The organism is Pseudomonas extremaustralis (assembly GCF_900102035.1).
GTDB classification, from domain to species: Bacteria; Pseudomonadota; Gammaproteobacteria; order Pseudomonadales; family Pseudomonadaceae; genus Aquipseudomonas; species Aquipseudomonas extremaustralis.
Genome location: NZ_LT629689.1, coordinates 6177144 through 6292192 on the forward strand (window position 1 = coordinate 6177144; position 115049 = coordinate 6292192).

Consider the following 115049-nt stretch of genomic DNA (forward strand, 5'->3'; position numbering starts at 1 on the left):
GACCTGCAATCGATCCAGGATGAGATCACCCAGCGTCTGGACGAGATCAACCGTATCTCCTCGCAGACCGCATTCAACGGCGTGGACGTGCTGTCCAAAGACCAGACCATCACCATCCAGGTCGGCGCCAACGATAACGAAACCATCGACATCAAGCTCAGCGAAATCAATGCCAAGACCCTGGGCCTGAGCAACTACAACGTGAACGGTTACGACACCAGCCTGACCGCCAGCACCCTGTCGGATTCCTCGGGCACCGCGATCACCTCGACCAACACCAGCTATGTCGACAAGTCCGGCACCACCGTCAGCGGCGGCACGCTGTCCACCGATGCCGACGGCGACTACTTCCTGACCGTAGGCGGCAAGACCTACGCCGCCGAAGTGACCCTGACCACCAGCGGCACCACCACCTCGGCGAGCATCAGCATCGACACCGACAACGCGGTGACCAAGAAATCCACCACCACCCTGACCACTCTCGACAACGCCCTGAACACGGTGGACTCGATGCGTTCGGACCTGGGTGCGGTGCAAAACCGCTTCGACTCGGCGATCACCAACATTTCCACGACCACCACCAACCTCACCTCCGCGCGTTCGGGGATCCAGGACGTGGACTACGCCACGGAAGTGTCGGCCATGACCAGCGCCCAGATCCTGCAACAGGCCGGTACGTCGGTATTGGCCCAAGCCAACTCCATGCCGCAGCAAATGCTGTCGCTGCTGCAATAATCGCGACTTCGCGGTACGAAGGGGCCAGCGCACGCTGCGCCCCTTTTTTTGCGTGTGTTCACCACACAATCCTTGGTAATCGTGGCGTTGAGAGGGGTTTATCCGGGCTTTGACAGGAGGGCGCGCGCGATAGCATTTCGTGCAGACTCTTTTTTCACAAGGCCCCTCCTGAATGCCCAGATCCCCGCGCTCCGGCTCGCACACACACACCGCTGCGCCAACACTGGCCCAGGCGCGACGGCTCAGCCAGCAGCGGCCCCACGACCCGCGCGTATGGAAAGACCTGGGCGACGCGCAGTTGCACAGTCATCCCGAGCAGGCCCTGGCCAGCTTCGAGCAGGCCTTGCGCCTGTCGCCCGACGAGCCCCAGGCCATGGAGTTGGTGGCCAAGGCTGCGCAAAAGCTTGGCCAGGCGGATCGCGCCCTGGAACTTATCCACAGGGCGCTGCTGATCGATCCGGATTTCGCCGCCGGCCATCACCGCCTGGCCACGCTGCATTTCGAGAAAGGCCAGTTCGCCAAGGCCCTGCCGTGCATCGAGCGCGCGTTGGCGCTGCGGCCCCATGACTGCCGCATGCTGTCGCGCAAAGGCTTGATCCTCAATCGCCTGGAGCGGCACGACGAAGCCATCGCGGTGTTCGACCAACTGATCGAGCGTGAACCGGGGGACTACAGCCACTGGAACAACGCCGCCAATCTGTATAAGGACATCGGCCAACTGGCCACGGCCGACACCTACTACCAAAAGGCCGTGGCGCTGGCCAAGCGCAAGGATGCGCTGCCGTACTCCAACCGCCTGACGTCGCTGCACTACGACCCCGAGCGCAGCCGCGACTTCATCTTCGCGGTGTGCAAGGAATGGCAAGCGCGCTTCGGCCCCAAAAACGTACCGCTTCGCCCCGAGACGCGTGACCGCGCGCCTGACCGCTGCCTGCGCATCGGCTTGGTGTCCGACGGCCTGCGCCAGCATCCGGTGGGCAATATGATCGTGGGCGTGCTGGAAAACCTGCCGCGCCATCGGTTCGAGTTGTTCGCCTACAGCACCAGCCAGGTGTGCGACCACCTGACCGTGCGCATCCAGGCGTCGGTGCAGCAGTGGCTGACGATCAAGCATATGGACGATCAGGCGCTGGCCCGGCGCATCCGCGACGATCGCATCGATATCCTCATTGACCTGTGCGGCCATAACGCTGGCAACCGCATGGGCGCCATGGCCTTGCAGCCGGCGCCGTTGCTGGTCAAATGGGTCGGCGGCCTGATCAACACCACCGGCCTGGATGCCATCGATTACCTGCTTACCGATCGCATCGAGTCACCGCAAGGTGAGGACGGGTTCTACACCGAAAAACTCATCCGCCTGCCCGACGACTACATCTGCTACGACCCGCCGCCCTACACCCCGGACATCAAGGCGCTGCCGGCCCTGGCGAACGGTTTTGTCACGTATGGCTGCTTCAACAATCCGACCAAGGTCAACGATGTGCTGCTGGCACACTGGGCCGAGTTGATGCGCGCCACGCCCGATTCGCGCCTGCTGCTCAAGGGCGGGGCCTTCGGCACACGCGCCTTGCGCGACCATGTGCACGGCGTCATGGCCGCCCACGGCATCGACCGCGAACGGGTGATGATCGAAGGGCCGGTGGGGCACAAGCACTTGCTGGAGACCTACAACCGCGTCGATATCGCCCTCGACCCCTGGCCCTATTCCGGCGGCCTGACCACCTGCGAAGCGTTGTTGATGGGCGTGCCGGTGGTCACCCTGCCCGGGCCGACCTTCGCCGGGCGCCACTCGGCCACGCACCTGGTCAACGCCGGACTGCCGGAGTTAGTGGTGCACAGTTGGGCGCAGTACCGGCAGCGGGTGATGGAACTGGCCGGCGACCTCGACAGCCTCGCGCGCATCCGCGGCCACCTGCGCGCGGTGCTGATGAACTCGCCGGTGTGTGACAGCGAACGTTTTGCCCAGCATTTCGGCAACGCCCTGCGCGCGATCTGGCAGCGCTACTGCGAAGGCAAACCGGTGGCCGCGCTGACGTTGGACGCGCAAGGGCAGGCGCGGTTTGCCGGGGACACGGCGGCGGTCGAGCTTCGGCATCCGCTCGCGCCGGCGGCGGACGAGGGCTTCGCCTTTAAGTTCCAGGGCAAAGTCGTGACCCTGGACCACGGCGGTACGCTGCTCGCGTCGGCGCAGTTTGTGGTGCTGCAGAAAATGGCGGCGTTTTCCACGGTGGCCTTCGACCCCACCAGCCGCATCGACAACGCCCGGCATCTGATGCAACTGGGCGAGCTGCATTACTACCCCCACGCGGCGCTGGGCAACGGTCAGCCCGCCACGCTCTACGCCTGCCTCGACCCGGCCATGAGCGCCACCCTGGAACCGCTGGCGGCGTCGGCGGTGCTGGCCAGGTTGGCGCTGCCCACCCTCAAGCTGGATGCGATCAATGGCTTGCCTGCGGTGGATTGGTTGCTGCTGGACAACCTCAACGACAGCCTGGCTGTGATCGAACACGGCCAGCGCACCCTGGCCGATACGTTGCTGGTACAGGCGCGGGTCAATTTTGTGCCGACCCATGACCAGCAGGCCGATGTGGGGTTGATCAGCCGTTGCCTGGCGCGCCTGGGCTTCAGTTTTTACCGGTTGAACAACCTGCAGCATCAACCGCAGGCCTCCCAACTGCTGTGTGCCGATGCGCTGTTCTTGCCGGATGCCGCGCGCCTGGCGGCGCTGTCCGACAACCAGCGGCTCAAGCTGGCGTTTGTGCTGCACACGGTCTACGCCGCCCACGACGTCGCGGCACAACTGCTCGCGGCCATCGACAGCGACCTGGCGGCGCAGTATCTCAAGCATCACCAGAACCCATGCGCCAAGGTCGAGCCGCCCCGCGCGCCGATGCAGGAACCGCAGGTGACCTTTCCGGCTGACGTGGCCGCCTACGTCGAGCGCCTCTATACCCAGGCCTCGGTGATCCTCGAATACGGCAGCGGCGGCTCAACCCTGCTGGCGGCCAAGCTGCCGGACAAACGCGTGATTTCGGTGGAGAACGACGCCCGCTGGGCCGAGGACATGCAAGCCTGGATCGCCAACGCCTCGTTGCCCTCGCGCCCGCGCATCTACCCGGTGGACGTGGGCGAGACCGGCAAATGGGCTCGCCCGAAAAACGCCCGGCACTGGAAGAAATTCCACACCTACCCGCTGCGGGTCTGGGATGAGCCGTTCTTTGAACAGCCCGATGTGATCCTGATCGACGGACGCTTTCGCATCGCCTGTTTTGTCACCGCCTACCTGCGCACGAGCAAACCGGTGATTGTGCTGTTCGATGACTACCTCGACCGCCCGCATTACCACGTGGTCGAGCGGTTGTTGAAACCCAGCGAGTATGTGGGACGCATGGCGCGGTTCGACCTGCAACCGCTGACCGAACTGCCGCGTGGGGAGTTGACCTGGCTGGTCGCGAGCTTCAACGAAGTGGCCTACGCCGACGGGTGAGCAGACTTGCTGTGGCGAGCGGGCTTGCCCCGCGCGGGGCTGCGAAGCAGCCCTCACGACCTAATGTTCGCTGCGATACACCTCGGCAAAAATATCCGTGATCGCCCGCCGCGGCCTGCGTTGCCTGAGTTCTTTGACGCGCTGTCCCAGCCGAATCAACTCCTCACTAGGCTTGGCCCACTGCTCCTCAGGAATCGACTCCGACCAGGCTTGCATGGCCTCCGGCAATTTTTTGCGGCCGACCTTGGCGATGCGTTTCACCTCCCATTCGACGAGGCGGTTGGGCAAGGTCCAGAAGGTCATGACGTGGTAGAGGTACCAGAAAAAACCATGCACCCAGCCGACTTCCTTCTCGCGAATCCGCCGGTGCAGGCGCGCGCGGGCGTTGCGGAAAGTGTGCATGCCCTCATGGGGCGGATCGTTTGGGCCTTGCAGGTCCATCGGGTCCTGGATGCTTTTGAGGTCGTGGACTTCGTACTCCATGTAGGCGCGCACGGCTTCCCAATGGGCAATCGCCAGCGGCATCCCGGCGCACATGAACTCAACGCGCACCAGTTCCCCTTCGTGATGAAAGCCCATGCCCATGCCGTATTGGCGAGTTACGCCATACTGTGAGCCGCCTTGCGCCTGGACGACCCAGGCGCAGAGGGACTCCCAGGGGACGAACAGAGGGGCTTGTGCGCCCTGGGGCATGAAGCAGACTTCGCGACGTTGGCGGTTGAAGCGGGTGGGGATGACTTCTGTGTATTGGCTGTGTTTGTTGAGCCAAACAGCTAAACCCACAGTAAGTCCACCAATGAACGTGTAGGAGGATGGTTCCAGAGCAGTAATCGCAAGGTTTTTACTAAACTCCACGACTTCAGCCAATCCAAAACCACTGGCAGCAGCAATTAGTCCCGTAATCAGGGGGATGCCCAGGATCATCAAGACCGCAGTGGTAAACGGTCCCCCCAATACCACCTGCCATGAAAATACTTGAGGGGTGCCGCCACCGAAGTCCAAGTACGTGTCGTTGAGATCGCTCACGTAGGGACTATAGGGCGATGCCTCTGTCGGCAGCGGTAGCGGTGCCAGGTACGTCGTGTAGCCAGAGGGAAACGATTCGACGTCTCCAGCTCGGTACACCTTCATTGCCGCCGGATCGGTCGAGGGGGTATCAATGGGTTTAGTCATGCGAGATCAACTCCAGCATCATTTACGCCAGCGCTTGAACTTGCGTTCAGCGCCACCCAGCGGTTCATGTTCGCGTCGGTAAACCTCGGCAAAAATGTCGGTGATCGCGCGCTGCGGCCTGCGTTGCCTGAGTTCTTTGACGCGCTGTCCCAGCCGAATCAACGCCTCACTAGGCTTGGCCCACTGCTCCTCAGGAATCGACTCCGACCAGGCTTGCATGGCCTCCGGCAACTTTTTGCGGCCGACCTTGGCGATGCGTTTCACCTCCCATTCGACGAGGCGGTTGGGCAAGGTCCAGAAGGTCATGACGTGGTAGAGGTACCAGAAAAACCCATACACCCAGCCGACCTCCTTCTCGCGAATCCGCCGGTGCAGGCGCGCGCGGGCGTTGCGGAAAGTGTGCATGCCCTCATGGGGCGGATCGTTTGGGCCTTGCAGGTCCATCGGGTCCTGGATGCTTTTGAGATCGTGGACTTCGTACTCCATGTAGGCGCGCACGGCTTCCCAGTGGGCAATCGCCAGCGGCATCCCGGCGCACATGAACTCAACGCGCACCAGTTCCCCTTCGTGATAAAAACCCATGCCCATGCCGTACTGGCGAGTCACACCATACTGTGAACCGCCTTGCGCCTGGACGACCCAGGCGCAGAGGGATTCCCAGGGGACGAACAGAGGGGCTTGTGCGCCCTGGGGCATGAAGCAGACTTCGCGGCGTTGGCGGTTGAAGCGGGTGGGGATGACTTCTGTGTATTGGCTGTGTTTGTTGAACCATACCCCGAGGCCAACGGCCAGACTGTACAAAGATGGCCAGAAGACAATTTCATAACCCGCTAGAAATATGCCTTGCATCGAATTCCAAATATCAGCCCACTCATAACCGAAGCTTGCCCCAAGAAGAGCGCCTATAACTGGGCCACCCAGAAGTACGAAGACCGCAGCGGTAAAAGGCCCCCCCAATGTCATCTGCCATGAAAATACTTGGGGGGTACCGCCGCCAAAGTCCAGGTACGTGTCATTGAGATCGCTCACGTAAGGGCTGTGTGGTGATACCTCTGTCGGCAGCGGTAGCGGTGCCAGGTACGTCGTGTAGCCAGAGGGAAACGATTCGATGTCTCCAGCTCGGTATACCTTCATTGCCGCCGGATCGGTCGAGGGGGTATCAATGGGTTTAGTCATGTGAGATCAACTCCAGCATCATTTACGCCACCGCTTGAACTTGCGTTCAGAGCCACCCATCGGTTCATGTTCGCGTCGGTAAACCTCGGCAAAAATGTCGGTGATCGCGCGCTGCGGCCTGCGTTGCCTGAGTTCTTTGACGCGCTGTCCCAATCGAATCAACGCCTCGCTGGGCTTGGCCCACTGCTCCTCAGGAATCGACTCCGACCAGGCTTGCATGACCTCCGGCAATTTTTTGCGGCCGACCTTGGCGATGCGTTTCACCTCCCATTCGACGAGGCGGTTGGGCAAGGTCCAGAAGGTCATGACGTGGTAGAGGTACCAGAAAAAACCATGCACCCAGCCGACCTCCTTCTCGCGAATCCGTCGGTGCAGGCGTGCGCGGGCGTTGCGGAAGGTGTGCATGCCCTCATGGGGCGGATCGTTTGGGCCTTGCAGGTCCATCGGGTCCTGGATGCTTTTGAGGTCGTGGACTTCGTACTCCATGTAGGCGCGCACGGCTTCCCAGTGGGCAATCGCCAGCGGCATCCCGGCGCACATGAACTCAACGCGCACCAGTTCCCCTTCGTGATAAAAACCCATGCCCATGCCGTACTGGCGAGTCACACCATACTGTGAAGCGCCTTGCGCCTGGACGACCCAGGCGCAGAGGGATTCCCAGGGCACGAACAGAGGGGCTGTCGCCCCCCTGGGCATGAAGCAGACTTCGCGGCGTTGGCGGTTGAAGCGGGTGGGGATGACTTCTGTGTATTGGCTGTGTTTGTTGAGCCATACCCCGAGGCCAACGGCCAGATTGCACAAAGATGACCAGAAGACAATTTCATAAGCCTCTAAAAATACGCCTTGCATCGCATCCCCGATATCAACCCATCCATATCCGAAGCCTGCACCAAACAAAGCAATAACAATCGGGCCACCCAAAAGTGCTAAGACCGCAGCGGTAAAAGGCCCCCCCAATGTCATCTGCCAGGAAAATACTTGGGGGGTACCGCCGCCAAAGTCCAGGTACGTGTCGTTGAGATCGCTCACGTAGGGACTGTGTGGTGTTGCTTCTGTAGGCAGCGGTAGTGGTGCCAGGTAGGTCGTGTAGCCAGAAGCAAACGATTCGACGTCTCCAGCTCGGTACACCTTCGTTAACGCCGGATCGGTCGAGGGGGGATCGATGGGTTTAGTCATGTGAGATCAACTCCAGCATCAGGGGCTCTATCTGCAGCAGCGGTGCGTTGGGGAGAAGGGGTTTCTGATCAACTGGCGGGAAGGCTCCGCTATCCCTTGGCTCAAAGCGGATAGAGTACGTTCGCTGATGCGGCTGCCCGTTGGCGTTGGGGCTTTGAATGACCACCACCAGCATTAGCTCTTCGCGGGACCTGTTTGGTATCAGTTCATCGGGCACGGGGTAGCCGATGCAGAGAATCATCTGATGGCCATCGACGCGACGTAGCCTGGCCTCGACGGCCTCACTGAGTATTTCCCAGCGTTCGTGGGGCATCCCCCTTTCCACGCGAATCGTGCTGATGCGGTATGCAGCGATGCTTAACTGATGGCTGGGCCTGCCGCCCATCGGTGGCGTAAATGCGCCGATATCCAGCCCGGGCAACAGCAAATGCATATCGCCGACCTTGGCTTCCAGCAGCAGGTCTTTCCACCAGGTGTCGTATTCGACAGGGCCGACCTGCACGGAGGGTGCCTGCATGATCGTGATCAAGGCGTTCTGGTAGTCAGCCAGGCTCAAGGATTTGCGTTTGCTCGCATCCCGTCCCCACGGCGTGCTTTGTAGCCATTGGTCATGGGCACTGGTGTTGTAGTGGTTGTAGAGATAGTTGCCGCCCAACTCCAACGCCGTAAACAGCGCGCCGACCAGGTTTACACGGAAAAAAACGCTTGAGAGCCGCACCCCGGAGGCGGCCCATGCGGCGGTTCTGGCGGCTCCTTGCTTGGCCAAAAATACGGTAGCCGTCGCGTCGAGCGTATGGCCCAGGCCATACAGATTACTTGCCAGCAAACCGCCTGATCCGGCCCTCGACATGATCGCCCCGGCCTGAGCCCCGCCGTTGCCGCTGCGGACGGCTTGCTCCCAGTTGGCTTGATAACTGTTGAGGCTGGAATTGGCAGCGAACACCCCGAATGCATAAGTCATCAGTCCCAAACCGATGTGCAACTTGCCCATTTGCACATGCACATGGGCGACGGCGTGATTCTGCAACCCTTTGGCCAACACTGCGCTGCGAGCAGTCAGCGCCGTATCGAATACACCTTGCGCCGCAGCAAAACCGGTGGCGCCGGTCGCCATTAAGGCACTAAAAAAAGGCATTCTAGATCGTTGGTGTTCAGTGAATGTCTCTGCCATCACTTGCCAAAGATTCAACGCCTGCACCACAAACACCAACAACGCCGCCCCATCCCCCAACCGATTCGGTAGTGGCGCCGCCTTCACCCCCTCGCGAAAGTTCCTCATCAACTCGGCTATTTCCTGCCGGCCCGCTGGCGGAAAGACCACCGTGATGCCCGCCCGTGCGGGCGTGGCCCCGAAAAACTGGACGTGGTTGCCCGGCAAGTCGCCAATCGGGCTGAGTGCGTTGGCCAGGCGCGCTTCGGCGATGCCCATTCGATAGCGGGTGTTCGCGATTTCAACCTGAAGTTCTCGCGCTCTGGGCGATTTGTGACCCGCCGTCTGTTTTGTCCAGACCCGTTCGCGCTTGAGCCTTTGCAGGTACTCCTGTTCTCTGAACCAGTCCCGGAGTTCGCGCCGGAGTGAGTCCTTCTCGTCCGCCGATGCAAAGGTAAAGGTCACGCCCTCGTGCTTCGCCGCGTCCAGAATGCGCATCAGCAAGGCCTTGGGTAAGCGACTGAAGAGCTGATCGAGCGTCGGCATCGCGTGGCCCTTGAACACCTGATCAAAGTCCGCCAGGGCTTTTTCCATGCCACGATTGAGCGCCGGGGTCATGGTCTGCTGGGCAGCCTCGGCGACCGCGCGGGTGTCGTCCGGCAGCCTGTCGAGGGCCGGCAAGCGGTTGTTCTCAAGGTCCTGAAGTTTTTTCAGCAGTTCGGGCATGTTGTTGAACAGCGTCATGCCCGCCGCCGGCACGAACGCATACTGAGCCCGGGCCGTCGTATGTTCGCTGTAGGGCCGCGTGTAAAACTGCGGGCGACTGAAGTGCGGGGCTTGCTCCAGGTACTGGAGCACCCGCTCGCAGGCGTCATCGCTTCGGCAAATGTCCTTCAGGCAGGCGTATTCGGTGGTAAAACATTGGCCGATCTGTCTGGCATTCTCGGGGTCGTAGTACCACGCGCTTTTATGGAAAAAACCGGCGCAAAACAGCGCCGTGCGATCCGCCGTGATGTGCTCGAGCAGGGTGTTCCAACGCTGGAGGGATTGGCGGTGAGCGAACAGCGCGCTGTCCATCGCCTCACGGTCGATCAGGTCATTGATACCGCGCTGGCCCATCTTCGCGCCATTGAGGACATCCCTGATGCGGCGGTCTTGCTCTTTACCAAGCTTGATCAGGGCCTCGAAATGTTCCTCGACGAAGTCCTGGGGCGACGTCTTGAAGTGTTCACGGGTGTAATAGCGCCGATCCGTGTCTTCGATGTCGTGAGTCGCGGCGGCGTAGTCTGCAGAGGCCCCCTGGTAGCGGACCATATACAGCGCGTCTTCCAGGGCCTCCTTGTGCAAGCGCGCCAGTTCTGGCGGTACGGGACTGCCCTTCGGCGGTGTAGGCAATCCGCCTCTGTTGAGGTAATCGACCAGAGCCTGGCGCGTCGTACCTTGCTGCGGCGCCGGCATGGCCTCCAGGTCGGCGAGCATGCGCTTGATGGCCGGGTGGTTACTGGCATCGGCCAATCCGCCGATATCCGCCTGGGTCAATTGGGTCAGCGATTCGATATAGCAGGCCAGCAGGTAGTCACGCTCGTTGCCGCGTGCTTGCGATCCGCCGTTGGCCCACGCATCGATCCACCCGACGACCTTATCCTGGTAGTTGGCGAGGTCGCGAAGCACGCCAATATCATCCCTCACCGGCAAATACATGACGTCATAGCGGTACTCTGCCTCGACGCAATCGCTCAGGTGCCGCATCGGTACATCATGAAACCGTACAAATGTTTCCCACAAATAGGGGGTGCGTTCAGGGTCGGGATCGCTGTCGTCATCGCCGCTGCAAGCGACCTCGGCCAACCAGCGTTCGGCCTGGTCGGGCGTCAATAAACCGGGGCCGCCGGTTTCACAATTGGCCTGGCCCAGATCGACGGGCTGCATGAAGTAGTCGCGTTCGGATGGGCTGTAGAGGACCTGGCGACACTTTTTCGCGGTCCACTGTATTTCGGAGTGGCAGACATGCAGCTCAGCGCGTGCGGGATAGATCAACACCGGCTTGTTGATGGGCGTTTCGCGGTGATCACTGTGGACGTCCGTGCCTTGCCAGAGCATCGCGGTGACCACGCCATCGAGGACGCGGTATTCCGAGAGTTCGCGCTTTTTCGCGTCGATCACATAGAGCCAGCCATCGCGCATCAGACGAATGCCGAGCGGGCGGGTGGCGAGTGTGTAGGGAACAGGGATCTCGGCCGAAGGGTCCAGGGCGGGGTCATCGACCAATCCGTAGCACAGGGGCACCAACTGCATCGTGCTTTTCATCAGCGGGCAGGTGGCCATGGAGTTTTTCGCGTCATCGCGGCTTGCATTGACGTGGTTAGGGTTCTTTTTCATACCGGCTTCCTTTGCAAGTGTTCAGCCCTTGCCTTGGCGATACTGGCGACCTCTTCGAGTCGCTGCGTGGGAGTTTGCTGCGATGGGGTTTTCAGTTGGGCATCCAGGTCTGGATGCGCCTCCAGCGCTCGTTCGCCGAGAAACCCGTGGATGTTGGCGTAGAGCGTGATATCCAACTCAGTGTTGAGCCCGCGATCGTAGGCAGCCGATGCAAGCGCATGCAGATGTTCCCAGCGCTGTGGCGGGGTCGCATGAGCCTGATAGTGTGGAAAGTGTTCGTGCAGGTGCCGGTCGATGCGCATGACGGCATGGCGAAAACTTACCGCATCCAAAAGGCCGATTTGCTCATCGTTCAATCGATAGCGCGTGTTGTGATCGGTCTTTGGGGCCCCGCCCGGACGCAGGGTCAGGTGCCAGCATCCCCGCGCCGCATCAGCGGTGACCACGTGGGTGCAAGGACCGAACAAGGTGGGGTCCTTGATGCTGTGGGCATGCACGAGGAGGGCGCGGGTGACGGCGGGGTCGGCGATGCGCAACAACACTTCTTCGCCTTGGGGGTGCCATACGCTGGTGAGCCAACGCCAGTGTGCGACCAAGTCACCCCACGGATGTTCGCTGAAGACCAGATAGCCCCATTCCTGGCGGGAGGCACTCAGGAACTGCTTCAGGACCGGGTCGTTTGGCGTTTTTATCTGCACCAGGCAGGGGGCGATATCGAGAACTTCAGCCCAGGGCGTGCCGAGGTACAGCGGTTCGAACAGTGGACTTTGTGCCCACTGGTACAGGCGCTGTGGAAGTTTTTCGATGCTCACACCATCCAGCAGCAAACCAACGGTGCTATTCCACGGCAAATGTTGCGGCAGCCCATTTTCCAGCATCCACGGGGAATCAGGCATTTCCCGCCTCCTGTTTGGCTTTTTCGCAGATCGCGCAAAACGGCTTCTTGCGCATCAATGCTTGTTGCAGTGCCGGCAGCAACAGCTGGCCTGGAGCCTCTACGTCCGCGGCCTTCAACAGTCCCGGCAACAACGGCGCCACCGCCGTGCCGCTGCCAGGACTGCCCCCGGAATTCAGATTCGTCGCCGGGCCGCTGATCCACACGCCGCTGGGATCGATTTTGATAAAGCTCCCGCCGGCCTTGAGCGTCAGTTCTATACCCGCTTCCAGCACCGCCTTCAGCCCGCTGCTCAGGTGTATCTCCCGGCCCGCTTCGACGAACTGCCCCGCGCCGATCTTGACGTGCTGATCCATCGCCACCGTGAGGTGGTCGTCTGCCCGCGCCTGGACTTTGCGGTCGGCGTGGACGGTGTGGTGTTCCTCGGCCTTGAATTCGCTGTAGGCGTTCTGCTCGACGGTGTCGTGGCGTTCGTTGCCGATGCGGATTTTCTGGTCGTGTTCGATGTTTTCATCCCAGTCGCGCTGGGCGTGCAGGAAGATTTGTTCCGCGCCTTTTTTGTCTTCGATGCGCAGTTCGTTGAAGCCACTGCCGCCCGGTGAGCTGAGGGTTTTGAATACGGTGCGGGTTTTGTTCGCCGGCAGTGGGTAGGGGACGGGGTTTGTCTTGTGGTACAGGCAGCCGCTGATCAGCGGTTGGTCGGGGTCGCCTTCGAGGAAGGTCACCAGCACTTCCATGCCCACGCGGGGGATGGCGATGCCGCCGTAGCGGGCGCCGGCCCAACTGCTGGAAACACGCAGCCAGCAACTGCTTTTGTCGTCGCCCCGTCCTTCGCGGTCCCAGTGGAATTGCACTTTGACGCGGCCGTGTTCGTCGCAGTGGATTTCTTCGCCTTCGGGGCCGGTGACCACCGCGCTTTGGCTGCCGAGGATGCGCGGTTTGGGATGATTCAGCGGTGGGCGGTAGAACACGTCCCACGGCGTGGCGAGAAAACGGTTGCGGTAGCCCTGGTGGAAATCGTCCTTATTGTCGGTGGTGTCGCTGGTGATGGATTCTTCGAGGACTTGGGGCTGTTTGCCTTCGTGGAGGACTTCGGTGAGCAGCCACAGGTCGTTCCAGCGGGCTTTGGGGTGGTGGGTCAGGGGCAGGAAGTGGCCGCTGAGCAGCAGCGGTTGATCGCTTTTGCCTTCGGCGAGCTGGTAGTCGCTGCGGTGGCGTTCGAGGGCGCGTTTGGCCAGGTGCCTACCGCGTTGGCTGTCGTGGAAACGGCCGGGGTAGTCGTAGTCTTCGAGGTCGGGCAGGGCGTCGCTACGCTCGTCGCCTTCGAGGGTGACGCGCGGGATTTCAAAGTTGTAGTCGCGGCGGGTGGTCCGGCTGGTACGGGTTTCCAGGCGCAGGTCGAAGCGCTTGACCACCGGCTCGCTGGCCACCAGGCCGGCGTCTTGCTGGTAGGCCACGGGGGCGAGTCTCGGGAACACCGTCTGGTCGTCGCCGAACACCACGGTGTGGGCGGTGGCGCTGTGCTGGAAGTGGTAGTGAATACCTTCTTCTTCGCACAGGCGCTGGATGAAATGCAGGTCGGATTCGTCGTATTGAACGCAGTAATCCCGTGTGGGATACGTCGTGCCCAGGTGAAAGGTGTAGGCCGTGCTCTGGATGCCATGCTCTTCGAGAACCTGGGCAATGATGCTGGGCACATTGAGGTTCTGGAAGATGCGCTGGTTGAAGCGGTGCGCGAGGTACGCCAGTTGCGGGCGCAGGGTCACCGAATAGCGGCTCAGGCGCTTGCCGGCGTCGCCCTGGGCCACGCGATGAAGCTGGCCATGAACGCCGCGGCCGTCCGGTGCCAGCTGCAAAAACGCGGGCTTGTGCAACAGTGCCTCGAGGTCGAACGACGGGTGTTCGCTGACCAGTTCAATGTCGAACGCGAAGGGTTGGCTGATGGCTTCGCGCCCCGTGAGGGAAAGGACTTTAAGCTCGTATTTCAACCCCTTGAGGATGAGGCGGAAGTGGGTCTGGTTGGCGGGTGCGAACATCCCTTTTTTCCTTCTGTCATGCCGTGAACTTGCTTGAAAAATGAAGGTGCCCAAGGGGCGAAATGCCCGGTTGGGGAGCGTCTTCGTATCAAGCGGCGTGCCAACATAAATAATGTCCATATAGAACAATGGCTTAGTTGGAAAAAGGCAGCCGGGACAGGTTTTTTGGACGGAAAAACGGGGAAAAGTGCGCAAGAAGTTGCACAGTGCTGTGCAACTTCTTGCGCACTTGGCTGCAGCCCTTGATTGGTAAGGGCCGCAGGGGATTTAGGGGTGGGTTTTCAGCTTTTTACTGTGCAACTTTTTGCCATGTGCGTGGAGCGTTGGGAGGGCGGGGATGTTGGGCAAATGTGTAGAAAACTGCGCATCGGATTTCTGCGGATTGGGCCGCTTCGCAGCTCAGCGCGAGGTAAGCCTGTTCGCCACAAAGAGCTCGTTCACCACAACAGGCCTGGCAACCATCACCATTCCACCCGCTATTCCTGCATGCTGGCCCGCAGCCGGGCAATCGCTTGGGCGTGCAGTTGGCATACCCGTGACTCGCTCACTTCCAGCACCACACCGATCTCGCGCAGGTTGAGTTTTTCGTGGTGACACAGTGCAAGCAGCAGGCGTTCCCGTGCGGGCAGGGCGTCGATGGCGCGGGTGAGGTTGGCGCGGTTGCGGTCGTTGATCAGCTCGGCGAACGGCGTCTGCAGTCGTGAGTTGCTGCCTTCGCTGTGTTCTTCATCCACGTCGTCAAAGGGCAGCATCTGGCTGCCGTTGGTGTCGTCGAGTACCTTCTGGTACTGCTCCAGGGTCAGGCCCATGGCCGAGGCCACTTCGCGCTCGCGTGCCGGTCGCCCGAGGTTCTGCTCCACGCGGTGCATGGCGTCCTCCACCGCCCGCGCATTGCGGCGCACGCTGCGGGGGACCCAGTCGCGGGTGCGCAGTTCGTCGATCATCGCCCCGCGAATACGCTGTGACGCGAAGGTGGCGAAGGTGGCGCCGACGCTCAAGTCGTAGCGTGTCATGGCGTCAAGCAGGCCGATGCTGCCGGCTTGAATCAGATCGTCCAGTTCAATATTGGAGGGCAACCGCGTCTTCAATCCCAGCGCCTGGCGCCGGACCATGGGTAGGTACTGCTGGAGCACTTCCTGCTGGTTTATCTTGCCCTGTGCCGTATACATCGTGCGCGCCTGCGAAAGACAAAAAAATCCACGGGATTATTACCGTTGGCCCTGGCCGCTTAAGCGCGGAACAGCTGTGTGCGAGGTGACGTATTTGAGGCTTAGCCCAATGTCGGTGCGATCTCGTCGATCAACAGCGAGCGCATCCCCAGGTCCCGCTGCGCCGCCGGATCGTGCCTGTTCAGAGGCTGCTCATCACCACCGACACGTACAGCAAGCCGTCGAGGATTTCGCGGGCATGGCCCCTGGGTTTTTTCGGCAACAGCCCGAGCAATTGGGCGCGGGCCTGGAATGCCCAGTCTTCGTTGGCATGGGTCAGGCGCAAGGCGGCGCTGGCGAGGCTGTTGGCCAGGGACCGGCGCAGTTCGCCGGGCAGGTCTGGATGGAGGTTGAGTAACCGCGCCGAACCGTGTGCGGTCAGGCTGACGAGTTCTTCGTGTTTCAACGCCTGCACCAGCTCAGCGGCCTGTTCATTCAAGTCTCGCTGGTCTTCGGCCAGCCAGTAGCGGTGTCCAAGGTGTTGGCCGCTGTGGCTGTCTTGCACGGTGCCGAACCAGGCGCGCCGCGCTGCATCGTTGAGTTCCACGGGCAGATGGCGCAGGGTCAATCGCGCGTGATGGTTGCGGTAGCGCAGCTCGCGAATACCGAAGGCTTCGCCGCGTCCGGCCAGGTTGCCCAGGCGTTGTCGTTCACCTTCATGCACCACCCGCAGGCTGCTCCTGGTGGTGATTGCTAAAAGCGCACACGGTGTTGGCTCACTCAGGCACGCGTCCGGCTGCAAGGCCATCAATGACGCGAAGCCGTCGATGTGCACGGCCAGGCTGGCGCATAACGCCAACAGGGCCTTGCGCTGTCCCAACAGCCCACGCACCAGCGCGTCCAGGTGTGGGCCCGCCGATGGAGCGGGTGCGGAGGCGAACCGCGACGGGAGCGAAACATCCAGCGCCTGCTGCAAAAAATCCGACGCGCCGGGCAACTGCAAGTCTTCCGGTACCCGCTGGCCCGCCGACAGGTAGTTCAGGCGCAAACCGTGGCGGATCAGGCTGTCCAGCACCGGCCCGAGCCGCGCGGCTTCGTCGCACTTGCTGACGATGCAATCGTCCAGGCGGCAGCCGGCGGTGTGCGCAGCGTCGCGGTAGGTGTGCAGCACATCGTCGAGGGTGTCGCCATGGCTGGCGGCGTTGAGCACCAGCATCAGGCGCACCGCGCGGCCACTGTTGCCCAGTTGCTGGATGTGCGTGACCAGGCGGCGGTCGCGCTGGCTGGTGCCGACGGTGTCGATGATCACCAGGCGTTTGTCGGCCAGCCTGCCCAGCAGCGGGCCGAGGGGCGCGTCCGGCGCCAGGGCGTGCAGCTCGACGCCGAGCAATTGCGCGTAGATTTTCAGTTGTTCATGGGCGCCGATCCGAAAGCTGTCGGTGGCCACCAACGCCACGTCGCCCGGGCCATGGCGCATCACATAGCGGGCGGCGAGTTTCGCGGTGGTGGTGGTCTTGCCCACGCCGGTGGGGCCGACCACGGCGATCACCGTGGGAGCGTTGAACAGGTCGGCTTCATCGGCCAGTTGGTTCAACTGGCTGTCGATGCGTTGCGCCAGCCAGGCCTTGAGCCGGGCCGGTGTGGCGTCGGGCGACTGCGGCGGATTGTGGCCCAGTAACTGCGTGCTGAGGCTGGCGCTGAAGCCGGCGTCGAGCAGCCATTTGAGCAGGGGCGAGGGCTGCGCTCGGGTGTGGATCAACTGGCGCATGTCTTCGATTTCACCGAGCAGGCGTTCGCTCAGCGCGGCGAGGTCTGGTGTGGGGCGCTGCGGCGCGGGCGCGGGTGGGGTGTCGGCCTGGGCCATGATTTCCACGCCGGCGTCGGTCATGCGGCTGGAGAGAATCAACGCGTCCTCACCCAAGGCAAACCGCACCTGGTTCATGGCGTCGCGGCTGTTGGCGCCGATAAAACGCTGCGCACTCACTTGGGTTTGCCTCCGATCACGTTAGTCATGCGCAGGGTGCGGTCGTCGGGGATTTCGCTGAGGGCGATCACCGTCAGTTGGCGCAGGCGTCGACGCAGGAAGCGCGACAGCACCGGGCGCAGCTTGTTGGGCACCACCAGCACCGGTGGCTCGCTGCTGTTTTCCTGGCGTTTGAGGGTCAGGGTGGTCTGTTGCATCAGGTTGTCTGCCAGGCTGGGCTCCAGCGCGCCGCCATTGCCCACCGCCTGCATCAAGACTTGCTCGAGGTTGAAGTCCAGGCCGATCACCTTCAGTTCGGTCTTGTTGCCGAATAACTGGTTGACGATCGAACGGCCCAGGGCCACGCGCACCGCCGCCGTCAGCTCCTGCACATCCGGCGGTTGCTGCACGCCACCGTGTTCGGCGAGGGCATCGAGGATGGTGCGCATGTCGCGGATCGACACGTTTTCTTCCAGCAGGTTCTGCAGCACGCGCTGCAACACCGTCAGCGACACCAGCTTGGGCACCACTTCGTCGACCAGGCCTTTGCTGTCGGGGCCGAGCTTGTCCAACAGCTTCTGCACTTCGCCCCGGCCGAGCATGTCCTTGGCGTGCTGGTGCAGCAGGTGGTTGAGGTGGGTGGCGGTGACGGTGCTGGCGTCGACCACGGTGTAGCCATAGATCTGCCCGTGTTCGCGCAGGTTGGGTTCGATCCAGATCGCCGGCAGCCCGAACGCCGGGTCCACCGCTGCGGTGCCTTCCAGTTCATGGGTGACCTTGCCGGGGTTGATCGCCAGCCACTTGCCGGGGAACACCTCGCCCCGCCCGATTTCTACGCCCTTGAGGCTGATGATGTAAGTATTGGCGGCCAGTTCCAGCTTGTCGCGCACATGCACCACCGGCGGCAGGAAGCCCATGTCCTGGGCGAATTTCTTGCGCAGGCTTTTGATGCGGGTGATCAGCTCGCCTTGCTGGCGCGCATCTACCAGTTGGATCAGGCGATGGCCGACGCGCAGGCTCAGGGTGTCGACCAACTGCACGTCGTCCCAGGACGCTTCGCTGCTTTGCGCGGCCGACTTGGGCAGCAAGGTCTGCGCGGGCGAGCCTTCCGGGGCCAGATCTTCCTGTTTGGAAAACCACCAGCCCAACCCGGCCAGCAGCCCGGTGAGGAGCAGAAACACCAGGTTCGGCATGCCCGGCACGAGCCCGAGCAGGCCCATCACGCCGGCGGTCATCATCAGCACTCTGGGGCGGCTGAACAGTTGGCCCATCATCTGTTGGCCCACGTCCTGTTCGGTGTTGACTCGCGACACGGTGACGCCGGCGGCAATCGAAATCACCAGGCCGGGAATCTGCGCGACCAGGCCGTCGCCGATGGTCAGCATGGTGTAGGTGTGGGCTGCGTCGGAGAAGGCCATGCCGTGTTGCAGAATGCCGATGGCCAGGCCACCGATGATGCACACGCCCATGATCACCAGGCCGGCCACGGCGTCCCCGCGCACGAACTTGCTGGCACCGTCCATGGAGCCGAAGAAGTCGGCTTCCTGAGCCACTTCCTTGCGCCGCTGGCGGGCTTGGGGTTCGCCGATCAGGCCGGCGTTGAGGTCGGCGTCGATCGCCATTTGCTTACCGGGCATCGAGTCGAGGGTGAAGCGCGCGCCGACTTCGGCGATACGCCCGGCGCCCTTGGTGATCACCATGAAGTTGATGGTCACCAGGATCAGGAACAGCGCCAGGCCCACGGCAAAGTTGCCGCCCACCAGGAACTCGCCGAAGGCTTCGATCACCTTGCCGGCGGCGTCGGGGCCGGTGTGACCCTCCATCAGAATCACCCGCGTGGACGCCACGTTCAGCGACAGGCGCAGCAGTGTCGTGAACAGCAGCACGGAGGGAAACGCCGAGAAATCCAGGGGCTTTTCCGTGAGCATGCTGACCATCAGCACCATGATCGCCAGGGCGATATTGAAGGTGAACAGCAGGTCGAGGATGAACGTGGGCAGCGGCAGGATCATCATCGACAGGATCAGCACGATGAGCACCGGGCCGGTCATGATCTTGAGGTCGGTGGTGGCCAGCCAGGAGTCGGGGCCGAATAGATCGGTCATGCCTTTCATGGGGTCGGATCATCCTCAGGTGTCGGGTTACGCGGGCCACGCTGGTCCATGCCTGGCGGTACAGTCAGGTTCACCGGGGTCGGCGGCAGGTCGCCGCCGTGTTCGCTGACACGCTTGAGGCGAATGGCCCAGGCCACCACTTCAGCGACCACGGTGTACAGCTCGATGGGGATTTCCCGGTCCAAGTCGACATGGAAATACAGGGCTCGCGCCAGCGGTGGGGCTTCGAGCATCGGCAGGTGATGCTCGGCGGCGATCTCGCGAATGCGCAGGGCTACGTCATCCGCGCCCTTGGCGACCACGCGGGGGGCGCCGTTCTTTTCTTTCTGATAGGCCAGGGCCACCGCAAAGTGGCTGGGGTTGGTGACGATCACGTCGGCCTTGGGCACCTTGCTCATCATGCGGCGCCGTGCGCGGGCCTGTTGCACCTGGCGAATCCGGGCCTTGATATGGGGGTCGCCGTCGGCGTTCTTGTGTTCCTGGCGTTGCTCTTCCTTGGACATGCGCAGGTTCTTGGCGTAGGTCCACAGCTGATAGGGCACGTCCATGCCCACCACGATGATCAGCGCTGCGACACACATCGCGCAGGCGCTGGCGGTCAGGCCCAGCATGGCGGCCAGGGCTTTGGGCGCGGGCATGTGCGGCAGGTTGAGCAACTGCGCAATATGGCTGCGCACAAAGCAGTAGGTCACGATGCCGATCAGGCTGGCCTTGGCGATGGCCTTGGCCAACTCCACCAGCACCTGCACCGAAAACAAACGCGCCAGCCCGCTCATGGGGTTGACCCTGGAAAACTGCGGGCGCACCGCCTTCAGGGTGATCACCAGCCCGCCCAGCAGGGCCGGCGCGGCAAGGGCGGCGAAGGTCATCAGCGCAAAGAACGGCGCCACGGCCAGCAGCGCGGTCTGGCTCAAGGTCCACAAGGTGCTGAGCAGGCGTGCGGTGTCGAACAACTGCGCGCGGTCGAACAGCAGCGCCTGTTCCATTACTTGGCCAAGGCCGTCGTACAGGCTGCCGCCCATCAGCCACAGCCCGCCGATGCCGGCCAGCAGCATGACGAAGGTGTTCATTTCGCGGGAACGTGGGACCTGGCCCTCTTCGCGGGCCTTTTCGATCCGTCGCGGCGTCGCCGCTTCGGTCTTGTCCTCTCTGCTGGTCTCGGCCATGGCTCTCCGGGCGCCTGCGGTGAGCCGCGCGACCTGTCAAAGCCGGTATTGTGCGCAGCCGCCGGGGCTGCCGATCCCACGAACAGCCGGCACAATCGCGCGTTAATGAGGGGATGGTTCCAGCGGGCCGTATTCATCCTGGGACAAGATGCGTTCGGCCACGCGGTTGTCGAGCACGATGATTTCGATGCGTCGGTTGGCGGCGTCATAGGGGCCGGCGCCGTGGAAGCGGATACGGTCGGCCATGCCGGAGACCCGCAGCAGCTTGTCGGAGTCCAGGCCGCCGGCCACCAGTTCCTGGCGCGAGGCCTTGGCGCGGTCAGCGGACAGGTCCCAGTTGTTGTAGCCGGTGTCGCCGCCGGGGTAGGGGTGGCTGTCGGTGTGCCCGCTGATCTGGATGCGGTTGGGCAGTTCGTTGAGCACCGGGGCGAAGGTCCTGAGCAGCTTGCGCAGGTACGGCGCGACGTTGGCGCTGCCTAATTCGAACATAGGGCGTTTGTCGGTATCCAGCAGTTGCACGCGCAGGCCTTCGGGGCTCAGCTCGATCGCGATCTGCTGCTTGAGTTCGCGCAGTTGTGGGTCGTGATCCACCGCGTTGTCGAGGCGCTGCTTGAGGGATTCCAGGTGCCGCCGTTCATCCTCGGAGAAGCGCGACGGGCGTGGCGTCTGCAACGCCCGCTCGCCTTCGGAAAACCGCGCATCGGGGCCGCCGCCGGGTATCGCGCTGTTGCTGGACGAGCTGCGATCGCCTTTGCTCATGGCCACCACCAGCGGGGTGCTGAAGTATTCGGCAATTGCCTCCTTGTCTTTGTTGCTGGCGTTGGACAGCACCCACAGCACCAGGAACAGGGCCATCAGCGCGGTCATGAAGTCGGCGAAGGCGATCTTCCACGCGCCGCCATGGTGGGCGTGGCGAGCCGCTTTTTTGCGGCGGATGATGATCGGTTGATCGCTCATGCTCAGTCGGCTCCCGGCTGGCTGCCACCGCCACGCACATAGGTTTCCAGCTCCAGGGCGCCGGGGCGTTCGCTGGTGTGCAGCGCCTTGCGGCCGAACTCCACGGCCAGTTGCGGCGGCAGGCCTTGTACGCTGGCCAGCAGCGTGACGCGGATGCATTGCAGCATCTTGGCGGACTCGGCGGCCTGCCGGTCGATGCGGCTGGCCAGCGGTGCGACCAACCCGTACGCCAGGTAAATGCCCAGAAAGGTGCCGACCAGCGCGTGAGCGATCATCTGGCCCATCAAGTCCGGGCCGACATCCACTGCGCTCAAGGCTTTGACCACGCCCATCACCGCCGCGACGATGCCGAACGCCGGCAGGGCGTCGCTGACTTTATAAAGTGCGTCGGAGGGCAGGTGGGATTCGTGCTCGAAGCCTTCGATCTCGTGCAGCATCAGCTCGTCGAGTTCATGGGTCTGCATAACGCTGCTGATCAGCAGGCGCAGGTAATCGGTGATGAACAGGATGATCAGTGGGTCGGCCAGTAGCCGTGGGTAGCGGGCGAAAATCGGGCTTTGCGCGGGCTCTTCGATATCCCGCTCCAGGGCCATCATGCCTTCGCGGCGGGCCTTGCTCAGCAAGGCGTAGAGCATGGCCATCAGCTCCAGGTACAAGGTTTTGTCGTACTTGGCACTGCGCTTGAAGCGCGAGACGGCGGTGAGCGTGGCCCGAATGGCCTTGCCGTTGTTGGCTGCGATGAACGCACCGATACCGGCGCCGGCAATCATCAACAACTCGGTGGGCTGGTACAGCGGGCCCAGGGCCCCACCGGACAGGACGAAGCCACCGAACACCGATAACAGTACAACGATAAGCCCGGATACGATGAGCACGTGGTCGTTCCTTAGATTCAAGCAATGGGTGACCTGCTGAATATCGGCAACGGCGAGGGGCGAATTGAGAAACTTTTTTGGCGGATGACGATGGCTGTAGCAGCGAGCTTGCTCGCGAAGATCGTTAACGATGACGCAGCGCTATCTGGAGGGCCGCGGCGTCTATGGGGTCTTCGCGAGCAAGCTCGCTGCTACAGGAGAGGACGTTCTACACCTTGCGCATCGGCGGCAGGCTGGCCAGCAGTTGTGCATCGATATCCCGGCGCTTCAAGGTCTTGCCCGCCCGCGACGGCGGCTGGCAAATCCCGCACACGTACTGCTGCGCCGGCGCGTGGGAGTGGGCGACGAATTCGCCGGAACAGCAGGAACAACGGATCAGCTCGAGCATGTCGCTTTCGAAAAAACGCACCAGGGTCCAGGCGCGGGTCAGGCCCAGCACCAGTTCGCCGTCCTGGTCGCCCACCTGTTCCAGGTACAGGCGATAGGCTTTGACGAAAGCATCGATGCGGTGCCCGCCGATATCCATCAGGCTGCGATAGATCCCGTAGAACAGCGACGAGTGAATGTTCGGCAGCCATGTCACGAACCAGTCGGTGGAGAAAGGCAGCATGCCTTTGGGGGGAGAGGCGCCGCGCACTTCCTTGTAGAGACGGATCAATCGACCTCGGCTCAGCGACGTTTCCGTTTCCAGCACCTGCAGCCGTGCGCCCAGTTCAATCAGTTCGATTGCCAGTTGCACTTGCTGCATTTCGGTGACCAGGCTTTTGTCTGACATGGATCAGCCTTCCCCGATGCGCAAGTCGCCGGTGCGATCAGCGGCGGCCATCAGCAGGGCGGAATGGATCTCCACCATGCCCAGTTCGCGCGCGTTGCCCAGCACCTTGGACAGGCGGTCGGTCTCTTCGAACACCGGCCGACAAATCAGTTGGTTGACTCGCGCCAATTGGGTCATTTGCTTGCTGCTGAGCTTGGTCAGCAGGTCGGCCATTTGTTCGCTGAGTTTCAGGCGAAAAATCGCGATCTCGCGGTCTTTGCGCAATAGGTTTTGGGCCAGTAATAAATACGAAAGATTCAGGTCCTGGATATCTTCAAGCTCAGTGTTGGTATTTGGCAACTTTCTACCCCTCCCGTTGGGTACTACAGTTCGGCACACCTAATAGTGCGACCTCTGGCAGACAGTGCTGCAAATCGACAAGTACTAAAGTCAGGCTGTTATAGGTGTACAGCGAGTGCCTGTTTGTATCGTTGTTCGGTTATTCATGCTCCCGACCATCCGCTAGCTGGTCGTGAATACCGATTCTTTTAATTTTTTCTAAAGTATCAAGTAGGTCGTACGATAACAGACTGAGGAATGTTATTTCTTGTCTGTTTTTAGTGTTTTTAACGTACATCAAAGATAGTTTCACACTTGCGTGTCGTAGGTAGATACAGCGTGTAGGTGCTTGTTATTTGTTTCGATACAAATAATGGCTTATTGGTATCACTTGCTGGGATGATGCTCGGTAAGCCGTATTCAGGTTGCTCTTTTTGCGGTTAATCTGCATCAACTCGCCCAAGTCATTCTGGCGCGCATGCAAAAAATAATTTACTTGCTCTTCGAGGGCCAGGATCTGACTGAGTAGTTCTAGCTTGTATTGTTGGCCATTGGCATCAAGATCAACTTGATCTTGTGCGCGGCGCAAGTAAGCCGCGTCGATCAGTCCCTGGGACTTCAAGGCGAAGATGCCATCCCAATCCGCTTTTTTGGCGTACTCGAGCAGGCGTTGGGACTGTTCCAGCAGTTGTTCGTAAGCGGCGATCAGTTGTGCTTGCATCATGTCTACCGCTCTTCCTCGATGTGCGAACCTATGGCGCGCCAGGCGGCGGCAACATTTTCCAGCAATGCCGCCGCCGTGGTCAGTGCGTCGTCGTCATTGTTCAGGTTCGCGCGAAGCAGCACGCGCACCACGTAGTCGTAGAGTTGGTCCAGTTGCACAGCGATTTCCCCCCCTTGTTCAAGGTCCAGCGAGGCACGTAAACCCTGGCTGACGATGTTGATTGCCTTGGTGATGGCCTGGCCTTTTTCGGCGATGTGGCCGGCCTGCAGATGCAGGCGCGCGATACGGATCGAGGCCTGGTAGCTGTCGAACAGCATTACGATTCTTTGGTGCGGTGAGGCCGCCAAAATGCCGCTTTCCACGCCCACCTTGGCGTAGGCATTCGCGTCTCGAAGGGAACTCATCAGGGGCTGCTCCAAGTGGTGTCGTCAATCGCTGCTGTTAAGTGCATCGAACTGGGTGGTCAGGTAGTCGGATGTGGAGTTGAGCGACGAGATCAGGGTGTCGAGCTGGGTGAATTCATCGGTCCAGCGCGCCATCTCGGAGTCGATCAGCGCCTGCTTTTCGGTGTAGCGCTCTTCCAGTTGTTCCAGTTTGGAGGCCAGGCTGTCGGTTTTGGCGACGATCAAACCGCTGTCTTCGTCCAGGTAGGTGTCGAGGTCGTCGGTGATCTGGCCGATGAAACCGGATTTGCCATCGGTGCCGATAAAGAATTGCGACACGGCGTCGATGTTGTCGGTGATGGCGCTGGTCAAGGTGTCTTCGTCAATCTCCAGGGTGCCGTCGACTTCCAGGGAAATGCCCAACTGCGACAGGTAACTGAAGGTGCCGCTGCCGATGGCGGTGTACAGGTCGCTGCTCAACTCCGTGCTGATGCGGCGGGTGGTCGAGTCGCCCAGCAACTCGCCGGCGGTGTCGGTATCCGCGTCGTAGGCGGTGAGGGTGTCGACGCTGGAAACGTAACTGTTGTAGGCGCTGACAAACGCGGAGATGGCGTCGTAGATCGTGTCGGTGTCCTGGGAGATCGTCAGGGTCTGCGAGCTGCCGGCGGCGGACAGGCTCAGGGTCACACCTTGCAGGGCGCCTTCCACGGTGTTGCTTTGGCTGGTGATCGAGATGCCGTTGAGGGTCAGCTTGGCGTCCAGCGCTTCGACGGTCTGGGTCATGTTGCCGCTGCTGCCGTCGTAGCCGAACAGGCTGGAGGCTGTGTCGGTGCTGTCATCGCCGGTGTAGGTCACGGTCATCGCCGATTCGGTGCCGGTGCTGTCGGAGGTCAGTACCAGGCGGTACGGCGTGTCGCTGCCATCGTTGACGATCGAGGCGGTCACGCCGGCGCCGGAGGCGTTGATGGCGGTACGAATGCCTTCGAGGGTGTTGTTGGTGCTGTCGAGGGTGATCGTCACCGCGTCCGCCGTGCCCACCTGCAGGGTCAGGGTGCCGGTGCCCAACGCCGTGGTTTTGCTGGCGACGCCGTCGGTGGTCAAGCTTTGGGCCTGGGCCAGCTGGGTCACTTGCAGGGTGTAGGTGCCGGCTTCGGCTTTGCTGGTGGTGGCGGCTGTGACACCGCTGCCGGACAGGCTGTTGGTCAGTGATGTGTACAAGCTTGAGTCGGCCAGGGCTTCTGCCGCCGTCTGCAAGCTGGTCAGGGCGCTTGTCAGCGTGCCATAGGCGGTGATTTCGGCCTTTACCGACGTTTCCTGGTTGGTGATGGGCGTCAGCAGGCTGGCTTCCTTGGATTCCTCCAGGCTGGTCAGGATGCTGTCCAGATCCAGGCCGGAGCCGACCCCAAGGGAGGTGATGGTTGCAGTCGAGCTGGTCGAAGTCGTGGTTGCCATGTGAATGCCTGTCCTGGTTTGTGTTCACACTCGATGGGGTGCGGTTGAACCCAACATCGGCAATCGGCTGACCCGTCTTTAGGCGTGCCTCGGGTTTTTTTACACCTGCATGGCCATCACGTCTTTGTAGGCGCTCAGCAGGCGATTGCGCACCTGCACGCCCATCTGGAACGCCACGCTGGCCTTTTGCGAATCGGCCATCACATCGCTCAGCGACACCGCCTCGCTGCCGGCCTGGAAGGCGTTGGACTGGCGGGTGGCGGTCTGTTGCAACTGGTTGATGCGCTGCAGCGACGACTGCAACTCACCGGCAAACCCCGTGGCGGGGGCGATGCGTTGCAGGCTCGTGCCTTCGGCCTGTTCGGCCAGCAGCGACAGTTGTTGCAGGGCGTTGGTCAGTGCGGACGCATTCATGCGGCAGGTTCCATGGGCAGCGATCAGGCCAGCAGATTAGCAAGCCCGCTGCGCGGCACATTCGCCCAATTGAGCACAAAAGCGGTGGCTTTTCCGGGGTTTAGCTTTTGGCATTTTCGCCAGAATGAAGTCCTGCCGGCCGTCCCTCTCTGCTAGGGGAGGCTGATCGACCACTACTGTTACCGGACTCTGCAATGTCTTTCGTACAGGCCCTACCCTCGCTATCGAGGTGTTCGTGAGTACCGCAGTCCTGGCCAAAGGCGCGCAAAAAAATCTGGCGATCCGTACGCCGACCAAGCCGTTGGAGGCGCTGACCACGCTGTTTCGCAACCAGCCCCTGGTGCCATTGCTGCTGGCGGCCGCCGCTGCCGTGGCGGTGGTGGTGGCGTTGCTGCTGTGGGCGCGCGAGCCGGAATACCGCGTGCTGTTTTCCGGGCTTGGCGAAGCCGATGGCGGGCAAATCATCAGCGAGCTGGACAAGCGCGCCATTCCCTATCGGCTGAGTGAAGGCGGCAACACCATCCTGGTGCCCGGCGACAAGATGAACGCCCTGCGCCTGCAACTGGCCGAGCAAGGCTTGCCCAAGGGCGGCAGTGTCGGTTTCGAGCTGCTGGACAAGCAGGCCTTCGGCGTCAGCCAGTTTGCCGAACACCTCAATTACCAGCGCGGCCTGGAAGGCGAACTGGCGCGGACCATCGAGTCCCTGGGGCCGGTGGCCAAGGCGCGGGTGCATCTGGTGATGGCCAAGCAATCGGTATTCGTGCGCGACCGTGAAGCCGCGCGCGCCTCGGTGGTGCTGACCCTGCAACCCGGCCGCGAGCTGGGGCAAAGCCAGGCCAGCGCGATCGTGCACCTGGTCACCTCCAGCGTGCCGGAACTGAGCGTCGACGCGGTCACCGTGGTCGACCAGAACGGGCGCCTGCTGTCCCAGGTCCGTGGCGATGCCAATGGCCCGGACGGCACCCAGCTCGACTATGTGCATGAGATCGAGCGCTCCTATCAGCGCCGCATCGAAGACATCCTCACGCCGTTGCTCGGCAGCCAGAACGTGCATGCCCAGGTGGTCGCCCAGGTGGACTTTTCCTCCCGCGAAAGCACCGCCGAACGCTACGCGCCGAACCAGGACAGCAACGAGGCGGCAGTGCGCAGCAAACAGACCTCCGAGCATGTGGTGGACGGCGATGACGCCGGTCGCGGCGTGCCGGGCGCGCTGACCAATGCGCCGCCCAACACCCCGGCGCCGACCAAAGCCACCGCCCCGACCCCGGCCGGCGGGACGGCTGCCGCCGCCACGGCCAGCGATGCCAAGGCCAACAAGCCCGCCAGCACCACCCAAAGCGAGCGGATGATCAACTACGAGGTCGACCGCAACGTCGAGCACGTCAAGTCGAGCCTGGGCACGATCCAGCGTCTCACCACCGCCGTGGTCGTCAACTATCGCACCGTGCTCAAGGACGGTACGCCGACCACCGAGCCGCTGAGCAAGGAAGAGTTGGACAACATCAACAACCTGGTGCGCCAGGCCATGGGCTTTACCGAAAGCCGGGGCGATGCGCTGCAGGTGATCAACAGCCCGTTTGTGAGCGAAGACACGTCGGTGACGGAGCAGCCCTGGTGGAAAACCCCCGAGGCCTACAACTTGCTGACCAGCGGCTTGCGTTATCTGCTGGTGGCCTTCGCCGCGCTGATGTTGTGGTGGCTGGTGCTGCGCCCCATGCAGCGCCGCAACGCCAGCCATCAGGCGCAGATGCTCGCCCTCAGCGCCGCCGAGCCGGGCGCCGCGTTGCTGCCGACCAGCACCGGCACCAGCACCGGCACCAGCGTCGTGGTTGCCGGTCAGGAGAGCCTGCCCCACACCCTGCCGCGCAAATCGGCTTTGTATGAGCAGAACCTGCAGAGCCTGCAACAGATCGCCGCCGAAGACCCGCGGCTGGTCGCCATGATCGTGCGCGGATGGATGAAGAAAAATGACTAACAAAATGACCGGCTCGCGCCGCAGTGCGATCTTGCTGCTGTCCCTGGACGCCGACAGCGCGGCGGAAGTGTTCAAGTTCCTGCCCAGCAGCGATGTGGAAAGCATCAGCATGGAAATGGCGCGCTTGAGCCAGGTGTCCCATGACGAAATGCGCCAGGTGCTCGAAGAGTTCATGGACGAGAGCGACCAGTACGCCGCCATCAACATCCAGACCAGCGACCATATTCGCGCGGTGCTCACCAAGGCCCTGGGCAGCGAGCGCGCCGCCAGCCTGATCGACGACATCCTCGAAAACACCAACACCGGTTCCGGCATCGACAAGCTGAACCTGATGGAAGCCTCGATGGTCGCGGAGATGATCCGCGACGAACACCCGCAGATCATCGCCACCATCCTGGTGCACCTGGAGCGCCACCAGGCCTCCGACATCCTGCAATTGCTGCCCGACCGCCTGCGCAACGACATCATCCTGCGGATCGCCACTTTTAGCGGCGTACAGCCGGTGGCGCTGCAGGAACTGACCGAAGTGCTCGGCACCATGCTCGACGGCCAAAGCCTCAAGCGCAGCAAAATGGGCGGCGTGCGCACGGCGGCGGAGATCCTCAACCTGATGAGCTCGACCCACGAAGAACTGGCCATCGGTACCGTGCGCGAACACAGCGAAGACCTGGCGCAGAAGATCCTCGACGAGATGTTCCTGTTCGAAAACCTGATCGACGTGGACGACCGTGGCATCCAGACCCTGCTGCAACAGGTCGAGCAGAACTCCCTGGCCATCGCCCTCAAAGGTTCGCCGCCGGCATTGCTCGAACGCTTCCTGCACAACATGTCCCAGCGTGCCGGGCAGTTGTTCCGCGAAGACATGGAGGCACGCGGGCCGATCCGCATGTCGCAGATCGAAACCGAACAGAAGGCCATCCTCGCCGTGGTGCGGCGTTTGTCCGACAGCGGCGACATCGTGACCGCGCGCGGCAATGACACCTATGTCTGACTGGCAACCCTGGCAGATGGACCCGCTGGCCAGCCCGGCGGCGTCCACCGACGACCCGCACAGCAGCCATCGCGAACGCCTGCGCAAGCAAGCCTTCCAGCACAAGTTGGACATGCAGGTGCTGCGCGAAAAGACCCTCGCCGAAGCCCGGCAGACCGGGCATGCCCAAGGCGTGGAGCAAGGTTATGCCCAGGGTCTGGAGGAAGGACGCCAGGCCGCCGCGGTGGAGTTGCAGCAACAGGTGGTGCGCACCCTGCAACCGCTGCTGGAGTTGTGCCGCAACTTCGACGAAGCCCTCAAATCGATGGATGTGCAGATCGCCAGCCAATTGGTGCGCATCGCCCTGGAAGCGGCGCGGCAGTTGGCCGGTGAAGCGCTGACCGCACAGCCGGAACAGGTGCTGGTGCTGGTCAACCGCCTGCTCGACAGCGACCTGGAACTCACCGGCAAACCCAAGCTGTGGCTCAACCCGGAGGATTTGCGGCGGGTTCAGGACAGCCTCGGCGAGCAGCTCGACGCGGCGGGGTGGGCCTTGCACGCCGACCCGGCGATGTTGCCGGGCGGCTGCCGTGTGGTCAGCGCCGGCGGCGAGTTGGATGCCACGCGGCCTTCGCGGTTGGGCCTGCTCGAGCGCAACGTCGAGCGCGCCCTGGATGAGTGGTCATGAACGTGCATCTCGCGCGCTGGAGCCAACGCTTGCGGACGCTGCAGGGCGAGCCGTTGCAGGTTGCGCCGCACCTGCGCAGCGGGCGCATCACCCGCGCCACCGGCATGGTGCTTGAGGCAGTCGGCCTGCGTTTGCCGCTGGGCGGTGCCTGCCGCATTGAACTCACTGCCTTCGAAGACGTGTACGCCGAGGCTGAAGTGGTTGGCTTTGCCGGCGACACCCTGTACCTGATGCCCCTGGCGGAAATCCACGGCCTGCAACCGGGGGCGCGGGTGTTCGCCGCCGATGACGGCCAGACCGGCGCCGGCGGCAATCGCCGTTTCCCCCTCGGCATGGCGTTGCTCGGCCGTGTGCTCGACAGCGGTGGCCAGCCCCTGGACGGTCGCGGCCCGCTACTGGGCGCCCATCACGCCGGCTTGCACACCCAGCCGCTCAACCCGCTCAAGCGCGCACCCATCGACCGCCAGATCGACGTGGGCATCCGCGCCATCAATGCCTTGCTGTGTGTCGGGCGTGGCCAGCGCCTGGGCCTGTTTGCCGGTTCCGGCGTGGGCAAGTCGGTGCTGCTGGGCATGATGGCGCGCTACACCCAGGCCGATGTGATCGTGGTGGGGTTGATCGGCGAGCGGGGCCGCGAGGTACAGGATTTTATCGACAACATCCTCGGCGAAGAGGGCCTGCGCCGCTCCGTAGTGGTCGCCGCGCCGGCCGACACGTCGCCGCTGCAACGCTTGCAGGGTGCGCTGTACGCCACACGGGTGGCCGAGGACTTTCGCGACCAGGGCAAAGACGTGCTGCTGATCATGGATTCCCTGACGCGCTACGCCATGGCCCAGCGCGAAATCGCCCTGGCCGTGGGCGAACCGCCGGCCACCAAAGGCTACCCGCCGTCGGTGTTCGCCAAGCTGCCAAAGCTGGTGGAACGCACCGGCAACGGGCCGCCCGGTGGCGGTTCGATCACCGCGTTCTATACCGTGCTCAGCGAAGGCGACGACCAGCAGGACCCGATTGCCGACTCGGCGCGGGCGATTCTGGACGGGCATATCGTGCTGTCCCGGCACCTGGCCGAAAGCGGGCACTACCCGGCCATCGATATCGAAGCGTCGATCAGCCGGGCGATGACCGCCATCGCCAGCGACGCCCAGCAACGCAAAGCCAATCAACTCAAGCAAACGCTGTCGCGCTACCAACGCAACCGCGACCTGATCAGCGTGGGCGCCTACTCCCAGGGCCACGATGCACAACTGGACCGCGCGGTGGGCCTGTACCCGCATATCGAGCGGTTCCTGCAGCAGCGTATCGACGACCGCGCCAGCGTCGACGAAACCCTGCACGGCCTCAACCTGTTGTTTCCCGGCAACTGACTTTTTCGAGTGACCACCGATGGCTGACGACTCGCTGCACCTGCTGATCGAACTGACCGCCAAGGCCCGCGACGTCGCGGCCCGCGCCCTGGCGCAAAGCCGCGCCGCCGAACAACAGGTGATCAACCAGTTGCGCGCCCTGGACCAGTACCAGCAAGAGTACCGCCAGAACCTGCAACTGGAGCTGGCCAAGGACGGCATGAGCCCCTCGGCCTTGACCAATTACCGCGGCTTTTTGCAGTCGTTGGAAGACGCCGTGGAGCGCGCGCAGAAGAGCCTGGAACGGCACCGCAAACAGGTGGCGCACCACCAGATCGCGTGGATGGCGCAGTGGCGCAAGGTCAGCGCGATCGAGGCTTTGTTGAGCCGTCGCGCCGAGCAGGCCCAGGTGCGCGCCGGGCGTCTCGAACAGCGCCACACCGATGAGCTGGCCAGCCAGTTACGGCGGCGGGCGGCGACGTTTCCTTCTTCCATCGACAGCAGCCACTAAGGGACACCATGGATATTCTTGCGTCGTTAATGCCCCAGGCCGCCGCGTCTACGCCGACCGCTGCGCCGACCGATGCGCCCGCCGAGGCATCGCTGGTGCCGAGCGTGTCGTTTTCGCAAGTGTTGAGCCAGGTGAGTGCGCCCGTGGCGGACCCGCTACCGGTGGTGGTACCGGTCGAAACCGCGCCGGTTGCGCCGGTTGCGCCACAGGCCTCAGTCGCCCCCGAGCCTGTCGTGACGCCCGTGCCGGTGGTCGCCCAGGTGCAGCCGCTCGCCACCGAGCCGACAACGCCAGTGGTGGACGACGTGTTGAACCTCATCGCCGATGAACCCGTGGCGTCCGTTCAAGACCCCGAGCCGACCTCCAAAGGCGACACCAGCCTGGACGATATCCGCCAGCGCATGGCGTTGATCGAGAGCGCCGGCCAGTCGGACACCGCCGCGATGATCGTGGTGCCGGCGATTCCCGTCAGTGTGCCGGTGGCGGCGCCCGTGGCCGTGAGCACTGCGTCCTCGGCGTCGACCCCGGTGATCAACACGGTTCAGGCGCCCAGCGTGCCGGTGGCGGAGGACGATGCCGACATCGCCAGCGAATCCCTCGACCTGCCGGATGCCATGCCGGCCCCTGTCGCCAGCGTTGCCGACAGCGTGCCCACGGTGCATACGCAAACCGACGACCGACAGCCCGACAGCCAGCCCGATGGGCAAACCGTCTTCAGCCTTGCGCCGGCCCCCGTGCGGGCCGCGCCCGACAACGTCGCGAGCAGCGGCCTGGTGCTCAGCGCCGCCATCGGCAGCAGCGAATGGGCCGCCGACCTGGGCCAGCAGATGGTCGACATGGTCACGCGCGGTGAGCAGCAGGTGGACCTACGCCTGCATCCGGCCGAGTTGGGGCCGCTGTCCATCAGCCTCAACCTGAACGACGGCACCACCCAGGCACAGTTCCAGGCGGCCCATGCCTCGGTGCGGGCGGCGGTGGAGCAGGCGTTGCCGCAACTGCGCGAGGCCCTGGCGAGCCAAGGCATCGCGCTGGGGCAGGCGTCGGTCAGCGACCAGTCTTCGCGCCAGGCGGCAGGCGGCCAGGCGCAGCGTGACCCGCAGGCCAACCCGGCGAACGTGGCGGTCAGCCGCGACGAGGCGCTGCCGGCGCAGGTCCAGCAGGTGCTGCTGCGCAGTTCGGGGGTCGACCTGTACGTCTGAATCCCAAATCAAAACAGCGAGATACCACCGTTACCCCGGTCTTATCGCGCCATGGGCCGGGCAGGGCGATGGTCATACTGAGCCGTGCCTAACCGTTCCCCCCTTCATTCCATGGTTCCGCCAATAATGACCACCACCCGCAAAACCCCCTGGCTCCTGATTCTGCTGCTGGCGCTGGTCGTCGTTGCCGGCAGCTCTGCCGGCACCTACGTCTACCTCTGCCGGGTCGCCAAGACCGGCGAGGTGGCGAAGGCCGAGCCCGCCGAGACAAAACCCCAGGCGCCACGGCTGGTCAACATCGCGCCGATGACGGTCAACCTGGTGAACGAGCGCGACGAGCCACGCCTGCTGTATGTGGGGTTTGCCCTGGAAGTGGCGGATGACGCGACCCAGGCGCAGTTGCTGCAATACATGCCGCAAGTGCGCAGCCAACTGTTGACCCTGTTGAGCGGGCAGAACTCCGCGCAGGTCATCACGCCCCAGGGCAAGGCGGCGCTGGCCGAGCGCATCCTGCACACCCTCGGGCAACCCCTGGCACCGCAGCAACCCGCACCCGCGGTGCTGCGTGTGCTGTACACCGACTTTATCGTGCAGTAAGCCATGGCCATTGACGATTTGCTCTCCCAGGACGAGATCGACATGCTGCTTCGCGGCGGCGACGAGGGTGATGCACCGGCGGACGACGCCGACACCCTGGACGCTTCGCGAGTACGCCCTTACGACCCGGCGACCCAGCACCGGGTGATCCATGAGCGTCTGCACGCCCTGGACATCATCAACGAGCGCTTCGCCCGTTACTTTCGCATGAGCCTGTTCAACCTGATCCGGCGCAGCATCGACATCACCGTCAAAAGCGTGCGCTACCAGAGCTACAGCGAATTTTCGATGCACATGCCGATGCCCACCAACATCAACCTGCTGGCGATGAAACCGCTGCGCGGTACGGCCCTGGTGGTGTTCCCGCCGAGCGTGGTGTTCATGGTGGTGGACAACCTGTTCGGCGGCGACGGGCGCTTCGTGACCAAGTCCGAAGGCCGCGAATTCACGCACACCGAGCAGCGCATCATCCGGCGTTTGCTGAGCCTGGCGGTAGACGCCTACAAGGATGCCTGGAAGTCGGTCTACCCCCTGGACATCGAATACTTGCGCTCGGAGATGCAGGCCAAGTTCGCCAACATCACCAGCTCGCCGAACGAAATCGTGGTCAATGCCACCTTCCACCTGGAGGTCGGCAACCTGTCCAGCGATTTCAACATCGTGATCCCGTACCTGATGATCGAGCCGATGCGCCAATTGCTCAACGGCCCGTTGACCGATACCAATCCCGACGAAGAGCGCTACTGGAACAAGCGCATGGCCGGTGAGATCGCCCATTCGGAGATCGAGCTGATTGCCGACTTCGTCGAACTGGACGCCCGCATGGGCCAGGTCATGGCGCTCAAGGTGGGCGATGTGTTGCCCATCGAGCTGCCCGACATCATCAGCGCGCGGGTCGACGGCGTGCCGGTCATGACCTGTGAATACGGCAGCCAGAACGGCCAGCGCGCGTTATTGGTCAAGGACCTGGTCGACCACTCCCTGAGCCTTTCTTCCTCTTCTACCAGCCGATTCGTGAAGGGCCACGTGTCCACTGCCAAGGAATCCGACCATGACTGATTCAAACACCGTCCCGCCCCAAGAGCCCGATGAATGGGCCGACGCCCTCGCCGAACAGGCTGCCGATGCTGCCGACGCCGGAGACGACGACCCATGGGCGGCGGCCCTGGCCGAACAGGAACAGGTCGAGGCGGCGGTGGCAGGCCCGGCGCCGAGCGCGGGCTCGAGCCTGTTCAAGCCGTTGCCGACACCCACGCCCACAGCCGCCGCGCGCGAGCTGGAAATGATCATGGACATTCCGGTCAAGCTCAGCGTCGAGCTGGGCCGCACGCGGATCACCATCAAGCAGTTGCTGGAACTGGCCCAGGGCTCGGTACTGGCGCTGGATGGCCTGGCGGGGGAACCGATGGACATCCTGATCAACAGCTACCTGATCGCCCAGGGCGAAGTGGTGGTGGTGGATGACAAATACGGCATTCGGATCACGGAAATCATCACCCCGTCCGAACGCGTGCAAAAGCTCAACCGATGAGCCAGATCAGCGCGACATCCGTGCCCCTTGGCGTGCCCTCGGACAGCGTGATGAACCTGGCACTGCTGGGCAAGACCGCGATGGCCCTGGCGGTAGTGGTCGCCTGCGTGCTGGTCTGCGGCTGGTTCGCCCGGCGGATGGGCACACGGCCGCAGGCCTCGGGCAAGACGCTGCGGGTGGTCAGCAGCACCGGCGTGGGTCCGCGCGAGAAGGTGGTGATCGTGCATGTGCGCGACCAATGGCTGGTGCTGGGCGTCACCGCCCAGCAAGTCACCGCACTGGCGCAGCTCGACGCGCCGGCCGCCGAGCCTGAACCGGCGGTTGCCGTAGCGGGCGACAGCTTCGGCGAGCGCCTGGCCACCGCTTTGAAGCACAACCTGCAGCGCAAGGGGCGTTCGTCATGACCGCCCTGGAACCGGCGATGCAGGGCCTGAGCGCTTTCACCGGCCAGGCCGGCGGCCAGCAATGGTCGCTGAGCCTGCAAACCCTGCTGCTGCTCAGCGCCATGGCGTTCCTGCCGGCGGTGCTGCTGATGATGACCGGGTTCACCCGCATCATCATCGTGCTGGGCCTGCTGCGCACGGCCATCGGCACCACCTCGGCGCCGCCGAACCAGGTGCTGCTGGGGCTGGCGCTGTTCCTGACGTTTTTCGTCATGTCACCGACCCTGGACCAGGCCTACGAAAGCGCCTGGCAACCGTTCTCCCGGGATGAGATCACCGTGGAGCAATTTCTCGACAAGGGTAGCCAGCCGTTTCGCGCCTTCATGCTCACCCAGACCCGCCAGGGCGACCTTGCGCTGTTCGCCCGCGTGGCGCGCCTCGGCGACCTGCAAGGCCCCGAAGACGTGCCCATGCGTGTGCTGCTGCCGGCGTTTGTCACCAGCGAATTGAAGACCGCGTTCCAGGCCGGGTTCACCATTTTCATTCCGTTCCTGATCATCGACCTGGTGGTGGCGAGCGTGCTGATGGCGCTGGGCATGATGATGGTGCCGCCGTCCACTATTTCGCTGCCGTTCAAGCTGATGCTGTTTGTGCTGGTGGACGGTTGGCAACTGTTGCTCGGCTCCCTGGCGCAGAGTTTTTTCACCGGATGAGGAGGTAGACGATGACCCCGGAAATGGTCATGGACCTGGCTTACAAAGGCATGCGCATGAGCATGATCGTGGCCGCGCCTGTGTTGTTCGTCACGCTGTTCATCGGCTTGCTGGTGAGCCTGTTCCAGGCGGCCACGCAGATCAACGAATCGACCCTGTCGTTTATCCCCAAGATCATCGGCGTGTGCGTGGTGCTGGTGATCGCCGGGCCCTTGATCATGGAAATGCTGGTGGACTACACCCGCGCGCTGTTCACCAGCTTGCCCGCGCTGATTGGCTGACGGGCGTTGATCGAGTTCAGTTCGGCGCAGCTGCAACTGTGGCTCACCAGTTTTTTCTGGCCGTTCTGCCGCGTGCTGGCGTACCTGATGAGCGACCCGATCCTGGGGCATAAAAACGTCGCAAGCCCGGTGAAGGTCGGCCTGGCGATGCTGCTGGCGTTCCTGCTGGCGCCCAACCTGCCGCCGTTGCCGGACGTTGCCCTGTTCTCCTGGGCCGGGCTGGGGGTGACGGTGGAACAGGTGCTGATCGGCATGTCGCTGGGCATGGTCATGCGCGTGACGCTGGCGGTGGTGGAGATGACCGGCGATATCTGTGGCATGCAGATGGGCCTGGCGTTCGCCACGTTTTTTTCCGCCGACACCAGCACCAACAGCCTGGTGCTGTCGCGCTACCTGGGCATGATCACGATCCTGATGTTCCTGGCGCTGGACGGCCACCTGATGGTCCTGGAATTGCTGGCGAACACCTTCAAAAGCCTGCCCATCGGCCAACTGCGTTTCGACCCCAATGCCTGGAACCTGATCGCCCGCTACGGCAGCACCATCTTTCTCACCGGCCTGCTGCTGGCCCTGCCCATGGTCGCCACGCTGCTGATCATCAACCTGGCCATGGGCATCCTCAACCGGGTCGCGCCACAGCTGACGGTATTTTCGGTCGGCTTCCCGCTGACACTGAGCGTGGGCCTGATCCTGCTGATGGTGGTGATGGGCGACCTCGGTCCGTTCCTGGCCAGCCTGCTCACCAATACCCTGCACTTCATGCAGTACCTGGTCGACAACATGGCACGGCCTTGAGCTGCAAACCCGATCCAATGTAGGAGTGTCAGTCAATGAATGTATGGCTGACCCATTGCCATCGGGAGCAAGCCCCCACATTGGATCCGGTTGTGTTTTAGATGTATTCGAATAGCGACATCTTCTGGATGCTGACGAAGGTCTGCTGCGCCGCCTGCAACGCCACTTGCAGCGCGGTGTACTCGCTGACCGACTCGGTGTAGTCGGCATCCACCAGGCCGGACAGGCGTTCGGTGTAGCTCAGGGCCAGGTCGTCGCCGATGGTGTCGAGTACGTCCAGTTGGTTGAGTCGCGAGCCCACTGAGGTCTGTACCGTGAGCACGTTGTCCTGGGCGTTGCTCAGTTGGCGACTGGCGGTAGCCAGGGTGTTGCTCAGGTTGGCTTGGTCGGCGTCGGTTTCCACCGGGGTTTGCAGCACCGAGATCAGGTTTTTCAGGGTGGCGAACACGTCCGGGTTGGCGTCGGCGGCTTTGCTCACGGTAATCGTGTCGCCGTCCACCGGGGTGCCGCTGAGGGTCAGGGACAGGCCGTTGACTTCCAGGGTGTCGCCCGAGGTGTAGGCCACCGGGTCGGCGCCGTCGAGGCTGTATTGCGCGGTGCCGTCGGCGGCGGTGCTGAAGGTCAGGCTGAAGCCGGTGCCGTAGTTGGCGTTCTGGGTGTCGGTGATGGTCGGGCCGCTGTAGGTCACGCTGCCGCTGTTGCTGCCGGCCTGGGCGATGAACCCCGCCGAACTGCTCACCGAGAGGAAAATCGTCGCTCCGGTGTCGCCGCTGGCCATGCTCTGGGTGGAGCTGACCAACTGCGTGACCGCATTACTGTCGCCCTGGTACACCAGTTCGCCAGCGGCGTTGGTGGCGAACGCCGGGCTTTGGCTCTGGTAGCCGGAAAACAGGTAATTGCCGTTGCTGTCGGTGGCGTTGGCCAGGGTTACCAGGGTGTCGTACACCCCTTGCAGCGAGGTGGCGATGGACTCGCGGTCGGCGTCGCTCAAGGTGCCGTTGTTGGCCTGCACGATCAGCGACCGGGCGCTGGTGAGGGCGTCGTTGATGCTGTCCAGGGTGCTTTCTTCCTGGGACAAGGACGTGTTGATCGCGCTGCGCGAGTCGGCATATTGGCTATTCGCCGCGATCGCCTGGCGCACGTTGACCGCTTGGGCGGCGGCCAGCGAATCGTCGGAAGGGGTGACCACCCGCGTGCCGCTGGACACTTGCTGGGCGGCGTCCTGGTAGGCGCTTTCCTGGGTGAGCATCGCGTTCAGGTTCTGGTTGTAAATCGTCGCACTGCTAAGGCGCATGGCGTCGCTCCGCTAGTTGATGTCGAGGAGGGTGTCGAGCAGGGAGGTGCCCACTTCGACCACCTTCGCGCAGGCCTGGTAATACTGCTGGTAGACGATCAGGTTGGCCGCCTCCTCATCCAGGTTGACCCCCGATTCCGACTGCTGCAGCGCGGTCAGTTGGTCGGTGAGGCCGGACTGGGTTTCCAGTTGCCCGGCGACCTTGCTGGCGGTGCTGCCCACATCGCTGACCAGGGCCGAATAGGTCTGGCTGAGGGTCTTGCTGCCACTGACGATGTTGCTGGTCTGCAGGTTGAGCATCGCCAGGGCGTTGCTGTTGTCGCTGGCGCCCGTGGAGGTGCCGGCGGCGATCAGGCTGCCGTCGCTGGTCACAGTGCTGAAGCTGCTGGCGGCGTTGCGCGTGGGCAGGACCAGGAAGCTGTCGCCGCTGTTGGCGGTGCCGCTGATAGCCACGCTCATGCCGGCGAAGGTCAGGGTGGCGTTGCTGCTGTCGTAGGTCGAGGTGACGCTGGCGCCGGTGTCGTTGCGGGTCACGGTGTAGCCGTCGGTGGCGGAATACTTGACGGTGTAGTCGGTGGCGCTCAAGGCACTGACATCGTCGGTGAAGGTCGCGCTCAAGGTGGCATCGCCGGTGTTCTGGGTATTGCCGTAGATGCTCGGGTTGTCCACCGAGAACAGCGCGGTGCCGGTGTCGCCATTCAGATCCGTGCCGGCGGCCTGCAAGGTGTTGAAGGCTTGGGTCAGGCTGACCGCGAGGATACCCAGCTGGTTTTGCGCGTCCGTCAGGCTGGTGTCGCGAAAGTCCATCAAGCCGCCCAGGGAGCCGCCCTCGAAGGTGGCGTCGTCAAGCGCGGTGGTGTGGCCGGCGGCGTCCACGTAGCTGACCACGGTTTGCGTCGGGTCGCTGGCCGAGACGGTGGTTTTCAAGTCGAAGCTGTCATTGCCCGACACCAGCGCCAGGCCGTTGCTCAGGGACACGGTGTAGCTGCCGTTGCTCTGGGTAGTGACATCCACGTCCACCAGTTCGCTGAGCTGGCTGACCAGCAGGTCGCGCTGGTCGAGCAGGGTGTTGGAGGTGGTGCCCAACGCTTCGGACAGGCTGATCTTTTTATTCAGGCCGGCGATCTGTTCGCTGAGGTCGTTGACCTGGGTGACCTGGTCGCTGATCTGGCTGTTCACGTCGCTGGCCATGTCATCCAGGTAGCTGCCCAGTTGGGTGAACTGCGACGTGAGGGTTTGCGCGGCGCCGATCACTTCCTCGCGCGCGGCGGTGTCGCTGGCGTCGGAGGTCAGGGTCTGGATCGCCGAGAAGAAGCTTTGCATCAGGGTGTCGAGGCTCGCGTCGCCATCGGCCAACAGGCTGTCGATCTGGTCGATTTCGGTCTGGTAGGTCGACAGCGCGCTCTCGGCACTGGTGGAACTGTTGAGCTGGCTGGTGACGAACTGGTTGTACTGGCGATCCACGCTGGCGATCTGCACGCCGCTGCCGGCGGTGGCTTCGGAGAAGGTCGCCACCTGCAGGGTGTAACCCGCCGTGTAGGCGTTGGTGGTGTTGCTGCTGCTGGTGCTGAGGGCGATCTGTGCGGCGGTCAGGCCGCTGACGCCTATGGAAATAATGCTCATCGAGAAGCTCCTGGGCTACATGGTTGGCACTATCGGCCCGGCGAAAGGGCAACTTGACCCCTGTTCTATAAATCGTTTTGCAACTGCGCCACGGCCGGGACGGCGCGCAGCGGACCGATGGTGGCCATCACCGAAATCAGCTTCTGGGCATAGCGCGGGTCGGTGGCATAACCGCCCTGTTGCAGCGCGACGGCGGCCTGGGGCGCATCGTTGGCGGTGCGCACGGCGGCGTAGCCGGGGCGGCTGCGCATCAAGCGCGCGTAGTCGTTGAAAGCGGCTTCGTCGCTGGGGTACACGCGAAACGCTTCCAACTGTTTTTGTGCTTCGGCGTCGGTGTATTCGGTGGTCATCACCTGGGTGGTCGGGCCTTGCCATTGGCCGCCGGCCTTGATGCCGAACAGGTTGTGGCTGTCGGCGCCGCCGGCAGTGGTGATGGTGCGCCGGCCCCAGTCGGTTTCCAGGGCGGCCTGGGCCAGGATCAGTTCAGCGGGCACGCCACTGCTGCGCGCGGCCTTTTGCGCCGGCTCGCTCAAGCGCGCGATAAACGCTTGCACATGCTCGGGCTGGTCCTTGTCGGCGCCGCTGACTTCACGGCGCTTCCAGGCATCGAACGCCGGGCTGGCAAACGGCGAGGGGCGCGCCGGCGGCAGGTCGAGGAAGGCGCTGGTGGCGCTGTCCAGCTCGGGGCTCTGGCGGGTGGTGTAGCCGCTCAATTGCCGGGTGAGTTGCTCGGCCAGGCCGATGCCTTTGCCCGCCAGGCTCTGGGCCCATTGCTGGTCGAGCATCTCGGTGTACATCTCGGTCTGCGAGTTGTTCGACATCTCCGACTTGGGCACCGCCGCCCGCATGCTTTTGAGCATCATCTGCAGGAACAGTGCCTCGAACTGTTTGCTGGCTTCCTTGAGCCCGGCATGGGGATCCAGGTGCGCACTGTTGCGCAGCCGGTCCAGGCCCTGCACATCCAGGGCAAAACCTTCGGCGCTTTTCATCAGATGATCTCCAACTCTGCCCGCAATGAACCGGCGGCCTTGAGTGCTTGCAGAATCACCATCAGATCCTGCGGGGTGGCCCCCAGCGCATTCAGGCCTTTGATCACGTCCATCAAGTTCGCTGTGCCTTCGAGCAGGTGCAGCGAACCGCCCTGGGACTCGATGGAAATATTGCTCTGGGAGCTGGTCGCCGTCTGGCCGCCACTGAAAGCGCCGGGCTGGCTGACCGTGTTGGTGGTGTCGATGATGACCGACAGGTTGCCGTGGGCCACGGCGGCGCGGTACAGCTTGACCGAGCTGTTGAGCACGACGGAGCCGGTACGCGAATCGAGGATCACCTTCGGTCGCGCCTGGATCGGTAGCACTTCGATGCTCTCGATGCGTGCCATGAAATTGGTGCGCTCATTGGGCGACAGCGGGCCCTGGATCTCGATCAGGCCGCCGTCCACCGCCGAGGCCACGGTGCGGCGCATTTCCAGGTTGATCGCCGTCACCACGCGCTGCGCGGTGGCGGAGTCCGGTTCATGCAGAGACAGCCCCAGCAGGCCGCGTTCGTTGTTCAGGTTCAGCGCCACCGTGCGCTCGATGATCGCGCCCCGGCTGATGCGCCCGCCGGCCAACTGGTTGACCGTCACGCTGCTGCCGTTGGCCGACGCTCCGGCACCGCCCACCAGCAGGTTGCCCTGGGCCACGGCGTAGACCTCACCGTCGGCGCCCTTCATCGGGGTCATCAGCAGGGTGCCGCCGCGCAGGCTTTTGGCGTTGCCGATGGACGACACCACCACATCGATCTGCTGCCCCGCGCGCGCCAGGGCCGGCAGGTTGGCGGTGACGATTACCGCTGCGATATTGCGCATCTGCATGTTCGCGCCGGCCGGCAGGGTCACGCCCAGTTGCGACAGCATGTTGGTCAGGCCTTGCTCGGTGAACGGGCTCTGGGTGGTCTGGTCGCCGCTGCCATCCAGGCCGACTACCAGGCCATAGCCCACCAGGTTGTTGGGACGGATGCCGGCAAAGTCGGCGATGTCACGGATCTGCTCGGCGTGCACCGTCGCGCCCAGCCACAACGGGCAGCTCAGCAGCAGGATTCTGGCGGCTCTCATGAACATGGCATGGGTTCTCAAAAAAGGTGAGGCTCAGAAAGGTGAAACGTTCAGAAGGATGCGATGGAGCCAGCCCATCCGCTGCGCTTCATTGATATAGCCGTCGCCCACGTACTCGATGCGCGCCTGGGACACCTGGGTCGACGACACGGTGTTCTCGCCGGTGATGCTGCGTGGGTTGACCAGCCCGGAAAAACGGATGAACTCGGTGCCTTGGTTGATCGCGATCTGTTTGTCACCGCGCACGCGCAGGTGCCCGTTGGGCATCACCTGCATCACCGTCACGGAAATCGTGCCGGTGAACGAGTTGTTCGCCTGGGAACCGCCGGCGCCGACAAAGTCGTGGGTGGTGGACGCGTCCAGGCCGAAGGAGCCGACCTGGCTGGGGCGGCTGGACTTGGTCGCGAGGCTCAAGCCCATCGAACCGGCACGGCTGGCATTGGACGATGAGTTCTTGCTGGCGCTGACCTGTTCTTCCAGCTGGATCGTCAGGGTGTCGCCGACCCGGCGCGGGCGACGGTCCTCGAACAGCGGCTGCGAGCCCAGGCTGCCCTGGTAGATCGAACCGTTGGCCTGGCGCAAGGGGTAGACCGGCGCCGGCAGGTCTTCGTCGGGCACCACCGGTTTGTGCGGCAGTTGATCGCAGCCCGCCAGGGCCAATACGCCGGCCAATAAGTACTTGTGAACCATGGTTGGGGTCTCGATCAGAGCTGGGTCAGACGCTGGAGCATCTCGTCCGAGCTCTCCACGGCCTTGCTGTTGATTTCGTAGGCGCGCTGGGTCTGGATCATGCCGACCATTTCTTCCACCACGTTGACGTTGGAGGTTTCCACGTAGCCCTGGGACAGCGTGCCGCCGCCGTTGAGGCCTGGTGTGGTTTCGGTGGGCGCGCCCGAGGCGTCGGTTTCCAGGTAGAGGTTCTGGCCGATGCTTTCCAGGCCGGCCGGGTTGATGAACAGCGCCAGGTTCAATTGGCCGACCTGGGTCGCGGTGGATGAGGCCGGCGTGGTCACCGAGACGATGCCGTCGCTGCTGATGGTGATCGCGGTGGCGTTGGCGGGGATGGTGATGCCGGCCGACAGTTTGTAGCCGTTGGAGGTGACCATCTCGCCATTGGCGTCGAGCTGGAAGCTGCCGTCACGGGTGTAGCCGGTGCTGCCGTCGGGCATGTCCACCTGGAAAAACCCCAGGCCGTTGATCGCCAGGTCCTTGGAGTTGCTGGTCTGCTCCAGGTTGCCCTGGGTGTGCAGGCGCTCGGTGGCGACTTCGCGCACGCCGGTGCCCACCTGCAAGCCGGAGGGCAGGCGTGTGTCGGTGCTGCTCTGGGCGCCGGGCTGGCGCACGTTCTGGTACACCAGGTCTTCGAACACCGCGCGCGAGCGCTTGAAGCCGTTGGTGCTGACGTTCGCCAGGTTGTTGGCGATCACATCCATTTGCCCCTGCTGGGCTTCCAGGCCGGTCTTTGCCGTCCACAGTGATCGGATCATCGTTGGGTTCCTTGTCGGTTCAACCGGGCGGTCAGCTCAGGGAAAGCAGGCTGTTGGCGCTCTTGGCGTTTTCGTCGGCGGTGCTGATGGCTTTCATCTGCATGTCGTAGCGCCGCGAGTTGTCGATCATCGCCACCATGGCGTTGGTCGGGCTGACGTTGCTGCCTTCCAGTGCGCCGGGGGCCACGCGCAGGCTGTCGTCGGCCGGCAGGGGTTGGGCGTTGGCGCTGCGAAACAGCCCGTCAGTGCCGGCCTGCAACGTGCCGGGCAACGCCGAGACCAGCTTTAACTTGCCTACCGGGCTCAAGCCACGGGGCTCCATGCCCAGTTCACGCACGCTGATGGTGCCGTCGCTGCCCAGGGTGACTTCGCTGCCCAGCGGTACGGTGACCGGCCCGCCATCGCCGATCACCGGACGCCCGCCCACGGTCATGGCGCCGGTGCCGTCGACCTGCAAGTCCCCACGCCGGGTGTAGGCTTCGCTGCCGTCGCCGGTCTGCACCGCGAGCATCACGTTTTCGTCCAGGGCCACATCCAGCGCGCGGTCGGTGTGCACGATCGGCCCTTCGCTCCAGTCCACGCCCACGCCGTTGGCGGCCACCGACACACGGGTCGGCAGGCCTTCGCCCGCCACCGGTGAAGACTGCATCTGCACCAGTTGCGCGCGAAACCCCGGGGTCACGACGTTGGCCAGGTTGTTGGCCACGACGGCCTGCTGTTCGAGCGCCTGGTTGGCCCCGCTCATGGCCGTGAAGAGCATGCGATCCATAGGGTCAGGAACCGATGTTCACGGCTTGTTGCAGCACTTCGCTTTGCGCCGTCACCGACTTGGCGTTGGCCTGGAAGTTGCGCTGGGCAATGATCAGGTTCACCAGTTCGGCGGTCAGGTCGACGTTGGAGTCTTCAGTGGTGCCGCTCAGGATTGACCCCAGCGAACCGCTGCTGGCCACGCCCAGCAGAGCCTGACCGGAGGCGGTGGTGGCCAGCCAGGTGTTGTCGCCGTTGGCTTTGAGACCGTTTTCGTTGCTGAAGTTGGCGAGCTGGATCTGATTGACGTTTTTGGTCTGGTCGTTGGAGTAGGTGGCGACCACGGTGCCGGTTTCATCGATGGTGAAGCTCACCAGGCTGCCGGAGGTGTAGCCGTTCTGGGTGATGTCGGTCACCGACGAATCGTTGCCGAACTGGGTGGTTCCGGTCAGGTCGAGGGTCAGCGACATGCTCGCCGCGCCGTTGGCCGGGTCATAGGTATAGGTGCCGGTGGTGCCGCTGGTGATCAGGCCGCTGGAACTGAAGCTGACGGTTTGGGTGTCGGTCAGCAGGTTGCCGTCGATGGCGGTGTGCACGTCCCAGGTGTTGTCGGCGGTCTTGCTGAAATACAGCGTGCTGGTGTGGCTGATGCCCAGGGAATCGTAGAGCGTCGTGCTGGTGGAATAGGAGTAGGTGGTCGAGTCGGTCTGGCTGAACGCGGTAGTGATCACGCTTTTGCTGGCGTCCAGGTTCAGCTCGGCATCCAGCTCGGTGCTGGCGCTGGCTTGCATGCCGGTGGTGGGGATCTGGATCACGCCGTTGACCCCCAGCAATTTGTCGCCGGCGGCGTTTTCCAGGTAGCCGTCGGCGGTCAGGGTCAGTTGGCCGTTGCGCGAGTACACGGTTTGCGTGCCGTCGGAGAAGGTGAAGAACCCGTCACCGTTGATCGCCAGGTCCAGGGCGTTATCGGTGGTGGTCAGGCTGCCGGACTCGAAGTTCTGCACCACGCCCGAGACCTGGGTACCCAGGCCGACGTCGGCGCCGGAGTACACATCGGCGAACTGCGTGGTCGAGCTTTTGAAGCCCACGGTCTGGGAGTTGGAAATGTTGTTGCTGACCACGTTGAGGTCGGTGGACGCTGCCGACAGACCACTGAGCGCTTGGGAAAAAGCCATGGTGATTCTCCTTCGTTATAGGACGAGGCTGATGTCGCTCAGGGCGACGTTTTCGTTGACGCCGCCCAGGTCCAGCGCAACGGCGTTGCTGCTGTCGGTGGTGACACCGGTGACCAGCGCGTATTTGAGGGCAGTGCTGGCCACGGCGACGTCGTCGGTGGTGGCGCTGATGGAGAAGGTGTAGGCGCCGTCGGCGGCGGTGGTGCCGTCGTCCTGCAGGCCGTCCCACGACAGCGATTGGGTGCCGGCGCTCATCTCGCCTTCATCCAGGGTGCGCACCACGGTGCCGCTGCTGTCTTTGATGGTGACGGTGACGCTGTCGGCATCACTGTCCAGGGTGACGCCGAAGGGGGTGGTGACGCCGTCGTCGACCTGGATCGTGTTGCCGTCGATCAACACGCCGTTGCCCACCAGGGCCGAGGCTTGCAGGGTCTCGGAGGCACTGATCTGGCCAGAGATACCTTCCAGGGTGCTGGTGACGTCTTCGATGCTGCTGATGGTGCTGATCTGCGCCAGCTGGGTGACCATCTCGCTGTTGTCCATCGGGTCGGTGGGGTCCTGGTTCTGCAACTCCGTGGTTAACAGCGTGAGGAACTGGTCCTGCAATTCGTCCGATGCCGAGGTGCTGCTCTCGGCAGTGGTGCTGGTGCTGTTCATGGTCGACAACACCGAGCTGGAAATCGTACTGGTCATGGTTTATGCCTCACCTAGGGTCAAAGTTTTCAGCATCATTTCCTTGCTGGTGGACATGACTTCGACGTTGGCCTGGTAGGAGCGCGACGCGGAAATCATGTTGACCATTTCGCCCACCGGCTCGACGTTGGGCATGGTCACGTAGCCCGACTCGTCGGCCAGCGGATCGCCGGGGCGGTATTCCTGGCGCATCGGCGAGCCGTCCTCGACCACCTGGCTGACGCGCACGCCGCCGATGTTGCTGCCGGTCTGGTATTGCGATTCGAACACCACCTGCCGCGCCCGGTAGGCTTCGTTGTCCGGGCCGCTGGTGGTGTCGGCGTTGGCCAGGTTGCTGGCGGTTACGTTCATGCGCTGGGACTGGGCACTCAGCGCGGAGCCGGCGATATCGAAAATGCTGAACATCGACATGGTGGTTTCCCTGGGTTATTCGGACTGCATGGCGGTCTTGAGCGACTGTAGGCGGCTGCTCAGAAAGGTCAGGCTGGCCTGGTAGCGCACGGCGTTGTCGGTGAACTGCGCGCGCTCGCGGTCCATGTCCACGGTGTTGCCGTCCAGGCTCGGTTGGTCCGGCACGCGGTAGAGCAAGTCACGGCTGGCGAAGCGGCTGCTGTCGGCGTGCAGGTGGCGGTCGGACGTGGTGGCCAGGCTCATGCCGCGGCCCTGGGTGTGGGACTTTTGCAGGGAGCTGGCCAGTTCGGCGCTGAAGTCAAAATCCCGTGCGCGGAAGTTGGGTGTGTCGGCGTTGGCGATGTTATTGGCCAATACCTGCTGGCGCTCAGCCCGCAAACTCATTGCGTCCTGCTGAAAGCGCAGCTCGTTGTCGAGCTTGTCGATCATGGTTGCGGACCTGTGCATCAAATAAATGAACGGCTCGCAGGTTAGTCCCAAGGTCGCCCCGGCAAAGGCCGAAACAGGCGGCTATTTGACGACCAATTCAGGCCTTGCCTCGGCGGCGGGGCGACTAGAATTCTGCGCTGGGCAGCGCGGAGGGCTTGAGTGATGACGAGGCGATTAGGCGGCTTGATGTGCTGGTTGTGCTGCACCCTGGCCCAGGCCGACGGCCTGCAGGACGCGGTGCGCGAGTTGCTTGCGCCGCGCTTGCCGGCACGGGCGCAGTTGGTTGCAGTGGACATCGGCCAGCCGGCGGCGCGCATCGCCGCCTGCGCGACGCAACGGCCGTACCTGGTGCATCCAGAACAAAGCGTGATCGGCCGGGCCGCCGTGGGCGTGCGCTGCCTGGACGAAGTCGCGGGCTACCTGCAAGTCAGCGTGCGCGTGGTCGGCGACTATGTGGTCAGCCGCCAGCGCATCCCCGCCGGTGAGGTGATCAAGGCCTCCATGCTGGAACTCAAGCGCGGCCCGCTGGAACGTCTGCCCAAAGGCAGCGTGTTCGAGCCTTCGCAGATCATCGGCCGCCAGGCCAGCCGCACCCTCGGCCGAGGCATGGTGATTACCCAGAATCACGTGCGCGAGCGTTGGTTGGTGGAGCGCAACGCCCGGGTGGTCCTGCAAGCCCAGGGCGCGGGTTTTACCATCAGCCGCGACGGCAAGGCGCTGGACAACGGTAGCCTGGGCAGCACCGTACGGGTCATGGGCAGCGACGGCAAAATGCTCAGTGCCCAAGTGGTGGGCCAGAACGAGTTGCTGCTGCGCTATTAATTTTTAATCGAAGGTCAAAGTTTGCCGTCGCGATTGCCGATAGTGACCTCAACCACAGCCAATTGAAGCCTCTAACGTGAAAATCATAAGTGCAAACCTGACCAACACCCTGGCGCCCACCGACGGCAAAGCCACCGGCAACCCGCGCATCGAAACCTTGCCCCTGGAAGCCACCGTCGACGACAGCGTGCAAGTCTCCAGCAGCACCGCCAGCTCGCAGGTTGCGACGTCGTCGGACGTGGACATGGACAAAGTCGCGGCCCTGCGCCAGGCCATCGACAGCGGCACCTACCAGGTGAGCGCAGACTCGATTTTCGACGGCCTCGCCGCCAGCGTGCGCGAAACCCTCCCATGAACGCTGACCGATGAGGTGCAGGTGCCGATGAGTCTGGCCAAACACTTGGAATTGCAGCAGCAGGCGATCGTCGAACTTGTCGACTGGCTGGAACTGGAACGGCGTGCACTGGCCCAGGCCAAGGTCGACGGTGAAAAACTGCAGGAACTGACGGCGTGCAAACAGGCGGCATTGCAGAAGCTGGAGCAACTGGAAGCGATCCGCTCCGGGGCGCAGTTGAGGCTCGGCTATGGCGCAGGGCGGCAAGGTGCGCTGAAGGCGGCGCAGGATGCCGAGTGCGTAGCGGCCTGGCAGGAAGTGCAGGCCCTGGCGCGACGGGCGCGGGAGCTGAATGTGGCGAATGGCGAGGCGTTGGGGCTGCGCATGGCGGGTAACCAGCGGATTGTCGGGTTTTTGAATTCGGTGGTGGGGCACGCGTTGTACGGGCCTGATGGGCGCAGACTGCGCGGGGGTGATTGAGTCGTGAGGTTGGCTGTGTGATTGAAGCAAACACGCTTTTCAGGTGTGTCAGTGAATCGGTCAATCGCTGACGCAATATCAGGATTTCCTGATGGCTCTTTGCTATGTGTAGCGCTAGAGTGGTTAAAAGATTTAAAGAAATCTTCGTTTCTCCGGCTTCGACCGAAGCCGCAGCACACTTCATAAATGTGGAGTGCACCATGAAAGTTCTAATTGCCGACGACTCATCCATGTCCCGCAAGATGGTTTTGCGGGCCCTGCCAGAATCACTGACCGAAGATGTCCGCCAGGCCTGTAATGGCTCCGAGGTGATGGAGGCCTATCACGCAGGCTTGGTCGATCTGCTTTTTCTCGACCTCACCATGCCCGTCATGGACGGTTTCCAGACCCTGGAGGCGCTCAAGCGCGAAGACGCCAATGTGGTCATCGTGGTGATCAGCGCAGACATCCAACCCCTGGCCAGGCAACGAGTCGTGGACCTGGGCGCTGCCGCATTCGTAGCCAAGCCCGTTACGGCTGAAGCCCTGCTCAATGCTTTGCACTTCATAGGAGTGCTTTGATGGAAACTTTGGCCGCGCTTACCGAAGACCAACGTGATGCCTTGCAGGAGCTGATGAATATTGCCATGGGGCAGGCCGCCGAGCGATTGGCTCTGCTGACCAACACCATGGTGACGCTCTCGGTTCCTTTCATTCACCCCCTGATCCGGGAACAGAACCACCTGTTGATCCCGGACCATCTTCGTCAAAGCTCCATGGTCGTTACCCGACAGTCTTTTCTGGGCGAGCTACGTGGAGAGGTGTTCGTTTGCTTTGGCGCGATGGGGGCCGACAAGCTCGCCGAACTGCTGGGCTATAACGACGGCGACCCCGCGCAGCAGGAAGAACTGATGTTGGATGTCACCAACATCCTGTCCGGTGCCTGTATCAGCGGCCTGGCCAAGCAGGTGGCGATCCAAGTGAGCTATGACGCGCCGTCGATTCTGGTCCACAGGGAAGAGTCCGGCAACGCACTGGATGAATTGGACCTGAACGAACACCTTGCGATGGTGCTGGAAATCCGTTTCGAGGTTCAGGCTCATCAATTCTCCTGCGACCTGCTGATCTGCATCACCGAACGTACTGCCGGCGTTGTTATTCGGGCCATCGATCGTTTGCTGGACGAGCTTTGAGGGGCCTCTTTATGACAGACAGCAAAGCAATTTCCCGGGAAACCCTGGAGTCGATGCTCAAGGCCATCAACATGGGTGTGCTGTTGGTCGACCAGGACTGCAAAGTGCTGTTCTCCAATCACTTTATGACTATCAACAGCGGTCGCAGCGCTGAAGAACTTGTGGGCCGGACGCTGTTCGAAGCATTTCCGGAATTGCCGGAGGTCTGGACCCGACAGAAGATCAACAGTGTCGCCACTCTGCAAAATTTTGCTTTCACGTCATGGCAGCAACGGCCGCACCTGTTCAATTTCGAAAGCACCCGGCCTATCAGCGGCTTAGTCCGGCACATGTATCAGAACTGTACCTTCTTCCCCGTGCAGGACGCCGATGGCAGCAGTCTGGGGGTGGGCCTGGCCATCACTGATACCACCGACACTGCGGCCCGCCAACTCGAGCTGACGCACCTGAACAAGTTGCTGGAAGAAGAAAAGAGTGCCCAGGCACTGCTTATCGCGCGGCTCGAAGATGCACAGGCGCAGTTACTGCAGTCCGAGAAGATGGCGGCGATAGGTCAACTTGCAGCGGGCGTGGCCCACGAGATCAATAACCCGATCGGCTTTGTTTGCTCCAACGTCAACACCTTGCGTCGTTACCTCGTGGACATCTTTGCGCTGCTCGAAGCTCATGAACAGGCGAGCGATGAAACGCACGCCAATGCACATCCTGAGCTGGCGATCATGCGAGACAAGATGGATTACAAATTCATGCGTCAGGACATCGACGACCTGCTTGTCGAGTCGGCCGACGGTCTTGACCGGGTCACTCGCATAGTCAGGGACCTGCGCGAGTTCTCCCATGTCGACAGTTACGAATGGCAGTTGGCCGATCTGCACAAGGGGCTCGACAGCACCCTCAACGTTATCTGGAACGAGATCAAGTTCAAGGCCCAGGTAATCAAGTGCTATGGGGATATCGAACTCATCGAATGCATGGGCTCACAGATCAATCAGGTCTTTATGAACTTGCTCATCAACGCGAGCCATGCGGTGGGCAGCGACGGCGAAATCACCGTCAGGAGCGGGCGAGAAGATGGCGGGGTGTTCGTTGAAATCGCCGACAACGGCCATGGCATCCCCCCTGAAATCCAGAACCGAATATTCGAACCGTTCTTCACAACCAAGCCGGTGGGCATGGGATCGGGCCTTGGCCTGTCGTTGTCCTACAGCATCATCCTCAAGCACCACGGAAGGCTCACCGTCGAAAGTGAGCCGGGCAGGGGGAGTCGCTTCCGCGCGTGGTTACCATTACGCCAGCCCCAGCAGCAGGCCCTTTCAACTTCTGCCACAGAAGGATGCTGATCATGGAAGCCCTCTCCTCCAGCGTAAAACGCCACACCATCATGCTGGTGGATGATGAAGAGAGCATCCTCAACAGCCTGCGACGCTTGCTGCGGGTAAAACCTTACGACTTGCTTCTGGCCACGAGTGGGGCCCAGGCGCTGGAGCTCTTTGAACAGCACTCTGTCGACCTGATCGTCTGCGACGCGCGCATGCCGTTCATGGACGGTCCGACGCTGCTTCGCGAGGTGTATAAGCGCGACCCGGAATGCATGAATATCTTGCTCACCGGTTATGCCGACATGAGCATGATCACGCAAGCCCTCAGCGACGGGTACATTTTCCGCTACATCAGCAAACCCTGGAATGACGAGGAGCTTCAGCTCACCCTTGATCAGGCTCTAGAAGTGCAGAGAGTACTGCGTGATCGTGAAAATCCCCAGGCACTCGTTGGTGGATAGAGCGAAGCCCTGTGTGGTGCACACTTATGCTGGAAACTGCGTCAGTTTTTTTCTCAGCTAAACAGGTGGCAACCGGTGTTGGGCTGATGCTGGCTAGCTTGCCGCCCTTGCTCGGCTCACGTTTCGTAAGTAATGGCGTAGGTGTATCGTCCCCAGCCACTATTTGCCTCGAACAATTCGAGATTTCTATATGAAACCCAATCCGCCAATCGATAACGCATTACGCGTCGCGTTGGTTACAGGATCCACATCCGGTATCGGCGCGGCCATTGCACGTGTACTAAGCGGGGCAGGCTATGCGGTGGTTCTGCATTCGCGAAATTCTGCGGATACGGGTCGCGCTATGGCTGCCGAAATGAAACAGGCTATCTACGTGCAAGCTGATCTTGCTTGTGAAGCCGATAGGGTCAGGCTTGTTGACGAGGCGATCGCCGCGTGGGGTCAGCTCGACGTATTGGTCAATAACGCCGGCATCAGCAGGGTCATTCCCCATAGCGACCTTGCCTCTGCTACTTCGGCGGTGTGGCACGAACTTAACGAGATTAATGTCGTGGCGCCGTTCCATCTGGTCGCATTGGCCGAATCGGCATTGCGCGATGCCGCCCGTTACCGTCGAGCAGGTAGCGTCGTAAACATCAGTTCGCATGCTGGTGTCCGTCCTAAGGGCGCATCCATTCCCTATGCGGTGAGCAAAGCGGCGCTCAATCACATGACCCGCTTGCTCGCGGTGTCACTTGGGCCAGACATTCGCGTAAATGCTGTGGCGCCTGGCCTGGTCGACACGCCTCTGACCGCCGAGTGGAAAGAGGCCCAAGAGCTGTGGCGAGATCGCGCCCCAATGCGCAGGGCCGCTAGCCCAGAAGACATTGCAAACGCTGTTGCCATGTTGGTTGATTCGGACTACCTAACCGGTGAGGTACTCCTGTCAGACGGCGGATTAAATCTGACCTAGGGTCAGCGCGCCCCGCAGGGGCGGCCTAGATGACTTTGTCGGACGTACAGGGCCGCCGTCATGGGGCAGACGCTGAGCGACTCAGAACTTCACATTGAAACCGGCATACATCGCTCGAGGCGCCGCCGGGGTGATGGTCTGGGGATTGGATAGCCCCAGCGACGGGATGTCGCCAACGGCGGCGAACGTACCGTAGGTGGCATATTTGCGATCAAGGGCGTTGTCCACTTTGGCGAAGAGTTTGATTGTTTTGGTGAGCTGATAATCGCTGTGGACATTGAACACCGCATACCCGGCCAACTTGGCATTGTGGTTTGAATCGTCGCCGACATAGTACTGGCTGCTGTTGGCGAGCATGTCCGCGCCGAGGGTCAAGGCCGATGTCAATTTATAATCCCCGCCCATCTTCAATTGCCATGGCGAAATGCCGGGGATTTTGTCGCCGCGGGCGACAGCAATATTGCCGTTGGCATCGGCTTCAGGATTGTTGGCCGACGTCAGCGTCAGGTTGGATTGGTAGGTTGCATCGACATAGGCCAGTGTCGTGTAGGCAGACCAGTCGCTGGTTCGGTACTGGACGTAGGCATCGAGACCCTGGCGACGGGTTTTGCCCGCGTTCACATAGTAGCCATAGCCCGGGACCACGCTGCTGGGCTGGCTGACGATGTCATCGCTGTTGTCGGTACGGAACGCGCTGAGCTTCCAGTCAATCGTCGAGTCGGCGTTCACCGTGCTGTGGCCCCGCAGGCCTGTCTCGTAGGTCCTTGAGACAACTTGCTTGAGGGTCGGGTCTGACACCAGGAAACCTTCGAGCAAGCAGGGTTTCGCCGGGTTTGCACAGCCCAGTTCAAGCGGCGTGGGCGCGCGGTTGGCTTCGGAGTAGCCGCCGTAGATGCTCATGTCCGGCGTCAGTTTGTAGGTGAGGCCGGCGAGCGGGTTCAAGCGAGCGTAGCGATGATCGCCGGTGAGTTCAGGGGAGTTGCCCAGCGCGTCGCTCAGGTTGATCTGAGCGATATTCAGCCGCGCGCCGAGCGTGGCCGACAGACGATCGGTGAGGTCGAGCGTATCGGAGGAAAACAGCCCCTGATAGGTATTCTTCGCCCTCAGCTTGACGGGTTGAATCAAGCCGTCGCTGGTCTGATAAGTGATTCCGGAGCCGACGACGTAAGGATCTATCGTGGTGTCCGCTATGGTCCCGAGCTCATTGCTTCCCGAGAACGACAGGCTGGAATAGTCGATGTTGGCGCCCGCCACGAAATGATTGTTCAGTGTCAGGAACGAGCCGTCATACGTAGTCTGCAGAGAGGCGCCGACGGTGTCGGAGTTGACGTGGGTGCGGTCTATCGAGCCGGCGATCCCTTGGTTCAATCCGGTGCCAGGCAGCAGGCTCGAGGATAGATTTTGTCCGCTCCCGGCGTTCTGCGCGACCGCATCGCCCAGGCACAACTGCGTTGGATCGCCTGCACATGCGGCCACATCGGAGGTGTTGCCATCGACATGTTTCTGGTCGAAATGACGCACATAGAGATTGCTTTGCACCGCCCAGTCGTCATTGAGCGATACCTTGCCGTTAAGGCCGACCATCAACATGTTGTTTTCTGTGGTCTGGGGGAACGTATAGACACTCGAGTACCTGCGCGCCAGCTCCTCGACGGGCGTCGGGCCAATGACCCCTAGCGTGTTCGATGCGGCCGAAAGGTTGAGATGGAACTCGCGCACGTCGTCCTTGTACCCAAGGTCGGTGTAGAACCGCTTGATCCTCGAAGACGAGTGATCACGCCAACCGTCCTCATGGATTTCTTCACCGGAGGTGTAGAAGGCCCAGTTGTCTTTTTGGGCACCGTATTGCAGAGAGCTGCCGATGCGTCCGAACGACCCTCCTGTGACCTCGGCTTCCAGTCCGTCATAGGTGAAACCGTTCTTCAACTGCAGATTGATCGCCCCGCCGAGGGCGTTAAGCCCGAAGACCGGATTGCTGGTCCACACATCCGCGCGGTCAATGGCCACGCTGGGCACCAGGTCGAAATTCACGGTATCGCCGAACGCTTCGTTGATTCGCACGCCATTCAGATAAACCGCCAGCCCCTGCGGGGTTCCTTGCGTCGCGGAGGCCCTGAAGCCATGCAAATTGATGTCCTGCGAAAACGGATTGCCCTGCACATCGGAAATCTGCAGGCCTGGCGTTTGTTGCGACAGCGTGTCCAGTACGGAAGCGGATTTATTGCGGTCGAAATCGTCGGCAACCAGCGATTGGGTATTGGTTGGCACTTTATCCCGATCGATCGAGTCGCCGGCCACGGGCGAACTGCCGATGACTTGGATCGTTGGCAATTCCATTTCCTGGGCGTGCGCGACGATGGGGAGGTAAATGCAGGCAGAGCAGAGGAACATACGTTTTAACGTCTGGTGCATGGTCGGCCTGCGTATTTGTTTTTATTTTTTTGCGCAATTTACCAGCACCTATAACCCCGGACTTCGGGGGAGCACTTGATAAAACGCGAGGGGTAAAAAACCATATTCCTGGCGTGATAAATACGTCAACGCCTCTTTGCAATATCACGACCTATTAATAGGGAAGTTGAGACTTTGGGATGAGGCGATGGGGGCAGTGCTCTTGAGTGTTGTTTTCGGTAGGGCGGTAATAAGCCTGCGCAGGTTTATTGGGATCGGGTGAGCCTTTTATTTATTCGGCTTATGATCACGCATGAATAAACGGCGCTTCTATTGGGAGGTCCTGATGGCCACTGCACATGTTTTCATCGCCGTCAGCCTGGACGGCTTCATCGCCCGGCCAGATGGCGACATCGATTGGCTTTTGCAGCGTGATGATCCGACTGAAGATCATGGCTACAACGCCTTCATTGCCGACAAGGATGTGATCGTGATGGGGCGAGGGAGCTATGAGAAGGTACGGACCTTCGACACATGGTTCTACGACCGGCCCGTCGTGGTCCTGTCTGAACAACTGACCGGTACGCCGGTACCCGAGGCGCTGAAGGGCAAGCTGCGTTTCTCAAACCTCGCACCAGCAGACCTGATGGCCGAACTGGCGGGGCAAGGCGTGCAGCGTGTCTATGTCGATGGCGGGCAGTTGGTGCAATCCTTCCTGCGCGATGGGTTAGTCGCCGATATGGTGATTACCACCGTTCCGGTGCTGATCGGATCGGGAAGGCGATTGTTCGGGGGCCTTCAGCGGGATATTGACTGGGAACTGGTATCCAACTGCAGCTTTCCTTCGGGGTTGGTGCAGGCTAGCTATCGGTTGACTGTATGACTGGTTCGGGAGGATGTTCGGTCTAGAGTACGAGGGGGAAAGGGGGCGGATATATTTTTCAGAAGAGGGGTGAAAAATAAATCCGTCTCCTTTTTACAAACATTGTTTGCTTGGGACAACCTTCACAATGAACCCACTGGATAGGGTTTCAAAAAGGCAACGCAGCTGCGCTTACTTATCCCCGGCTCGAAATTGAGACATCAGTGCTGGATAATCCTGCGGATCCGGGAAAGCTTCATAACTGACAGATGCCCCGGTCGTCACCCAAGGTAATTTCTCTCTCGTCCAGGTTTCCATGAACGGTCGGTAGTGCTGCGGGTTTTCCAACAGGCTGCTGCGCACACCTACGTACTCGTCGACTCCGGCGGGCCGTGTGAATAGCCACGTCAGGCAGTGTGCGCAGAAATAGTGGCGAGTTGGGCCATGTAGACCACCGAGGACAGTTTCGCCTTGTGTTACTGCGAAGGCTGCCGCAGGAAAAAGTGCCGTCAGAGAAAATGCGCTAGCGGACATTTTTTGACATCCGACGCAATGACAGGCAGTAGTCATGACAGGTGGGCAATCGCTCTCAAAAGTAACGTGTCCGCAACGGCAGGTTCCCGAAAATACCATGAGCTTTATCTCGTAGTGCGCGGATGGGCGCTGGTTGGGTAAAGTGGGGTCAGGGAAAGCATGCGCGAGTCTGGGTTTGATTGAAACTAAGTCCGTGAGATCGCATCCCGGCGGAACACTGGACCGCGATAGCGGTGAGAGCGATGAGCCGGTTACCCATAGCGCAAACGCCATTTTCGTGCAGGTTCTGCTTTTGTGCCATCGCTAGAGCAATGAGTCAACTACAAGCCGCCATGGAAAATTTCTTCATTTACCTCAAGTTGATGTAGCTTGATTCGTGACAACAATGAATTCATCTGAACAACATTGGCCCTTGCCAAACTCATGATGGCTTAATGCTCCCCCAACCTTGCCAAGCAGAAATCCATGCCGCCTAAAGAACTATCCTTCCTGACTCGCGTTCGTGAATCACTCAGCACGCTGAATCCGGCTGAGCGGCGGCTGGGGGAATTCGTGTGTGATTTTCCAGCAGAGCTGGCAAGTTATTCGGCGTCCGAACTGGCGACATTAGCCCAGGTGTCCAATGCCACGGTGTCACGGTTCGTTAAGCGCCTGGGCTATGAGAATTACGAAGCAGCGCGGCGCCATGCCAGGGTGGAGAAGCAGAGTGGGTCGCGGTTATTTCTGACCGGTTCCGTGGACAGCGCGTCCGTGCAGTCGGTGGAAGCACACGTTGCGCAAGGTGTCGCCAATATCGAGTCGACGTTCTTGGGCATCAGTGAGGGGCAAATCAGCGCGGTGGCGCAATCAATGCTGGATGCGCGCAAGGTCTGGGTGTTGGGTTTTCGCAGCAGTTATCCCTTCGCTAGTTACCTTCAATGGCAGATGACGCAGGTGGTAGAGAACATCGTAGCTTTACCGGGGGCAGGACAAACACTGGGAGAAAGCCTGGTGAGCATGACTGAGCAAGATATGGTGGTGGTGTTCGGCTTGCGGCGTCGGGTAGCGAACATGGATGCGATTCTGGAACTGATCAAAAAAAATGGCGCGAAACTGCTGTACATCACCGACGAGGGTGTTGCGCCGTTGTCCAGCGTGACGTGGCATTTTCGCTGCCAGACGTTGGCGCCGGGGCCGTTGTTCAATCATGTGGCGGTGATGGGTGTTTGCCATTTACTGGCGACCCGGGCAATTGAGCTGGCAGGTTCGGCTGGACGTGCACGCTTACGCGGAATCGAGTCGTTTAACGACAGTCTCGACGAACTCTGAGCTTTCTTTTATTTGCCAAGCAAAACCCGCAAAAACGACCGTATTTCGTGCCTCGCCCGCACATGGGGCACCGTTGAGGTGCGGGCTGAAAAGGCCCACCTTTTTTCATAACGGCGCAAAAAATAAGGTATCTGATTGATTTGTAAAGTGAAAATACATTTTCACTGTATATGGCATGAAAAATGAATTTCATTTTCCCGCACACCTAGCGGGCTGATGCGATTTGGCGGGTCCGCTTTCTTACTTGATTAAGACAGGACACGCACATGGCGCATCGCACTCTTCTCAGTTTGGCAGCCGCGCTGCTGGTCAGCACCGCCCAGGCACAACCCCTACAGCTTAAAGTGTTAGGCCAGCCCGCCGGTTCGGGCTTGATCCAGCAGAACCAGGAACAACCCTTCTTCAACACGTTTGCGGCGGAATCGGGTCTGGACGTCAATGTGCAGTACGTGCCGACCGATATCGCCGGCATCCCTGACAGTGATGGGCTGCGCATCCTCAAGTCCGGGCTGTTCAATATCGTGTCCATCCGTGGCCCTCAAGTCAGCCGTGATGAGCCTTCGCTGCTGGGCTTCGACCTGGTTGGCCTGAACACCTCGTTTGACGCCGGCCGCGCTAATACCCGTGCGTTCTATGACTACGTTGATAAGCGTTTGCAGAGCAAATTCAATGCGAAGTTGTTGGGTGTATGGCCAGCCGGGCCACAGTTGGTGTTCTGCAAACCGGCGATCAACAGCCTGGCCGACTTGAAAGGCCTGAAAGTGCGCGTGGGTGATCAGAGCGGCGCGAAGTTCATGACCGGCCTGGGTGCCATCGGTGTACCGATGCCGTTTGGTGAAGTGCAGCAGGCACTGACAATGGGCGTAGTGGATTGCGCAGTCACCGGACCAGCTTCGGCAAACGCCGCCGGCTGGCCGGAAGCCGCCACCACCGTGTTGCCTATCGCCTTGCAACTGGCGGTCAACGGTTACGCGATCAACCTCAAAACCTGGAATGCAATGAGCCCCGAGCAGCAGAGCACGTTGCAAAAGGCATTCGATAAGCTGGACGACAACATCTGGAACTACTCCAAGGACCTGTACGAAGACGCCATGCGATGCAACGCCGGCGAACTGCCGTGCAATCAAGGCAAGTCGTACAAGCTGAAAACCTTGCCGGTGACGGCAGCCGATCAAGCCACCGTGGCTGCTGCTGTCGAGAAAACCTCGCTGCCGGCATGGGCGGCCCAATGCAATGCCGTGGACCCTGAGTGCGAGAGCGTCTGGCGGGCCACCATCGGCGCGCACCCGGGTCAGTAAGGCAAGGTATTGGAGATCATACTCATGAAAAATTATGCGCGATTTTCCGGCATTGTCTTTGGCGCCGTGATGTTGCTGCTCGCCTTGGCCATTACCGCTGAAACCGTGTTGCGCAAGCTGTTTTCCTTTTCGCTGGGTGGCCTGGATGAACTGGGCGGCTACGCGATGGCCGTTTGTGCACCCTTGGCATTCACTGTTGCGCTGATTGAGCGGGCGCACATTCGCATCAGCATTTTCCAGGTGAAAATGGGCGCTCGGGCCCAAGCGGTGACCAACGCACTGGCAATGGCGTCGCTGGGCTTGTTGTCGGCCTACTTGCTGTACTTCACCACCATCACGCTGCTCGACACGCAGTCTTATCAGTCTGTCGCACAGACCCCTTGGGCGACACCGTTGGTCTACCCCCAAGCGTTCTGGTTATTGGCAATGTCGGTCTTCACCGTCGCCGCGCTGGTCCTCTGCTGGCAGGCTTGCCAGCTACTGTGGCATGGAGACTGGGCAATGCTGAACCAACGCTTCGGCGCCGATACTGTGGCCGAAGAACTCAAGGCAGAGCTGGGCGACCTGGCCAAACGTGAGGCGAGCCAATCATGAGTATTGCGTTGGTAGGCATCGGTTTCGCCCTCATGTTGCTGCTGATGTTTTTGAGCATTCCGGTGGCGGTTTCAATCATCACGGTCGGCGCGTTGGGCGGTTATCTGCTGTTCGGTCCGCCGCTGGTCGACATGATGGGTGGCGTGCTGTGGACCAGCCTCAACAATCCGTCGATGCTGGCGATCCCATTATTCATGTTGCTGGGCGAACTGCTGCTGCGCGGCGGCATGGCCGACCGCATGTATGAAGCGCTGGCCGTGTGGATGGGGCGCCTGCCAGGCGGGCTGTTGCACGCCAACATCGCCAGCTGCGCCTTGTTTTCGGCCACGTCGGGGTCGTCGGTCGCCACCGCGGCCACTGTCGGCACCATCGCCCTGCCCGCCTTGTCGGCACGTAATTATCCGGTGCGGCCGTCATTGGGATCGCTGGCGGCCGGTGGCACGCTGGGTATTCTGATTCCGCCCAGTGTGAACATGTTGGTGTACGGCTCGCTGGCCAATGTCTCGGTAGGTCAACTGTTCACCGCCGGGGTGATCCCGGGTTTGCTGCTGTCGTTGTGCTTTTCGCTGTACATCTTTTTGGCCCACGGCAAGGCTGGTACCCACGCACCGCAAACACCAGCCATCCCGTTGAGGGTGAAGCTGGCGATGCTCAAGCATCTGGTCGCCCCGCTGATCATTTTCGGCGTGGTCATGGGCAGCATCTACGGCGGGCTTGCCACGCCGACCGAGTCTGCCGCACTGGGCCTGATCATCGCGCTGGTGTTGGTGGCGATCAACGGCAAATTGAGCACTGATCTGCTGATCAGTTGTTCGATGCAGGCAGCCAAGACCACTGGGATGGTCATCATCGTGTTGGCCTGCGCGCTGATGCTCAACGTCACCATGGCGATGGTCGGCCTGGCCCAGACCGTGACGGAATGGGTCGCCACATTGGGGATGAATCAACTCTCGTTGCTGCTGTTGCTGATTGTGTTCTACCTGGTGCTGGGCATGTTCATGGATGCCATGTCGATGCTGGTGCTGACCGTGCCCATCGCAGTGCCGATGGTGATGGCCGTCGGGGTCGACCCGATCTGGTTCGGCATTTTCATTGTGCTGATGTGCGAGATCGCGCTGATCCACCCGCCGCTGGGCATGAACCTGTTCGTGGTACATGGCGTGCGCAAGGACGGCGGCAGTTTCAACGACGTCATCATGGGGTCGCTGCCCTATGTGTTTGTGATGATTGGTTTCACCCTGTTGACCATGGCATTTCCAGTCATCGTCACCTGGTTGCCCAACCTGATGGCGGGGCAATGAACATGGATGGTGTACCCATGACCCGCCGGATTCTGGTGATCAACCCCAACAACAACGCGGCGGTGAGCGAAGGAATCCGTCGCGCCGCCGCTCAGGTGATTTGCGCCGATACCGAGTTGACGGTTGCCAATCCACTTCACGGACCGTTATCCATCGAAAGTCTTGAGGACCGAGCCCAAGCCATCCCGCCCTTGCTGGCAATGGTCGACAGTTACATAGGCCAGGGCTTCGACGCCTGTGTGCTGGGCTGCTATGACGATATTGCCCTGGACGAAATACGCCGGAGGCTGAAGATCCCGGTAGTGGGCGCGTTCGAAGCGAGTATCGCAGCGGCCCGCACGGTGTCGGCACGCTTTTGCGTCGTTACCACGGTGCATTCGGCGCTCCCTACCATCACGGCGCTGTTGCACACCTATGGCGCTCAACACATTGCGTCGGTGCTGGCCGCTGGCATAGGCGTCGCTGACGCCGCCGCAGGTGGCGAGGCAGCCTCGCACAAACTCAACCAAACCATCCAGGCGGCCATAGCGCAGCAGGGGGCCGACGCCATCGTGTTGGGGTCGGGTGGTTTGATCGGCCGAGCACCAGCGCTGGCGAAGGCATTCAACCTGCCGGTAATCGACGCGGTGCTTTGCGCCATCACTCAGGCTGAAGGGTTGGCAAAACTGCACAAACAGACCTGATGCCATCAAGACGGAGCGCTTTATGTCGCGCTCCGACTGACGACTCCAAGCATGAGCCTCTTTTTACGAAAGACCTGCCAGCCGGGCCCTCTTGGCCTGACTTTATCGACTCGGGGAGATTGAAATGAGTAATTTGACTAAAGGCCTGCTGGCCTTGACGGCATCCGCATGCCTGCAAAACGTGGCGCAGGCAGCACCACTGGTAGCCGACCAAGCGACAGCCAAGGGGTTGTCGAAGACAGCCACCTCAACGTGTTGCTGCGTAATTACTACTGGAACCGCGATGGAAAAAACGGTGGTGTGGACCGTCGTGATTGGTCTCAGGGCGTCATCGCCAACTTCGAATCCGGCTTCACCCAGGGCACGGTGGGTTTCGGTGTCGATGCGTACGGCGCGTTTGCCCTGAAACTTGATGGCGGTGCAGGCACGACCGGGCTGGGCAACCTGCCGATCAACCGTAATGGCGAACCGGAAGACTCGTACGGCAAAAGCGGAGGGGCATTGAAAGTGCGCGTCTCCAAAACGGTATTGAAGATCGGTGAAATGCAGCCCAAGAACCCGCTGTTCGCACCGGGCGGGGTGCGTGTATTGCCGCAAACCGCCAGCGGCATAAACCTGCTGAGCAGCGAGATCGACAACCTGAACATGGACGCCGGACACTTCTACTCTGGCACCAGCCCGGCAACCACACGCAGTGATGGCGAGCTGTTCGCCAGTTACGCGCGCAGGGCGTCAAGCGAGGCGGATTACATCGGTGGCAAGTATTCACCCTCCCCCAACTTCAGCCTGTCGCTGTACGGCTCGGAACTCAAAGACATCTGGCACCAGTACTACACCGGTGCCAACTACGTGCTGCCGCTGTCGACAACCCAGGCGCTGAACGTCGATTTCAGCCTGTATCGCACCCTGGATACCGGCAAGGCCGACGCGGGCGACATCAACAACACCACGTGGTCACTGGCCGCCGGTTACACGTTTCTCGGCGCCCACAAGATCACGCTGGCGTACCAGAAAGTACACGGTGATACGCCGTTCGACACCATCGCCTTCGGCAACGGTTCTGGCAACAAAGGCGACTCAGTGTGGCTAAGCAACGCGATTCAGTACTCGGACTTCAACGGCCCAGGTGAAAAGTCGTGGCAGGTGCGTTATGACCTGAACATGGCGCCATACGGCGTGCAGGGGCTGACGTTCATGACCCGCTATGTCAGTGGCGATGACATCGACGGCACCAAAGTTGATTCAAGTAGCGCCTACCGCAACCGTTACGGCGAGGACGGCAAGCACCATGAACTCAACCTTGAAGCCAAATATGTGGTTCAGGCCGGGCCGGCGAAGAATCTGTCGCTGCGTTTGCGTCAGGCCTGGCATCGCGCCAATGCCGCTCAAGGCGAGGGCGATCTGAGCGACTTGCGGCTGATCGTCGAGTATCCGATTTCAGTGTTTTGACGGGAGTCGGATCAGCGGTGTCAGAGTCTCACCAACTGCATCTGACACCGTGTGTCCCTCTACGCCAGGCTCGAAGTTGGCGATGATGAAGGCGGTGTAGCGAATGGCCCTAGCGCCGACTCCTAAACATCGTGTTCTACAGGCATTCGGTGCGCGAAATTCAATTTTGTACATTGCCTGTCAGGATCTGTACTTTCTAACCGGTAATTTGATCTCACCTTGTTGTGTCGCTAGACCGCAAAGGCGAGATTAATTTTTGAGGATTGGCTATTGGCCGATTGTGTTGAAAAAGTCGGTTTTCCCAAAATATTCGAACATTGATGGATGAAAACACCTCTATTGCCCGCAGCTACGTGAAATCCGAGTAATGAACTCTTCTGCCAAAAATTCAGATTTCAATCTCTGGCGCGTACTTTTCTGGCGTGGAATTCGAAGCCGACTTTTTCAACAGAATCGGCCGATTACAGCCTGCCCAAGCAAGCGCTCCCTGTTGAGTCGTGCTTGGTGTGTAGAAGACCATCCGCCCAGGTTGGGTTCAGCACAATGGCGTATCCGGACAATGATGTTAGTTCCGCATCTGGGGGGGAATCGGGGGCGTCCGCCAACCCCGGCCGACCTAACGGAAAATTTTCGCCACAGATACTAACTTTCCGCCCCGACCGCTCTTGCGCTACCGTCCTCTCCGTCGCTTTGTACCTTGCGACCGGACTTGAGAATCCGCGAAACAATAGGCTCACTACATTATTAGGAGCTTAAGCAATGAGCATTTCCGACAGGCCATATCACAATCCCACCACCCGCACCTCCGTCCACCCAGGAGGTGTCCAATGATCAACCCACCCCTCAACAAAACCCTCGGCGTCATCACCTTTTCCACCTGCGGCAAACAGCCCAACCTTCACCGACTATTCCGCGTCAATTCCGGCGTTCCTATCCGCGATGCCCTGGAGCATGCCTCCGAGCTGCTGCACTGTTCAAAACTGTTGGCCTTGGATGCCGCCATGGACAAGAGCGCGGACCGTTACGCCTGGGCGGCGCATTATTTGGGGGAGATGGCGAAGGCGGTGGTGGATGATTTGGCCAATGGGATGTTGCCCAATGGGGTGGCGGAGGAGGGGGACGTGGCGGGTAGTGGCGCTGCGGCTGACGCTATCGCAGGCAAGCCAGCTCCCATAAGGGGCTGTGTTTCAAGTTGAGATTGTGGTGGTCGGGGATTTTGCTGGCTGCTCACTTTTCGACAGGCGAAAAAAAAGACCTTGAATTTCAAGGTCTTTTTTTAAGATGGTGCCCGAGGGAGACTCGCGCATGCCATATAAGCCGTGCCTTGTAGGCGGATTTTACGGTTAGGGATACAGGTAGGGATACACGCTGACGTGGGCTGGCTCACCTTTTATCCCTTTGCGAGTTTACGAAAGTGCTCGAATAACCGAAACCCCACATAGTCCTGCCTGTGCTTATACAGGTGTCGGTAGTAGCAATCCCAGTAACTGATCATCCGATCCTGTTGTGCTTTGAAGTACTTTGGGTTGTCCCTGATGAATGCTCCGTACAGCTCCGGATCAAGCGCTTGCAGGTGAGCCTCGCAGGTATCAAGTATTTCCATTACGTACTCGCCAGTTAGCTGCACCACGAACGGGACCACCCAAGGCTCAGGCACAGAGATAATTTGCCTTAGCTGACGTTGTCGGACATGACCATCGTGATGCCTTGTCAGGATGCAGGAGTACATGACGCTTTGAAGCCCACTTAACTGCAGACATCCTTGCTCATTGCCCTCGTGATGAATTCGATAGGGAATGACTAAATCCTCGCCACCTACTCTGACTTCAATGCCTGGATGAGTTGCTTGGCTGGAGCTCCCCAGTATTGGGTGTAAGCCTTCAGCTCTCAACGTAAGGTCAGACGGGAAGGCGGTTGTGATTGAGCCTGTACGAAATGCAAGGTTTGATGCTGGGCTGGATGGCATGCTCAGTCTCGGGAGGCAGGGACGATGTGCTGTATATCTATCCTGACATAAAGCGACGCGGTTCATGTGGTTGGATGGATATGACCGAGGCCCCTTCGGCCGTCTGCCAATGTATGCGGCTCGTTGGACAGTCACGGATCTGAAATGCTGCTGGGGACCCTGAGGCTTTTCACTAGATACGGGGCATGAAACCCGCGGGATCGAGTTAGTGGGATGTGCCGGAAGTTACTGAAATTTCAATCGTTGAAATTGAAAGGATGTTGAAGAAAAAGGGCCATCGTTACAGCTTCGGTAAAGGTGGCTGTATCTGTTGCTGATAGTGAACACTCGCAGGGCGTCAACCATGGTGATGGGTGTCAACCACGTCAACCTGTCAACCAACTTAAAAAATCCACCCGCTAACACGAACGCGCGGGTTCTTTGCCCCGTATCTAAAAGAACTCTCCAGGGTCCCCACCATCGAAACCAAGCCAAGAGCATGATCCACCTTGCTTCGCTGAAGGAGCAATACCATAGGGGCTAGGGGGCTACCCTAATAAAACCGTGTTACCGGTGTTACGTGTGTTACATAAGTATATAACTATATGATTTTTATGCATTTATGTGGCGTTACACCGCTGGGGCTGGTATGTCGGTAGCAGTGTTACTAGGCGAAAAGGTGTTACATCAATTAGTGCCTCGGCAGGAGCTGTTTGCGATGATTGCAGCGGGTGCCATCGACCTAAGGGCTTCGTTTAGAAGGGCCGCTACCGGCCATCGGCGGACATAGCTCCATGGCTCACACGTCAGGCCTACGTTAGCTTCAGATCTCTTACCTGCTCATGGAGTAGATCACGTCGGCGTTCGGCCTGGGCAGCATGGTCCGAGTTCGCAATCTCCGACAGTAACGGTACAAGTAGTAATCCTTGACGGGGGCAGGGCGCTGGACTTCGAGGTTAGGGCTGAAGCGGAAAATTGAATTGCTAAATGGTGAGGACTGACACACCGATATCAAAGTGATACTATTAGGCTAATGAAAATTGGAATATTTGGTCATGGAAAACCTCAAAGTTGAGTACCTCGCGATAATCAATTCAAAAGAGGGGTTTTGTAATACCACGCCGTCTTTTAATAATTTGATTCAATCCTATGGCAGCGTAGATATAAAGAATAAGTACATTATTTTTGACGGCTTGAGATTTGATTATGACGTACAGCGAGGGGAAATACAGAATAACAGCCATCTTTTTTATCATGTCCGGCTGGGCTGCCCTAGTGATAGAGATGTCTCTATCTTCCTGTCTCTGCTGAAGTCGATTCGTACGATTTTGGCCAAGGTTTCCGAAAAACCGGTTGAAGTGTTATGGGATGATGTAAGCAGCAGTTTGTCGTATGCAGCTTATCCAGTGATTCATGAAATTGAGAACATGATGCGTAAGCTTATCACCAAGTTTATGCTAACAAAAATTGGTTTGGGCTGGACCAAAGAGGCGGTGCCGAAAGAGGTTTCCGAGTCGATTCGAACAAAGAAGAGTTCGGCCGGGAATAATTATCTATTCGAGACCGACTTTATACAGCTTTCCGACTTTCTGTTCAGGCCGTATTCGACAGCTAATTCTTCGAAGCTCTTAGACAAGCTCCGCTCGGCGCTTACAACCAATGATGTCAATATAGAAGAGCTCAAGGAATTGGTACCCACCTCAAACTGGGAAAGATATTTTCAGCCCATTGTGAATTGCAAGAGCGAGTACCTGCAGACTCGATGGGCAAGGCTTTATGATCTGCGCTGTTTGGTGGCTCATAATAATTTCATCGGTCATGAAGATTTTGAAAACATCCTAAAAATCTCGGGGGAAGTTAAAGAGAAACTGGCCGAGGCGCTGAGTAAACTCGATAGCATCCATATGTCTGCCGAGCAGAAAGAGGAAGTTGCAGAAAATATAGCCACTACGGTAAACAGTACTCATGCCGAACTGATTAGTATTTGGATTTCAATACAGCAGTTACTCATTGAAATAGCGATGAACGCGCTGGACCATGTGCAAGCACGCGACCTCATCAAGAATAAGACATCTACTCGGATGATAATAGATAAACTTGTAAATCATTCTGTTATCCCGGTGAAACTTGCTCAAGAGTTGATAAAGCTCCAGCTGTCCCGAGATATCATTGTGCACAACGTTGATGCTGAGCTAAGTGATTCAGTGTTGCTAACTGCTGACTCTGTAAAGCATGAATTGATTGATTTCTTGGAAACATTGGACGACATTCCCAGCTCCACTAGCTTGGAGGAAATTAACCCGGATACTCTCGAGCCTTCCGCGGCTCCGTCGCAGTGAATTGATAGAAAACGAGTGGCAACGGCCGGTATGGGTCGCCTTGAATCGAAGGCAGAGGTTTGCGAGAGGCTGCTCTCGGCCGATTCTGTTGAAAAAGTAGATATCCTGCTTGGCCTGCGGCAAAATCAGGTCATCGGCCAGCGGGAGGATTCGCAGCATGATGGGACAATTGTCGAGCGGACAAGAGAGGCTGTTTTACTCGTTCAACATTGAAGATCACATCCCAGCCAATCACCTCCTGCGCAGCATTGATCGATGCCTTGATCTCAGCGATCTGCGCCATTATCTCGCCGATTTTTATAGCCCAATCGGGCGCCCATCGATTGATCCCGAACTGATGATTCGCCTGTTGGTGGTGGGCTACTGCTACGGCATTCGCTCCGAACGTCGGTTGTGCGAAGAGGCTCATTTGAACTTGGCGTATCGCTGGTTCTGCCGCTTAAGCCTCGAAGACGAAGTCCCCAATCACTCTACGTTTTCCAAGAATCGGCACGGTCGCTTTCGTGACAGCTCGCTGTTTCGCTGGCTGTTCAACGAGGTGCTGCGTCGCTGCATGGACGCAGGTCTGGTCAAGGGCGAAGGGTTTGCGGTCGACGCCAGCGTCATCAAAGCAGATGCCAGTCGGCAACGTGGCGTACCTGGCGATGATGAAATCAACTGGCGCGATCCGTCGCTGAGTACTCGCGCCGTGCGTGAGTACCTTGAAGCGCTGGATGAAGAAGCGTTACGCGAAGCACTGCCTAAGCGCCTGTCATTGACTGATCCACTTTCTCGTTGGACCGCAGCGCCAGGAGGCCCGGCGTTTTTCGCCTACTCGACGAACTATCTGATTGATGTCGAGCATGGCGTGATCATGGATGTGGAGCCGACCCCAGCGCATCGAACCGCCGAGGTCGAGAGCACCAAGACCATGATCGAGCGGGTCGAAGAACAGTTCGACATCAAGCCGGATCGGCTCATCGGCGATACCGCTTACGGAACCGCACCGATGCTGGCCTGGATGGTGAACGAAAAAGACATCGAGCCGCATGTGCCGGTTTGGGACAAAACCGAGCGTAAGAACGAGAGCCTCTCGATCAGTGATTTTCAATGGAGTGAAGAAGCGCAGGAATATCGTTGTCCCACGGGGCACGCCCTGCGCAGCGAGTGGCGGGCCTTCAAGAACCAGCGCTCACATGTCACGAAAGCCGACACCATCATCTTTCGATCCCGGAAAACAGACTGCTCTAAATGCTCAATGAAAGAGCGCTGCTGCCCAAACACCTCGTTCCGAAAAATCGCCCGTAGCGTCCATGAGGCGGCACGCAATGTTGCTCGGCGAATTGCCGCAACACCGCAATACGTGTGCTCTCGCCATGAGCGCAAAAAGGTCGAAATGTTGTTCGCTCATCTCAAACGAATCCTGAAACTGGATCGATTAAGGCTACGAGGAATGACCGGTGCAAACGACGAATTTACCTTGGCCGCTGCGGTACAGAATTTAAGACGACTGGCGAAACTGACCTCACAAGGGCCGCCGACCACGGGATAGGTACGCCCGGAATCAGCAAAAACCCTCAAATTAACCTATTAACCAAGCTGCAACGGTCAATGCAGAACCGGAAAGCCACGCAACGTGGTGACCAGGTTCTGAAACGAGGGCCAACGTCGCCTTCTTACAGCCTGAAATTCCGACTTTTTCAACAGAATCGGCCAGAAGCAGCCCTTTGAAGGCTCGAGTCGCACCTACTTCGAAAGCCCGTTTGCGCCGTCGTCGATCTCACACAAAATCCGCTCAAGCTCAGGTCGCGACCACTTCTCCCAAGAAAATACATCCCGGTCATCACCGGTGTGCCAATACTCGCCTGCGTCAAATGCCTGATAGATAGAGAATGCCGGCTGGGGCATATCCGCGTGCATGGACAAGTCGATAATATCGCTGATGACAGTATTCATCACCTCATCACAGTAATGAAAATCGCGGGTGCCTGTAATAAACAATCTTGCAACTGAGATCGCCAACTGATTCAAAAGATCGCGACTGTCGATCTGTAGGTACTCACACATCACACTCAATTCCGTGTTTGGGGCCTCTTCAATGACCGTAAGTACGTAATCAAGGTTGTAATCACTTAGACCTTTGTTCATGGGGTAACAGCACTCGCCAATTCAGTTTTGCCATGGATTCAGGACAGGCTTGTCAGAAAGGCATATTGCCAGATGTGCTGCCGAAGGTCCGCTTTGGGTGGATTGTAGCCGGTCGCGAAAGACCGGAGCCGGCCAAAAGCGGCCCTCCCCGGAATGCAGGAGTCGGCCGAAAGCCTTCCTTGCGCGGACATTAAGTGTCCTACGGTAGCGGCTTTGTTGAGCGTTCGAATATTTTCTTCATCGCCAAAACACTAAAAATCAAGCCATTGATTTTATGAGAAAAAATTGAGATTAATGTGATTTTAGACGTCCGGAAAAAGCCTACGTGGAAAAGATGTGGATTTTCTCGTAATCATTCAGATCACATTTGCTCGCATAAAAGCGTTCCTTGCTAGCCTCGGTGGTGTCTACAATCAGCAGATAGGCCAAAATGATGGAGACTAATTTCAATGAGCATGCATGAAGCAGCTGTGCTGGTTGAGAAGTACTCCCTTGCCGAAGCGAATGCGGCTATTCAGGAAGACTGGAAGCTTTTAGCTGTCGTGCCAGGTGACGATGCGGTGATCTACATTCTTGGTAAGCCCGCTCCGGAGCCTGAGATGGCAAAAAACATAAATATTCGCTTTACTTGAATAGCGAAAAACTGCGTCCTTCTTATGTTCTGAGATTGGTTTTTAGGCCTGGATGGGTGGTATAGCAAGGAGCACTTAGTTGCCACGTTGGGATTTTAGTATTGTTGTGGATGTAATTTATTTAAGCTTTAAGTGTTTTGATATAAATTTCAATGAGGGATGCAGATGAGTCCGGATGACCTGAAATATGAGAGCCTTCAAAAGATATTAGCGGTTTATGAGGAGAAAGGTCGAGGGGAATCCATCGCGTTTTTAAACTGGTTCCTAGAAAATATTTTTCGACTAGATCCAGTAGATGCTGATGATGCTATCTGTGATCGCCCTAACGATCGTGGCATTGACGGTGTCTATGTTGACCATACCAAGCAAGAAATTATTATCCTGCAAGGTAAACTTAAGCAAAGAGAGTCAACTATAGGGGATGCTGGGTTACGGGAGTTGGCAGGTACAATTAGTCAGTTTGACACTCCTCAATCTGTTCAGGCGTTACTCGATGGTGGCGCCAATCAAGAACTAAAAGCAGCGCTGACTAGAAACAACGTTAAAAGCCTCATAGAAAATGGCTATGAAGTAATTGGTGCTTTTATTTGTAACCAGGCACTTGATGCCAATGGGATGGAATTTCTAGATCAAGATAGTTCCATTCGGGTCTACGATAGGAACCTCATCGCCAGTGAGCTTATAGATATTGACAGGGAGGGTGGGGTAAAGGGTACGTTCTCTTTTGACACGTCTTATGTGTCTCCGATGGTTATAAGCACTGGAACAAAGGCTATAACCTATATCCTGCCTGTACAAGCCGTAGAACTTGTCATGCTGTCAGGAATTGATGATGGCACTCTTTTCTCTCAAAATGTACGCCATTCGTTGGGTAATACGAAGGTCAATAAAGAGTTAAGAGTGAGTGTGCTCGACAAGTCAGAACACGAAAACTTCACCTTGTATCATAACGGCGTTACTATCTTGTGCAAGGATGCCAAATTTAACGGTGAGGCCATTGAGATTACTGATTATGTTGTTGTCAACGGTGCGCAGAGTATATCTACATTCCGAAAGTCGAGGGAGCATCTTAGCAAGGATTTGAGGGTTCTTGCGAAGATAATTAAGCTTGAAGATTCTGTTTTGTCAAAGAAGATTACTATAAATAGCAACAATCAAAATGCCATCAAGCCACGCGATTTAAAGTCTAATAATGAAATTCAGGTGCGATTGCTAGAGGAGTTTAAGAGGGTCGAAGGTGGCGAGTATGCATTTGAGATAAAGCGTGGGCAGGATATCAAGCCTGGTAAAAAAGTCATCACTAATGAAGAGGCTGGCAGGTTACTTCTCGCGTTTGACTTATTGGAGCCAGAGTCCTGTCATCAGGTATATAAGCTGTTTGATGACAAATACAATGATATTTTTGCTCGACCTGCAGTGACGGCGCATAGAATTCTTTTTCTTCACGCTATAATGGGTAGGATTTTAACGGCCGCAGAAGGTATAAATTATAAGCCGTTGGCTAAGTACGGTTTGACACGCTTCTTTTTGCTGTCTGTTATATCTGATCTTATGAAGTCAAATTCTAATTCTGCACAGTTCCTGAAAGAACCCAGGGCTCTGTTTGAAGCAGGGACAATTCAAAAGTTTCTTCAGTCCATTGAGGAGGTTTTGCAGTCGATTGTTATTGATTTAAATTTTGAGGTTGAGTCGCTTGGTGATCAGTTCGATTATAAGGGTGATCTGAAAAGTCCTGCAAAACTTAGAGAGTTACGCGGAAAATTACGTCGAAGCTACGAGAAGGATGTGGCACGTAAAAAAAGCTAGATCGCTATCTGATCTGTTGAATTGACAAGGCGAATAATCTATATGAAAAAATGGGTGGCGCGGCGATCGCGCACATTCGCGCCAGCCATTGTAAATAGTTTTCAATTAATCTGATTCGTATTATTTATCCGTATATTGGGATTTATAGGAATGAAGGTACGGCATAGGACGTGGAAGCTTCAGCGCTAGTTGCAGTATTTCCACGAAATCCCACCTATCCTCATTGATCCACGTCCCGTAATGCTGACGGACCTTGTTGCTGTTGGTGTGCCGCATTTGTTCGGTGATCCAATCGATTGAGGCAATGCCCCTCGGCAGAAGCTAATGGCGTAGGTGTGCCGGTAGTAAGAGTCAATGTTAAAGGCCGTTTTTGGGCTGTCTCTGCCTAATCAGTCGGCTGAGCGCTATTGACCGATTGCCGCTTCTCTTAGAGAAGTTTGAGCTATCTGCGATTTCGCCTCTGAGTTACCCGTCCCTATGCTCGATGGATTACGCCGGTCTTATAGAAATCATTTATGCGTATCTAAACTTCTGAATCGCCCCGGGTTTCGTAGACACCTCCATGCCTTAAACTGAGGCCAATCAGGAGGTGCCATGAGCAACCCACGTTATCCCGAAGAGTTCAAAATCCAAGCGGTCAATCAAGTGACCGAAAAGAAGCTGCCTGTCGCTGATGTGGCGGCGCGTCTTGGCGTGTCGACGCATAGCCTCTATGCCTGGATAAAGCGCTACAGCAAACCTCAGGCAGAACGGCAGCAAGACGACGATCAGCACGCTGAACTGCGTCGTCTGCGAGCCGAACTCAAGCGCGTCACCGAAGAGCGAGACATCTTAAAAAAGGCCGCCGCGTACTTTGCCAAGGAGTGCGGTTGAAGTACGCCTTTATCAAGCAGCGAGCGGGCGATTATTCCATTCGACGGCTTTGCCTGACGCTGAAAGTCCATCCCAGCGGTTATTACGCCTGGCTGTCTGAGCCGCAATCTGTACGCGCCAAAGACGACCAGCGACTGCTGGGTTTGATCAAGCATTCCTGGCTGGAGAGCGGCGGCGTTTATGGCTATCGCAAAGTCCATGACGATCTGCGCGAAGTCGGTGAGGATTGTGGTCGGCATCGTGTGGCGAGGCTGATGCGTCTTGAAGGTCTGCGCTCTCAGACAGGGTATCGACGCCGTCCTGGCAAATACGGCGGTAAGCCAGCGGTCGCCTCACCCAATTTACTGAAGCGCCAGTTCGATGTCGTAGAACCCAACAAAGTTTGGGTCACCGACATCACTTACATTCGTACGTATGAAGGCTGGCTGTATTTGGCAGTGGTGCTGGATCTGTTTTCTCGTCAGGTCGTTGGCTGGTCAATGAAGTCGCAGATGACCAGTGATTTGGCCATTGATGCGTTATTGATGGCGGTCTGGAGGCGTAAACCGAAGCAGGAGGTGATGGTTCACTCCGACCAGGGCAGCCAGTACAGCAGCGCCGATTGGCGCAGTTTTTTGAAGGCGAACAATTTGGTTGCCAGCATGAGCCGCCGAGGCAATTGTCATGACAACGCCGTGGCTGAGAGCTTTTTCCAGCTTCTAAAGCGGGAACGGATCAAGCGGAAAATCTATTCCACGCGCGAAGATGCTCGTAGTGATGTGTTTGATTACATCGAGATGTTCTACAACGCAAAACGCCGCCATGGTTTCAACAATCAGCTGTCACCGGTAGAGTTTGAAAAGCGTTATGCAATGAGCTTGCAAGGTGTCTAGAGAATCCGGGGCGATTCACTTCTTCTTGGCTATCCTGACCGCTTCTTGCTCGGCTTGCAGCGTGCTTAAAATATCCTCTTCGTGGGGCAATTCGAATGTATTGCCCTCATATTCGGTGGTGACCTGCATCGTCATATATAGGCGCGGAGTAAGCGCCTTTATAACTTTCTTTTTGACCTGGGCTTCATCTGCTGAGGGTAGGACAATATCGATTATCGCTGGCGGTGAGGGTAGTATCTTCGCCTCGGTTGCCGGCGCGGCGCCGCCGAAGAGAGCTCGACGCATATCGTCTTCGGTTAAATTTCGGTTAAATCCTTAGTCACGAGCTTCTCAGGGGAGACGGCGGTTGTAGGTCGGGACCATGCTCCAACTTTTGCGCTGCTACTTGGGAGGCCACTGCGAGATTTTTCTCCGATAACGACCTTTTACGCTTCTGTGTCCGCTTGCGTACCGATTTCCATTTTCCTTGAGCCATTGGATTACTTCTCGAGGGGCTAATCGGCAGCACGCATTCCCAGTAAAATTCGAAGGATTTGCGATGACCATCTGGGAGGCCAGCTGTAGCCAATCGCTGTCCGAACGATGGAGAGAGTTGCCATAATGCTCTTATGGGAGCCGCATCAGTCATGATGAAGGATTGGTATAAGAGATACTTGAGTTCATATATTGTGAGTTGAGACGATAGGATAGCTAGGTAGCTTTCTTTACGCTCAGGTGCAGGATTGTCGTTTTCAATCATTGCTAGAAGTGCGATAAAAGTCGCTAGATATCTCCCTTGGCGGATAAACACCGAGTGGCAGGTTTGAAACAGCAAATAAACATATTCCTCCTGATCGTCTAGCTTTTCAGAGAACCTATAGTTCTTGTGTTTGCGCCACGCACGATCAAATCTGGTGAGGAATACGCTTAATGCTTCAATTCCATAGGATTTCTCATGAGCAGAATGAGGATTAATGACTGATAGTGTGCTCAGGTTTTCCTTGTAGAGCGTCAATAAACGATAAAATGACTCTTCAAACTGTTGTTGCTGAAACGTCTTGCTCTGAATTTTTATCTCTTGACGAGTCTCTGATAACTCCTCGCGAGTGAGTTTGAGATCTTCACGTTGTAGAAAAATGGTTACCAATAGTCCCATAAATCCAAGCCCTGTGAACAAAGCATTGAGGGCCCCAAAGCTGTCCCCAAAGGTGCCAGATTTAGCTATCGAGAGCTCGCTGACTGGCCAGGTGAGCGATATCAGCCCTATCGCGTAAGCACCAACCGTAGCCACCACAAAAATAAATCCGGCTAAAATTACCTTCTTCACGTGTAGCGCGGGGACTCGTCCATCATCGTCTGGAGCAGGTGTTTCGTGAAAAAACTGTATCAACCGGTCAAGCATAGCGTCTCCCCTGATAGCTCAACTATTGGGCGACAATAAGGCCCGTGGTGGCCAGATAATAGCCTTTCCCGAATCAGCAAGATGGATTCCAATCGGCTTCACCTAGCGAGATTGATAAAGTCAGTTCGACTGTCCGCTTGTGGCCGATTCTGTTGAAAAAGTCGGAATTTCAGGCTGTAAGAAGGCGACGTTGGCCCTCGTTTCAGAACCTGGTCACCACGTTGCGTGGCTTTCCGGTTCTGCATTGACCGTTGCAGCTTGGTTAATAGGTTAATTTGAGGGTTTTTGCTGATTCCGGGCGTACCTATCCCGTGGTCGGCGGCCCTTGTGAGGTCAGTTTCGCCAGTCGTCTTAAATTCTGTACCGCAGCGGCCAAGGTAAATTCGTCGTTTGCACCGGTCATTCCTCGTAGCCTTAATCGATCCAGTTTCAGGATTCGTTTGAGATGAGCGAACAACATTTCGACCTTTTTGCGCTCATGGCGAGAGCACACGTATTGCGGTGTTGCGGCAATTCGCCGAGCAACATTGCGTGCCGCCTCATGGACGCTACGGGCGATTTTTCGGAACGAGGTGTTTGGGCAGCAGCGCTCTTTCATTGAGCATTTAGAGCAGTCTGTTTTCCGGGATCGAAAGATGATGGTGTCGGCTTTCGTGACATGTGAGCGCTGGTTCTTGAAGGCCCGCCACTCGCTGCGCAGGGCGTGCCCCGTGGGACAACGATATTCCTGCGCTTCTTCACTCCATTGAAAATCACTGATCGAGAGGCTCTCGTTCTTACGCTCGGTTTTGTCCCAAACCGGCACATGCGGCTCGATGTCTTTTTCGTTCACCATCCAGGCCAGCATCGGTGCGGTTCCGTAAGCGGTATCGCCGATGAGCCGATCCGGCTTGATGTCGAACTGTTCTTCGACCCGCTCGATCATGGTCTTGGTGCTCTCGACCTCGGCGGTTCGATGCGCTGGGGTCGGCTCCACATCCATGATCACGCCATGCTCGACATCAATCAGATAGTTCGTCGAGTAGGCGAAAAACGCCGGGCCTCCTGGCGCTGCGGTCCAACGAGAAAGTGGATCAGTCAATGACAGGCGCTTAGGCAGTGCTTCGCGTAACGCTTCTTCATCCAGCGCTTCAAGGTACTCACGCACGGCGCGAGTACTCAGCGACGGATCGCGCCAGTTGATTTCATCATCGCCAGGTACGCCACGTTGCCGACTGGCATCTGCTTTGATGACGCTGGCGTCGACCGCAAACCCTTCGCCCTTGACCAGACCTGCGTCCATGCAGCGACGCAGCACCTCGTTGAACAGCCAGCGAAACAGCGAGCTGTCACGAAAGCGACCGTGCCGATTCTTGGAAAACGTAGAGTGATTGGGGACTTCGTCTTCGAGGCTTAAGCGGCAGAACCAGCGATACGCCAAGTTCAAATGAGCCTCTTCGCACAACCGACGTTCGGAGCGAATGCCGTAGCAGTAGCCCACCACCAACAGGCGAATCATCAGTTCGGGATCAATCGATGGGCGCCCGATTGGGCTATAAAAATCGGCGAGATAATGGCGCAGATCGCTGAGATCAAGGCATCGATCAATGCTGCGCAGGAGGTGATTGGCTGGGATGTGATCTTCAATGTTGAACGAGTAAAACAGCCTCTCTTGTCCGCTCGACAATTGTCCCATCATGCTGCGAATCCTCCCGCTGGCCGATGACCTGATTTTGCCGCAGGCCAAGCAGGATATCTACTTTTTCAACAGAATCGGCCGGAAGCGGTCATAAGCTCGCAGCCGCCACAGACCGAAAGCCAGAAGAATCTGGGATACTTTTTTTAATGGAGGGATATTGCGAGGCGGAAGCTCCTTAAGCTTCCACCTCCTTATCAACCGCTCCTTCTTTTGAGCTGGAGGTCAATGAATTCAAGCTCTGCCTTGATAGCATCAATCGTGAGCGTTTCAACCTTGGTGTCTTCGTATTCTCTTGCGTTGAGCTTTTTCACTCCCGCCATGCCGACGATTATCCCGTTTAAATGCAGCTGCCGGGCCTTTAGGTCATCAGGCATCTGAGCGCTGTTCTGTGGTTTTTGGTTCATGGTTAGACCGATGGTAGGCCCGAAGCAACCGGCCCTCGCCGGTTGCTTCAGGGAGGGTTTAGGTTAGGCCGGCAACAGGTCAAGCAGGCTGTGTTGGTGTTTCCGCCACGTTGTGAGCGTCTCTAGCTTCGAGGGATGCCTGGAGATCTGCACAGTCGGTGCGGGTGATTTCGTCGAGGGGCGTATCTCCCAATGCCGGGAGTATGTCCTTGTCGAGGTAGGTGCGGATTTTGTGAAGGGTAGAGGTTGCGAGGCCCTTTTCTTCTTTGGCCTTGAGCCAAGCTTCAGCAGCAGCTCGAAACGTTCGAGCCTTGGCCGCATCGATTGCAGCTTTAGCGGATCGTTTCTGCTCAAGGGGATCGGCGCCGCTACTCACCACTTTGCGTAGATCAGCAGCTTTCTCTCTTGCCAGCGCACCACTGACCTCTGGGTAACCCCCGAGCCCCATCCAAGCCCAATTGCCCGCCGGACGTTTGTAGCGTAGCTGCCAGGATTTACCACCATCAGGTTTGACCCTGAAGTAGAGGCCGTTTCCGTCTAGCTCCCGGTATTCCTTTGACTCCGGCTCCAGCCCTGCAAGCGTCGTGTCTGCGAGAGGGCGGCGCTTGATATCTGCGCGCTTCATCCTTGTATCCCAAAGTTCGGTATTTTTCTCAGGATACAAGCAGGGATACAGGGATACAGGGATACAGGGATACAGGGATACAACGGATAAGGGGATACAGAGGTAGAAAGCCAGACACAAAAAAACCGGCTCAAGTGGCCGGTTTCTCTGGGTCTGAGAGTCTGGTAGAGACTTTCAGATACTGCTATATGGTGCCCCGAGGGAGACTCGAACTCCCACTCCTTTCGAAAACGGATTTTGAATCCGCCGCGTCTACCAATTCCGCCATCAGGGCTCAATGGCGGCGAAGTATAGAGATGAGATTACCGTTGGTCAATCACGTTTCATGGTCAATTTTGACTATTTCCGCTAGACTTCCCGGCCCTGCTAGACGAACCCCATCATGCGCGTTGCTGACTTTACTTTTGAGCTCCCTGATTCGCTGATCGCCCGCCACCCTTTGGCCGAGCGTCGCGCCAGTCGACTGCTGACCCTGGACGGGCCCAGCGGTGCCCTCGCACACCGTCAATTCACTGATTTGCTTGAGCATTTGCGCCCAGGCGATTTGATGGTGTTCAACAATACCCGGGTGATTCCGGCGCGGCTGTTTGGCCAGAAAGCCTCCGGCGGCAAGCTGGAAATTCTGGTGGAGCGGGTGCTGGACAGCCATCGCGTGCTGGCCCATGTACGCTCCAGCAAGTCGCCGAAACCGGGTTCGACCCTGTTGATCGATGGCGGTGGCGAGGCCGAGATGGTGGCGCGCCATGATGCGTTGTTCGAGCTCAAGTTTGCCGAAGAAGTGTTGCCGCTGCTGGAGCGCGTCGGCCATATGCCGTTGCCTCCTTATATAGATCGCCCCGACGAAGACGCGGACCGCGAGCGCTATCAGACCGTGTATTCCCAGCGCCTCGGTGCCGTTGCGGCGCCGACGGCCGGGCTGCATTTCGACCAGCCGCTGCTGGATGCGATCGCCGCCAAGGGCGTCGAGAGCGCGTATGTGACCCTGCACGTGGGGGCCGGTACGTTTCAGCCGGTGCGTGTGGATAACATCGAAGACCACCATATGCACAGCGAATGGCTGGAAGTCAGCCAGGACGTGGTGGATGCGGTCAACGCGTGCAAGGCGCGCGGCGGCCGGGTGATTGCTGTCGGTACCACCAGCGTGCGTTCCCTGGAAAGCGCGGCGCGTGATGGCGTGCTCAAGCCGTTCAGTGGCGACACCGATATCTTTATTTATCCAGGCCGGCCGTTTCATGTGGTCGATGCGCTGGTGACCAACTTCCATTTGCCGGAATCCACGTTGTTGATGCTGGTGTCGGCATTTGCCGGTTATCCGGAAACCATGGCTGCTTATCAGGCTGCCATCGACAATGGATACCGTTTTTTCAGCTACGGTGATGCGATGTTTATCACCCGTAATCCGGCGCCACGCGGCCCAGAGGAACAACTATGAGTCGTATGTCGTTTGAATTGCTGGCCACTGACGGCAAAGCCCGTCGCGGTCGCCTGACCTTTCCGCGCGGTACGGTGGAGACCCCGGCGTTCATGCCGGTCGGCACCTACGGCACCGTCAAAGGCATGCTGCCACGCGATATCGTCGCCACCGGCGCCGAAATCATCCTCGGCAACACCTTCCACCTGTGGCTGCGTCCGGGTACGGAAGTGATCAAGAAGCACGGCGACCTGCATGACTTCATGAAGTGGCAAGGCCCGATCCTCACTGACTCGGGTGGTTTCCAGGTGTTCAGCCTGGGCGCCATGCGCAAGATCAAGGAGGAGGGCGTGACCTTCGCCTCGCCGGTGGACGGCTCCAAAGTGTTCATGGGCCCGGAAGAGTCGATGCAGGTCCAGCGCGACCTGGGCTCCGACATCGTGATGATTTTCGACGAATGCACGCCGTACCCGGCTGACGAAGATGTCGCGCGGGTTTCCATGGAGTTGTCGCTGCGTTGGGCCCAGCGCTCGAAGAACGCCCACGGCGACAACACTGCGGCGCTGTTCGGTATCGTCCAGGGCGGCATGCATGAAAGCCTGCGCAAGCGCTCGCTGGAAGGCCTCGACAAGATCGGCTTCGACGGCCTGGCCATCGGCGGTCTGTCGGTAGGCGAGCCCAAGCACGAAATGATCAAGGTGCTGGATTACCTGCCGGGCCTGATGCCGGCTGACAAACCTCGTTACCTTATGGGCGTTGGCAAACCGGAAGATCTCGTAGAGGGTGTGCGCCGCGGTGTGGACATGTTCGATTGCGTGATGCCAACCCGCAATGCCCGCAATGGGCATCTGTTCATCGATACAGGCGTGCTGAAGATCCGAAACGCGTTCCATCGCCATGATGATTCGCCGCTGGATCCCACCTGTGACTGCTATACCTGCCAGAACTTCTCCCGTGCTTATCTGCACCATCTGGACAAGTGCGGGGAAATGCTGGGTAGCATGTTGAATACCATCCACAATTTGCGTCACTACCAAGTCCTGATGGCTGGTTTGCGCGAGGCTATTCAACAGGGTACATTGGCCGCCTTCGTCGATGCCTTCTATGCCAAGCGCGGGCTCCCTGTGCCGCCCTTGGACTGAGTTTTCCGACCCTAAGATTCACTATTTGCAACTGGAGTGCTAAATGAGCTTTTTTATCTCTAACGCCATGGCTGATGCCGCTGCGCCTGCTGCTGCCGGCCCTATGGGCGGTGGTTTCGAGTGGATTTTCCTGGTCGGCTTCCTGGTCATCTTTTACCTGATGATCTGGCGTCCACAGGCCAAGCGTGCCAAAGAGCAGAAAAACCTGCTGAGCAGCCTGCAGAAAGGTGACGAAGTCGTGACCACCGGCGGTATCGCGGGCAAGATCACCAAGGTTTCCGATGCTTTCGTGGTGCTGGAAGTCTCCGACACCGTCGAAATGAAGTTCCAGAAGGGCGCCATCGCCGCCACGCTGCCAAAAGGCACGCTCAAAGCGATCTAAGCAACAACCTTTACCAATCGACGGGGCGCGCAAGGCGCCCCGCGTTATAAGCGGGCGGCGTGATGCTGAACAAATACCCTCTGTGGAAATACGTACTGATCCTGGCGGTGCTGGCGATCGGTTTTATTTATTCCGCTCCCAATCTCTATCCTGATGACCCTGCGATCCAGATCTCTGGCGCCAGCACTTCGCTGAAGGTCAATCAGGCTGACCTGGAACGCGCGAGCAAAGCGCTGACCGATGCGGGCATCCAGGTCAAGGCGGCAACGTTGGCAGCTGATGCGAAGGGCGGCTTGTTGCGCCTGACCAAGCAAGAAGACCAATTGCCGGCCAAAGACGTCGTGCGCAAGGCCATGGGTGACGACTACGTTGTCGCGCTCAACCTGGCACAGACCACGCCAAAATGGCTGCGCAGCATTGGCGCGCACCCGATGAAGCTGGGTCTGGACTTGTCCGGTGGTGTGCACTTCCTGCTGGAAGTCGACATGGACAAAGCCCTCGACGCACGCCTGAAAGTCTACGAAGGTGACGTGAAGAGCCTGCTGCGCAAAGAGAAGTTGCGTTATCGCAGCCTGCCGCAGCTCAACGGTGCCATCCAGCTGGGCTTCTCTGACGAAGCTTCCCGCGAACAGGCCCGCGCGCTGATCCGCAAGAACTTCAACGATTTCGACATCGTACCGGCCGACCTCAATGGTCAACCTGTACTGCGTCTGGCGATGACCCCGGCCAAGCTGGCGGAAATCCGCGAATACTCCATCAAGCAGAACTTGACCACGGTACGTAACCGCGTCAACGAGCTGGGTGTGGCCGAGCCGATCGTTCAGCGCCAGGGCGCCAACCGCATCGTGGTTGAGCTGCCGGGCGTGCAGGACACCGCTGAAGCCAAGCGTATCCTGGGCAAGACCGCCAACCTGGAATTCCGTCTGGCCGCTGAGCCGGGCGCTTCCAAAGCCACTTCCGAGACCTTCGAGTTCCGTGAAGGCAACCGCCCTCCGGCGCAGATCGAACGTGGCTTGATCATCACCGGCGACCAGGTGACTGACGCCAAGGCCGGTTTCGGCGAGCACGGTACCCCTGAAGTGAACATCCGCCTGGATGGCCATGGCGGCGAATTGATGAGCCGCGCCACGCGCAGCAACGTCGGTCGCAGCATGGCGGTGATCTTCATCGAGCAACGCCCGGTGACCACCTACACCAAGCAAATGGTCAACGGCGTCGAGAAAGACGTACCGGTGCAGACCTTCAAGGAAGAGAAGAAGATCATCAGCCTGGCGACCATCCAGTCGCCGCTGGGTGCTCAATTCCGCATCACCGGCCTGAACGGCCAGGGCGAATCCTCGGAACTGGCCCTGCTGCTGCGTGCCGGTGGCCTGGCTGCGCCGATGTACTTCGCTGAAGAACGCACCATCGGCCCGAGCCTGGGTGCCGACAACATCACCAAAGGTGTCGACGCAGCCTTGTGGGGCATGCTGTTCGTGTCGCTGTTCATCATCGCCATCTACCGCTTCTTCGGCATCATTGCCACCGTGGCCCTGGCGGGCAACATGGTGATGCTGCTGGCCCTGATGTCGCTGCTGGGCGCTACGCTGACCCTGCCGGGCATCGCCGGTATCGTCCTCACCATGGGTATGGCGGTGGACGCTAACGTGCTGATCTTCTCGCGGATCCGTGAAGAGATCGCCGCCGGCATGACCGTGCAGCGTGCAATCAACGAAGGCTTTGGCCGGGCATTTACCGCGATTCTCGACTCCAACCTGACCACGTTGCTGGTCGGTGGGATTCTCTTTGCCATGGGCACCGGCCCCGTCAAAGGTTTTGCGGTGACCATGTCCCTCGGTATCTTTACCTCGATGTTCACGGCCATCATGGTGACCCGCGCAATGGTCAACCTGATCTTTGGCGGACGTGACTTCAAGAAGTTGTGGATTTAAGGGGCTGCCATGTTACGTACAATCAACTTCATGGGCGTTCGCAATATTGCGTTCGGCGTCACCGTGCTCCTTACCGCTCTGGCGTTGTTCAGCTGGTTCCATAAGGGCTTGAACTACGGTCTGGACTTCACCGGCGGTACGCTCATCGAGCTGACCTACGAGAAGCCGGCCGACGTTACCCAGGTGCGCGAAGAGCTGGTCAAGGCCGGCTATCACGAAGCCATCGTGCAGAGCTTTGGTGCGACCACCGATCTGCTGGTGCGTATGCCGGGCGAAGACCCGCAACTGGGTCACCAGGTCGCCGAAGCCTTGCAGAAGGTTGGCGGTGATAACCCGGCGTCGGTCAAGCGCGTCGAGTTCGTCGGCCCGCAAGTGGGTGAAGAGCTGCGCGACCAGGGCGGCCTCGGCATGCTGATGGCGCTGGTCGGCATCATGATCTACCTGGCCTTCCGCTTTCAGTGGAAGTTCGGTGTCGGCGCCATTGTCTCGCTGATCCACGACGTGGTCGTAACCGTGGGCATTCTGGCGTACTTCCAGATCACCTTTGACCTGACCGTATTGGCTGCAGTGCTGGCGATCATTGGTTACTCGCTCAACGACACCATCGTGGTATTCGACCGGGTTCGCGAGAACTTCCGTGTGCTGCGCAAGGCCACGTTGATCGAGAACATCAACATCTCCACCACCCAGACCCTGCTGCGGACCATGGCGACATCGATCTCCACCTTGCTGGCGATCGCGGCACTGATGATCTTTGGCGGCGACAACCTGTGGGGCTTCTCCCTGGCGCTGTTCATCGGCGTTCTGGCGGGTACCTACTCGTCGATCTACATCGCCAACGTGGTGCTGATCTGGCTGAACCTCAACAGCGAAGACCTGATCCCTCCCGCTTCCACTGGCAAGGAGGTCGACGACCGTCCTTGATGGGCGCTTGTTGATCTGCTGTTACAAAGAAGGCACGAGTATTGAACTCGTGCCTTTTTTGTTGCTCCAAGGCTGGGTATAGCGCGGATCGTCCGGTCCGTTTGTGATGGTCAGGAGGTTCAACGTGAACAAGTCGTTACTGGTTGGTGCGGTATTGGGTGCTGTCGGTGTGACTGCCGGGGGTGCTGTCGCCACCTACAGCCTGGTAAAAAGCGGCCCTGAGTATGCGCAAGTGCTGGCGGTGCAGCCGGTGAAAACCCAGATCAAAACCCCGCGCGAGGTCTGCAAGGACGTCGCCGTGACCCGGCAGAAGCCGGTGCAGGATCAACACCAGATCGTCGGTACCGTGGTCGGTGCGCTGGCCGGTGGCCTGTTGGGCAACCAGATCGGTGGCGGTAATGGTAAGAAGCTGGCCACCGTGGCCGGCGCGGTCGGTGGTGGTTACGCCGGTAACAAGGTTCAGGAAGGCATGCAGAACCGCGATACCTACACCACGACCCAGACTCGCTGTAACACCGTCAATGACATCAGCGACAAAGTCGTCGGTTATGACGTGCGTTATACCCTGGGTGGCAAAGAAGGTTCGGTGCGCATGGATCGTGATCCAGGTGGCCAGATCCCGGTCGATAAAGAGGGTCGTCTGATCCTCGGCCAAAACCAGCAATAACCCCCGCCCTTGCAGGAGCCGGCAAGCTGGCTCCTGCAATGTCCAAATCCCAGGCACAAAAAAGCACCCCGAAAGGTGCTTTTTTTGTGCTCGCTCGCTTAACGCTTCAGCGAGGCCGGCAGGTGCGGCTGGATCGCCGTCAATACGGCCTTGAAGCATTTGGTGTTGCCGGCAACCACATGGCCTTTCTCCAGGAAGTCGTGACCGCCGGTGAAGTCGCTCACCAGGCCGCCGGCCTCTTGGATCAGCAGGGCGCCCGCAGCCATGTCCCACTCGGACAGACCCGACTCCCAGAATGCATCGAAACGACCGGCGGCAACGTAAGCCAGGTCCAGGCTCGCGGCGCCAGCACGACGGATGCCGGCGGTCTGGCCAACCAGGGCGCGGAACATGCCCAGGTAGTTGTCCAGGTTGTCCATCTGGTCGTCACGGAACGGGAAGCCGGTACCCAAGAGGGCGCCGTCCAGGCTGGTGCGGCCGCTGACACGCAGGCGACGGCCATTGAGCTGGGCGCCACGGCCACGGCTGGCGGTGAATTCTTCCTGGCGAACCGGGTCCAGCACAACGGCATGTTCCAGGCGGCCGCGGTATTTGCAGGCGATGCTCACGGCAAAGTGCGGGATGCCGCGCAGGAAGTTGGTGGTGCCATCCAGTGGGTCAATGATCCACAGGTAGTCTTCGCCTTCGCCACTGCCTTTGTGCATGCCGGTTTCTTCGCCGAGGATGCCGTGGGTAGGGTAGGCCTTGCGCAGAGCGTCGATGATTTTCTGTTCGGCGGCGCGATCCACCTCGGATACATAATCCTTGGCGTCTTTTTCGTCGACCTTGATGGTATCCAGGCGCTCGATGGAGCGGAAGATCAATTCACTGGCGCTGCGGGCGGCGCGCAGCGCGATATTCAGCATGGGCTGCATGGATGTGTCACCTAAGGTTGTTAAAGAAAGCCGGGCATTCTAGCAGAAACTTTCTTCAGGTGAAGGACGGTGTGAGCTTTCATGGCATAACCTTAGGCTGTTCTGTAAGATTTGCTCCCCTTTCCCGTGTCCGAGAGCGCCTCCCTTGCTGCAAAACATTCGTGTCGTCTTGGTCAATACCAGTCATCCCGGCAACATCGGCGGGGTGGCGCGAGCCATGAAGAACATGGGGCTGACGCGTCTGGTGTTGGTTGAGCCGCGTTTGTTCCCGCATCACGAGGCCGATGCCCGTGCATCCGGCGCCAATGACATCCTTGAAAAAGCCCAGGTCGTCGCCACCTTGGAAGACGCGCTGGTCGGCTGCAACCTGGTACTTGGCACCAGTGCCCGCGACCGTCGCATTCCCTGGCCGCTGCTGGACCCACGTGAGTGCGGCACCAAAGTAGTGGAAGAGGCTGCCGGAGGTGCTGAAATCGCCCTGGTGTTCGGTCGTGAAGACTCCGGCCTGACCAATGAAGAGCTGCAGCGATGTCATTACCACGTGCACATTCCATCGGACCCTGAGTTCAGCTCGCTGAACCTTGGGGCGGCGGTGCAGGTGTTGAGTTACGAAGTGCGCATGGCCTGGCTGGCCGCTGAAGGCCAACCGAGCAAGGTCGAGAAGGATGAAGTCGCGTCGACCAAAAGTGGCGAGCTGGCCACGATGGACGAGCTGGAGCGGTTCTATGAACACCTGGAGCAGACCCTGGTGGCCATTGAATTCCTCGATCCTGAAAAGCCCCGGCACTTGATGGCGCGCCTGCGTCGCCTGTACGGACGCAGCTCGGTAAGCCGAGCGGAAATGAATATATTGCGTGGCATCCTCACGGAAACCCAGAAAGCGGCCCGTGGCGAGCTCCTTAAGCGGAAGGATTAAAAATGTTCGAGCGTTTGCGAGAAGATATCCAGAGTGTTTTTCACCGTGATCCGGCGGCGCGCAACGCCTTTGAGGTGCTGACCTGCTACCCCGGCATGCACGCGATCTGGATTCATCGCCTGTCCGGTGCCTTGTGGGGCATGGGCTGGAAGTGGCTGGCGCGGCTGGTGTCGAACTTTGGTCGCTGGTTGACCGGCATCGAGATTCATCCGGGTGCGAAGGTCGGTCGTCGCTTCTTTATCGATCACGGCATGGGCATCGTCATTGGTGAGACCGCCGAAATTGGCGATGACGTGACCTTGTATCAGGGGGTAACCCTGGGCGGTACCAGTTGGAACAAGGGTAAGCGCCACCCGACCCTGGGCGACGGCGTGGTGGTCGGGGCGGGTGCCAAGGTGCTCGGGCCGTTTACCGTGGGGGCTGGCGCCAAGGTGGGTTCCAATGCCGTGGTGACCAAGGCCGTTCCGCCGGGTGCAACCGTGGTGGGTATCCCTGGCCGGATCATCGTCAAGCCTGAAGTGGGCGATGAGCAGGAAGCCAAGCGCAAGGCCATGGCCGAGAAGATCGGCTTCGATGCCTACGGCGTCAGCGAAGACATGCCCGACCCGGTAGCCCGTGCCATCGGTCAGTTGCTCGACCACCTGCAAGCGGTAGACGGCAAGCTGGATGGCATGTGCGGCGCGCTGAAGGAGTTGGGCAGCAGCTATTGTGCGAAAGACCTGCCTGAGTTGCGCGAAGAAGACTTTGCCGAAATCAAGGACGAGGCCGCCACCAAAACGAGCTGAAAAACTCCCCTATAGGCGCTGGCTTGCCAGCGATAGCGGTCTGCCAGCCACTGATCAGGTCGCTGACCCACTGCCATCGCTGGTAAGCCAGCTCCTGCAAGGGGGCTCCATTGGTCTTAGAAACCCCATCCCGCCGCGTTCCCGCTGTTCGTCCCTACCCCATCCTGCTATTATTCGCGCGCCCTTTTTACGGGTAATCCTGACTAAAGTAGTGGGTCTTATAGTTGACTTAAATACTCGGGAATCGCATACTCGCTCCCATTCTGAAACACCTTGGTACTTGTCCATGAGACTGACTACAAAAGGCCGATACGCGGTGACCGCCATGCTCGACTTGGCCTTGCACGCGCAAACTGGGCCGGTGTCCCTGGCCGATATCTCCGAGCGCCAAGGCATTTCCCTGTCATACCTCGAGCAACTGTTCGCCAAGTTGCGCCGCAGCAATCTGGTTTCCAGTGTGCGCGGTCCGGGTGGCGGCTATCAACTGTCCCGTGACATGCAGGGCATCCAGGTCGCCCAGGTGATCGACGCGGTCAACGAATCCGTCGATGCAACCAAATGCCAGGGGCTGGGTGACTGCCATGCCGGCGACACCTGCCTGACCCACCACTTGTGGTGTGACTTGAGCCTGCAGATCCATGAGTTTTTGAGTGGTATCAGCTTGGCTGATCTTGTGACTCGCCGTGAGGTGCAAGAAGTAGCCCAGCGTCAGGACCAGCGCCGTTGCAACACCAAGGCGCCGCGTCTGGACAAGATTGAAGCGTCCGCCGTCGAGTGACAGCCGAAGAGCTAACGGCACGCCAGCCAGCCTGATTTAGGAGAAAGTCCATGAAATTGCCGATTTACCTTGATTACTCAGCGACCACCCCGGTTGATCCGCGTGTCGCGCAAAAGATGAGCGAGTGCCTGCTGGTTGACGGAAACTTCGGCAACCCAGCGTCCCGTTCCCACGTATTCGGCTGGAAAGCCGAGGAAGCGGTCGAGAACGCCCGTCGCCAGGTCGCCGACCTGGTGGGTGCTGACCCGCGCGAAATCGTCTGGACCTCCGGTGCTACCGAATCCGACAACCTGGCAATCAAGGGCGCCGCGCATTTCTACGCGACCAAAGGCAAGCACCTGATCACCACCAAGATCGAGCACAAGGCTGTCCTGGACACCATGCGCCAGCTGGAGCGTGAAGGGTTCGAAGTCACCTACATCGAGCCGACCACCGACGGTATCGTCACTCCGGCGATGATCGAAGCGGCGATGCGTGAAGACACCATCCTGGTTTCGGTGATCCACGTGAACAACGAAATCGGCACCATCAACGATATCGCGGCCATCGGCGAGCTGACCCGCTCCAAAGGTGTGTTGCTGCATGTCGACGCTGCCCAGTCTACCGGCAAGGTCGACATCGACCTGTCGAAGCTGAAAGTCGACCTGATGTCGTTCTCCGCCCACAAGACCTACGGCCCTAAAGGCATCGGCGCCCTGTATGTGAGCCGCAAGCCTCGCGTGCGCATCGAAGCCACCATGCACGGCGGCGGTCACGAGCGCGGCATGCGTTCGGGCACCCTGGCGACCCACCAGATCGTCGGCATGGGCGAAGCGTTCCGTATCGCCAAGGAAGAGATGGCTGCTGAAAACGTGCGCATCAAGGCCTTGAGCGAGCGCTTCTACAAGCAGGTCGAAAACCTTGAAGAGCTGTACATCAACGGCAGCATGACTGCCCGTGTACCGCACAACCTGAATTTGAGCTTCAACTACGTCGAAGGTGAGTCGCTGATCATGGCGCTCAAGGACCTGGCGGTTTCGTCCGGTTCGGCCTGCACCTCGGCGTCCCTCGAGCCGTCCTACGTACTGCGTGCCCTGGGCCGCAACGATGAACTGGCACACAGCTCGATCCGCTTTACGTTCGGCCGTTTCACCACCGAAGAAGAAGTCGACTACGCCGCGCAGAAAGTCTGCGAAGCTGTCACCAAGCTGCGTACCTTGTCGCCGCTGTGGGACATGTACAAAGACGGCATCGATATTTCCAAGATCGAGTGGGCGGCACACTAACTATAGAAGCCGCCACCCCAGCTCTGTAGGAACGTGGCGGAAAACGCAGGCGTTTCTACAGGGTTCCAGAGCGGCCCTGATGAGTGAGGATTCAGTACCATGGCTTACAGCGAAAAGGTCATCGACCACTACGAAAACCCGCGCAACGTCGGCAAGATGGACGCGGAAGATCCTGATGTCGGCACCGGCATGGTCGGCGCTCCGGCGTGCGGCGATGTGATGCGCCTGCAGATCAAGGTCAACGAGGCGGGCGTCATCGAAGACGCCAAGTTCAAGACCTACGGCTGCGGTTCGGCCATCGCCTCCAGTTCCCTGGCGACCGAATGGATGAAAGGCAAGACCCTGGATGAGGCTGTGACTATCAGCAACACCCAGCTGGCCGAAGAACTGGCCCTGCCGCCCGTGAAAATCCACTGCTCGGTACTCGCTGAAGACGCCATCAAGGCGGCCGTTCGCGATTACAAGCAGAAGAAAGGCTTGATCTAAGCATTTGGCGACGAGTAAGGAGTCAACGATGGCTATCAGCATGACAGAAGCGGCTGCGCGGCACGTGCGACGCTCCCTGGATGGGCGCGGTAAAGGTGAGGGGATTCGTCTGGGTGTTCGCACCACAGGCTGTTCCGGCCTTGCCTATGTGCTGGAGTTCGTCGACGAGGTGGTGGCGGAAGACCAGGTGTTCGAAAGTCACGGCGAGAAAGTGATTATCGACCCTAAAAGCCTGACATACCTGGACGGCACCGAACTCGATTTCGTCAAGGAAGGGTTGAACGAAGGCTTCAAGTTCAACAACCCCAACGTGCGCGGTGAATGTGGCTGCGGCGAAAGCTTCAACATCTGAGGCTATCTGTGGGTACTCCTTGTCATTTCGCTTTATTCGAGTTGCAGCCGAGCTTTCGACTGGACCTCGAGCAACTTGCCACGCGCTACCGTGAATTGGCGCGTGGCGTGCATCCGGACCGCTTCGCTGACGCTTCCGAGCGTGAGCAACGCCTGGCGCTGGAGCAGTCGGCCAGCCTCAACGAAGCCTATCAGACGCTCAAGAGCCCCTCGAAACGCGCGCGTTACCTGCTCGCGATGAACGGTGGCGAGTTGCCGATGGAGGTCACGGTGCACGATCCGGACTTCCTGATGCAGCAGATGCAGTGGCGCGAAGAGCTCGAAGATTTGCAGGACGACGCCGATGTGGCGGGGGTTGCAGTCTTCAAGCGTCGTCTGAAAACCGCCCAGGATGAGCTCAACGAAAGCTTCGCGGCCTGTTGGGATGATGCAGCGCAACGCGAGCAGGCCGAGCGCCTGATGCGACGCATGCAGTTCCTCGACAAGCTCACCTACGAAGTGCGCCAGCTAGAAGAGCGCCTCGACGATTAACCCAGTGCTGCCCATGATGCACGCCTGATAGACAGATAAGACCTGATTACCATGGCTCTACTGCAAATCGCCGAACCCGGCCAAAGCCCCCAACCGCATCAGCGTCGCCTGGCGGTGGGGATTGACTTGGGCACCACCAATTCCCTGGTTGCTGCCTTGCGCAGCGGCCTGTCCGAGCCGCTGCCCGACGCCGATGGCCAGGTGATCCTGCCATCCGCCGTGCGCTATCACGCCGATCGCACCGAAGTCGGTGAGTCGGCCAAGCTGGCGGCGTCTACCGATCCCCTGAACACTGTGCTGTCGGTCAAGCGCTTGATGGGTCGTGGTCTCTCCGACGTCAAGCAACTGGGCGACCAGCTGCCATACCGGTTTGTCGGTGGCGAGTCCCATATGCCGTTCATCGACACGGTCCAGGGCCCGAAAAGCCCGGTGGAAGTGTCGGCTGACATCCTCAAGGTCCTGCGCCAGCGGGCAGAAACCACCTTGGGCGGCGAATTGGTGGGCGCGGTGATCACGGTTCCGGCGTATTTCGATGATGCCCAACGCCAGGCCACCAAGGATGCGGCGAAACTCGCCGGCCTGAATGTGCTGCGTCTGCTCAACGAACCAACCGCAGCCGCCGTGGCCTATGGCCTCGATCAGCAGGCTGAGGGTCTGGTCGCCATTTACGACCTGGGTGGTGGCACCTTCGATATTTCGATCCTGCGCCTGACCGGCGGGGTCTTTGAAGTGTTGGCCACCGGCGGCGATACGGCCCTGGGCGGCGATGACTTCGATCACGCGATCGCCCGCTGGATCATCAGCAGTGCCGGTTTGTCCGCTGATTTGGATCCTGGCGAGCAGCGCCATCTGCTGCAAACCGCCTGTGCCGCCAAAGAGGCCCTGACTGACGCGTCTTCTGTTGAAGTGTCCTACGGCAACTGGTCGGCCCAACTGACCCGCGAAGCCTTTGATGCGCTGATCGAGCCGATGGTTGCGCGCAGCCTGAAAGCCTGTCGCCGCGCCGTGCGTGATTCCGGCATCGAGTTGGAAGACGTTGGCGCTGTGGTCATGGTCGGCGGTTCCACCCGTGTGCCGCGCGTCCGCGAGGCCGTTGCCGAGGCGTTCGGTCGCCAGCCGCTGACCGAAATTGATCCGGATCAAGTGGTGGCCATTGGTGCCGCGATCCAGGCCGATACCCTGGCCGGCAACAAGCGCGATGGTGGCGAACTGCTGTTGCTCGACGTGATTCCATTGTCCCTGGGCTTGGAAACCATGGGCGGCCTGATGGAGAAGGTGATTCCGCGCAACACCACTATTCCCGTCGCCCGCGCCCAGGATTTCACCACCTACAAAGATGGCCAGACGGCCATGATGATTCACGTGCTGCAAGGCGAGCGTGAACTGATCAGCGACTGTCGCTCCCTGGCACGCTTTGAATTGCGCGGCATTCCGGCCATGGTCGCCGGTGCGGCGAAGATTCGCGTGACCTTCCAGGTCGACGCCGATGGCCTGCTCAGCGTGGCGGCGCGTGAACTGGCGTCCGGCGTTGAAGCCAGCATCCAGGTCAAGCCGTCCTATGGCCTGACCGACGGCGAAATCGCCAAGATGCTCAAGGACTCGTTCCAATACGCCGGTGACGATAAAGTCGCCCGCGTACTGCGTGAGCAGCAAGTGGATGCCCAGCGCCTGCTCGAAGCGGTGCAGGGCGCCCTTGAAGTTGACGGCGAGCGTCTGCTGGACGCTGAAGAGCGCATGGTCATCGACCAGCAGATGCAGGAATTGGCCGAACTGATGGAAGGTAACGATGGCTACGCCATCGAGCAGCAGACCAAGCGCTTGTCGCAAGTCACTGATGCCTTTGCCGCTCGCCGCATGGATCAGACGGTGAGAGCCGCACTGGCTGGGCGCAACCTGAATGAAATCGAGGAATAATTAATGCCGCAGGTCATTTTTCTGCCACACGCCGAGCATTGCCCGGACGGTATGGTCGTGGAGGCTGAGACCGGCAAGTCCATCCTCGAAGTTGCCCACGAAAACCACATCGAGATCGAAAGTGCCTGCGGCGGTGTTTGCGCCTGCACGACGTGCCACTGCATCATTCGCGAGGGTTTTGACTCGCTGGAGGAGGCAGACGACCTGGAAGAAGATTTTCTGGATCGCGCATGGGGCCTGGAAGCGCATTCGCGCCTGAGCTGTCAGGCCAAGGTCGGGACTGAAGACATCACTGTCGAAATTCCGAAATATTCGCTCAACCATGCGGCCGAAGCGCCGCATTGATTCAAGGAACTGTCATGAGTCTTAAATGGGTTGATGTGCAAGAGATCGCTATCCTGTTGGCCGACGGCAACCCGGATCTGGATCCCTATTCCCTGAACTTTGTCGCTTTGCGTGACATGGTCATGGCTTTGCCTGGGTTTGAAGACGAGCGGGATCGCGGCGGTGAAAAGGTTCTGGAAGCTATTCAGACGGCCTGGAAAGAAGAGCAGGACTGACGCCTCCCTTACGCAGTTAGGCAATACCCAATAACCCGCGTATAATTCGCGGGTTTAATTTTTCGTAAATTACCGTTTCTGGAGTTACACCATGGCTGTTCAACGTACTTTCTCCATCATCAAGCCTGACGCTGTTGCAAAAAACGTCATCGGCGAGATCACCACTCGTTTCGAAAAAGCCGGCCTGAAGGTTGTAGCTTCGAAACTCAAGCAACTGTCCAAGGCTGAAGCTGAAGGCTTCTACGCTGAGCACAGCGCTCGTGGCTTCTTCGGCGACCTGGTTGCTTTCATGATCTCCGGTCCTGTTGTCGTTCAGGTGCTGGAAGGTGAAAACGCTATCGCTCTGAACCGTGAGCTGATGGGCGCTACCAACCCTAAAGAAGCCGCTCCAGGCACCATCCGTGCTGACTTCGCTGATTCCATCGACGCCAACGCTGTACACGGTTCGGACTCCGAAGCCGCTGCTGCTCGCGAAATCTCGTACTTCTTCGCAGCTACCGAAGTAACCACTCGCTAAGCATTGGCTTGAGAGTGAAGGTGAATCCATGACTACATCGACTGTAAAAACCAACCTGCTGGGTCTGACTCAACAGGAAATGGAAAAATTCTTCGACTCAATCGGGGAGAAGCGTTTCCGTGCCGGTCAGGTAATGAAGTGGATTCACCACTTTGGCGTCGATGATTTCGACGCCATGACGAACGTCAGCAAGGCCCTGCGCGACAAGCTCAAGGCCATTGCCGAGGTCCGTGGTCCCGAGGTTGTCAGCGAGGACATCTCCAGCGACGGCACCCGTAAGTGGGTGGTGCGCGTGGCGTCCGGCAGCTGCGTCGAGACTGTCTACATTCCCCAGGGCAAACGCGGCACGTTGTGCGTTTCGTCCCAGGCAGGCTGTGCCCTGGATTGCAGTTTCTGCTCCACCGGCAAGCAAGGCTTCAATAGCAACCTCACCGCCGCCGAAGTCATCGGCCAGGTGTGGATTGCCAACAAATCCTTTGGCAGCGTCCCGGCGACCGTCGACCGTGCCATCACCAACGTGGTGATGATGGGCATGGGTGAGCCGCTGCTGAACTTCGATAACGTCGTCGCCGCCATGCACCTGATGATGGACGACCTGGGCTACGGCATCTCCAAGCGCCGTGTGACCCTGTCGACCTCCGGCGTGGTGCCGATGATCGATGAGCTGTCCAAGCACATCGACGTCTCCCTGGCGTTGTCGCTGCACGCACCCAATGACGCATTGCGTAACCAATTGGTGCCGATCAACAAGAAGTATCCGCTTAAGATGCTGCTCGAATCTTGCCAGCGCTACATGTCGTCCCTGGGCGAAAAGCGCGTGCTGACCATCGAGTACACCTTGCTCAAGGACATCAACGACAAGGTCGAACACGCGGTCGAGATGATCGAGTTGCTCAAGCACATCCCGTGCAAGATCAACCTGATTCCGTTCAACCCGTTTCCCCATTCTGGCTACGAGCGGCCGAGCAACAACGCCATCCGTCGTTTCCAGGATCAACTGCACCAGGCCGGCTTCAATGTCACTGTACGCACCACCCGTGGTGAAGACATCGACGCCGCCTGTGGCCAATTGGTAGGACAGGTGCTGGATCGCACCCGTCGCAGCGAACGTTATATCGCCGTGCGCGAACTGAGCGCCACCGACGATATGCCGCAAAGCGCTGTGAATCGAACCTGAGAGAGGATCTCTATGCCCTTGCGCCTTGCGCTGCTTCTGCTTGTTACCGGCCTTGCCGCCGGTTGTGTTTCATCGGGACATGACAGCCCTTTGCAAACCGGTAAAGGTCGTGATGAGGCGCGGGTGGCCTATGTGCAGTTGGGCTTGGGCTACCTGCAGCAAGGCATGAGCGAGCAGGCCAAGGTGCCGTTGAAAAAGGCCCTGGAACTCGACAGTGACGATGCCGACGCCAATGCCGCACTGGCCCTGGTGTTCCAGGCCCAGGCCGAGCCAGAACTGGCTGATCGCTATTTCAGCAAAGCCCTGGCCGCCCGACCTGCCGACCCGCGGCTGCTGAATAATTACGGCAGCTTCCTGTTCGAGCAGAAACGTTATGACCAGGCAGCCCTTTATTTCCAGCAAGCCAGCGCCGATACCCTCTATCCTGAGCGCTCGCGGGTGTTCGAAAACCTTGGCGTGACCTCGATGCGCCTCGGCCAGCGCGACAGCGCACGCCAGCAACTGGAAAAAGCCCTGCACTTGAACGGACGCCAGCCGCGCGCGTTGCTCGAAATGGCTGAGTTGTCCTACGAAGACAGGCATTATGTGCCGGCACGTGACTATTACGAACGTTTTAGCCTGCTTAGCGGGCAAAATGCACGTAGTCTATTGCTCGGTGTGCGCCTGGCGACGGTTCATGAAGAACGCGACGCGGCCGCACGTTTTGGCCAGCAACTCGAACGACTCTATCCCGGTACGCCGGAATATCAGCAATACCTGTCGGAGCAATGATGAAAGCGGCGCACCCGGAAGTTGTAGCAGCTAATCGCGTAAACCCAGGCGACACTTTGCGTCAGGCCCGCGAAAGCAATGGTTGGTCGCTGGCGGAAGTGGCCCTCAAGCTCAATTTGACCACCACATCCCTGGGCAACCTGGAAGCCGGCGCGTTCGACAAGCTGCCAGGGCATACCTTCGCTCGCGGCTATATCCGCGCCTACGCCAAGTTGCTGGGCATCGACCAGACCGTATTGGTCCAGGAATTCGACCAGTTCACCGGTACCGACTCCCAAGGCAGCAATGTCCATGGCCTGGGTCGCATCGAAGAGCCGGTGCGGGTTTCCCACACGATCCTGCGGATTGTCAGCCTGTTGCTGCTGATCGCCGTGATTGGTGGCGGTTTTATCTGGTGGCAGGACCAGGCCTCCCAGCGCACCAAGGACATGACCAGCAACGCCATGGAGCACGTCGAAGTCGAAAGCGCCGACGGCACCACCCAGATTCATCCGCTGGACGAGCCAGAAGACCAGGCCGTTGCCGAAGGGCAGGCAGCGCCGCAAGAGCCGGCCGCCGAGCCTTCAGTCGCGCAAACCGCGCCGGCTGCCCCAGCAACTGCACCGGCCACACCAGCCCCGACCGTACCAGCTATACCGGCTGCTCCGGCCCAGGTCCATACTCCGGCTACCCCGTCGCAGGCTCCTGCGACTGCCGCCCCAGCCGCTCCGGCCGCCCCCGCGATGTCGCCGCCCACCACCCCAGCGTTGATCGCCGGTGACGGGCACGTTCAGATTACCTTCGTCGCCGATTGCTGGACGCAAGTCAGTGATGGCAACGGTAAAGTGCTGTTCAGCGGCCTGAAGCGCAAGGGCGATACGCTCGACCAGGGCGGCAAGCCTCCTTTGACGCTGCGTCTGGGCTATGCCCGTGGCGCGCAAGTGGTCTACAACGGCCAGCCTGTGGACGTGGCGCCGTTCACCAGTGGCGAGACCGCTCGCCTGAAGTTGGGACAATAGTCATGCACGGCGAATCTCCAATCAAACGTCGCGTATCGCGCAAGATCTGGGTCGGCTCGGTGCCGGTGGGCGGCGATGCCCCCATCGCGGTACAGAGCATGACCAACAGCGACACCAACGATGTTGCTGCCACCGTCGCCCAGATCAATCGTCTGGAAGCGGCCGGCGTCGACATCGTGCGGGTATCCGTACCGGACATGGATGCCGCCGAGGCCTTCGGTCGCATCAAGCAGCTGGTCAAGGTGCCGCTGGTGGCCGACATTCACTTCGACTACAGGATCGCATTGCGCGTGGCCGAACTGGGTGTGGACTGCCTGCGTATCAACCCGGGCAACATCGGTCGCGAAGACCGTGTACGCGCTGTGGTGGATGCGGCCCGGGATCGCGGGATTCCGATCCGTATCGGTGTCAACGCCGGCTCCCTGGAAAAAGACCTGCAAAAGAAATACGGCGAGCCGACACCGGCGGCGCTGGTAGAGTCTGCGCTGCGCCATGTCGAGCACCTTGAGCGCCTGAACTTCCAGGACTTCAAGGTCAGCGTAAAGGCCTCCGACGTGTTCATGGCGGTTGAAGCCTACCGCCTGCTGGCCAAGGAAATCGTGCAACCGCTGCACCTGGGTATCACTGAAGCTGGCGGTTTACGTTCAGGCACAGTGAAATCTGCGGTGGGTCTCGGTATGCTGCTCGCCGAAGGGATTGGCGATACTATCCGCATCTCCCTGGCGGCAGACCCGGTCGAGGAAGTGAAAGTCGGTTACGACATTCTCAAATCCCTGCATTTGCGTTCCCGAGGCATCAACTTCATTGCCTGCCCGAGCTGCTCGCGGCAGAACTTCGACGTGGTGAAAACCATGAACGAACTGGAAGGGCGTCTCGAAGACCTGCTGGTGCCGCTGGATGTCGCGGTGATCGGTTGTGTGGTCAACGGCCCGGGTGAAGCCAAAGAGGCGCACATCGGCTTGACCGGCGGTACGCCGAACCTGATCTACATCGATGGCAAGCCGTCGCAGAAGTTGACGAATGACAATCTGGTGGATGAGCTCGAAAGACTGATCCGCGAGAAAGCGGCCGAGAAGGTCGCCTCTGACGCAGCGCTTATCGCGCGCGGCTAAGAACGAATTTAAGGATTTGATGTGAGCAAGTCTCTGCAAGCCATTCGTGGCATGAACGACATCCTGCCTGAGCAGACGCCGCTGTGGCGCTACTTCGAGGGCACTGTCGCGCGCCTGCTGGATAACTACGGTTACAAACAGATCCGTATGCCGATCGTTGAGTTCACCGAGCTGTTCAAGCGCTCCATCGGTGAAGTGACCGACATCGTCGAAAAAGAGATGTACACCTTCGAAGATCGCAACGGCGACTCCCTGACCCTGCGTCCGGAAGGCACCGCCGCGTGCGTGCGCGCCGTGCTCGAGCATGGCCTCACCGGTGGCGGCCAGCCGCAGAAGTTGTGGTACATCGGCCCGATGTTCCGTCACGAGCGCCCACAGAAAGGCCGTTATCGCCAGTTCCACCAGATCGGCCTGGAAGTGTTCAACCTCGAGGGTCCGGACATCGACGCCGAGCTGATCGTGCTGACCTGGCGCCTGTGGGGCCTGCTGGGTATCCGCGACGCGGTCAAGCTCGAGCTCAACAGCCTGGGTACCAGCGAATCCCGGGGCCGCTACCGCGTCGCCCTGGTTGAGTACCTGTCGGCCCACCTGGACAAGCTGGACGAAGACAGCCAGCGCCGTCTGAAAACCAACCCGCTGCGCGTCCTCGACACCAAGAACGCCGATACCCAGGCCGTGCTGGTCAATGCGCCGAAAATGGCCGACTACCTGGACGACGAATCCCGCACGCACTTTGAGGGCCTCAAGGCTCGCCTGGAGGCTGCGGGTATTCCCTACGTGATCAACCCGAAACTGGTGCGCGGCCTCGATTACTACAGCAAGACCGTGTTCGAATGGGTCACCGACAAACTCGGCGCCCAGGGCACCGTGTGTGCCGGTGGCCGTTACGACGGCCTGGTCGAGCAGATGGGTGGCAAGCCGACCCCTGGCGTGGGCTTTGCCATGGGGATCGAGCGGCTGATCCTGCTGCTGGAAACCCTGGAGCAGGTACCGGAAGAAATCTCCCGTCAGGTGGACGTGTACCTGTGCGCCTTTGGCGAGGCCGCCGAACTGGCCGCCCTGGCCCTGAGCGAAAAAGTACGCGACCAACTGCCGAACCTGCGCCTGCAGATCAATGCCGGCGCCGGCAGCTTCAAAAGCCAGTTCAAGAAGGCTGACAAGAGCGGTGCGCTGTATGCGCTGATCCTCGGCGATGACGAGCTGGCCCAGCAGGTGATAGGTTTCAAACCCCTGCGTGGCCAGGGCGAGCAACAGAACATTGCCTTTGATGCGCTCGCTGCGCACTTGGCCACCTGCGTCGTGCAGGGTTGAAGCTGTCGAACAGCGGAATTTAGCGATTAAGGAGTATTGGGGTGTCGAGTACTGATGATGAGCAACTGGCCGAGTTCAAGGACTGGTGGCAGCGTAACGGCAAGCCCCTGGTTACTGGCGGTCTGCTGGCTTTAGTGGTGGTGTTCGGCTGGCAAGCCTGGACCAAATATCAGGCCAACCAGTCCCAAGGCGCCTCGATCGTTTATCAGCAATTGCTGGAAACAACCCTGACGCCGGACGGCAAGCCCGACCCTGCGCGGGTTGCCGACCTGGCCAGCAAGCTGAAGAACGAATTCGGCGGTAGCACCTACGCCCAATACGGCAGCCTGTTCGTCGCGAAAGTCGCGGTCGATACCGGCAAGCTGGATGACGCCGCCGCCGAACTGAAGGCCATCGTCGACAAACCGACCAACCCGACCCTGGGTGAAATCGCACGTCAGCGCCTGGCTCAGGTATTGGCGGCACAGAATAAGGCCGACGAAGCACTCAAACTGCTCGACGGCGATGCTGACAAGGCATTTGTAGCCACTCGCGAAGAGCTCAAGGGGGACCTGTTGGTCCAATTGGGTCGTACCGACGAAGCCAATGCTGCGTACCAAAAAGCCAAGGCGGCGCTGTCTGATGAAGCGGCGGTCGGTGGCTTACAAATCAAGCTGGACGACTTGGCCAAAGGGGATGCGTGACGTGATCCGTTGGAAACATGCAGCATTGCTGGCTCTGGCCGTTCTGGCCGCGGGTTGCAGCAGCAACAGTAAGAAAGAATTGCCTCCGGCCGAGCTGACCAGCTTCAAGGAAGAAGTGGTCCTGCAAAAGCAGTGGAGCCGTTCCATCGGTGATGGGCAGGGCGAGACCTACAACATGTTGGTACCGGCAATCGACGGTGACAACATTGTGGCCGCTGACGTGACCGGCGTAGTGATCTCCATGGATCGCATGAACGGCGACGTGAAGTGGAAGAAAGACCTTGAGTTGCCTGTATCCGGCGCCGTCGGCGTGGGTTACGGCATGGTTATGCTCGGCACGCTCAAGGGCGAAGTCGTGGCGCTGGACTCCAGCACCGGTGAAGAGAAATGGCGCGCTCGCGTGACCAGTGAAGTCCTCGCACCGCCTGCTACCAACGGCGATATCGTAGTGGTTCAGACCCAGGACGACCGTGTGATCGGCCTTGACGCCAGCACCGGCGCACAGCGCTGGTTGTATGACAGCACCCCGGCGGTGTTGACGCTGCGCGGTACCAGCGGTCCGATTGTGACCAATAATCTGGCCGTTGCAGGCTTGTCGACCGGTAAAGTGGTCGCGCTGGATACCAAGAACGGCGTGCCGGTCTGGGAAACCCGCGTGGCCATCCCGCAAGGTCGTTCCGAACTGGATCGCGTTGTGGACATCGACGGTGGCTTGCTGCTGTCGGGAGAAACCCTCTACGTCGCCACTTACCAGGGCCGCGTTGCCGCTCTGGACCTGCAAAGCGGTCGCGTCAACTGGCAGCGTGATGCTTCCAGCTACGCCGGTGTCGCCCAAGGGTTCGGCAGCGTCTATGTAAGCCTGGCGTCCGGCACCGTTGAAAGTGTCGACGAACGTTCCACCACTGCACTGTGGAGCAACGACTCCCTGGCTCGCCGTCAACTGTCGGCTCCGGAAGTGTTCTCCAGCTATGTGGCGGTCGGCGACTTCGAAGGCTACCTGCACCTGCTGAGCCAGGTGGACGGTCGCTTTGTCGGTCGTGAACGTATTGACAGCGACGGCCTGCGTGCGCGTCCGCTGGTGGTGGGTAACATGCTTTATGTGTTTGGCAACAGCGGCAAGCTGGAAGCCCTGACCATCAAGTAAAGGTTTGACTATGCTTGGGGTCATTCCCCAGGCGGCCCTGCTTCATTGCTTAAATGTAGGAGCGAGCTTGCTCGCGAAGGACGTCAACGCTAACGCGGGTTTCTGGATGAACGCGGCGTCCTTGGGTTTTTCGCGAGCAAGCTCGCTCCTACAAGACTCAGTGTCGGGCAGGGTATGTGGCATTCAAATGCCGCCCCGAGCACCAGCCGCTGCCCCGCAGCGGCTTTTGTATTTTCTGAAATAACGAAGTGGAGAGCCGCATGGTTCCCGTAATCGCCCTGGTGGGCCGACCTAACGTCGGCAAGTCCACCTTGTTCAACCGCCTGACCAGGACTCGCGACGCCATCGTCGGCGACTTGTCCGGTCTGACCCGTGATCGCCAATACGGTGAGGCAAAGTGGCAAGGGCGCTCCTACATTATTGTCGACACCGGTGGTATCTCCGGTGACGAGCATGGCATGGACGAAAAAATGGCCGAGCAGTCGCTGCTCGCCATTGAAGAAGCCGATGTCGTGTTGTTCCTGGTGGACGCCCGTGCGGGCTACACCGCTGCCGACCAGATGATCGGCGAGCACCTGCGCAAGCGCAACAAGCGTTCCTACGTGGTCGCCAACAAGATCGACAACATCGATCCTGAAATGGCCCGTGCCGAATTCAGCCCGATGGGCCTGGGCGACGCGATCCCGATCGCCGGTGCCCACGGTCGCGGTATCACCCAGATGCTGGAAATTGCCCTGAGCGATTTCCCCAAGGATGACGCTGAGGAAGAAGAGGGCGAAGAAGAGGTCGTCGCCGAAGGCGAGGAAGCCAAGCGCATTCCTGGCCCGAGCGAAAAAGACGGGATCAAGATCGCTATCATCGGCCGTCCGAACGTCGGCAAGTCGACTCTGGTCAACCGCATGCTTGGTGAAGACCGGGTCATCGTCTACGACCAGCCCGGCACGACCCGCGACAGTATCTACATCCCGTTCGAGCGTAACGACGAGAAGTACACGCTGATCGACACCGCCGGTGTGCGCAAGCGCGGCAAGATCCACGAGGAAGTCGAAAAGTTTTCCGTGGTGAAAACCCTGCAGGCCATCAAAGACGCCAACGTGGTGATCTTCGTGATGGACGCCCGCGAAGGCGTGGTGGACCACGACCTCAACCTGCTGGGCTTTGCCCTGGAAGCCGGTCGGGCGCTGGTGATCGCGATCAACAAGTGGGACGGCATGACGCCAAGCGAGCGCGATTTCGTCAAGATCGAGCTGCAGCGTCGGTTGTTCTTCGTCGAGTTCGCCGATATCCACTTTATCTCGGCCCTGCACGGCACTGGCGTGGGTAACCTCTACGCGTCCGTACAGAACTCGTTCAAATCTGCGGTCACCCGCTGGCCAACCAACCGCCTCACCCAGATCCTGGAAGACGCCGTTGGCGAGCATGCGCCGCCGATGGTCAACAACCGCCGGATCAAACTGCGTTACGCCCACTTGGGTGGTGCCAACCCGCCGATTATCGTGATCCACGGTAACCAGATCGAGAAGGTGCCCAAGTCCTATGTGCGTTACCTGGAAAACACCTATCGCCGTGTCTTGAAACTGGTCGGTACGCCGATCCGTATCGAGTTCAAGGGTGGCGAGAACCCATACGAAGGCAACAAGAACACGCTGACGGACCGTCAGGTGAACAAGAAGCGTCGTTTGATGACTCACCACAAGAAGGCCGACAAGAAGCGCCGCGACAAGCGCTGATTCCGACCTCGCAAAAAGGGCTCTTGATGAGCCCTTTTTTGTGCGCGATGGTTTGTGCCTTGACCCGATGCGGCTGGCAGCTTAAAACTTGGGGCTCACCTGCAGGGGCCACCGATGATCACCAGCAAGCTGCCGAATGTCGGCACGACCATTTTCACCACCATGTCGCAACTCGCTGCCGAAACCGGCGCACTCAACCTGTCCCAGGGTTTTCCCGACTTCAATGGTCCTCAGGCTTTGCTCGATGCAGTGGGCAAGCACGTTGCCAGCGGCCATAACCAATATGCGCCGATGACCGGCCTGCCGATCCTGCGTCAGCAAGTGACGGCCAAAATCGCTCGCAGCTACGGTGCCACGGTCAATCCCGACAGCGAAGTAACCATCACCCCAGGCGCCACTGCCGCGATCTTCTGCGCGATCCAGGCCGTGATCCGCAGTGGTGACGAAGTCATCGTGTTCGACCCGTGCTATGACAGCTACGAGCCTTCGGTCGAGCTGGCCGGTGGCCGCTGTGTGCATGTGCAACTGAGCCTGGACGGTTTTGCCCTGGACTTTGAAAAGATCCAGGCCGCGCTGTCGCCGCGCACGCGGATGATCATCCTCAACAGCCCACACAATCCCACCGGCGCACTGATCAGCCGTGCCGAGCTGGACCTGTTGGCGGCGTTGATCCGCGACCGCGATATCTACCTGGTCAGCGACGAGGTCTATGAACACTTGGTGTTCGATGGAGTGCCCCATGTCAGCGTGCTGGCCCATGAAGAACTCTACCAACGCGCCTTCGTGGTCAGCTCCTTTGGCAAGACCTACCACGTTACCGGCTGGAAGACCGGTTACGTGGTCGCGCCACCGGCCCTGACGGCCGAACTGCGCAAGGTGCACCAATACGTGAACTTCTGCGGTGTCACCCCGTTGCAGTTCGCGTTGGCCGACTTTATGGCCGAACACCCGGAGCACGTCGATGAGTTGCCGGCCTTCTACCAGGCCAAGCGTGATCTGTTCTGCGACCTGCTGGCACCGTCGCGTTTCAGCTTTACCCGCGTCACCGGCACGTACTTCCAGTTGGTGGATTACTCACAGATCCGCCCGGACCTGGATGACGTCGCCATGTCGCTATGGATGACCCGCGAACATGGCGTAGCGACCATCCCTGTGTCGGTGTTCTACCAGAACCCACCCCAAGGCCAGCGCCTGGTGCGCCTGTGCTTTGCCAAACGTGAGGAGACGCTGCAACAGGCAGCCGAAAAACTATGCGTGATCTGACTGCATTGCCGAACCTGAACATCGCCCTGGTCCAGACCACCCTGGCCTGGCACGACCGCCAGGCCAACCTCGATCATTTCGAACTGCTGCTGGAACAGGCTCGGGGCGCTGACCTGATCATACTGCCGGAGATGTTCACCACCGGTTTTTCCATGGAGTCGGCGACCCTCGCCGAGCCGGAAAACGGCCCGACCCATCGCTGGTTGCAAGCTCAGGCGGCGAAGTACGGCGCGGTGATCACCGGCAGTGTGATCATCCAGGCCGCCGATGGTAGCCACCGCAACCGTCTGCTATGGGCGCGACCGGATGGCGAGGTTATGCATTACGACAAGCGCCACCTGTTCCGCATGGCGGGCGAGCACGAGCACTACACCCCTGGCGAGCGCCAGGTGCAGTTTGAGCTGAAGGGCTGGCGCATTCGTCCGTTGATTTGCTACGACCTGCGCTTCCCGGTGTGGAGCCGGGATGCCCAGGACACTGACCTGTTGCTCTATACCGCCAACTGGCCGGGTGCGCGGCGCCAGCATTGGAACCGGTTGCTGCCGGCGCGGGCGATCGAGAACCTGTGTTATGTCGCGGCGGTGAATCGGGTGGGCACGGATGGCAAGGGCTTTGTCTATACCGGGGATAGCCACGTGCTGGATTTCCAGGGGGAGAGCCTGCTGAGTGCGGGGGAGGCGGATGGGGTGTTCCAGGTGTGCCTGGACGCGGCGGAGCTGGCGGCGTATCGCACGCGGTTTCCGGCGAATTTGGATGCCGATACTTTCCAGTTTGTCTGATGGATTTTTGTGGTTGGGAATATCGCTATCGGGAGCAAGCCCCCTCCCACATTTTTGATCTTTGAATACATTCAAATGTGGGAGGGGGCTTGCTCCCGATGAGGCCTGACCAATCACCATACACCTCAAATAAAAAGGCCCCTGGATTCTCATCCAGGGGCCTTTTGTATTGCGGCGTTACACTTACGCCGCTTTCGCTTCCAGCTGGCTCAGCGAGCGGTTCAGCGCGCTGAACAGGGCCTTGAAGCTGGCGGTGGTGATGTTTTCATCGATGCCCACGCCATGCACCGGACGTTCGCCGTTCACGCGCAGCTCGATGTAGGCCGCGGCCTTGGCATTCGTGCCCGCGCCGATGGCGTGTTCGTTGTAGTCCATGATCTCCACACCGATCGGCAGGCCGGCCACCAAGGCTTCCAGCGCGCCGTTGCCCTTGCCGTGCCAGCGCAGGTTGGTTTCGCCCTGGCCTTTGCTCGACACTTCGACTTCCACCGTGCTGTTGCCGTTTTCTTCTTGCAGACGATGGCTGACCAGCGCGTATGGGGTGTTGGCTTGCAGGTATTCACGCTGCAGCAAGGCGTAGATCTGCGCGGCGGTCATCTCCAGGCCCACGCGGTCGGTTTCGGCCTGGACTACCTGGCTGAATTCGATCTGCATGCGACGCGGCAAGCTGATGTCGTATTCCTGCTCCAGCAGGTAGGCGATACCGCCTTTGCCCGACTGGCTGTTCACACGGATCACCGCTTCGTAGCTGCGACCGATGTCGGCCGGGTCGATCGGCAAGTACGGCACTTCCCACAGTGCGTCGGGTTTCTGCTGGGCGAAGCCCTTGCGGATTGCGTCCTGGTGGGAGCCGGAGAACGCAGTGTGTACCAGATCGCCGACATACGGGTGACGTGGGTGCACTTGGATCTGGTTGCACTCCTCGACGACCTTGCGCACGCCGTCGATGTCAGAGAAGTTCAGCTCAGGGTTCACGCCCTGGGTGTAGAGGTTCAGCGCGACGGTTACCAGGTCGACGTTACCGGTACGCTCGCCGTTGCCGAACAGGCAGCCTTCGACGCGATCCGCGCCGGCCATCAGGCCCAGCTCGGTGGCCGCGACGCCGGTGCCACGGTCGTTGTGGGTGTGCAGGCTGATGATCACGCTGTCACGACGATTGATATGGCGACCGAACCACTCGATCTGGTCGGCATAGATGTTCGGCGTGGCGCACTCGACGGTGGCGGGCAGGTTGAGGATCATCTTGTGCTCAGGCGTCGGGTTCCACACCTCGATCACCGCGTCACATACTTCCTTGGCGAACTCCAGTTCGGTAGCGCTGAAGGTCTCCGGCGAGTATTCGAAGGTCCACTGGGTTTCCGGCTGCTGGGCGGCGTATTTGACGAACAGCTTGGCCGCGTTGACCGCGATGGCCTTGACGCCTTCCTTGTCCTGGTTGAACACAATACGGCGGAAGGACGGCGAGGTGGCGTTGTACAGGTGCACGATGGCCTTTTTGGCGCCGCGCAGGGATTCGAAGGTGCGTGCGATCAAGTCTTCACGGCCCTGGGTCAGCACCTGGATGGTGGTGTCCTCGGGGATGTGGTTGTCTTCGATCAGGGTGCGTACAAAGTCGAAGTCGGTTTGCGAAGCGGCCGGGAACGAGGCTTCGATTTCCTTCACGCCGACGGCGACCAGGGTCTTCCAGAAACGCAGTTTTTTCACCGCGTCCATTGGTTCGATCAACGACTGGTTGCCATCGCGCAGGTCGGAGCTGCACCAGATCGGCGCGCTGGTGATGGTTTTCGACGGCCAGGTGCGGTCCGGAATATCGATGGTCGGGAACGCGCGGTACTTCGAAGACGGGTCTTTGAGCATGCTCATCGGGAAATCCTTTGTTGTAGGGGCCGAAAAAAGGCGGCCTGCCGTAGAACTGTTATTGGGTATGAAGCGGGAGACGAGGCAGATCGATTCAGCCTGGCAGTCGTGCGCTGACGAGGCACAGGCTGCGGTGCTGGCGGAGCTGAATGAGGGTGTGAGAAGTTTTCATAAGCTCAACCCTAACCGCCGGGGTGAAAGATGGCAAGTAGTCGAGAAAAATTGAGATAAGTTCTGCTATTGGCGTAAGAAACGAGATTTTATGGTGGGTATGTGCCGGCAGGCTTGTTTTAATTGCGCGCCAGTTATCCGGCGCGCAATCGCGGTCATCAAGGCTGGAACGCGCCGATGAAGATCGCCGGGTCCACGCGGGCATCGTTGAGGCTGACGTTCCAGTGCATGTGCGGTCCGGTCGCGCGGCCTGTCGAGCCGACCTTGCCCACCACCGCCCCGCGCGCCAGTTGCTGGCCCACGGTCACATCGATCTTCGACATATGGCAGAACATGCTGATAAACCCCTGGCCATGATCGACGAACACGGTGTTGCCGTTGAAGAAATAGTTACCGACCAGGATCACCTTGCCATTCGCCGGCGTCTTGATCGGCGTACCCGCCGGAACGGCAAAGTCCAGTCCCGAATGGGGGTTGCGTTCTTCGCCGTTGAAGAAGCGGCGTACACCGAACTTGCTCGACAGCGGCCCGTTCACCGGTTTGTCCAGCACCAGGTTGCTCGGCAGGTTCGGGCTGAAGCTGCGGTAAGCCTTGATCTGCACCGCCAGCTCGGCCTCGATGCGTTTGAGTTGCGCCGGCTCGGGGTTGACCTGGCTTTTGTTCTTCAAGGTGATGCGCTGTTCCGGGTATTGCTTGTAACCGACGATAAACGGCAGGTTGCGCCCACCGCTGCTGATGCGCTCGTTGCCCGGCTTGGTGGTCAGCGGGATGCCGACAATCGCCAGCCAGGTGTCCTGTTCCTTCACCACCAATACCGGCTTGCCCTGATAGGTGGCTTTCGGCGCGGTGGCAGAAGGGCCCAGTTCGACCACCGCCACACCGCCCGGTACCGGTTTGTTCAGGGCGCGGGTGATGTAGCTGTCGGCTTGGGCGTTAAAGGCGAGGCACAGCAGCATCAGCACACTAAAGAGACGGGGCATCGATCAATCCAATAACGAAAGGGTGACGGGTGTCAGGTGGTTGTCTTCCACCCGCACTTGCAATTGGCCTTCACCGAGCCGTGCGGTCAGGCGTTGGCCGGTTTGGGTTTGCGCAGCGTTGCGAATGGCCTGGCCGCGCTCGTCCAGCAGGATGCTATAGCCACGGCCCAACGTGGCCAGGGGGCTGACCACTTGTAGCGTCTGCGCCTGGCTTTGCAGTTGCAGGCGGCGCGCCTTGAGGCCTTCGCGCATGGCGCGGGGCAGGCGTTCGGCGAGGCTGTCCAGGCGTTGGCGCAACAGGGCCAGCTGGCGGCCGGGGTGTTGGCCGGCGAGATGGGTTTCCAGGCGGATCAGGCGTTCGCGCCGGGTATTGAGGCTGCGCTCGAAGGCGCGGCGCAGGCGCATGTCCAAGTCATCCAGGCGCTGGGCCTGCTGGCGCAGACGCTCGCCAGGGTGGCGCAGGCGGCGTGCCATGCCTTCCAGGCGCAGGCGGTCGTGGCTCAGGCGATTGCGCATCAGCATCACCAGGCGGCGATGCAGGCTCTCGACCTGGCGCACCAGGTTGCTGGCGTCCGGTGCGAGCAATTCGGCGGCTGCTGAAGGGGTGGGTGCGCGCACGTCGGCGACGAAGTCACAGATGGACACATCGGTCTCATGCCCCACGGCACTGACGATAGGCGTGACGCAGGCGTCCACTGCTCGGGCCACGGCTTCTTCGTTGAAGCACCAGAGGTCTTCCAGCGAGCCACCGCCACGGGCCAGGATCAGCGCGTCGAAGCCTCGCGCGTCCGCCAGCTTCAGCGCCCGTACAATCTGCGGGATCGCTTCGCGGCCTTGCACGGCGGTGGGGATCAGCGTCAATTGCACCTGCGGCGCACGGCGGCGGAACACGCTGATGATGTCGCGGATCACCGCACCGGTGGGCGAGCTGATGATGCCGATGCGTTGCGGATGGGCCGGTAGCGGCACCTTGCGCTCGGCACTGAACAGGCCCTCGGCGCTGAGCTTTTCCTTCAAGGCATCAAAGGCCAGGCGCAACGCGCCGTCGCCGGCCGGCTCCACGGTGTCGAGGATCAACTGGTAGTCGCCACGGCCCTCGAACAGCGAGACCTTGCCACGCACTTTCACGGCAAGGCCGTCTTTCAAAGCCTGGCGCACCCGCGCGGCGTTGTTGCGAAACAACGCGCAACGCACCTGGGCGCCGCTGTCCTTGAGGGTGAAATACACGTGACCGGAGGCCGGGCGGGCGAGGTTGGAGATCTCGCCTTCGACCCAGATATTGGTGAACACGTCTTCCAGCAACACCCGCGCGCGGCCGTTGAGCTGGCTGACAGTCAGGACTTCGCGGTCCAGGCCCAGGCGGGCGAAAGGATCTTTAATCATGGCGAGGGATCTTTAATCATGGGCGGCAGTTTATAGGCATTCGCGCAAGGTTTGACAGAATTGCTCCACTAGCGCGCTCGGCGCCTGCGGGCAGGCCAGGGCCACGGTACTCAGGCAGTCCGGGTCGGCCAGGGGCAAAAAGTGCAGATTCGCGGGAGCGATGTCCTGCATGGACTTTGGTAACAAGGCAATACCGAAGCCGGCCTGGATCAATTGCAATTGCGTAGTCTTGCGCGACATCACCCGCGCAGCCTTAGGGAAAAATCCGGCGCGCATGCACAACTCCGCCGACAGGTAACTCAGGCCGCCGCGCTGGGGATGGGGGATCGAGATAAATGCCTCATCCTTGAGTCGGGCCAATTCCACCGGCGTGTCGCTGCGCGCCAGCGCATGGTGCGGCGGTACCGCCAGCAACAGTCGCTCGCTGTATAAAGGCTGTACGCGCACGCCTTCGCGCTGGCGCAACACCGGCAGGCGCAACAGGCCGACGTCCAGGCGCCCGTCGGCGATGTCCTCCAGTTGGGCTTCGGAGGACAGTTTGACGATATCCATCGATACGCCGGGGCAGCGTTCCAGCCAGGTGCTGATGCCGCGCAGCAATGGGCCGCTCATCGGCACAGTGCTCGAATGACTCAAGCGCAGGGTGCCGACTTGGCCGTGACCCACTTGCGTCGCCATCTCGCTGGCCTTGTGCAGTTCACTCAACAGGTTGCGCGCCCGCGGGTAAAAGGCTTCGCCGGCGGCCGTCAACCTGGGCTGGCGGGCCGTGCGCTCGAACAATGGGGTTTGCAACTGGGCTTCCAGTTCCTTGATCTGTCGGCTCAGGGCCGATTGCGCGATAAACAGGCGCTCGGCGGCGGCACTGAAGCTACCGCTGTCGGCGATTTCGACGAAGTAGCGCAGTTGGCGGGTAGAAATCACGCGTCATGCCTTTTCGAGATGGGTGGAGGGCTTTGAAGATATTAGTCGCAACCCTCGTCGATGGCTAAAGTGACGGCCATCTCTATACAAGGAATTATCCATGGACCCGGTTGAGTTGATGAGTCAGTGGTCGTTTGGCGGCGTGGATTGGCTGGTGATCGGCGTGGGTGTCGCCGTGGCCTACGTGGTGTTCGGCATCGCCGGCTTTGGTACAGCGCTGGTGGCCGGGCCGGTGTTGATCCTGTTCATGCCGCTGTCGAAGATCATCCCGCTGCTGGTACTGCTGGATTTTGTCGCGGCGTTTGGCAACCTCCTGCAATCGCGACGGGATGTGAATAAACCGGAGTTGTTGCGACTGCTGCCGTGCATGGCGATCGGCTGCACCCTGGGCGTGGTGTTTTTGCTCAACCTGCATTCGGACCTGCTGCTGTTGTTGATGGGGCTGTTCATCAGTGCTTATGCGATTTACAGCCTGGCGGTGAAGGCTCGGCCAGCGCAGTTGGCGGCGGGCTGGTCGATTCCCATGGGGACGGTCGGTGGTTTGTTTGGTGCGTTGTTCGGCAGCGGCGGCTTTTTATATGCGATCTACCTCAACAGCCGCTTGCCCAAGGACGCGGCACGCGCCACCCAAAGCGCACTGATCAGTTGCAGCACGGTGGTGCGCCTGAGCCTGTTCCTGATTGCCGGGGTGTATGCCGACCTGCCATTGCTGCTGTTGGCGCTGTGCCTGCTGCCGGCGATGGCCTTGGGGCTGTGGTGCGGGCGCAGGCTGACGCTGCGCATGTCCCGCGAGGCGTTTGTGCGGTTGGTGACGTGGTTGGTGTTGGCCAGTGGCATTGCGTTGATCGGACGGTACTTGAGTACTTGACCTGATTCATTCAGGGATTAAGCTGCCTGCCTTCAGGGCCTCTTCGCGAGCAAGCCCGTTCCCACATTCGGCTGCGATCCTGCAGGATAAATGCGGTCAACTGTGGGCTTGCTCGCGAAGGCGCCAGACGCTACACCGCAGGACTCTCAGGCCCCATGAATTCCCAAAGCATCCTTGTCCCGAAAATCTCCACCTTGCCGGTCCACGAACCCCGCGCCCGGGCAATCGTGCGCTGGCTCGTGCGCAAGAACATCGTCAAGGAAGAACTGACCACCTGCGGGCGCACCGGCAACCGTATGGGCTACGCCTTGGCCGATGGCGCCCGTGCCGTGGTGTTGCACCCCGAAGCGTTGCCATTCAACGAAGCGGTCAACGGCCTGGAGATCATCTACAAGCGCTGCATCTATACACCAGCCAAGGGTTTTCTCGAAGAAGCCGGCTGCCCGGAATGCCTCAAGGAAATCGGCGAAGCACTGTTCGAAAGCCTGGAAGACTGGATGCCCGGCCACACCGACAACTTCACTTGCCCGTTGTGTGGGCATGAAGATGACATCAACGGGTTCCTGTTCCTGCAAGAGTGCGGGTTTTCCAACCTCGGATTCATCTTCAACAACTGGGCGGAGGCGGGGTTCAAGCAAAGCTTTATCGATGAGTTCGCCGATTGGCTGGACCAGAAGATCAGCTGGGTCAAAGTCGAACTGTAGGAGCGCGCTTGCTCGCGAAGAACGCATAGGCGCCGTGTTGAACCAGACGGTCCGCGTTATCGTTGACGTTCTTCGCGAGCAAGCTCGCTCCTACACAAAAGCAGCAGGTTTTCCCCTTCTGTCAGTATTACCAAGTTTGTCAGAGTTTTACATTGAGACCTGAGGGGTGTCTGAGTATAATGGCGCGCTTCCATTTTCCCGCTCGGGAGCCCCCGCGATGCTGCGTATCAGCCAAGAAGCTCTGACATTCGACGACATTCTCCTAGTGCCCGGTTATTCCGAGGTGCTTCCTAACGAAGTCAGTCTCAAGACCCGCCTAACCCGTGGCATCGAGCTGAATATTCCCCTGGTTTCCGCTGCCATGGACACCGTCACCGAAGCCCGTCTGGCCATTGCCATGGCTCAGGAAGGCGGCATCGGCATCATCCACAAGAACATGACCGTCGAGCAGCAAGCTGCCGAAGTGCGCAAGGTCAAGCGTTACGAAGCCGGGGTGGTGAAAGATCCGATCACCATCGACGCCGACGCCACCGTGCGCGATCTGTTCGAACTGACCCGCCTGCACAACATCTCCGGCGTTCCGGTGCTGCACGATGGCGACCTGGTCGGCATCGTCACTTCCCGTGACGTGCGTTTCGAGAATCGTCTTGAAGTCACCGTCCGCGAAGTGATGACGCCTAAAGAGCGTCTGGTCACGGTCAAGGAAGGCGCCAACAAGAACGACGTGCGTGAACTGCTGCACAAGCATCGCATCGAGCGCGTGCTGATCGTCGACGACAAATTCGCCCTCAAGGGCATGATGACCGTCAACGACATCGAGAAAGCCAAGGCTTACCCGTTGGCCAGCAAGGATGACCAAGGTCGTCTGCGCGTCGGCGCCGCCGTCGGTACTGGTAAAGACACCGGTGATCGCGTCGCGGCCCTGGTCGCGGCCGGCGTGGACGTGGTGGTGGTCGACACCGCCCACGGTCACTCCAAGGGCGTGATCGAGCGCGTGCGCTGGGTCAAACAGAATTTCCCTGAAGTCCAGGTGATCGGCGGCAACATCGCCACCGGCGCTGCCGCCAAGGCCCTGGCCGAAGCTGGCGCCGATGCGGTCAAGGTCGGTATCGGCCCTGGCTCGATCTGCACCACCCGTATCGTAGCCGGCGTGGGCGTGCCGCAAATCAGCGCCATCGCCAACGTCGCCGAGGCCCTTGAAGGCACGGGCGTTCCGTTGATCGCCGACGGCGGCATCCGCTTCTCCGGTGACCTGTCCAAGGCCATCGTAGCCGGTGCTTCCTGCGTGATGATGGGCTCGATGTTCGCCGGTACCGAAGAGGCGCCGGGCGAGATCGAACTGTTCCAGGGCCGTTCGTACAAGGCTTACCGCGGCATGGGTTCGCTGGGCGCCATGTCCCAGGCACAAGGTTCCTCCGACCGTTACTTCCAGGACTCTTCGGCAGGCGCCGAGAAGCTCGTACCGGAAGGCATCGAAGGCCGTGTGCCGTACAAGGGCACCCTGAGCGCCATCATCCATCAACTGATGGGCGGCCTGCGCTCCTCGATGGGCTACACCGGCAGCGCCGACATCGAAGAAATGCGCACCAAGCCAGAGTTCGTGCGGATCACCGGCGCCGGTATGGCCGAATCCCACGTCCACGACGTGCAGATCACCAAGGAAGCGCCAAACTACCGCGTAGGTTGAGGCTTCCAGCACATAGTTAAGTAACCGGGGCTGTCTTTTTCAGCCCCGAGTTGTTTCTGATTCATTAGACGAGACTGATCTCATGGCCCTCGACATTCACGCCCACCGTATCCTGATCCTCGATTTCGGTTCCCAGTACACCCAACTGATCGCTCGCCGCGTGCGTGAAATCGGTGTGTACTGCGAACTGCATCCGTTCGACATGGACGACGAAGCGATCCGCGAATTCGCACCGAAAGGCGTCATCCTCGCCGGTGGCCCGGAGTCCGTGCACGAAGCCGACAGCCCGCGTTGCCCGCAAGCCGTATTCGACCTGGGCGTACCCGTCTTTGGTATCTGCTACGGCATGCAGACCATGGCCGAGCAACTGGGCGGCAAGGTTGAAGGTTCCGAGCTGCGTGAATTCGGTTACGCCCGTGTCGACGTGGTCGGCAAGAGCCGCCTGCTTGACGGCATCGAAGACCACGTCGACGCCGACGGCCTGTTCGGCCTCGACGTGTGGATGAGCCACGGTGACAAAGTCACCAGGATGCCGCAGGACTTCCACATCCTGGCCAGCACCCCAAGCTGCCCGATTGCCGGCATGTTCAACGACGAGCGTCGCTACTACGGCGTACAGTTCCACCCGGAAGTGACCCACACCAAGCAAGGCGGCCGCATCCTGTCGCGCTTCATCCTCGACATCTGCGGCTGTGAAGCCCTGTGGACCCCGTCGAAAATCGCTGAAGACGCCATCGCCCAGGTCCGTGCACAAGTCGGTACCGACAACGTCCTGCTCGGCCTGTCCGGCGGCGTTGACTCCTCCGTGGTTGCCGCGCTGCTGCACAAGGCCATCGGCGACCAACTGACCTGCGTGTTCGTCGACAACGGCCTGCTGCGCCTGCACGAAGGTGAGCAAGTGATGGCCATGTTCGCCGAGAACATGGGCGTCAAAGTGATCCGCGCCAACGCTGAAGAACAGTTCTTGAATAACCTGGCCGGCGAGTCCGACCCGGAGAAAAAACGCAAGATCATCGGCCGCACCTTCATTGACGTGTTCGATGCCCAGTCCAACAAACTGGACAACATCAAGTACCTCGCCCAGGGCACCATCTACCCCGACGTGATCGAGTCGGCTGGCGCCAAGAGCGGCAAGGCCCACGTGATCAAGTCCCACCACAACGTGGGTGGCCTGCCTGATGAAATGAACCTCAAGCTGGTCGAACCACTGCGCGAGCTGTTCAAGGACGAAGTCCGCCGTCTGGGCCTGGAACTGGGCCTGCCTTACGACATGGTCTACCGCCACCCATTCCCGGGCCCGGGCCTGGGCGTACGTATCCTCGGTGAAGTGAAGAAGGAATACGCCGACCTGCTGCGTCGCGCCGACCACATCTTCATCGAAGAACTGCGCAAGGCCGACTGGTACCACAAGGTCAGCCAAGCGTTCGTAGTGTTCCAACCGGTGAAATCCGTAGGCGTTGTCGGCGATGGTCGCCGTTACGCATGGGTCGTGGCCCTGCGTGCCGTAGAAACCATCGACTTCATGACCGCCCGCTGGGCCCACCTGCCATACGAACTGCTGGAAACCGTCAGCGGCCGTATCATCAATGAAATCGAAGGCATTTCGCGCGTGACGTATGACGTGTCGAGCAAGCCGCCGGCGACGATTGAGTGGGAATAAACACGGCACTTAGCCCGTGAAAAAAACCTGGCCTCGGCCAGGTTTTTTTTCGCCCGTTCAACGCTTCAGCGCGGCAACCTGCTTTGCAGGCTCAGCCCGGTGTTGGTGATGGCTGAGGAGAGTTTGTCCAGCGTAGGGAAGTGCACTTGGTGCACCAGCGGCCAGGTGGGACGTTCGATGACGAAGCTGCCGTCGGCCAGTTGCGTGATGGGGGTCATGACGAAGCCTTGGTCGCGGCTGCGGTGGAGTAGGGTGTAGGCGCCTTCGGTTTCGTCGATCAGGTACATGCCCTTGCGAAACAG

General features: G+C 59.8%; 107 protein-coding genes, 1 tRNA gene and 4 pseudogenes (2 of these 112 cut by a window edge). 67 read left to right on the top strand and 45 right to left on the bottom strand.

The window, feature by feature from the left end:
• Together BLR63_RS28480 and BLR63_RS28485 are read left to right on the top strand one after the other, a co-directional pair.
• A protein-coding gene (locus BLR63_RS28480) for a flagellin N-terminal helical domain-containing protein (RefSeq protein ID WP_010566282.1) crosses the window boundary here: on the top strand, nt 1–735 show its 3' portion. 318 nt of this gene lie to the left of the window's left edge; only the last 735 of its 1053 coding nucleotides appear in the window; the start codon falls outside the window, past its left edge; it ends in the stop codon at nt 733–735.
• 172 nt (nt 736–907) lie between these two features.
• Complete coding sequence (locus BLR63_RS28485) at nt 908–4222, top strand: O-linked N-acetylglucosamine transferase, SPINDLY family protein (protein WP_010566283.1); 3315 nt, start codon at nt 908–910, stop codon at nt 4220–4222.
• 60 nt (nt 4223–4282) lie between these two features.
• Here BLR63_RS28485 and BLR63_RS28490 read toward each other — a convergent pair whose 3' ends face one another.
• The 18 genes from BLR63_RS28490 to fliE form a co-directional block, all read right to left on the bottom strand.
• On the bottom strand, nt 4283–5395 hold the full coding sequence (locus BLR63_RS28490; RefSeq protein ID WP_010566284.1) for a hypothetical protein: 1113 nt from the start codon (nt 5393–5395) through the stop codon (nt 4283–4285).
• A gap of 18 nt (nt 5396–5413) precedes the next feature.
• Complete coding sequence (locus BLR63_RS28495) at nt 5414–6571, bottom strand: hypothetical protein (protein WP_165448679.1); 1158 nt, start codon at nt 6569–6571, stop codon at nt 5414–5416.
• 18 nt (nt 6572–6589) lie between these two features.
• Complete coding sequence (locus tag BLR63_RS28500; protein WP_042947980.1) at nt 6590–7747, bottom strand: hypothetical protein; 1158 nt, start codon at nt 7745–7747, stop codon at nt 6590–6592.
• Nucleotides 7740–11276: a toxin VasX gene (locus tag BLR63_RS28505; RefSeq protein ID WP_083365979.1), complete on the bottom strand. Its 3537-nt coding sequence runs from the start codon at nt 11274–11276 to the stop codon at nt 7740–7742. Before BLR63_RS28505 ends, BLR63_RS28500 begins: the two co-directional genes overlap by 8 nt.
• The gene (locus BLR63_RS28510; RefSeq protein ID WP_010568144.1) at nt 11273–12172 is read right to left on the bottom strand and encodes a DUF4123 domain-containing protein; all 900 of its coding nucleotides are present in this window, start codon (nt 12170–12172) and stop codon (nt 11273–11275) included. Before BLR63_RS28510 ends, BLR63_RS28505 begins: the two co-directional genes overlap by 4 nt.
• Nucleotides 12165–14207: a type VI secretion system Vgr family protein gene (locus tag BLR63_RS28515; protein ID WP_083365980.1), complete on the bottom strand. Its 2043-nt coding sequence runs from the start codon at nt 14205–14207 to the stop codon at nt 12165–12167. The genes BLR63_RS28510 and BLR63_RS28515 overlap by 8 nt, the downstream gene beginning before the upstream one ends.
• 476 nt (nt 14208–14683) lie before the next feature.
• Entirely contained in the window at nt 14684–15376 is a 693-nt protein-coding gene (locus BLR63_RS28520; RefSeq protein ID WP_010567373.1) for an RNA polymerase sigma factor FliA, read from the bottom strand.
• Between the two features lie 181 nt (nt 15377–15557).
• A complete protein-coding gene (locus BLR63_RS28525) occupies nt 15558–17339 on the bottom strand; it encodes a flagellar biosynthesis protein FlhF (RefSeq protein ID WP_010567374.1) in 1782 nt (593 codons plus the stop codon).
• Nucleotides 17336–19432 (bottom strand): flagellar biosynthesis protein FlhA, encoded by a 2097-nt coding sequence (gene flhA, locus BLR63_RS28530; protein ID WP_010567375.1) that lies wholly within the window; start codon nt 19430–19432, stop codon nt 17336–17338. The genes BLR63_RS28525 and flhA overlap by 4 nt, the downstream gene beginning before the upstream one ends.
• On the bottom strand, nt 19429–20598 hold the full coding sequence (flhB, locus tag BLR63_RS28535; RefSeq protein ID WP_010567376.1) for a flagellar biosynthesis protein FlhB: 1170 nt from the start codon (nt 20596–20598) through the stop codon (nt 19429–19431). The genes flhA and flhB overlap by 4 nt, the downstream gene beginning before the upstream one ends.
• A 102-nt stretch (nt 20599–20700) precedes the next feature.
• Nucleotides 20701–21555 carry a flagellar motor protein MotB gene (gene motB / locus BLR63_RS28540; RefSeq protein ID WP_010567377.1) on the bottom strand — a complete coding sequence of 285 codons (855 nt, stop codon included), beginning with the start codon at nt 21553–21555 and terminating at the stop codon, nt 20701–20703.
• 2 nt (nt 21556–21557) lie between these two features.
• Complete coding sequence (gene motA / locus BLR63_RS28545) at nt 21558–22430, bottom strand: flagellar motor stator protein MotA (protein ID WP_010567378.1); 873 nt, start codon at nt 22428–22430, stop codon at nt 21558–21560.
• Nucleotides 22431–22638: 208 nt separating this feature from the next.
• Entirely contained in the window at nt 22639–23205 is a 567-nt protein-coding gene (gene flhC / locus BLR63_RS28550) for a flagellar transcriptional regulator FlhC (protein ID WP_010567379.1), read from the bottom strand.
• 3 nt (nt 23206–23208) lie between these two features.
• Nucleotides 23209–23544, bottom strand: a complete 336-nt coding sequence (flhD, locus tag BLR63_RS28555) for a flagellar transcriptional regulator FlhD (protein ID WP_010567380.1) — start codon at nt 23542–23544, stop codon at nt 23209–23211.
• Nucleotides 23545–23875: 331 nt separating this feature from the next.
• Nucleotides 23876–24247, bottom strand: a complete 372-nt coding sequence (fliT, locus tag BLR63_RS28560; protein ID WP_010567381.1) for a flagellar protein FliT — start codon at nt 24245–24247, stop codon at nt 23876–23878.
• A 2-nt stretch (nt 24248–24249) separates the two neighbouring features.
• Entirely contained in the window at nt 24250–24651 is a 402-nt protein-coding gene (fliS, locus tag BLR63_RS28565) for a flagellar export chaperone FliS (protein WP_010567382.1), read from the bottom strand.
• Between the two features lie 24 nt (nt 24652–24675).
• Nucleotides 24676–26082 carry a flagellar filament capping protein FliD gene (gene fliD / locus BLR63_RS28570; protein ID WP_010567383.1) on the bottom strand — a complete coding sequence of 469 codons (1407 nt, stop codon included), beginning with the start codon at nt 26080–26082 and terminating at the stop codon, nt 24676–24678.
• A 99-nt stretch (nt 26083–26181) separates the two neighbouring features.
• A complete protein-coding gene (gene fliE, locus BLR63_RS28575; RefSeq protein ID WP_010567384.1) occupies nt 26182–26496 on the bottom strand; it encodes a flagellar hook-basal body complex protein FliE in 315 nt (104 codons plus the stop codon).
• A gap of 235 nt (nt 26497–26731) precedes the next feature.
• On the opposite strand from fliE, the gene fliF reads away from it, so the two are divergent.
• From fliF to fliR, 13 genes are all read left to right on the top strand, one after another.
• Complete coding sequence (fliF, locus tag BLR63_RS28580) at nt 26732–28471, top strand: flagellar basal-body MS-ring/collar protein FliF (protein WP_010567385.1); 1740 nt, start codon at nt 26732–26734, stop codon at nt 28469–28471.
• Nucleotides 28464–29462, top strand: coding sequence for a flagellar motor switch protein FliG (fliG, locus tag BLR63_RS28585; protein WP_010567386.1), 999 nt, complete (start codon nt 28464–28466; stop codon nt 29460–29462). The genes fliF and fliG overlap by 8 nt, the downstream gene beginning before the upstream one ends.
• Nucleotides 29455–30129: a flagellar assembly protein FliH gene (locus tag BLR63_RS28590; protein ID WP_010567387.1), complete on the top strand. Its 675-nt coding sequence runs from the start codon at nt 29455–29457 to the stop codon at nt 30127–30129. Before fliG ends, BLR63_RS28590 begins: the two co-directional genes overlap by 8 nt.
• On the top strand, nt 30126–31493 hold the full coding sequence (gene fliI, locus BLR63_RS28595) for a flagellar protein export ATPase FliI (RefSeq protein WP_010567388.1): 1368 nt from the start codon (nt 30126–30128) through the stop codon (nt 31491–31493). Before BLR63_RS28590 ends, fliI begins: the two co-directional genes overlap by 4 nt.
• Nucleotides 31494–31512: 19 nt before the next feature.
• Complete coding sequence (gene fliJ, locus BLR63_RS28600) at nt 31513–31983, top strand: flagellar export protein FliJ (protein ID WP_010567389.1); 471 nt, start codon at nt 31513–31515, stop codon at nt 31981–31983.
• An 8-nt stretch (nt 31984–31991) separates the two neighbouring features.
• Entirely contained in the window at nt 31992–33182 is a 1191-nt protein-coding gene (locus tag BLR63_RS28605) for a flagellar hook-length control protein FliK (RefSeq protein ID WP_130926138.1), read from the top strand.
• Nucleotides 33183–33308: 126 nt separating this feature from the next.
• Nucleotides 33309–33779 (top strand): flagellar basal body-associated protein FliL, encoded by a 471-nt coding sequence (fliL, locus tag BLR63_RS28610; protein ID WP_010567391.1) that lies wholly within the window; start codon nt 33309–33311, stop codon nt 33777–33779.
• A 3-nt stretch (nt 33780–33782) separates the two neighbouring features.
• Entirely contained in the window at nt 33783–34838 is a 1056-nt protein-coding gene (gene fliM / locus BLR63_RS28615; RefSeq protein WP_010567392.1) for a flagellar motor switch protein FliM, read from the top strand.
• Nucleotides 34831–35310, top strand: a complete 480-nt coding sequence (fliN, locus tag BLR63_RS28620) for a flagellar motor switch protein FliN (protein ID WP_010567393.1) — start codon at nt 34831–34833, stop codon at nt 35308–35310. Before fliM ends, fliN begins: the two co-directional genes overlap by 8 nt.
• The gene (gene fliO, locus BLR63_RS28625; RefSeq protein ID WP_010567394.1) at nt 35307–35714 is read left to right on the top strand and encodes a flagellar biosynthetic protein FliO; all 408 of its coding nucleotides are present in this window, start codon (nt 35307–35309) and stop codon (nt 35712–35714) included. Before fliN ends, fliO begins: the two co-directional genes overlap by 4 nt.
• Nucleotides 35711–36406, top strand: coding sequence for a flagellar type III secretion system pore protein FliP (fliP, locus tag BLR63_RS28630; RefSeq protein ID WP_010567395.1), 696 nt, complete (start codon nt 35711–35713; stop codon nt 36404–36406). The genes fliO and fliP overlap by 4 nt, the downstream gene beginning before the upstream one ends.
• A gap of 11 nt (nt 36407–36417) precedes the next feature.
• On the top strand, nt 36418–36687 hold the full coding sequence (gene fliQ / locus BLR63_RS28635) for a flagellar biosynthesis protein FliQ (protein ID WP_010567396.1): 270 nt from the start codon (nt 36418–36420) through the stop codon (nt 36685–36687).
• 6 nt (nt 36688–36693) lie between these two features.
• Nucleotides 36694–37482 carry a flagellar biosynthetic protein FliR gene (gene fliR / locus BLR63_RS28640; RefSeq protein ID WP_010567397.1) on the top strand — a complete coding sequence of 263 codons (789 nt, stop codon included), beginning with the start codon at nt 36694–36696 and terminating at the stop codon, nt 37480–37482.
• 97 nt (nt 37483–37579) lie between these two features.
• Here fliR and flgL read toward each other — a convergent pair whose 3' ends face one another.
• The 11 genes from flgL to flgB form a co-directional block, all read right to left on the bottom strand.
• Nucleotides 37580–38776, bottom strand: a complete 1197-nt coding sequence (gene flgL / locus BLR63_RS28645) for a flagellar hook-associated protein FlgL (RefSeq protein WP_010567398.1) — start codon at nt 38774–38776, stop codon at nt 37580–37582.
• A 12-nt stretch (nt 38777–38788) separates the two neighbouring features.
• Entirely contained in the window at nt 38789–40399 is a 1611-nt protein-coding gene (gene flgK / locus BLR63_RS28650) for a flagellar hook-associated protein FlgK (protein WP_010567399.1), read from the bottom strand.
• Nucleotides 40400–40464: 65 nt separating this feature from the next.
• Complete coding sequence (flgJ, locus tag BLR63_RS28655; protein WP_010567400.1) at nt 40465–41388, bottom strand: flagellar assembly peptidoglycan hydrolase FlgJ; 924 nt, start codon at nt 41386–41388, stop codon at nt 40465–40467.
• Complete coding sequence (locus BLR63_RS28660) at nt 41388–42497, bottom strand: flagellar basal body P-ring protein FlgI (RefSeq protein WP_010567401.1); 1110 nt, start codon at nt 42495–42497, stop codon at nt 41388–41390. Before BLR63_RS28660 ends, flgJ begins: the two co-directional genes overlap by 1 nt.
• A gap of 27 nt (nt 42498–42524) precedes the next feature.
• Nucleotides 42525–43181 carry a flagellar basal body L-ring protein FlgH gene (locus tag BLR63_RS28665; RefSeq protein ID WP_010567402.1) on the bottom strand — a complete coding sequence of 219 codons (657 nt, stop codon included), beginning with the start codon at nt 43179–43181 and terminating at the stop codon, nt 42525–42527.
• Nucleotides 43182–43195: 14 nt separating this feature from the next.
• Complete coding sequence (flgG, locus tag BLR63_RS28670; protein WP_010567403.1) at nt 43196–43978, bottom strand: flagellar basal-body rod protein FlgG; 783 nt, start codon at nt 43976–43978, stop codon at nt 43196–43198.
• A gap of 31 nt (nt 43979–44009) precedes the next feature.
• Nucleotides 44010–44747, bottom strand: coding sequence for a flagellar basal body rod protein FlgF (locus BLR63_RS28675; protein WP_042947581.1), 738 nt, complete (start codon nt 44745–44747; stop codon nt 44010–44012).
• Between the two features lie 4 nt (nt 44748–44751).
• Nucleotides 44752–45900 carry a flagellar hook protein FlgE gene (flgE, locus tag BLR63_RS28680; RefSeq protein WP_010567405.1) on the bottom strand — a complete coding sequence of 383 codons (1149 nt, stop codon included), beginning with the start codon at nt 45898–45900 and terminating at the stop codon, nt 44752–44754.
• 15 nt (nt 45901–45915) lie between these two features.
• Nucleotides 45916–46593, bottom strand: a complete 678-nt coding sequence (locus BLR63_RS28685; protein ID WP_010567406.1) for a flagellar hook assembly protein FlgD — start codon at nt 46591–46593, stop codon at nt 45916–45918.
• 3 nt (nt 46594–46596) lie between these two features.
• Nucleotides 46597–47004 carry a flagellar basal body rod protein FlgC gene (gene flgC, locus BLR63_RS28690; RefSeq protein WP_010567407.1) on the bottom strand — a complete coding sequence of 136 codons (408 nt, stop codon included), beginning with the start codon at nt 47002–47004 and terminating at the stop codon, nt 46597–46599.
• 15 nt (nt 47005–47019) lie between these two features.
• Nucleotides 47020–47433: a flagellar basal body rod protein FlgB gene (flgB, locus tag BLR63_RS28695; protein WP_010567408.1), complete on the bottom strand. Its 414-nt coding sequence runs from the start codon at nt 47431–47433 to the stop codon at nt 47020–47022.
• Between the two features lie 162 nt (nt 47434–47595).
• Between flgB and flgA the strand changes: the two genes are divergently transcribed.
• The 8 genes from flgA to BLR63_RS28735 all read left to right on the top strand — a co-directional run bounded on the left by flgA (nt 47596) and on the right by BLR63_RS28735 (nt 52972).
• The gene (flgA, locus tag BLR63_RS28700) at nt 47596–48255 is read left to right on the top strand and encodes a flagellar basal body P-ring formation chaperone FlgA (RefSeq protein ID WP_042947583.1); all 660 of its coding nucleotides are present in this window, start codon (nt 47596–47598) and stop codon (nt 48253–48255) included.
• Between the two features lie 76 nt (nt 48256–48331).
• Nucleotides 48332–48610 carry a flagellar biosynthesis anti-sigma factor FlgM gene (gene flgM / locus BLR63_RS28705; RefSeq protein WP_010567410.1) on the top strand — a complete coding sequence of 93 codons (279 nt, stop codon included), beginning with the start codon at nt 48332–48334 and terminating at the stop codon, nt 48608–48610.
• A 27-nt stretch (nt 48611–48637) separates the two neighbouring features.
• Nucleotides 48638–49069, top strand: coding sequence for a flagella synthesis protein FlgN (locus BLR63_RS28710; protein ID WP_010567411.1), 432 nt, complete (start codon nt 48638–48640; stop codon nt 49067–49069).
• Between the two features lie 200 nt (nt 49070–49269).
• A complete protein-coding gene (locus BLR63_RS28715) occupies nt 49270–49629 on the top strand; it encodes a response regulator (protein ID WP_010567412.1) in 360 nt (119 codons plus the stop codon).
• On the top strand, nt 49629–50240 hold the full coding sequence (locus tag BLR63_RS28720) for a chemotaxis protein CheC (RefSeq protein WP_010567413.1): 612 nt from the start codon (nt 49629–49631) through the stop codon (nt 50238–50240). Before BLR63_RS28715 ends, BLR63_RS28720 begins: the two co-directional genes overlap by 1 nt.
• Nucleotides 50241–50251: 11 nt before the next feature.
• Entirely contained in the window at nt 50252–51580 is a 1329-nt protein-coding gene (locus BLR63_RS28725) for an ATP-binding protein (RefSeq protein WP_010567414.1), read from the top strand.
• 2 nt (nt 51581–51582) lie between these two features.
• Complete coding sequence (locus BLR63_RS28730; protein WP_010567415.1) at nt 51583–52020, top strand: response regulator; 438 nt, start codon at nt 51583–51585, stop codon at nt 52018–52020.
• 190 nt (nt 52021–52210) lie between these two features.
• The gene (locus BLR63_RS28735; RefSeq protein ID WP_081480395.1) at nt 52211–52972 is read left to right on the top strand and encodes an SDR family NAD(P)-dependent oxidoreductase; all 762 of its coding nucleotides are present in this window, start codon (nt 52211–52213) and stop codon (nt 52970–52972) included.
• A gap of 81 nt (nt 52973–53053) precedes the next feature.
• On the opposite strand, the gene BLR63_RS28740 is transcribed toward BLR63_RS28735, so the two are convergent.
• Nucleotides 53054–55384, bottom strand: a complete 2331-nt coding sequence (locus tag BLR63_RS28740) for a TonB-dependent receptor (protein ID WP_010567417.1) — start codon at nt 55382–55384, stop codon at nt 53054–53056.
• Nucleotides 55385–55709: 325 nt separating this feature from the next.
• Here BLR63_RS28740 and BLR63_RS28745 point away from each other — a divergent pair, with 325 nt between their 5' ends.
• Nucleotides 55710–56246, top strand: coding sequence for a dihydrofolate reductase family protein (locus BLR63_RS28745; RefSeq protein ID WP_010567418.1), 537 nt, complete (start codon nt 55710–55712; stop codon nt 56244–56246).
• Between the two features lie 171 nt (nt 56247–56417).
• Here the strand turns inward: BLR63_RS28745 and BLR63_RS32260 are convergent, their stop codons facing one another.
• Nucleotides 56418–56858, bottom strand: a complete 441-nt coding sequence (locus BLR63_RS32260) for a GFA family protein (protein WP_010567419.1) — start codon at nt 56856–56858, stop codon at nt 56418–56420.
• A 366-nt stretch (nt 56859–57224) separates the two neighbouring features.
• Here BLR63_RS32260 and BLR63_RS28755 point away from each other — a divergent pair, with 366 nt between their 5' ends.
• The 9 genes and pseudogenes from BLR63_RS28755 to BLR63_RS28800 all read left to right on the top strand — a co-directional run bounded on the left by BLR63_RS28755 (nt 57225) and on the right by BLR63_RS28800 (nt 69207).
• On the top strand, nt 57225–58067 hold the full coding sequence (locus BLR63_RS28755; RefSeq protein WP_010567420.1) for a MurR/RpiR family transcriptional regulator: 843 nt from the start codon (nt 57225–57227) through the stop codon (nt 58065–58067).
• Between the two features lie 266 nt (nt 58068–58333).
• On the top strand, nt 58334–59365 hold the full coding sequence (locus tag BLR63_RS28760) for a TRAP transporter substrate-binding protein (RefSeq protein ID WP_010567421.1): 1032 nt from the start codon (nt 58334–58336) through the stop codon (nt 59363–59365).
• Nucleotides 59366–59389: 24 nt separating this feature from the next.
• Entirely contained in the window at nt 59390–59959 is a 570-nt protein-coding gene (locus tag BLR63_RS28765) for a TRAP transporter small permease subunit (protein WP_010567422.1), read from the top strand.
• Complete coding sequence (locus BLR63_RS28770) at nt 59956–61260, top strand: TRAP transporter large permease (protein ID WP_010567423.1); 1305 nt, start codon at nt 59956–59958, stop codon at nt 61258–61260. The genes BLR63_RS28765 and BLR63_RS28770 overlap by 4 nt, the downstream gene beginning before the upstream one ends.
• Before the next feature lie 17 nt (nt 61261–61277).
• Nucleotides 61278–61943: an aspartate/glutamate racemase family protein gene (locus BLR63_RS28775; protein ID WP_010567424.1), complete on the top strand. Its 666-nt coding sequence runs from the start codon at nt 61278–61280 to the stop codon at nt 61941–61943.
• A gap of 124 nt (nt 61944–62067) precedes the next feature.
• Nucleotides 62068–63392 (top strand): annotated as a pseudogene (locus BLR63_RS28780) (OprD family porin).
• Between the two features lie 827 nt (nt 63393–64219).
• Nucleotides 64220–64519, top strand: a pseudogene (locus BLR63_RS28785) (DUF3077 domain-containing protein); the annotation flags it as partial.
• A 1873-nt stretch (nt 64520–66392) separates the two neighbouring features.
• Entirely contained in the window at nt 66393–67676 is a 1284-nt protein-coding gene (locus BLR63_RS28795; protein ID WP_010567428.1) for a HEPN domain-containing protein, read from the top strand.
• A gap of 157 nt (nt 67677–67833) precedes the next feature.
• Entirely contained in the window at nt 67834–69207 is a 1374-nt protein-coding gene (locus BLR63_RS28800; protein ID WP_010568148.1) for an IS1182 family transposase, read from the top strand.
• Between the two features lie 194 nt (nt 69208–69401).
• On the opposite strand, the gene BLR63_RS28805 is transcribed toward BLR63_RS28800, so the two are convergent.
• A complete protein-coding gene (locus tag BLR63_RS28805; protein WP_010568118.1) occupies nt 69402–69803 on the bottom strand; it encodes a hypothetical protein in 402 nt (133 codons plus the stop codon).
• A gap of 449 nt (nt 69804–70252) precedes the next feature.
• Here BLR63_RS28805 and BLR63_RS28810 point away from each other — a divergent pair, with 449 nt between their 5' ends.
• Nucleotides 70253–70435, top strand: coding sequence for a hypothetical protein (locus BLR63_RS28810; protein ID WP_010568117.1), 183 nt, complete (start codon nt 70253–70255; stop codon nt 70433–70435).
• Between the two features lie 165 nt (nt 70436–70600).
• Nucleotides 70601–72241 (top strand): AIPR family protein, encoded by a 1641-nt coding sequence (locus BLR63_RS28815; RefSeq protein ID WP_010568116.1) that lies wholly within the window; start codon nt 70601–70603, stop codon nt 72239–72241.
• A gap of 120 nt (nt 72242–72361) precedes the next feature.
• Here BLR63_RS28815 and BLR63_RS32570 read toward each other — a convergent pair.
• Nucleotides 72362–72582: pseudogene (locus BLR63_RS32570) on the bottom strand (hypothetical protein); the annotation flags it as partial.
• A gap of 253 nt (nt 72583–72835) precedes the next feature.
• On the opposite strand from BLR63_RS32570, the gene BLR63_RS28820 reads away from it, so the two are divergent.
• Nucleotides 72836–73986 (top strand): IS3 family transposase gene (locus tag BLR63_RS28820; protein ID WP_086008205.1). Its coding sequence is split into 2 segments (ribosomal slippage): nt 72836–73070 and nt 73070–73986, totalling 1152 coding nucleotides; the frame shifts between segments, so codons are not numbered across the junction.
• Between the two features lie 15 nt (nt 73987–74001).
• Here BLR63_RS28820 and BLR63_RS28825 read toward each other — a convergent pair.
• The 6 genes and pseudogenes from BLR63_RS28825 to BLR63_RS28850 form a co-directional block, all read right to left on the bottom strand.
• A complete protein-coding gene (locus BLR63_RS28825) occupies nt 74002–74271 on the bottom strand; it encodes a hypothetical protein (protein WP_010568127.1) in 270 nt (89 codons plus the stop codon).
• Between the two features lie 34 nt (nt 74272–74305).
• The gene (locus BLR63_RS28830; protein WP_010568126.1) at nt 74306–75367 is read right to left on the bottom strand and encodes a hypothetical protein; all 1062 of its coding nucleotides are present in this window, start codon (nt 75365–75367) and stop codon (nt 74306–74308) included.
• Nucleotides 75368–75671: 304 nt separating this feature from the next.
• Complete coding sequence (locus BLR63_RS28835) at nt 75672–77045, bottom strand: IS1182 family transposase (RefSeq protein WP_010568148.1); 1374 nt, start codon at nt 77043–77045, stop codon at nt 75672–75674.
• Between the two features lie 194 nt (nt 77046–77239).
• Nucleotides 77240–77449 carry a hypothetical protein gene (locus BLR63_RS28840; RefSeq protein ID WP_042946865.1) on the bottom strand — a complete coding sequence of 70 codons (210 nt, stop codon included), beginning with the start codon at nt 77447–77449 and terminating at the stop codon, nt 77240–77242.
• Nucleotides 77450–77549: 100 nt separating this feature from the next.
• Nucleotides 77550–78074: pseudogene (locus BLR63_RS28845) on the bottom strand (tyrosine-type recombinase/integrase); the annotation flags it as partial.
• Between the two features lie 189 nt (nt 78075–78263).
• Nucleotides 78264–78348, bottom strand: a tRNA-Leu gene (locus tag BLR63_RS28850).
• A gap of 108 nt (nt 78349–78456) precedes the next feature.
• Between BLR63_RS28850 and queA the strand changes: the two genes are divergently transcribed.
• The 6 genes from queA to BLR63_RS28880 all read left to right on the top strand — a co-directional run bounded on the left by queA (nt 78457) and on the right by BLR63_RS28880 (nt 84531).
• Entirely contained in the window at nt 78457–79506 is a 1050-nt protein-coding gene (queA, locus tag BLR63_RS28855; protein ID WP_010565219.1) for a tRNA preQ1(34) S-adenosylmethionine ribosyltransferase-isomerase QueA, read from the top strand.
• A 5-nt stretch (nt 79507–79511) separates the two neighbouring features.
• Nucleotides 79512–80627, top strand: coding sequence for a tRNA guanosine(34) transglycosylase Tgt (gene tgt, locus BLR63_RS28860; protein WP_010565220.1), 1116 nt, complete (start codon nt 79512–79514; stop codon nt 80625–80627).
• 43 nt (nt 80628–80670) lie between these two features.
• Nucleotides 80671–81009 (top strand): preprotein translocase subunit YajC, encoded by a 339-nt coding sequence (gene yajC, locus BLR63_RS28865; protein WP_010565221.1) that lies wholly within the window; start codon nt 80671–80673, stop codon nt 81007–81009.
• 62 nt (nt 81010–81071) lie between these two features.
• Complete coding sequence (secD, locus tag BLR63_RS28870) at nt 81072–82940, top strand: protein translocase subunit SecD (RefSeq protein WP_010565222.1); 1869 nt, start codon at nt 81072–81074, stop codon at nt 82938–82940.
• A gap of 9 nt (nt 82941–82949) precedes the next feature.
• The gene (secF, locus tag BLR63_RS28875; RefSeq protein ID WP_010565223.1) at nt 82950–83864 is read left to right on the top strand and encodes a protein translocase subunit SecF; all 915 of its coding nucleotides are present in this window, start codon (nt 82950–82952) and stop codon (nt 83862–83864) included.
• Nucleotides 83865–83988: 124 nt separating this feature from the next.
• Complete coding sequence (locus BLR63_RS28880; RefSeq protein ID WP_010565224.1) at nt 83989–84531, top strand: glycine zipper 2TM domain-containing protein; 543 nt, start codon at nt 83989–83991, stop codon at nt 84529–84531.
• Nucleotides 84532–84629: 98 nt separating this feature from the next.
• Here BLR63_RS28880 and suhB read toward each other — a convergent pair whose 3' ends face one another.
• A complete protein-coding gene (gene suhB, locus BLR63_RS28885) occupies nt 84630–85445 on the bottom strand; it encodes a type III secretion system regulator SuhB (protein WP_010565225.1) in 816 nt (271 codons plus the stop codon).
• 145 nt (nt 85446–85590) lie between these two features.
• Here suhB and trmJ point away from each other — a divergent pair, with 145 nt between their 5' ends.
• From trmJ to BLR63_RS28990, 21 genes are all read left to right on the top strand, one after another.
• The gene (trmJ, locus tag BLR63_RS28890) at nt 85591–86361 is read left to right on the top strand and encodes a tRNA (cytosine(32)/uridine(32)-2'-O)-methyltransferase TrmJ (protein WP_010565226.1); all 771 of its coding nucleotides are present in this window, start codon (nt 85591–85593) and stop codon (nt 86359–86361) included.
• Between the two features lie 2 nt (nt 86362–86363).
• Nucleotides 86364–87146, top strand: coding sequence for a serine O-acetyltransferase (cysE, locus tag BLR63_RS28895; protein ID WP_010565227.1), 783 nt, complete (start codon nt 86364–86366; stop codon nt 87144–87146).
• A gap of 286 nt (nt 87147–87432) precedes the next feature.
• Nucleotides 87433–87924, top strand: coding sequence for a Fe-S cluster assembly transcriptional regulator IscR (gene iscR, locus BLR63_RS28900; RefSeq protein WP_003194020.1), 492 nt, complete (start codon nt 87433–87435; stop codon nt 87922–87924).
• 50 nt (nt 87925–87974) lie between these two features.
• Entirely contained in the window at nt 87975–89189 is a 1215-nt protein-coding gene (locus BLR63_RS28905) for an IscS subfamily cysteine desulfurase (protein ID WP_010565228.1), read from the top strand.
• A gap of 99 nt (nt 89190–89288) precedes the next feature.
• A complete protein-coding gene (gene iscU / locus BLR63_RS28910) occupies nt 89289–89675 on the top strand; it encodes a Fe-S cluster assembly scaffold IscU (RefSeq protein ID WP_010565229.1) in 387 nt (128 codons plus the stop codon).
• 28 nt (nt 89676–89703) lie between these two features.
• Nucleotides 89704–90027, top strand: a complete 324-nt coding sequence (iscA, locus tag BLR63_RS28915) for an iron-sulfur cluster assembly protein IscA (RefSeq protein ID WP_010565230.1) — start codon at nt 89704–89706, stop codon at nt 90025–90027.
• An 8-nt stretch (nt 90028–90035) separates the two neighbouring features.
• A complete protein-coding gene (gene hscB, locus BLR63_RS28920) occupies nt 90036–90557 on the top strand; it encodes a co-chaperone HscB (RefSeq protein WP_010565231.1) in 522 nt (173 codons plus the stop codon).
• A gap of 51 nt (nt 90558–90608) precedes the next feature.
• Complete coding sequence (hscA, locus tag BLR63_RS28925) at nt 90609–92471, top strand: Fe-S protein assembly chaperone HscA (protein WP_010565232.1); 1863 nt, start codon at nt 90609–90611, stop codon at nt 92469–92471.
• A 3-nt stretch (nt 92472–92474) separates the two neighbouring features.
• Nucleotides 92475–92816, top strand: a complete 342-nt coding sequence (gene fdx / locus BLR63_RS28930; protein ID WP_010565233.1) for an ISC system 2Fe-2S type ferredoxin — start codon at nt 92475–92477, stop codon at nt 92814–92816.
• Between the two features lie 14 nt (nt 92817–92830).
• On the top strand, nt 92831–93031 hold the full coding sequence (gene iscX, locus BLR63_RS28935; protein ID WP_003194015.1) for a Fe-S cluster assembly protein IscX: 201 nt from the start codon (nt 92831–92833) through the stop codon (nt 93029–93031).
• Between the two features lie 91 nt (nt 93032–93122).
• A complete protein-coding gene (gene ndk / locus BLR63_RS28940) occupies nt 93123–93548 on the top strand; it encodes a nucleoside-diphosphate kinase (protein WP_010565234.1) in 426 nt (141 codons plus the stop codon).
• Nucleotides 93549–93576: 28 nt separating this feature from the next.
• Nucleotides 93577–94725, top strand: a complete 1149-nt coding sequence (gene rlmN / locus BLR63_RS28945; protein ID WP_010565235.1) for a 23S rRNA (adenine(2503)-C(2))-methyltransferase RlmN — start codon at nt 93577–93579, stop codon at nt 94723–94725.
• A gap of 12 nt (nt 94726–94737) precedes the next feature.
• Nucleotides 94738–95496 (top strand): type IV pilus biogenesis/stability protein PilW, encoded by a 759-nt coding sequence (gene pilW, locus BLR63_RS28950; RefSeq protein ID WP_010565236.1) that lies wholly within the window; start codon nt 94738–94740, stop codon nt 95494–95496.
• Entirely contained in the window at nt 95496–96494 is a 999-nt protein-coding gene (locus BLR63_RS28955; RefSeq protein ID WP_010565237.1) for a RodZ domain-containing protein, read from the top strand. Before pilW ends, BLR63_RS28955 begins: the two co-directional genes overlap by 1 nt.
• Before the next feature lie 2 nt (nt 96495–96496).
• Nucleotides 96497–97606 (top strand): flavodoxin-dependent (E)-4-hydroxy-3-methylbut-2-enyl-diphosphate synthase, encoded by a 1110-nt coding sequence (ispG, locus tag BLR63_RS28960; protein ID WP_010565238.1) that lies wholly within the window; start codon nt 96497–96499, stop codon nt 97604–97606.
• A 21-nt stretch (nt 97607–97627) separates the two neighbouring features.
• On the top strand, nt 97628–98917 hold the full coding sequence (gene hisS / locus BLR63_RS28965; RefSeq protein WP_010565239.1) for a histidine--tRNA ligase: 1290 nt from the start codon (nt 97628–97630) through the stop codon (nt 98915–98917).
• Nucleotides 98918–98958: 41 nt separating this feature from the next.
• A complete protein-coding gene (locus BLR63_RS28970) occupies nt 98959–99600 on the top strand; it encodes a YfgM family protein (RefSeq protein WP_010565240.1) in 642 nt (213 codons plus the stop codon).
• Nucleotides 99593–100744 carry an outer membrane protein assembly factor BamB gene (gene bamB, locus BLR63_RS28975; protein ID WP_042946869.1) on the top strand — a complete coding sequence of 384 codons (1152 nt, stop codon included), beginning with the start codon at nt 99593–99595 and terminating at the stop codon, nt 100742–100744. Before BLR63_RS28970 ends, bamB begins: the two co-directional genes overlap by 8 nt.
• Nucleotides 100745–101004: 260 nt before the next feature.
• The gene (gene der / locus BLR63_RS28980) at nt 101005–102474 is read left to right on the top strand and encodes a ribosome biogenesis GTPase Der (RefSeq protein WP_010565242.1); all 1470 of its coding nucleotides are present in this window, start codon (nt 101005–101007) and stop codon (nt 102472–102474) included.
• A gap of 114 nt (nt 102475–102588) precedes the next feature.
• Nucleotides 102589–103737: a pyridoxal phosphate-dependent aminotransferase gene (locus tag BLR63_RS28985; protein ID WP_010565243.1), complete on the top strand. Its 1149-nt coding sequence runs from the start codon at nt 102589–102591 to the stop codon at nt 103735–103737.
• Nucleotides 103725–104516 (top strand): amidohydrolase, encoded by a 792-nt coding sequence (locus tag BLR63_RS28990; RefSeq protein WP_010565244.1) that lies wholly within the window; start codon nt 103725–103727, stop codon nt 104514–104516. The genes BLR63_RS28985 and BLR63_RS28990 overlap by 13 nt, the downstream gene beginning before the upstream one ends.
• Before the next feature lie 183 nt (nt 104517–104699).
• Here the strand turns inward: BLR63_RS28990 and leuA are convergent, their stop codons facing one another.
• The 4 genes from leuA to BLR63_RS29015 form a co-directional block, all read right to left on the bottom strand.
• Nucleotides 104700–106379 carry a 2-isopropylmalate synthase gene (gene leuA, locus BLR63_RS28995; protein WP_010565245.1) on the bottom strand — a complete coding sequence of 560 codons (1680 nt, stop codon included), beginning with the start codon at nt 106377–106379 and terminating at the stop codon, nt 104700–104702.
• Nucleotides 106380–106702: 323 nt separating this feature from the next.
• A complete protein-coding gene (locus tag BLR63_RS29005; RefSeq protein WP_010565247.1) occupies nt 106703–107524 on the bottom strand; it encodes a peptidoglycan DD-metalloendopeptidase family protein in 822 nt (273 codons plus the stop codon).
• Between the two features lie 3 nt (nt 107525–107527).
• Nucleotides 107528–108907, bottom strand: coding sequence for an exodeoxyribonuclease VII large subunit (gene xseA, locus BLR63_RS29010; protein WP_010565248.1), 1380 nt, complete (start codon nt 108905–108907; stop codon nt 107528–107530).
• Nucleotides 108908–108937: 30 nt separating this feature from the next.
• Nucleotides 108938–109828, bottom strand: a complete 891-nt coding sequence (locus BLR63_RS29015) for a LysR family transcriptional regulator (protein ID WP_010565249.1) — start codon at nt 109826–109828, stop codon at nt 108938–108940.
• Nucleotides 109829–109928: 100 nt separating this feature from the next.
• Between BLR63_RS29015 and BLR63_RS29020 the strand changes: the two genes are divergently transcribed.
• The 4 genes from BLR63_RS29020 (at nt 109929) to guaA (ending at nt 114747) form a co-directional block, all read left to right on the top strand.
• Nucleotides 109929–110696, top strand: a complete 768-nt coding sequence (locus BLR63_RS29020; RefSeq protein WP_042946876.1) for a sulfite exporter TauE/SafE family protein — start codon at nt 109929–109931, stop codon at nt 110694–110696.
• A 155-nt stretch (nt 110697–110851) separates the two neighbouring features.
• Nucleotides 110852–111400: a hypothetical protein gene (locus BLR63_RS29025; protein WP_010565251.1), complete on the top strand. Its 549-nt coding sequence runs from the start codon at nt 110852–110854 to the stop codon at nt 111398–111400.
• Nucleotides 111401–111617: 217 nt separating this feature from the next.
• On the top strand, nt 111618–113087 hold the full coding sequence (gene guaB, locus BLR63_RS29030) for an IMP dehydrogenase (RefSeq protein ID WP_010565252.1): 1470 nt from the start codon (nt 111618–111620) through the stop codon (nt 113085–113087).
• 82 nt (nt 113088–113169) lie between these two features.
• Nucleotides 113170–114747, top strand: a complete 1578-nt coding sequence (gene guaA / locus BLR63_RS29035) for a glutamine-hydrolyzing GMP synthase (RefSeq protein ID WP_010565253.1) — start codon at nt 113170–113172, stop codon at nt 114745–114747.
• A 65-nt stretch (nt 114748–114812) separates the two neighbouring features.
• Here the strand turns inward: guaA and BLR63_RS29040 are convergent, their stop codons facing one another.
• Nucleotides 114813–115049, bottom strand: the end of a protein-coding gene (locus BLR63_RS29040; protein WP_010565254.1) for a membrane-targeted effector domain-containing toxin. Its footprint extends 2820 nt past the window's final position; 237 of the gene's 3057 nt are visible here — the last part of the coding sequence; its start codon lies off the right edge, out of view; it ends in the stop codon at nt 114813–114815.

Coding starts and splice junctions, on each gene's coding strand:
- yajC (WP_010565221.1), top strand. CDS start 80,671: ATGAGCTTTTTTATCTCTAACGCCATGGCTGATGCCGCTGCGCCTGCT.
- fliS (WP_010567382.1), bottom strand. CDS start 24,651: ATGAGTTCCCTTCGAGACGCGAATGCCTACGCCAAGGTGGGCGTGGAA.
- iscU (WP_010565229.1), top strand. CDS start 89,289: ATGGCTTACAGCGAAAAGGTCATCGACCACTACGAAAACCCGCGCAAC.
- flhC (WP_010567379.1), bottom strand. CDS start 23,205: ATGTCAGACAAAAGCCTGGTCACCGAAATGCAGCAAGTGCAACTGGCA.
- BLR63_RS29005 (WP_010565247.1), bottom strand. CDS start 107,524: ATGCCCCGTCTCTTTAGTGTGCTGATGCTGCTGTGCCTCGCCTTTAAC.
- flgB (WP_010567408.1), bottom strand. CDS start 47,433: ATGATCGACAAGCTCGACAACGAGCTGCGCTTTCAGCAGGACGCAATG.
- flgC (WP_010567407.1), bottom strand. CDS start 47,004: ATGTCGATGTTCAGCATTTTCGATATCGCCGGCTCCGCGCTGAGTGCC.
- BLR63_RS28720 (WP_010567413.1), top strand. CDS start 49,629: ATGGAAACTTTGGCCGCGCTTACCGAAGACCAACGTGATGCCTTGCAG.
- secD (WP_010565222.1), top strand. CDS start 81,072: ATGCTGAACAAATACCCTCTGTGGAAATACGTACTGATCCTGGCGGTG.
- BLR63_RS28805 (WP_010568118.1), bottom strand. CDS start 69,803: ATGAACAAAGGTCTAAGTGATTACAACCTTGATTACGTACTTACGGTC.
- BLR63_RS28745 (WP_010567418.1), top strand. CDS start 55,710: ATGGCCACTGCACATGTTTTCATCGCCGTCAGCCTGGACGGCTTCATC.
- BLR63_RS28675 (WP_042947581.1), bottom strand. CDS start 44,747: ATGGATCGCATGCTCTTCACGGCCATGAGCGGGGCCAACCAGGCGCTC.
- cysE (WP_010565227.1), top strand. CDS start 86,364: ATGTTCGAGCGTTTGCGAGAAGATATCCAGAGTGTTTTTCACCGTGAT.
- fliE (WP_010567384.1), bottom strand. CDS start 26,496: ATGAATGCGTCCGCACTGACCAACGCCCTGCAACAACTGTCGCTGCTG.
- guaB (WP_010565252.1), top strand. CDS start 111,618: ATGCTGCGTATCAGCCAAGAAGCTCTGACATTCGACGACATTCTCCTA.
- BLR63_RS28510 (WP_010568144.1), bottom strand. CDS start 12,172: ATGCCTGATTCCCCGTGGATGCTGGAAAATGGGCTGCCGCAACATTTG.
- BLR63_RS29020 (WP_042946876.1), top strand. CDS start 109,929: ATGGACCCGGTTGAGTTGATGAGTCAGTGGTCGTTTGGCGGCGTGGAT.
- BLR63_RS28710 (WP_010567411.1), top strand. CDS start 48,638: ATGAGTCTGGCCAAACACTTGGAATTGCAGCAGCAGGCGATCGTCGAA.
- BLR63_RS28825 (WP_010568127.1), bottom strand. CDS start 74,271: ATGCGTCGAGCTCTCTTCGGCGGCGCCGCGCCGGCAACCGAGGCGAAG.
- BLR63_RS28835 (WP_010568148.1), bottom strand. CDS start 77,045: ATGATGGGACAATTGTCGAGCGGACAAGAGAGGCTGTTTTACTCGTTC.
- BLR63_RS32260 (WP_010567419.1), bottom strand. CDS start 56,858: ATGGTATTTTCGGGAACCTGCCGTTGCGGACACGTTACTTTTGAGAGC.
- BLR63_RS28665 (WP_010567402.1), bottom strand. CDS start 43,181: ATGGTTCACAAGTACTTATTGGCCGGCGTATTGGCCCTGGCGGGCTGC.
- BLR63_RS28810 (WP_010568117.1), top strand. CDS start 70,253: ATGAGCATGCATGAAGCAGCTGTGCTGGTTGAGAAGTACTCCCTTGCC.
- BLR63_RS28605 (WP_130926138.1), top strand. CDS start 31,992: ATGGATATTCTTGCGTCGTTAATGCCCCAGGCCGCCGCGTCTACGCCG.
- BLR63_RS28955 (WP_010565237.1), top strand. CDS start 95,496: ATGAAAGCGGCGCACCCGGAAGTTGTAGCAGCTAATCGCGTAAACCCA.
- secF (WP_010565223.1), top strand. CDS start 82,950: ATGTTACGTACAATCAACTTCATGGGCGTTCGCAATATTGCGTTCGGC.
- BLR63_RS28515 (WP_083365980.1), bottom strand. CDS start 14,207: ATGTTCGCACCCGCCAACCAGACCCACTTCCGCCTCATCCTCAAGGGG.
- flgA (WP_042947583.1), top strand. CDS start 47,596: ATGACGAGGCGATTAGGCGGCTTGATGTGCTGGTTGTGCTGCACCCTG.
- fliM (WP_010567392.1), top strand. CDS start 33,783: ATGGCCATTGACGATTTGCTCTCCCAGGACGAGATCGACATGCTGCTT.
- BLR63_RS28500 (WP_042947980.1), bottom strand. CDS start 7,747: ATGACTAAACCCATCGATCCCCCCTCGACCGATCCGGCGTTAACGAAG.
- BLR63_RS28590 (WP_010567387.1), top strand. CDS start 29,455: ATGTCTGACTGGCAACCCTGGCAGATGGACCCGCTGGCCAGCCCGGCG.
- BLR63_RS28490 (WP_010566284.1), bottom strand. CDS start 5,395: ATGACTAAACCCATTGATACCCCCTCGACCGATCCGGCGGCAATGAAG.
- iscR (WP_003194020.1), top strand. CDS start 87,433: ATGAGACTGACTACAAAAGGCCGATACGCGGTGACCGCCATGCTCGAC.
- BLR63_RS28740 (WP_010567417.1), bottom strand. CDS start 55,384: ATGCACCAGACGTTAAAACGTATGTTCCTCTGCTCTGCCTGCATTTAC.
- BLR63_RS28485 (WP_010566283.1), top strand. CDS start 908: ATGCCCAGATCCCCGCGCTCCGGCTCGCACACACACACCGCTGCGCCA.
- flgK (WP_010567399.1), bottom strand. CDS start 40,399: ATGAGCATTATTTCCATAGGCGTCAGCGGCCTGACCGCCGCACAGATC.
- fliI (WP_010567388.1), top strand. CDS start 30,126: ATGAACGTGCATCTCGCGCGCTGGAGCCAACGCTTGCGGACGCTGCAG.
- BLR63_RS28730 (WP_010567415.1), top strand. CDS start 51,583: ATGGAAGCCCTCTCCTCCAGCGTAAAACGCCACACCATCATGCTGGTG.
- fliL (WP_010567391.1), top strand. CDS start 33,309: ATGACCACCACCCGCAAAACCCCCTGGCTCCTGATTCTGCTGCTGGCG.
- ispG (WP_010565238.1), top strand. CDS start 96,497: ATGCACGGCGAATCTCCAATCAAACGTCGCGTATCGCGCAAGATCTGG.
- BLR63_RS28725 (WP_010567414.1), top strand. CDS start 50,252: ATGACAGACAGCAAAGCAATTTCCCGGGAAACCCTGGAGTCGATGCTC.
- BLR63_RS28685 (WP_010567406.1), bottom strand. CDS start 46,593: ATGACCAGTACGATTTCCAGCTCGGTGTTGTCGACCATGAACAGCACC.
- pilW (WP_010565236.1), top strand. CDS start 94,738: ATGCCCTTGCGCCTTGCGCTGCTTCTGCTTGTTACCGGCCTTGCCGCC.
- motB (WP_010567377.1), bottom strand. CDS start 21,555: ATGAGCGATCAACCGATCATCATCCGCCGCAAAAAAGCGGCTCGCCAC.
- iscA (WP_010565230.1), top strand. CDS start 89,704: ATGGCTATCAGCATGACAGAAGCGGCTGCGCGGCACGTGCGACGCTCC.
- BLR63_RS28775 (WP_010567424.1), top strand. CDS start 61,278: ATGACCCGCCGGATTCTGGTGATCAACCCCAACAACAACGCGGCGGTG.
- fdx (WP_010565233.1), top strand. CDS start 92,475: ATGCCGCAGGTCATTTTTCTGCCACACGCCGAGCATTGCCCGGACGGT.
- BLR63_RS28815 (WP_010568116.1), top strand. CDS start 70,601: ATGAGTCCGGATGACCTGAAATATGAGAGCCTTCAAAAGATATTAGCG.
- flgJ (WP_010567400.1), bottom strand. CDS start 41,388: ATGAAAAGCGCCGAAGGTTTTGCCCTGGATGTGCAGGGCCTGGACCGG.
- flgE (WP_010567405.1), bottom strand. CDS start 45,900: ATGGCTTTTTCCCAAGCGCTCAGTGGTCTGTCGGCAGCGTCCACCGAC.
- fliO (WP_010567394.1), top strand. CDS start 35,307: ATGAGCCAGATCAGCGCGACATCCGTGCCCCTTGGCGTGCCCTCGGAC.
- BLR63_RS28985 (WP_010565243.1), top strand. CDS start 102,589: ATGATCACCAGCAAGCTGCCGAATGTCGGCACGACCATTTTCACCACC.
- fliP (WP_010567395.1), top strand. CDS start 35,711: ATGACCGCCCTGGAACCGGCGATGCAGGGCCTGAGCGCTTTCACCGGC.
- BLR63_RS28795 (WP_010567428.1), top strand. CDS start 66,393: ATGGAAAACCTCAAAGTTGAGTACCTCGCGATAATCAATTCAAAAGAG.
- flhB (WP_010567376.1), bottom strand. CDS start 20,598: ATGGCCGAGACCAGCAGAGAGGACAAGACCGAAGCGGCGACGCCGCGA.
- queA (WP_010565219.1), top strand. CDS start 78,457: ATGCGCGTTGCTGACTTTACTTTTGAGCTCCCTGATTCGCTGATCGCC.
- BLR63_RS28760 (WP_010567421.1), top strand. CDS start 58,334: ATGGCGCATCGCACTCTTCTCAGTTTGGCAGCCGCGCTGCTGGTCAGC.
- rlmN (WP_010565235.1), top strand. CDS start 93,577: ATGACTACATCGACTGTAAAAACCAACCTGCTGGGTCTGACTCAACAG.
- BLR63_RS28520 (WP_010567373.1), bottom strand. CDS start 15,376: ATGTATACGGCACAGGGCAAGATAAACCAGCAGGAAGTGCTCCAGCAG.
- leuA (WP_010565245.1), bottom strand. CDS start 106,379: ATGAGCATGCTCAAAGACCCGTCTTCGAAGTACCGCGCGTTCCCGACC.
- tgt (WP_010565220.1), top strand. CDS start 79,512: ATGTCGTTTGAATTGCTGGCCACTGACGGCAAAGCCCGTCGCGGTCGC.
- der (WP_010565242.1), top strand. CDS start 101,005: ATGGTTCCCGTAATCGCCCTGGTGGGCCGACCTAACGTCGGCAAGTCC.
- suhB (WP_010565225.1), bottom strand. CDS start 85,445: ATGCAGCCCATGCTGAATATCGCGCTGCGCGCCGCCCGCAGCGCCAGT.
- hscA (WP_010565232.1), top strand. CDS start 90,609: ATGGCTCTACTGCAAATCGCCGAACCCGGCCAAAGCCCCCAACCGCAT.
- BLR63_RS28990 (WP_010565244.1), top strand. CDS start 103,725: ATGCGTGATCTGACTGCATTGCCGAACCTGAACATCGCCCTGGTCCAG.
- BLR63_RS28735 (WP_081480395.1), top strand. CDS start 52,211: ATGAAACCCAATCCGCCAATCGATAACGCATTACGCGTCGCGTTGGTT.
- BLR63_RS28715 (WP_010567412.1), top strand. CDS start 49,270: ATGAAAGTTCTAATTGCCGACGACTCATCCATGTCCCGCAAGATGGTT.
- fliJ (WP_010567389.1), top strand. CDS start 31,513: ATGGCTGACGACTCGCTGCACCTGCTGATCGAACTGACCGCCAAGGCC.
- BLR63_RS28800 (WP_010568148.1), top strand. CDS start 67,834: ATGATGGGACAATTGTCGAGCGGACAAGAGAGGCTGTTTTACTCGTTC.
- BLR63_RS29025 (WP_010565251.1), top strand. CDS start 110,852: ATGAATTCCCAAAGCATCCTTGTCCCGAAAATCTCCACCTTGCCGGTC.
- fliG (WP_010567386.1), top strand. CDS start 28,464: ATGACTAACAAAATGACCGGCTCGCGCCGCAGTGCGATCTTGCTGCTG.
- flhA (WP_010567375.1), bottom strand. CDS start 19,432: ATGAAAGGCATGACCGATCTATTCGGCCCCGACTCCTGGCTGGCCACC.
- BLR63_RS28765 (WP_010567422.1), top strand. CDS start 59,390: ATGAAAAATTATGCGCGATTTTCCGGCATTGTCTTTGGCGCCGTGATG.
- guaA (WP_010565253.1), top strand. CDS start 113,170: ATGGCCCTCGACATTCACGCCCACCGTATCCTGATCCTCGATTTCGGT.
- ndk (WP_010565234.1), top strand. CDS start 93,123: ATGGCTGTTCAACGTACTTTCTCCATCATCAAGCCTGACGCTGTTGCA.
- xseA (WP_010565248.1), bottom strand. CDS start 108,907: ATGATTAAAGATCCTTTCGCCCGCCTGGGCCTGGACCGCGAAGTCCTG.
- BLR63_RS28495 (WP_165448679.1), bottom strand. CDS start 6,571: ATGACTAAACCCATTGATACCCCCTCGACCGATCCGGCGGCAATGAAG.
- BLR63_RS28755 (WP_010567420.1), top strand. CDS start 57,225: ATGCCGCCTAAAGAACTATCCTTCCTGACTCGCGTTCGTGAATCACTC.
- fliD (WP_010567383.1), bottom strand. CDS start 26,082: ATGGCAACCACGACTTCGACCAGCTCGACTGCAACCATCACCTCCCTT.
- fliQ (WP_010567396.1), top strand. CDS start 36,418: ATGACCCCGGAAATGGTCATGGACCTGGCTTACAAAGGCATGCGCATG.
- fliN (WP_010567393.1), top strand. CDS start 34,831: ATGACTGATTCAAACACCGTCCCGCCCCAAGAGCCCGATGAATGGGCC.
- BLR63_RS28660 (WP_010567401.1), bottom strand. CDS start 42,497: ATGTTCATGAGAGCCGCCAGAATCCTGCTGCTGAGCTGCCCGTTGTGG.
- BLR63_RS28770 (WP_010567423.1), top strand. CDS start 59,956: ATGAGTATTGCGTTGGTAGGCATCGGTTTCGCCCTCATGTTGCTGCTG.
- fliT (WP_010567381.1), bottom strand. CDS start 24,247: ATGATGCAAGCACAACTGATCGCCGCTTACGAACAACTGCTGGAACAG.
- BLR63_RS28840 (WP_042946865.1), bottom strand. CDS start 77,449: ATGAACCAAAAACCACAGAACAGCGCTCAGATGCCTGATGACCTAAAG.
- flgG (WP_010567403.1), bottom strand. CDS start 43,978: ATGATCCGATCACTGTGGACGGCAAAGACCGGCCTGGAAGCCCAGCAG.
- flgL (WP_010567398.1), bottom strand. CDS start 38,776: ATGCGCCTTAGCAGTGCGACGATTTACAACCAGAACCTGAACGCGATG.
- BLR63_RS28505 (WP_083365979.1), bottom strand. CDS start 11,276: ATGAAAAAGAACCCTAACCACGTCAATGCAAGCCGCGATGACGCGAAA.
- bamB (WP_042946869.1), top strand. CDS start 99,593: ATGCGTGACGTGATCCGTTGGAAACATGCAGCATTGCTGGCTCTGGCC.
- BLR63_RS28905 (WP_010565228.1), top strand. CDS start 87,975: ATGAAATTGCCGATTTACCTTGATTACTCAGCGACCACCCCGGTTGAT.
- BLR63_RS28830 (WP_010568126.1), bottom strand. CDS start 75,367: ATGCTTGACCGGTTGATACAGTTTTTTCACGAAACACCTGCTCCAGAC.
- iscX (WP_003194015.1), top strand. CDS start 92,831: ATGAGTCTTAAATGGGTTGATGTGCAAGAGATCGCTATCCTGTTGGCC.